Below are 115,343 nucleotides of genomic sequence, written 5' to 3' on the forward strand. Positions count from 1 at the left end.
TTTACCCATCGTTATTTGAATTTTGCAACTCTAAATTACGATTATTTTAAGAAGCCATTAATTTGGCTTCTTTTTTTATCGGACAACAATGATTCTAAATATGATTTTGAGTTGTATTCTAATTTTACTTTTTTTTTGGATGATCCTATTAATGGTGATCAGATAAAGCAAAAGGAAAACCGTTCAATATATGGCATGAATGCCGAGTTAAATAAAAGTATAAAAAACAATAATTGGGATGTATTGTTCCAGTTGGGCGTTGGTTTTCGCTCTGATGCTGCTGTAGATACAGAGTTATCACATACTTTAAATAGAACTACCGTTCTTGAAAATTTAAAATTAGGGGATATTGATCAAACAAATGGTTTTACGTATCTAAACACCGAGTTTAAATTTGGAAAACTACTTATTAATCCAGCAGTAAGAGTGGATTATTTTAAATTTAATTATCAAGATAAATTACAAACGGCTTACAAAACGCAAACAGAAACTGAAGTGAAAGTTTCGCCAAAGCTGAATTTTATTTATTCTCAAAATAATGACTTACAATTTTATCTAAAGTCAGGAATTGGTTTCCATTCAAATGATACGAGAGTGGTGGTGCAAAACGATGGTAAACAAGTCTTACCCACTGCAATTGGCACTGACTTAGGGACGATTTGGAAACCTTTTCCTAAATTATTAGTTAACTCAGCGCTGTGGTATTTGTACTTAGAGCAAGAGTTTGTATATGTAGGTGATGCAGGAATTATTGAGCCTAGCGGAAAAACTAGAAGAATGGGAGTGGATTTAGGATTGCGTTATCAGTTAAATAACTGGTTGTATTTTGACGCTGACGCAAATTATACTTATGCACGTAGTATTGACGAAGCTAAAGGCGAAGATTACATTCCGCTTGCACCAGACTTTACTTCGACTGCTGGATTGAGCTTTCAAAAATGGAAAGGATTCTCTGGAGGGTTGCGTTACCGTTATTTAAAAAGCCGTCCCGCTAATGAAGATAATTCGATTGTTGCAAAAGGGTATGCAATAGCCGACTTTAATATTAACTACCAATATAAAAGTGTGACGTTTGGGGTATCAATTGAAAACCTTTTTGACACAGAGTGGAATGAAACACAATTCGCAACCGAATCAAGATTGCAAAACGAACCCAATAGTGTTGAAGAAATACACTTTACCCCAGGAACACCGTTTTTTATGAAAGGAAAAATTACCTATACTTTTTAGGCAAAGAATTTATAATTTGTTTGTTTTTGTTACTAAGCCCAGCTTTGTTTGTTTTGCTGGGCTTTTTTATGTCCATTAATTAATGAGAACAATGGAGGTATTATCATGCTAATTACTTAATTTTATAACGAAATAGAAACCATGAAAAAATTAGTCTTGATTACTTGCAGTGCATTACTCTTAATGGCTCATTACACACAAGCACAAAATAAAAAGCACCTAAAAATAAATTCAGAAAAAACAATGATAAAACAAAATATATATCAGTTTAAAGTAACCGATTTATCAGGTGAAATATTTGACTTCGCAAGTCTAAAAGGTAAAAAAGTCATGATTGTTAATACAGCTTCAAAATGCGGGTTAACACCACAATACAAAGATCTGGAAGCAATTTACAAAGTATACGGAACTAAAGATTTTGTTATAATAGGTTTCCCAGCTAATAATTTTGCATCACAAGAACCAGGAACTAACGAGGAGATCGCTACTTTTTGTCAAATGAATTACGGAGTTACTTTTCCTATGATGGATAAAGTATCTGTAAAAGGTGATGATATGTGCGCGGTTTATGAGTTTTTAACTCAAAAAGAAAAAAATGGTTTTCAAGATTCTGATGTGGAGTGGAACTTCCAGAAATACTTGATTAATAAAAACGGAGAACTAGAAAAAGTAATATCTCCAAAAACATTACCTACAGATCCATCAGTTATTGACTGGATTAAAGCATAAAAATAGTGAAAAATGCTAATTCCTACTCCTAATTAATTTAAGAGAAGGAATTAGCATTTTTCTATTTCAAAATCAGTTGCATAAAAACCGAGTGCAACCAGCGCTCAAATTTCCATCCTGATTCTTTGATTAATCCTACCGTTTCAAAGCCGTATTTTTCATGAAAATCAACACTACTTTGATTTTCAGAATCTATCACTGCAATCATGGTGTGTATGCCTTGTTTTTTTGCAATAGCAATCAATTCTAACAATAAAAGTTTGCCTATCCCTTTACCATGAATATCATTATTCACATAAACGGAATGCTCTACAGTAAATTTATAAGCTTCTTTAAATCTAAACTCACCGTACATTCCAAAACCAACAACAACACCGTCTAGCTCAGCTATAATAACAGGAAAACCTTTTTTGACTTTGTCTTCTAGCATTTCAAGTTGCGTTGCGTAACTTCTAATGTTGTAATCATAAAGCGCTGTAGAGTGTATGATATTATAATTTATAATGTCAAGTATGGCTTGAGTGTCTTCCGTTTTATAGTTTCTTAACTGGATATTCATAATAGTATTATTTGTTTCCAAAATTAAGAAAATTCAGTTAAAATAAAACGAAATGAGGATGCAAGTTTGTAACTTTGCTTGGATTAAGATTTCCAGTAGTTTTAAACTCGAAATCCTTAAAATTAAACTAAAAAAGGAATGATTTACCCAAAAATACCCTTAGCGCAAAGCATTATCGAAATTTGTCGTGCAAAAGGAATCACCACCATAGTAATCTCTCCAGGTTCTAGAAATGCACCGCTTACATTAGGATTTTCTACAAATACTAATTTTGAATGTTTTAGTATTGCTGATGAACGTTCGGCAGCATTTTTTGCGTTAGGAATAGCACAACAAAAAAAAGTACCAGTTGCCTTAGTTTGTAGTTCTGGCTCTGCTTTATTAAATTATTACCCCGCTTTTGCCGAAGCATTCTACAGTCAAATTCCGCTAATTGTGATATCTGCTGATCGACCACAAAGTAAAATAGATATAGGGGATGGACAAACCATTCGTCAAGAAAATGTTTATGCAAATCATTGTTTGTATAATGCCAATCTAACCGAAGAAGCTTCAGTTGTAAATGATCAATTAATTTGTGAAGCCATTGATACCGCCATTCAAGAAAGTGGACCCGTACACATCAATGCGCCTTTTGAAGAGCCATTGTATGAGACGGTTACTGCACTTTCGGTTTCGCCTGTAGTTACCGCTTCCGCAAAATTTACTCCTGCAATCACAACGAATGAATTGGCTCCATTTGGAGATATTTGGAACAAAGCAAGCAAGAAGATGATTCTAGTAGGAGTGAATCCACCTGAATTTGTAGAGCAAGCCATTATGGATCATCTAGCCACAGATCCTTCAATTATTGTAATGACAGAAACAACTTCTAATTTACATCACCCTACATTTATTAATAACATAGACACCATAATTACGCCTTTTACACCAACAGATTTCGAGGATTTTTGTCCTGATATATTGCTAACTTTTGGAGGAATGATTGTTTCTAAAAGAATCAAGGCTTTTCTACGTAAGTACAAACCAACTAATCACTGGCATATTGATACTTTAAGAGGTTACGATACCTTTGGTGCATTGACACATCATTTTAAAGTATGTCCTAACGTTTTCTTTAATGCTTTTATACCTTTGGTTGATACCAAAATAAAAAGTGATTATTTCCATAAAATGGATGCAATAGTACAATTACGCAAGTTAAAAACAGAAGAATATTTAGCTCAAATTCCATTCTCCGACTTTAAAGTCTTTGAAAAGGTCATTCAGTCATTACCTAAAAATTCCCAATTACAAGTCAGTAATAGTTCCGCCATTAGGTATGCGCAGTTAATTGATATTGATCCTTCAATTGAAGTATTTTGTAATCGAGGAACAAGTGGTATTGATGGAAGCACGTCTACGGCAATTGGTGCAGCTGTTGCCAATAAAAAGCAAACAGTATTCATTACCGGAGACATTGGTTTTTTATACGATAGTAACGGCTTGTGGAATAATTATATTCCGAGAAATTTTAAAATTGTTTTGATCAATAATGGAGGAGGGGGAATATTTAGAATTCTGCCTGGTCATGAAGAAACAGAAGTATTTAATACTTTCTTTGAAACAGCACATGATCTAACTGCTGCGCATTTATCTAAAATGTACAATATGAATTACCATGCTGTAGCTAATGAAACTGATTTAGTAGCATTGTTACCTGCATTTTTTGAAAATAATGAGAAACCAGCAATTTTAGAAGTGTTTACACCTACATTAATTAATGATAAGATATTGCTTCAATTTTTTAAGGAATTGATCTAAAATCAAGAAATCATGTTTGGTAGAATACCTTTATTATGCTTTTGTTTTAACGAGAAATACCTCTTTGTTTTGTGTTTTAATCTTTAAAAGCTTTGTTTTTATGTTTTTTATCGGATTTTTTAACTTATTATCTTTATTTTAAATAATTTTTGGTAAAATTATAGCTACTTTTTGAATAAATCCTTAAATTTGAGATAATAAAAACCATTAACCTTAATTATTAAATATATTTTTATGAGCAAGAGAGACGAATTAATTGTAAAATACGCAGCAGATTTAAAAGACAAATGTGGAGTAACTCCGGATATGGATTTATTGACCAAAGTAACTATTGGTTGTGGACCATCGATTTATAATGCTGATTCATCAACTGTTGCTGGTAGCCAACAATCAGAATTGGATACGGTTAAAAATAATTTTTTAATTAAAAAATTAGGATTAAAAGATGGACCTGATTTAGACGCAGCTATTGATGCAGTAATTGAAAAATACGGTCGTTCAAACAAAACAAAACATAGAGCTGTAGTTTACTACTTATTAGCTGTTCACTTTAAAAAAGAAAGTGTTTACAATAAATAATACAAACCACATATAAATAAAAAAGCGCCTTAATGGCGCTTTTTTTTATGGGTAAACTTTAAATTTATCGTACAGGTATGGGAAAAATAGGCAAACTTGCATGTCCTAACTCATCTACTGCTTGCACTGCAAAAAGAAAGTTATCTTTAGAATAAGGAATAGTTGCTCGAGTATCAGTTACAAAAACACTTTTCTGCCAGTTGGCATCAGAGGTTTCTCTAATTAATATTTGATAGCCATGAACTTTTTTATCATTTGCAGGTTTCCACGCTAAAGTAGAGAAATTAGTTAAATCTTTTACTTCTATAACCACATTTGTAGGTGATTTAGGTGCCCAAGCTAAGTTAGCTAATGTAACTAAATTTGAAGCTGTAATTTTTCTGAGGTATTCAAAATCCATGAATTCAGGAAGATCTCCATATTTAATTGCATTTTCTGTACGCAAATCTTGGTGTTGGTGGTCAAAATTTTCATTCATTTCACAAAAACGAACGGCTGTAAATCCATTTTGACTAAAAGGAGTGTGATCACCACCGCGTAAAAAACGGTCGTTTCTATACACAAGATTCACTTCAAGCTGTTCTACATATTGTTCAGTTACGGTTTTAATATAGCGTGCTAATAATCTAGACGGACTATCATTGTCTCTATTTGTTAGTTTGCGCATTTTAGCTTCGTCCTCAGTTTCTAAATAGGGTGTTGCTTCACTAAAAACACGAAATTTAGTATTGTCTCTTAAGTTTGTTCCACTAGACAAACTATTTCCTATCATGTCATTATTAAGCATGGCAACAATATTCCATTTTTCTTGTTTGGCGACTTCGGCTAAATGTTTTGCACCGTACAAACCTTGTTCTTCTCCTGTAACAGCTACAAAAATTATTGTATAAGGAAAAGCTCTTTTACTCATAATTTTAGCAAGCTCCATCATAGCCGCTACACCTGAACCATCATCGTTAGCTCCTGGTGCGTCTGCTTTTGCATCCATAACATCAGTAACTCTAGAGTCTATATGTCCACTAACAATAAGTACACGGTCATCTGCAGGATCAGTTCCTTTTAAGGTAGCCATTACATTAGCAAGTTGGCTGTCTTTTGCAATGCGTTTGCCATCGGCTTTTACATCAAAAAAATCCATAGTAGTGGTTAATCTTCCATTTGAAGCCAACGCATATTTTTCAAACTCCAACTTTACCCAGCGTTGTGCTGCTCCAATTCCGCGACTGTTACTTTTAGTGTCGCTTAGGGTATGGCGGGTTCCAAAAGAAACGAGCTTTTTTACAGTGGCTTCAAGGTTATCTGCTTTGATCTCAGTAACCATTTTTTTTATTTCAGGATCATCAACAGTAATTTGGGCTATAGTTATTTGCGTAAAGAAGAGCAATGCAAAAAGATAGAAAATAGGTTTTGGATTCATTTGTTTAGGGTATTTGTGTTTGAAAATTTAAAAATAAGTAAAAAATTAAGGTTTATAAGCAGTAAAAATAAATTTAATAGTTGTTTAAGCTTTTGGGGAGTTGTTTGTGTTCGTTATTCAATAAAAAAGGAGTTGTTAATTAGCCCTGATGGGAGCAAGTATCCTTTTTTGGCTGGTGTTCAGCCAAAAAGATACTGCGTACAGCAGGACAAATCGTGTTTTTGAAAAGGATAGTTGCTGCTCCTATATAAAATAACTAGTAATTATGGGCTAGTGTGGGTTTGTTATTTTCAAACTTCGTACCTTTGCGCTTTAGAAATTGAAAGAATATGATTGAAATAGGAAAATACAATACGCTTACCATTTTACGAGATACCAAAGTGGGATTATTTTTAGGGAATCCTGAAGAAGATCCTGAAGGAATACATGACATTTTGTTGCCTAATAAATACGTTCCAAACGAATTTGAAATAGGGGAAGAGCTCATTGTTTTTGTTTATTTGGATCATGAAGAACGTCCCGTTTCTACTACATTAGAACCGTATATTTTGTTGAATGAATTTGCGCTTTTACGTGTGAATTATGTCAACCAAATAGGTGCTTTTATGGATTGGGGAATGGAAAAAGATATTTTAGTTCCGTTTAAAGAGCAAGCACGTCCTATGGAAAAAGGAAAACGTTACTTGGTTTACCTTTATATGGATGAAAAAACTAACCGTCTTGTTGCTTCAAGTAAGACCAACCAGTTCTTAAAAAATGAAGAGCTTACGGTAGAAAAAGGAGAAGAAGTAGAGTTGATTGTTTCGCATATTACTGAAATTGGAATTAATGTTATTATCAATGAGCGTCACAAAGGATTGCTTTATAAAGATGAGGTTTATGATGATGCAATTCGTACAGGAGACCGTATGCGTGGCTACATCAAGAACATTCGTCCTGATAATAAAATTGATGTTGCATTGCAAATTCAAGGTTATGAAAGCATTGAGCCTAATGCCGACTTGATTTTAGATGAATTGAGAGCGAGCCGTGGTTTTTTACGCCTTACAGATAGTTCTCACCCTGAAGATATTAAAACTGTGTTGAAAATGAGCAAGAAAACGTTCAAGAAAGCGATAGGTGCTTTATATAGAGAAAAATTAATTGAAATTAAAGAAGACGGAATTTACTTGATTAAGGAGTAATTAAATCTTAGAATTGATATAAAAAAAAGAAAGACTAATCGTTGCCGGTTAGTCTTTCTATTTATAACACCTTATGAATTGCGTGTTATAGTTGCATTTTGCAAAGCCATTACTTTATAATGTCTTACTTTTAAGTCTTTACCTTTTTTTACTTATTAAATAAAATTGAGGCTCAAATTCACATTATTGCCATCTGGTTGCTATTATTACGAGTAGATTTTACTTTTTCATTTTATTGATTAGTGTATAATCAAAGTATAGTAATCTACTTTTTAACCTTAGGGGTTACTATTGAAATATCCTTATTTCGTTTAATAAGTTCCTATTGGGCTCTTTTTCTTCGATTTTTAATTTGAGTACCGTGCAAAAAAGAGTGGTAAAGCAATTTGAATTTTTCAAAAGCATTCTTTTTTTTAGGTTAATAAATCAGTTAAAATAAAATAACCAACTGTATTGTGTTGATTAACAGTTATAAAATTAGTGAAAAATACAATTGCAAACTGTTAAAAGTATATTTTTTTTTCTAATTTTTTTTTATTAGAAAATGGAATGAGCGATTTAGTTCAGCTTTAGCTATTGTTGAATGTTGTAAAGTGTAAAAAATGATTTAATTTTACACTATAAAATTTAAAACTCATATAATGGACTGGATAACTGCTAGAGAATTTGAAGATATAACCTATAAGAAATGTAATGGCGTTGCACGTATTGCATTTAATAGACCTGATGTGCGCAATGCTTTTAGACCTAAAACAACAGCGGAATTATACCAAGCTTTTTATGACGCTCAAGAGGACACCTCGATAGGAGTGGTTTTACTTTCGGCAGAAGGGCCTTCGTCAAAAGATGGCGTTTATTCTTTTTGTAGTGGAGGAGATCAAAATGCAAGAGGACATCAAGGATATGTAGGTGAGGATGGACAACACCGTCTAAATATATTAGAGGTACAACGCTTAATTCGTTTTATGCCAAAAGTAGTTATTGCTGTAGTTCCAGGTTGGGCTGTAGGTGGTGGACATAGTTTGCATGTAGTGTGTGATATGACTCTTGCGAGTAAAGAACATGCCATTTTTAAACAAACAGATGCTGATGTAACTAGCTTTGACGGTGGTTATGGGTCGGCTTATTTAGCTAAAATGGTAGGGCAGAAGAAAGCCAGAGAAATTTTCTTTTTAGGTCGCAATTACAATGCTCAAGAAGCAATGGATATGGGGATGGTAAATGCCGTAATCCCGCATGCTGAATTAGAAGACACCGCTTATGAGTGGGCGCAAGAAATATTAGGAAAATCTCCTATGGCGATCAAAATGTTAAAATTTGCAATGAACCTTACTGATGATGGTATGGTTGGACAACAAGTTTTTGCTGGTGAGGCAACTCGTTTAGCGTATATGACTGAAGAGGCTAAGGAAGGTAGAAACGCATTTCTTGAAAAACGCAAGCCAAACTTTGAGAAAAAATGGTTGCCATAAAACTTTCAATATTTTAAAATTTAAATAATTTACATGGAGCATTTTACAAATGAAGTAATTGACACCACAAAGCTTCCTCGATTTGAAACTGTGGCGTTGTCTAAGTTGGATTCTAATTATTGGAAAGTTATTGGACTTAATATTCTGATTACTTTTTTGATTTTAGGAATCGGACTTGGTGCTCTATTGTTTTTTAACCCAGGTTTAAAAGAATTCTGGATGCCGTTATTGGGGCTTTTTGGGTTGTTTTTTGGATTTGTTATTTTGTTTGCAGCCTTAAGCGTAAAGAAAAAAGCCTTTGCATTTAGAACTCATGATGTTATTTTTCAGAGCGGTGTTATCGCGACAAATACTATTGTAATTCCGTATAACAGAGTTCAACACGTGGCTTTACATGAAGGATTTATTGCTAGAATTTTTGGGCTAGCCAAAGTAGAAATATTCACAGCAGGAGGAAGCGCGAGTGATATTGCTATTCCAGGAATTGCTTTGGCGCAAGCCGAAGATATCAAACAGCTGTTGATGGGTAAAATTCAAAAGAAACTCTAATGGAGGAACAATTTGGACAACCACAAAGGCAATCCTCAGTAGGGATTTTGATTATGTTTATAAATACGCTGCAAAAATGGTTGCGTGCTTTAGGACCTGTTGTGTTAATCTATTTTATTAGATTCAAAGACTTAGATAAAGTATACTTAATTTTAGGTGTTTTGGTTTTTTTAGTATTGATTGCGGGAATTGCTTCTTTAAAATATAAAAATTTCACCTTTTATCTGGATATAGATAATAAGGAGTTTGTGATTCAAGAGGGTATTTTGAATAAAACAAAAACTATTATCCAACTGGATAAAATCCAACAAGTAAATATCAATCAGTCGTTTATTCAGCGGTTGATCAATGTTTATGAAATTAATGTAGACACAGCTGGAAGCGCTGAAAAAGAAGGGCAAATTAAGGCCATCACTCATTTATTAGCATTAGCCTTAAAAGCGAGACTTTTAGAAAAGGAAAATAATGAAGTTGTTGAAAATGAAGGGATTTTTAATGTAGAAACGATACAAGAAAAAACGGCTGAGGAATCGTTTATCAAAATTAGTTTTTTGAGTTTGTTAAAAGTTGGAATCACATCAAATTACGTAAAAACGTTCAGTTTGATTTTAGCTTTTTTTATTACAATTTACGAAAACACTAAGAACATATTATCAGAGTCGGATTTTGAAGTTCAAAATCAAAACATTGATAGTTTTTTTGAACAGAGTACCTTTATAATACCAATAGTGTTGGTAATGCTTTGTTTGATTTTAATTATTAATTTGATTCGTGTAATTTTTAAATATTTCGATTATAAAATAGTAAAGCAAAACGGATCGTTACTGTTATCATTTGGATTGCTGAGTACAAAAAGTACCATCATCAAGTCAGATAAAGTGCAGTTAGTTACCATTACTAGTAATTATTTTCAGAAGAAAATGAATATTCTGGAACTTAAAATTAAGCAAGCTACCAGCGGCGAAAAACAAGAGAAGAAAGCGTTTATTGAGATTCCAGGATGTAATAAGGAGGAAAAAGACGCGATTTTAGCGCTTTTATACAATACAATACCTGAGAAAGGATTGGCTTTAAAACCAAATTATAGGAAGTTAGTATTCTCAATATTTTTGTCCATTGTATTGCCTTTTAGTGGGTATATGGCTTTTGCATATTATATTGAGCCACAATTTTTTCAATATTTTATAGGAGCAGTTTGCTATGTATTGTTTGTAGGAACGATATTGGTTTTTGGATTTAGAAACAACCGTTTATTTATCACAAATGATTTTATCATAAAGCAAAGTGGCGCTTGGGATATTGATAATACCATTGTTGAAACAGGAAAAATACAAGCCATTACCACATCGCAATTATTTTGGCACAAAAGAGCTAATATTGGATCAGTTACAATCCATACCGCAGGCGGAAACCTGTCTTTTCAGTTAGGAAATTTTTCGACTATTAAAGACTATGTTAATTTATGGCTGTATAAAATAGAAGTTTCTAATAGCAATTGGATGTGAGTTTTGTAAGGTTACAGAATAAATATAAATAGAGAATAGAATAAAAAGAATAATAAATAAATAAAATAAAAATGAAACATTGGATTGAAGCTGCACGACTACGAACATTACCCTTGTCCGTTTCTGGTATAATAGTAGGAAGCATCTATGCATTGGCACACCCAACAGATAATATCTTGACACCAACTGATGTTTTCAACTGGAAAATATTTGGTTTTGCTATTTTGACAACTTTAGGATTACAAATATTATCTAATTTTGCTAACGATTATGGTGATGGAGTCAAAGGAACTGATAATGCAGATCGAGTAGGACCGATGCGCGCAATTCAAAGCGGAGTCATTACTCCAGCAGCTATGAAGCGGGCTATAATTATTACGTCACTGTTGACCTTAGTATCGGCAATATTGCTAATTTTTTATGCTTTCGCAGATACGAATTTGTATTACTCCCTGTTTTACCTAGTTTTAGGAATAGTAGCAATTGCATCAGCAATTCGATACACTGTAGGGAATTCAGCTTACGGCTACAAAGGATTTGGTGATTTATTTGTGTTTGTATTTTTTGGACTTGTAAGTACTTTGGGAGTGAATTTTTTATATTCTCAGGAACTAGATTTTAAACTTTTTTTACCAGCAACAGCAATAGGTTTATTGAGTGTAGGTGTTTTAAATTTAAACAACATGCGCGACGAAGCTTCAGATAAAGCTGCAGGAAAAAATACAGTTGTAGTGAAAATGGGAGGGAAAAATGCTAAAAAATACCACTATTTCTTGGTTATTACCGCTATGGTTTTAGTGGTCGTTTTTGCTATAATAAGCGATTTTCAGTTTGACCAATACCTATTTTTACTAGCTTACATACCTTTGACTAAACATTTAATCAACGTATATAAAAACCAAGAACCAAAAGCTTTAGACCCAGAATTAAAAAAATTAGCCCTTAGCACTTTTGCACTTTCTATATTGCTAGCGTTGAGCATGATTTATTTTGTTTCGGATGTTATTGTCAATACGTTCTTAGGAGGTAGATAATTATAAATTTTTAAATTTCACATAATGAAAATTACATTTTACGGACACGCTTCTTTGGGTATCCAAGTAGGAGGCAAACATATTTTAGTGGATCCATTTATTTCAGGAAATCCACTAGCAGCACACATTGATATTAACGCTTTAAAAGCCGACTATATCCTAGTTACTCATGCACACGGTGATCATGTCTTAGATGTAGAAACTATTGCTAAAAGAACGAATGCCGTTATCGTGTCTAATGCCGAAATCGCAGGTCATTACGCAGCTAAAGGACTTACGGCACACCCTATGAATCACGGTGGGAGTTGGAATTTTGACTTCGGGAAAGTAAAGTATGTCAATGCAATCCATTCAAGTTCTTTTCCTGATGGTTCTTATGGAGGTAATCCTGGAGGTTTTGTAATTGAAGGAGAACATAAAAATATTTATGTTGCCGGTGACACTGCTTTAACAATGGACATGCAGCTAATTCCTATGCGTACCAAGTTAGATTTGGCTATTCTACCTATTGGTGATAATTTTACTATGGATGTTGAGGATGCTATTATCGCTTCTAATTTTGTAGGTTGTGATAAAATTTTAGGATATCATTACGATACTTTTGGATACATCGAAATCAATCATAAAGAAGCCATTCAAAAGTTTTTTGATGCAGGCAAAGATTTAATGTTGCTCGACATTGGACAAAGTATCGATTTATAAATAATTCATTTTATACCATTAAGCAACCGGAGAAATACTTTGGTCTTAATGGTATATTTTTTTAAAGTTGTTTCGTTTTTAGGAGCTATTTCCAGCTGTACGTTGCAATCTTTGTTGCCTTCCTTAAAAATCGGGAAGGCCGCAAAGGATTTCCACTTCCATCTGGGCTAGGGCTTATTGTTATTAAAATACATACCAGTGAAAAAAATACTTTCTGTGCTATTCATTAGCATTATTTATCAAGCAGCTTCTGCGCAACAAGATGGTTTTTGGGACCAGCAACGATCCATAACTAAAGAACTAATTGTTTCTGCTGGAGAGCGCACAATTTTCAAAGCCGATGATTTTCCCATAGGAACAACAGAGCTAATTTACCGCATTACCATTCTAGATGATAATCAGCAATTAGCAACGAGTCTAATATCGCTTTTAAAAGCCATTCCTGATCCTACAGGAATAAGTCAAGGATCTGCAGGTGCTGTTTTCTTGATGTCAAAAATCTCCGGAGATGATAAATGCAATTACGTAATTTTTACTAGTAATGATTTGGCTACAGCCTATCAAAAAACGGGTAAAACTGATAATGCCTGCTTTATTCAAAACATGCCGTTAAGTAAGGATGCCAAACGCCTTACGATTGATAAATCGAGCTGCATGCAATCAAGTAGCAGTAGTTTGTGGTTTGGTTTTCAAAGTTCAAATTGGATTATGAAACAAAAAATCGTACTCGAAATTGTACCTTGGGTAGATAATAAGCTTAGCCGTGGCTGGACATTAGCCAACCGAAAAACGGTAATTAATCAATGTAAAACATCCTCGTTAGCCAGAAAAATGGTCAATTCAGATGATTTTTGTATTTGTGTAGAAGAAAAAATTCAAAAAAAATACAAGTTCCAAGAGTTTCAAAAAATGCTAGCGATAGAACAAGCTAAGGATTATAAAGATTTTGGTGACCTATGCTTCGTTGAAACAGGGGCTTCTAAGATGCAAAATGAAGCGTTTAGGACTAGAGCTATAGATTTTGAGAAAAGAGGCGATTACAGCAACGCAATTGCGCAATATAACTTGATAATAGCAGATAGGAAAGCTACCGTAAAGGATTATAGTGCTATTGGTTTTGATTACATTTTGACAAAGCAATATGCAAAAGCCATAAAGTTTTTAAAAGAAGGTGAAAAACTAGATGAAACAGAGTTATTGATTAAACTCCGTTTAGCGCACGCCTATTTACTAAACGACGATTATAAAAACGCAAAAGCAATTTATAAAGAGTACCAATCTCAAAACGTTACCGATACCGTGAGCTGGGTTGAAAAGATGAAGCAAGATTTTCAAGTATTCAAAACAGCGGGATTAAATTCGGATGATTTTGATAAGGTATTGAAGTTGGTGAAATAGGCGATTTATTTTGTCAAATCGAGCGGAGCTGATATTGATTTTTTGGAATTGTAAACGAGTTCTCGACTCCGCTCGAAGTGACAGTAGGTTTTGCACAAGAGGATAATTAGTGTCAAATCGAGTTCTCGACTCCGCTCGAATTAGCGGTAGGTTTTATTCAAGATGTTAAGTAATTGTCAAATCGAGCGTAGTCGAGATTGATTTTGAAATTGTAAAACGAGTTCTTGACTCTGTTCGTATTGACAGTAGGTTTTTTTCAAGATGATAAGAAATTATCAAATCGAGCGTAGTCGAGATTAATTAAAATAAAACTTAGCGAACCTTTGTGAAAAATATTTACGCTCTTTTGCAATTAAAAAAAACATTATAAAATGAAAGCAACTTACCATAAATATATTTTAGACTTCAAGCGTCCTTCAGGAACTTCTCGAGGGGTTTTAACCCAAAAAGAAACTTGGTTTATTGTACTTGAAAAAGACGGTAAAAAAGGAATAGGAGAGTGCGGAATTTTACGTGGCTTGAGTATTGATGATCGACCTGATTATGAATCAAAATTGCAGTGGACTTGCAATAATATTCATTTGGGTGAAAACCAACTTTGGGAAGCGTTAATTGAGTTTCCTTCAATACAGTTTGGTGTTGAAATGGCATTTCAATCTTTGCTTAGTGAAAATCCTTTTTTACTGTTTCCATCACCGTTTACTGAAGGTAGTAAATCGATTCCAATTAATGGCTTAGTTTGGATGGGGGAACCGTTGTTTATGAAGCAGCAAATAGAAGAGAAACTAGCACAAGGATTTCATTGTATCAAGTTAAAAATTGGTGCTATCGATTTTGATAAAGAATTGAAATTATTGAGTTATATTCGGGAGAATTTCACAGCCGAAGAGGTTGAAATAAGGGTAGATGCAAACGGTGCGTTTGATATAAATAAAGCTTTAAGTAAAATAACACAATTAACTGAATTTAAAATACATAGCATTGAGCAGCCTATTCAAAAAAACAATACTGACAGTATGGCAGAGTTGTGCAAAATCACTCCTTTGCCCATTGCATTAGATGAAGAGCTGATAGGTGTGTTTAATTATGATGAAAAGGAGGCGTTATTAGTCAAAATCAAACCACAATTCATCATTTTAAAACCGAGTTTTATAGGTGGTTATAAAGGAACTCAAGAATGGATTTCGCTAGCTGAAAAGCATGATGTTGGCTGGTGGATTACCTCTGCTTTAGAGAGTAATATTGGGTTAAATGCTATTGCACAATGGACGTATTTAAAGCAAAATAAAATGCCTCAAGGTTTAGGAACTGGAGCGCTTTATACTAATAATTTTGATTGCCCCTTGCTAGTTTCTGAAGGGCAATTGTGGTATAAAAAAGATGTTAATTGGTCATTTAATTTTGATGATTTAGCAGCTCTATAAGGTTTGATTCTAACTTTAAACTTCACAAAAAAAAAGCGATTCTCACAAGGTTGTAAGAATCGCTTTTTTATTGTAAAAACTGGGTTGTTTTTTTTCTTAAATAGGTTTATAATTTAGCGTATACTGCAAAGTTAATTGATGGGGCAAGTGGTGCATTATCGTTTCCAAAAGCGCCAAATGTTGCTATATTAGCACCGTATTTGTCTTTGGAAAACTCATAATTAAATTTTAAACCAAATGCATTATAAGTTTGACGGTCCAAATAAGAAGGCCATTTTGAAGTATTATTTTCAAAAGCACTTTCTTTAGCTACGGGATTTTTAGTATCCAAGGCCAGTATAAGGTGTCCTTTTGGGATGATGTTATACCCTAATTCAGCAGCGAATTTTAAGTAATCAGAGTAGTCATTTGTCATGTAACCATACCCTATATTTCCAAAATAATACCATTTACCACTACTACTTCCTACACTTAAGTAAGGAATAAATGTTGCGGCATTAAAGTCGGTACTTAAGCTGTTTGTTACATCTTTTTTAGAAGTATTAGCTTGAAATTGTAATCCAGTACTGATCTTCCATTTATGATCATAAACCTTGTATTTAAGCCCAAAAGTTAGGTTTCCTAATCCAGAAATACTTCCGGAAGCATTTGTTAGCTTAGATTCAAAGCTAGCAAATTTTACAGGAACAATAAGCAAAGCTTCTAGGTTATTTGTAATTCCGTACTCGGTATATAGTTGTGTAGTGACATCAGTGTAATCAGCTCCGAGAGTAATTTTTTCACCATCAATTTGTGCTTTATCATAAAAAAGGCCTGACACACCTAGTTGAACGTAAGCCTTTCCTTTTTCTTTAGTCCATGGACTTTGCGCTTGGATAAGCTGAGCGGATACAGCTATAAATAATACTAAAATACTCTTTTTCATATATTTATTGGTTTATTATTTAGACGGTAAACATGATTTTTCCTGACAAAAAAACAAAAAAAATCCGTTTTTATTTAAAAAACGGATTTGATATGCTATAAATAATGTATTGTGATTTTATTTTGATTGCATTTTTTTAGCAAATTTTCCTATTGTCATTCCTTGAACTAAAATAGAGAAACAAACAATAACATAAGTAATGGTTACCCAGATATCTTTGTTATATTCTGGTGCAATAGATAATGCAAGCGCTATAGAAATACCACCTCTCAGTCCACCCCAAGTAAGGATAAGAATCGTTTTTTGAGTAATTCTTTCTTTTAAACGTACCGCAATTGACGGAATGTAAACAGAAATATATCTTGTAATTAATGTTATAAATAATAGGATTACTGCAGCGATAATAATCTTTTGATTAGTTTGTATAATTAGTAATTCTAAACCAATTAAAACGAACAATACTGCATTTAGGATTTCATCAATTAATTCCCAGAATTTATCAATATATTCCGCAGTAATATCAGACATACCTTTACTTTTCCCTTGATTTCCGGTAATTAATCCAGCAGCAACCATTGCTAGAGGTCCAGAAACATGTGTGTAGTGCGCAAATGTGTAGCCACCCATTACAATAGCTAGTGTGATTAAAACTTCTACTTGGTAGTTATCAATACTTGCAATAAGTTTGTAGCCTATATAACCTAGTGCGACTCCTAATAGTAATCCTCCAATTGCTTCTTGTCCAAACAACATCAAGATATTTGTTAAATCAAAATCAGTGCCTGGTTTTGCTAGTTTTAAGATGGTGATAAAAACCACAACTGCTACACCATCATTAAATAAGGACTCTCCTGCTATTTTAGTTTCTAATGACTTCGTCACTCCAGCTGTTTTTAAAATACTTAATACAGCAATAGGGTCAGTAGGGGATATTAAGGCTCCAAATAGCATGGCGTGAATCAGTTCTACTTTTATACCCATAAAGTTTAACAAATAGAAACTAGCAAACCCAATAACAAAAGTACTGATCAGTACACTTATTGTTGAAAAAAGTAAAATACTCAGTTTTTCGTTATTTAAATCCTTGAATTTAATATGTATAGCTCCTGCAAAAAGCATAAAACTCAACATACCTTCTAGAAGTAATTCACTAAAATTAATGTCCTCCATTTTGACAGCAATACTCTCCTTGAATGAAGGGAAGTAGTAACCAAGAATTAACATGATAAAAGAGAAAATTAAAGAAACAAACATCAATCCAATAGCATTGGGAAGTTTTAAAATTCTGAAATTAATGTATGCAAAACCAGCAGACAGCACGATAAGCACTGAAAAAAGATGAAAGAAATCCATTTGTTATTTTTTAATATTAATGTTAAAATCGGGTGCTTGAACCAATTGAAATGTAGCAGAGGCCATTTTTACAAGACCATTTGTGGCTTCTATATCGGTCATTATTTTGGTAAATAATATTGTTTTAGTAGCCCTTCTTTTTTTATACCCCACAACATAACGCAGCGTGTATTCAGCCCAATTGTCATTTGCTACAAGCGACACCATTGGTTCAGTTTGAGCCTCTTCAAGACGGTATTTGTTTTGGAGTTTATGCCATTTTTCTTTAGAAGCAGCTGTTAGGTCTTTGGCAACTAGATTTCCTGCATTTAAGATAATTTCTTGTGCTTTGTCATAATTGCTTCCGTATTGAATAGGTATTTTAATTTCATCCCATAAAAACGGAAAATCGCCTGAGTAATTAAAAACGGGTTCTTTAAAAACATAACTATTAGCAATAAGAACAATGCGGCCATTATATAAATCGCCATCAACCCATTGTCCTGTTTCCATGATAGTAGTTCGTAAGACGCCAATATCCATCACGTCACCTTTGATTCCGCCTAATTGAACCCGATCTCCTGTGTTGTAAAAACCACCAAACATGATGGCTAGCCAACCTGCAAAAGAAGCGATTACTTCTTGCAAAGCAAAGGCTATTCCTGCTCCTGCAACTCCTAAGGCAACTGTAAATCCACCTAGTTTATCGCTAAATACAATGGTTAGAAATACGATTGTTATTAGGTAACCTATAAAAGTGCTTATTTTTTTTGCCTTATAGCGGTTGTCGTTGTCTTGTATTTTAGTAAACAACTTTTTTTGAAGTAGATTTATTAAAACCCAGATAACGCCCACGCCAATAAGAAAAGTCACAATTTTTCCAACAGTGGGATTATATAGGTATTCTTGAATTTGCTCTTCCATATTTATTTACTGATATGTACAACGCGTTGTGGAAATGGGATAGTGATGTTATGTTTTTTAAATAATTGAAATATCCGAACTCTTAGTTCGCTTTTTCTATTTTCGACTCTAAACACATCTTCAGACCAGAAGTAAATTCCGAAATCCAACGAAGAATCTCCAAAATCATTAAAACGTACAAAAGGTTTTGGTTCTTTTAAAACGCCTTCTTGCTCGTCAATTGCTTGTTTTAGTAATAGCATTACTTGGTCAACATCTGAAGTATAATCAACACCCACAGCTACATCAAATCTTGATGTAATGTCGCTATGTGTCCAGTTAATTAATTGGTTTCTTGTTAGATCAGAATTGGGTAAAATAATGAATTTATCATCACGGGTAAGTACTGTCGTGGTCCTCATATTGATTTCTTTTACAATACATACTAAGCCATTTGATTCTAAAACATCATTAACCTTTACAGAGGAGTCCACAAGAAGAATAATTCCTGATATAAAATCACTAAATAAATTTTGTAATCCTAAACCAACACCTACAAGCAATGCTGCAGAACCTGCAACCAATACAGATAAGTTGAAACCAAACATTTCTAAACCAATGATTATGGCAACGACAGTTACTAAATATTTTATCAAATTGTAGATAGAGTATTTTTTACCAACATCAATCTTATCAATTCGATAAATTGCTTTTCTAATTACTTTTAAAGTTATTAGAATAATTAGTATAAAAGCTATAAGCTTAAGGATGCTTATAATTTGTAAGTTATAAGCACCTATTTTAATAAGCGTATAGTATAATATTTGTTCCATGTATGGTTTAAATTAAGCGCTTGGTTGTTTAGAATTACATAATTAAACGTACCCCACCAAGTTCAGAAACACGGTATGAAAAACGATCCCCAGGAGAACCAATGAACATAAAGTTTTTAGGAATTCCCCATTTAATTGATAATTCATCAATGATTTTAGGTCCAAATTCCCCTTCTAATTCAATGAATTCAATGTCGATTTCAGGGTAAGCACGATCAAGTACTTTTAAATCTTTAATCAATAATTGATTATCCTCTTGATCTTTATTAATATTTACAATTTTTAATTTCTTTGTAGTTTCGTTATTCTGAACGTACTGCATTACTTTATTTATGATTGCAACATCGTCTCCTTTAGTAAAAAATACAAATTCTTGGGAATTTATCTTTAGATTCATTTTTAATAAATAACGGTTACTAAAGATGACCATTTTACGTAACGGTTTGTAGAAATATTCTAAAGCTTCTATTAAAAGTCTAATGATTAGCGAACGGTTAAGCATAATGGCTACAAAACCAAAGGCAGGCACTAAATACTGTAAAAAAGTATAAAAAGAAGCAAGATTCAATTTCATATTTCCAATAAAAGCAGTGATAATTAACGCCACAGCAATTACAACAGAAATACCTCGTGCTTTCTCAGGTCTTGGTAATTTTTTTCGTTTAAATTTCAATAGTAAGTTTCCTATTCCAAATAATGCCATTACGGCTAAAAATGAAAATGTGTAAACACCTGCTAGAGCTATGATATCTCCTTTTGTAACAAATAAAACCGATACACATAAAACTAAAAAGCTAATGATGATACGGTAATTAGAACCTCTTTTATTTTGTTTTAAAAAGTAATTAGGTAAAATTCTATCTAATGTCATACGGTTTAATAATCCAGAAACTCCAACAAATGAAGTCAGTACAGCTCCGCATAATACTAAAACAGCATCAATAGATATTAAATAAGCTAACCAGGATCCGCCAGTTGTTTGCCCTAAAAAGGCAAGCAATGATTCTTGGTGTTCTCCCACTTGTGCTAGGGGAATGATACAAATAAGTAATAACGCAATTACGGGATTGAAAAAACTAACAATTGCCCACATGTTACGAAGTGTTTTTGGAAAAACACCAACTTCTTGTTCTTCAACAAAGTTGGCCGAACTTTCAAAACCAGAAATTCCTAACATTGCCGCCGAAAATCCTAAAAACAAGGCGTTGACAATTGTTCCTGATGTAATAGGCAGACTCCAGTTCATACTAAAAACTTCAAATCCGTTCATGAATATAAACCAAACTGAAGCAATTACTAATAAAGTTAATGTAGATAAGTGCGTGATAAAAATGACCACTGCAACAATTGCTGACTCTCCAATACCTATAATAGCTAAGGTGGTAAAAATCAATAAGATAATTACTGTAGCAATTGTAATAAAGCTGAACTCAATATAGAATAAACTAAATGTAGAATGTATTTGAGGAATTATATTACTTAAATAGTGCACTCCTTCAGAAGCTGAAATTACTGCAGTTGCCATATATGACAGTACCGTTAAGGTTGCCGCTACAGAAGCCAATCTTTTTGAAGAAGTATTTAAAAGTACGTTGTATGCTCCTCCATTTAAAGGTAAGGCACCAACTACTTCGCCATATATTTTTCTAAATAAAAACAGTACTACAGCAACAAATAATAAAGAAATCCAAGCATATTGCCCTGCGTACATTATAGTAAGTGCAGAAACATACAAACAGGAGGAGCTAATGTCATTTCCGCAAATTGCTGTTGCTTGTAATTCATTCAGTTTTTTGTGCATTATTTTTTTCATTTTAATATAATAATTTATCGTTATTTTAACATTTATTTAGCATTGCAAGATACTAATTAGATCCTACAAACCCAAAAAGTATGTATTAGCTTATTGTTATACTGTGTTTTAGATTTTTATACTGTTACTAACTTTAATGATGTAGTTACTTAATTATTTGGAATCCAAGGATTTGTTTTTACTATTTTTAAGCTTTTAATCTAAAAGTATTAATAAACAATGTAGAAAATTTTACTAATTTAAGATGATAATAAGCGCCTGTGGTAATTAATTTGCCCCGTATGATAGCTAAGATGTGTCGTTAAATGGGTCAATATATACGCTATTGTAGTTTTTTTATCAAATACTAAAATAGGATAGTCGCACTCTAATGCTGTTGTGGTAATGGTGTCTAAAACCTGGTTTATCTCGATTATAACAGCATCAATTTGCTTTATTAATTGATTTCTAGAAATATTTATCTGAGAAAATTCTTCGGGTCTGTTTCTAGTATAATTGCTATTTGCTAAAGCGCCACCAATATAGGTTTTAAGGTTTCCTATGAGGTGTAAACATAAATTACCAGCCGAATTAGTTATTTCTTTATCGGTCAACCACAAGTCACTTTGATTAGAATAAGCCATAAGTTCTAATTTGAGTTTGTTTAGATCTCGATTATAGCTGTCTTTTAATATATTGGCTAACATTAGATTGTTTGTTCAAATTTTTTTAAAGACTGTTCTGCTGTAGTTTGAATTTTTTGTTGCATATAACCTGTCCATCCCAACAAATATCCAGGAATACCAAAGGCTTGTTTTGACCATTTCCACAAATCAAAATTATCTTGATGCTTAATAATTAAGCCGTCTTTGAAGTTAAAGCTAGCATGAATTACATTGACAACCTTTCTATTTGTTTTACTAAAATTATACGTTGCTATCCATTGTGCGCTTCCGGTATAATCGTCAGCTTGTATGTTTGAAAATTCAATTTTTATATTTCCTTTACTTCGTTCCAATAGCATTTGCCACATATTACTGACCTCTTTACCACTTAAAGATTTAAAAACGGGATCTCTAAATTGAATATCGTGATGATAACATGTTACCATTTCTTTGTAATTTGCTTTCGCAAAAGCGCTATAGAATTTATGGATTGTTTTTTCGTTTTCAGTCATAATTTTATAAAGTATCTAGTAAAAATACATTTTTTAAGATTACATTTTACTTTTATCAATAATTTAGGTCGCTTATTTATAAAATAAAAAAAAATCGAGAAAATAATTTCTCGACTTTAAGTAAGTGTTGTTATAATAATTAAATACTATTTAATTAAAAAAACATTGGTTTTAAGTAATTTATAGTTTGTTCGTAATGCTATCACTATGTTTAGAAACAAAGTTGGTTATAAAAAACTGCGCAACGGTTCCTAATACTTTTTTGACAGGACCTTTAGCACCTCCAAACATGATTTTCTTTGATAAATAACCCGTTGATAAACCAATTAAATTATTGATCAAGTTATGTTTTAGGTTGGGTGTATTTACTATCTCATTAATAGTAGACTTGATTAAATTAGCAGGTTTAACACTATCATAAACATTTTGAAATTGTTCATTTAATACTACTAATTCCTGCGTTTGCTTGATTTTTAAAACACGAATTGTTTCTTCTAATGTTGCTGTATGATTGCGCTCTTTCATCTTATTTATGTTTTAAAAGTTTAGCTATAATTTTGTCACTTATAGGTTTTTTAATCCATTCACCTCTAAACAAGTATAGAATAATAGCAAGTAGTAAATAGAATGCAGCTACGATAAAGAAGCCCCAATATATATTACCCATCATTTCGCCAATCATAAATGAAATTCCAAAGCTCAACAACAAAATAAACATTGCAACAGCAATAGAAACAACTATTCGGGTCATAAATGACGATAAAACGTCTGTAGATTTTGCAATAGCGTTCAGCTTTGTTAGCTCTATAGTGGTCTTAGTGTAATCCTGTATTTTTTCAAATAGAACTTCTATTGATGTTGCGTTGTTACTCATAATTTAAGTTTTAAGCGATTATACTTGTGCTTTTAAACGTTCCGTTTCTTTTTCTAACTCTTTCTTTGTATCCTCAAGTTGTGATTTTCCTTCAGCATACATACTTTTAGTTTCCGACTTTAATTCGTCGTATTTTTTTGAAATTGTATCTACAGCAGAGTTGAATTTACCTGATAAGTCATCAGCGTAATCAGTACTTTTATCTTTGATTTTCTTTCTTGTTTTTTCTCCTTTGTCTGGTGCAAATAATATTCCTAAAAGTGCTCCTGCAGCTATTCCACCTAAAACTCCTAATATTGTGTTGTTCGTTTTCATAATAATTTTATTTATTTGTTATTAATATTTTTGTGCCTAAAATTATAGGCGTTTTCCTTGTATCAGTCTTAATAGTATTGCAATAATTGCGATTACTAAAAGAATATGTATAATTGCTCCTGCGCTGTACGCAAAGAATCCGATTGCCCAAAAAATGATTAAGATTACGGCTACTGTATATAATAGGTTACTCATGATTTTGTATTTTAGTTATTAAATTTATTTTTGTTTTTTATTAATTCAATGCAAATCCTACGTATACATTAAGTACACTGTTTTTTGCATCTTGCGCGATAGTATTTTCTTTTCCTATTTTAGTTAAACCGTAGTTATATCTTACTCCGAAACTTAACAATTCAAAATCAACACCTACACCTGCAGCAATTCCTGCCTCAAATCTCTTAAAGTCATTAGTATCTAATTCATTTTCTGAATCAAAAAGACTAGAATTAGTACTTGTTTTTCCGCTTACCATATAAGCAGCGTAAGGACCCGCATGAACATTAAAATTTTCAGTAATATTGATCACTGCTAATACAGGAACCTCAACATAGTTTACTTTAAATTTTGACTTTCCTGATATAAATGCATTGTCATAAGTTAGTTCAGCACCTTTTGTAGTGTAATACACCTCTGGTTGAATAGCAAATGAATTTGTAATTGGTAATTTAGCATATAAACCTGCATTGAAACCAGTTAAAACGTTGTTGTCATCTACACCATTGTCATTAGAATATAAGTTAGAGAAATTTACTCCCCCTTTAAAACCTATTGTTGCTGGTTTAGCGATTCCGTCTTGTGCATGAACACCTGTATATGCTAGACAACTAAATAAAAAACTTGCTAAGGCTATTTTTCTTGATTTTTTCATTTTAATTTTTGTTTGTTTGTTATTGATTGTTTTGATATTTCAAAGGTCGCACTCTTTGTGAGCGTTTGTGTTATACAACTTTAGGCAAAAGTTATGTTATTTACATTTCTGCTTTAAGCAATGAAATTATTAGTATTTGACCTCTTATATTACTATGTAATTTCTAGTATTTTTATTTTTTATTATCCACTGTAAGGTCTTTTAATGCATTCCCTAATTCGTTCATATCGTAATTAAGTTCTGTTTTAAAAGAATCCCAATTTTCATTAGCATCATTTTTATAATTGTCTAGTTTCATTTTCATCTCTTGATTTTTTTCTTCAAGTTGAATCACTTTGTTTTGATAACTTGAATCAATAGTTTTTTTACTGTCTTTCATTCTGACTTTTAATTCAGCAATGCGCATTTCATTTCGATTGATAGTACTGTCAGTGCTAATTTTAAAAGCTTCCCATTCTTTATTTTGAGTAGTGCTTTTCACCATCACAGATGTTCCTTCTGATTCGTCAGTGTTAGCTTCTATTGTTTCTTCTTCTGTAGTTTGTTTACACGAAACTAAAGTCGTTCCAGTAATCAATAGCGCAAACGCTAGGGTATAGATTGCTCTTTTCATGTTGGTTGTGTTTAATTATTATTGTATTTTGTTACTACAAATATCCCCCAATAAACAATAATTTATATTACAATACTTTTATCTATTATTGTGATATTTACATATTATAGTTTAAAGTATTACTTTATATAAAAAATCACCCTCTACTTGTAAAAGCAAAGGGTGATGGATGTAATTATAATGTAAAGTGTATTTTTTATTATTCTTAAATAGAGTTTAAAAAGATTCCTTTTTATATTACAGATTTAAATGATTTAATCAATGAGAATCAATTTAAAATTAGCAAGTTTTGGTATTAAAAATTTTAAAAATTAAAGCTGTTTATTCAAATCTAGGTTTTCAATAACAAGTAGTTTATTTTTTCTTTTCTGCAGCTTCCTCTTTTGCTTTTTCAAGAGCTTCTTTTTTCTTTTCTTCTTCTCGTTGCTTTTTCTTAAAAAATCCTCTTAGTAAGAAATTGTGTTTTGCTGCTTCCATATTTTCACTCAAACCTTTGGTTCCTTTTTGCAAGTTATTCATAGTCTTATCTAAGCTGTTTGCAAAATCTTCATCGGTTAATAATTTTGATAAAGCACCATTTCCGTTGTTCATATCGTAGCTAAACTGAGCCAGTTCTTGAGTGATTACACTAGCGTTTTCCATTGTTACCTGTGCACTTTTCATGATTTCGTCCATTTCTACAGAGGCAACAGAACCGATACGGCCATTTTCTGCAATCATTTTGTTAGAATGTGTTCCTGGAGAAATCGTTAAAACTTTATCTCCCATTAAACCATCTGATCCAATACTAGCTTTAGCATCAGTTTTAATGAATTTTTGAACGTCTTTCTCAATTGACATTTTAACTACCACTGTTGAGTCGGATATTAATTGTACTTCATCAACAGTTCCAATTGTTATTCCAGAAAAACGAACATTGTTTCCTACCATTAGACCGCTTACGTTTTTAAAGTTTGCTTGTAGGATGAAGGTGTTTCCAAAAAGGTTTTGTTGTTTTCCTATGAAGAATATTGTCGCTGCAAATACTACTAATGCACCAATGACGAACATTCCTAATTTCCAGATATGATTTGATTGCTTATTCATTGTTAATTGCTTTTGGTTTATTATTTATATAAAAAAAGAACGAACCCATTCTTCTTCACTGTTTTCTAATTCTTGATAGGTTCCTTCGGCATGGATAACACCATCTTTTAAAATCATAATACGGTCTGCAGTCATTTTGGCGCAAGCCATATCATGGGTAATAATTATTGAGGATGTTTTACGTTCCTCTTGAATACTTATAATTAATTCACTGATTTCCTTTGATGTGATCGTGTCTAACCCAGTAGTAGGTTCATCATAAAGTATAATTTCAGGTTTTAAAATTAAGGTTCTGGCTAAACCAATGCGTTTACGCATTCCTCCAGAAAGTTCTGAGGGCATTTTATCAATTGCTTCCGCAAGACCTACGCTTTCAAGAACTTCTTTTATTTCGCTTTCAATTTCTGCTTCAGTAAGGGAGTCAAAATGCCTACGAAGAGTAAAATCTAAATTTTCTCGAACCGACATAGAATCATATAACGCAGCATTTTGGAAAAGAAAACCCACTTTAACCCTGATTTTATTGAGTTCTTGCGTATTGAGTTTGGTGATGTCTTCTCCTAAGACTTTTATTTCTCCCTCGTCAGCTTTTATCAATCCTACAATACATTTAATTGTTATGGATTTACCAGTACCTGATTTTCCTAGGATAACTAAATCTTCACCTTTATTTACTGTAAGGTTAATACCTTTAAGAACATGATTGTCTTCGCCAAAGGTTTTGTGCAAATTTTTAATTTCAATTGCAGCAACGTTATTGTTTGAATTATTGTTTAGAGTTTGTTGTTGAGTCATATTAAAAGAATAAATCGGTTATTTGAACGGCTAACATGTCAATTATAAATATGGTCAGAGAAGCAGTAACTACGGCAGAATTTGCTGCTTTACCAACGCTTTCCGTTCCGTGATCAGCAGTAAATCCTTTATAACAACCTATGATTCCAATAAAAAATCCAAAGAAGATGGTTTTAATTGTTGCAGGAAATATATCTGAAAAGGTTAATATTTCGAAAACTTTAGCGATATATAAATACAAGCTAGTATCCCCGTGAATGTTGACACCAATATAACCACCTAAAATTCCAATTACATCAGCCAATATTACTAATAATGGAACCATAAAAGTTGTAGCTAGTACGCGGGTAACCACCAAGTATTTAAAGGGGTTTATAGCTGCAACTTCCATAGCGTCTATTTGCTCTGTTACTTTCATAGAACCAAGTTCGGCTCCAATTCCAGAAGCTATTTTTCCAGCACATATTAATGCTGTAATTACAGGTGCTATTTCTCTAATTAAAGATAATGCTACCATACCAGGCAACCATGATTCTGCACCAAAACTAACTAGAGTAGGGCGGGATTGTAATGTTAGTACAAGTCCCATTATAAATCCAGTAATAGCCACTAAGGGTATTGATTTATAGCCTATTTTATAACATTGTACTAAGCACTCTTTAAATTCATAGCGAGGGGTTAAAACCTCTTTAAAAAATCTCGTGATAAATAGCGTAATGTCACCCACATCGCTAAAAGTGTTTTTTATATATGTAGTCAAAACGATCCGTTTTTAATATTAATAATGGAGTAGGAATGCGCGGTCTCAAACACTATTTTTGCGCTATTAAAATTGCGTACTAATTTTAATCTAAAATTTATACAGCACTAATAAAAAAATTGTCTTTAAACGACTTGATTTCATAATGTTCTGTATTGATAGAAAAATATTGTTCACTCAACATAAGTTGTTGATTGTCTGTCAATAAATCACGATTACTATAAATTGTATCGTAATACGTTTTCATTACTTCATTTTCATTGATCTCACAGCTAGAAATCAATTTTTTAATGTCTTTATAGATAAAGTTGTTTTTTACAGCGAGCCAGAACTTACTAACCGAATTAAAACTGCTTTTATCTTGCAATGGAGTTCCGCCAAGTTTTATAATTTCTTTGCTAAGTTCCATTTTACATTTTTGGCTTGTTTTTTGAAAATTTTCAAAAGCCTTTTTTAAACTGTAGTTAGTAATATCTCTTGAAGCAACTTTGTATCTTTCTATACGATCATTGTTGATTATTATAAATGAATTTAATACGTTTATGGCTATTTCTGGATTCATATTTTTACTATTAAAGAGTTTAACTTCCTTTATTTTTGATACTGTAAAGTTCTTTAATTAGTAGGGCAAAGCTGTTGCAATACTTTATGATAAAATTATAATATTAACACTTTTTATGATAAAAGGCCTGTGTTTAAATATTTGTTAGTTAGTGAGTTATGCCTGTTTTTTAATTTAAATCCCGAATAATATTATAATTATATTTATAATTATATTTGGTTATCCTTTACCTGTTTAAGTTCTTGAAATACAATTAGGGTCTTGTTCTGCAATATCAGTAGGAGGGATTTCTCCCGAATAAGTTCGGGTATAAACTGCTGTAAACTCAGCACCAAAAAATAATATCATTGAAGAGTAAGAAACCCATAAAAGTATTAAAACAATTGATCCTGCTACTCCATAAATAGATCCAGGTTCAGCAGTACTGAAATAATAAGCTAAAAGTGTTTTACCAATCGTAAACAAAATTCCTGTTACAAATGCGCCTAGCCATACGTGTTTCCATCTAATTTTAGCATCAGGTAAGATTTTAAACATTAATGCAAAAAGCGCTGAAATAATGGCAAGTGAGAAAATGAAGTTAATAATGTTATATAGAAAAATAGTAGAATCGTGGGTGTAGACTTTAAGCCAAGTTCCCATACTAGAAAGTAATGTTGATACCACTAAGGATACCGTTAGTAAAAAAGCAATGGCTAGGATTAATCCAAATGAGAATAAACGTGCTTTTATAATATGTCTAAAGCCTTTTTGGGTTTTGAGTTTTACTTTCCAAATCAAATTTAATGTTTTTTGTAATTCTACAAATACTGCTGTAGCACCAAATAGCAAAACGGCAACACCTATTATACTTCCCCAAACAGTTGATTTTTCTTCGGTAGATTTGCTTAAAATCTGACTGACTTGTTTTGCAGTCTCAGAGCCCATTGTACTGGATATTTGACCCATAATATTCTCATTAACACTAGCTGCACCAAAGAAATATCCAGAAATAGAAATTACCAAGACTAATAAGCCAGGAATACTAAAAATAGCATAGTATGCAATTACAGCACTTTGTCTAAACGGATCTTTATCATTCCACTCTGTAAATGTTGTTTTTAAAAGCTGAAAAATATGTTTTATATTGAATTTCATGGGGAGGTTTTTTTAGAATTACTAGGTGATAAAATGTTGCGTAAGTATTTCTATTGATTATTAACTAGTTTCGATTAACGATAATACAAAATTCTATATTTAGGATACAAATAAGTTACAGGCAAAATTTATTTTATTATAATATTCTCATTTTTAGTGATTATAGGTCGTAAAAAAGGGCTGTTTTGAAACAAAACAGCCCTTTTACCAAACCAAAAAACCAATTTATAAAATGCAGCACTACTAATTATATGAAGTCATTAGTAGCTACACTGCATTACCTTTACTAGTTTAGATACCTTCTAAGTTTCCAAGCTGTAGATTCGTGTTGTAATAATGATGAAGTTAGGAAATCAGCAGTACCTGCGTCGCTATTTTCTTCCTCTGATGTAGTTATATCTTTTCGTAATTGCACTGCAATTGCTTCGTGGTCACTTAATAATTCTTTAACCATATCTTTTTGAGCAGGATAAACATTTGGAGATTCTTTTAGTCTCGTCATTTCAGCAAACTCAGTCATTGTTCCTATTGTTTTTCCTCCTAATTTGCCTATTCTTTCAGCAATTTCGTCAATATTCACTTCTAATACTTTGTATTGATTTTCAAAAAGCACGTGCATTTCCATAAAACTTTCTCCAGATACATTCCAGTGAAATTTTCTAGTTTTGGTATATAACGTCATTGCATCAGCAAGTGTTAATGAAAGTAAATCAATGCTGTTTTTTAAATTTTTATCTGTAATTCCAATGTGTGGTTTCATAATAATTGTTTTTATTTATATTAATATAATCTGTTTATGATAATCTTATCTTTTTTTGTCGGCAACAACTAGTAAAATTCCGCCTACTACGAGTACAATTCCTACTACTGGAGACCATTGTACAGGATGATTTTCTTCTTTATTGATTTCGATAGGACCAATATCAACTACTTTCTTTTTAGTAACATAATTAAACCCGGTATAGAATACCATTATTGCTCCTATTACTATTATTGCGATTCCTATTGATTTTGATTTCATCTTTAAATGGTTCTTTTTGGTTCATAAATTCTTAATAAACAACAATCATTTCGTTACTTAAAGGCAGTAAAATTATAATAATGATTAAAAATTTTTGCCCTTTTAAAAAATAGTAAGCTATCTATTTATGCTAAATAAAGTAACTTATTTGTTGTTCGTTATTGCTTTAACAAAGGTAGTTAACAAGCTAAGAATAGGCTTTATACTATTACTTTCAAAAGTTATAGTATTTACTGATTTGTATTTTTAAATACATAGACCTTATAAATAACTTAATTATATATCCAAAATTAAGTAGAGATGAAATTGTATTTCGACTTGGCGACAAATAAGAAAAATGAGTTCAAATAGCATTGTATTTGTTTTACTGTAATAAATCGAAAGAGCGGTACCCATCAAATGATGAATACCGCTCTTTTACCAACCAATATAATAAACTATTTAACTAACTCTAATCAATTTTTTATTTACAAACTCTTGAATTCCTTGCTCAGACAATTCACGACCGTAACCAGAACGTTTAGTTCCTCCAAATGGTAAATCAGCTTGTGTCCAAGTAGGGGAGTTAATAAATACCATTCCTGAGTCTATTTGATCAGCAATTTTAATGGCATTTTTAATATCTTTAGTATAGATTGATCCTCCCAATCCAAAGGGAGAGTCATTAGCTAAATCAATTGCTTCCAGCTCATCTTTAACTTTATAAAAAGATGCTACAGGTCCAAATAATTCTTCGTAGAAAGTCGGTTCGCCTCTTTTTAAATTAGTCAATAAAGTAGGTTGCATATAAGCCCCTTCTTTAGATGCTCTTTTTCCACCCACAACTACGGTTGCTCCAGCAGCTTCGAATTTTTTCACTTGCTCTAATAAACCTTGTAATGCTTCTTCACTGCTCAAAGGACCAACATCAGTACTTGGATCCATTGGGTCTCCTACTTTTAAAGCAGCAACTTTAGCAGTAAATTTTTCTAAAAATTCATCGGCTATAGCTTCAACTGCAATAAATCTTTTTGAAGCTACACAACTTTGACCGTTGTTATTCATCCTTCCAAAAATTGCTAAATCAACTGTTTTATCAATGTCTGCATCGGCTAAGATGATAAAAGCATCACTTCCTCCTAATTCTAGAACGGAACGTTTAAGGTTTTTACCAGCAGCTTCGGCCATACTAGCACCAGCACCTTCACTACCTGTTAAGGATATTCCCTTGATTCTTACATCTTCAACTAATGCGGTACTTCTTTTACCCGAGATCATTAAATTAGTGTACAAGCCTTCTGGTGCCCCCGCTTCTTTAAACAACTCGTCTATTGCAATTGCACACTGCGGAACAATTGAAGCATGTTTTAATAAAATAGTATTTCCTACCATTATATTAGGAGCAGCAAAACGTACTACTTGGTAGAAAGGAAAATTCCATGGCATAACGCCAAATAATACTCCAATTGGACTGCTTCTTACAAAAGCTTCTCCTTGTTCAGGGCTTAATTTTTTATCAGCCAAAAAGGTTTCGGCATTGCCAGCGTAATAATCTAATATGCTCGCACTAAGATCAATTTCCCCTTCTGATTGAGCAAAAACTTTACCCATTTCTAAAGTAATTAGTTTGGCAAGTTCTGTTTTTTTAGCACGCATTAATTTTGCTACTTTATGAAGTATCGTAGCACGTTCTTTATAGCTGGTTTTTTTCCAGTCTTTAAAAGTAGTATTTGAAAGTGCAATAGCATCTTCAACTTGCTTGTCAGTCATTTCATCAAATGATTTTATGACTTTATTTGTAGCGGGGTTTGTTGTTTGAATAGACATATAATTGTAAATTTTAATTAATAAAATATTCAACTACGGGATTCTGATTTTTAACACTACCTAAAGTAGTAGTTTCTCATTATATAACCAGAAAATAATGCGGTTGAATTCTGTTTTATAAAATTACAGCTATCTGAGGTAAACGAGTTTGAAAATAAAGTTAAATCTCGTTGGAATTAATATTAATAATAATACAAAATTTAACATTAGGTAATAATATTTGTCTTTCTTATTGAGTCTTAATGACTGATTTACAATTGTTTATTTGTTTTTATTGCTAATAATACTGCGTTAAAATGGTTTTTGGTTTTTATCGAATGTGTGGTGTTTTCGAATAAAAAAGACCAATTACCACTTATAAAACGGATTTTATTAGTGGTAATTGGTCAATTATATAAGGAATGAAAATTATTTCTTTCTTTCAAATGTAGTTTCCCAATCCATTGATTTGATTCCAGAGACTTTGTTTTCTTCATTCATGTAAACTCTAAGCTCTTTATTTGCTACTTCTTTAGTGTACAAAGCTTTGTATCTAAATATGGTTGTTGCATCATCGTAGTCTTTATAGATTTCAGTTAATTCAATATCTTTAAAATCACCATAATATTGTCGGTAACGGTTGCAGGTTTTTGAAAGCTTTTCTAAAGTAATATTATTGATAATACTTTGTGTAGCTTCATCAGTACTAAAAGGTTTGAATTTTGATGTGTTACAAGTCATTAGAATCCTTTTTCCTAATTCATAAGCTCTTGCTTTTTGTACATTATCAATTGCTGATAGTGCAAGCTTGTTTAAACCCTTTTTTTCAGGTTCAGTGGCTCTAGTTGTTTTAATTGTTGTCGATTTACATCCTGCTAACAGAATTAAGCTTAGGATAATGATAATTTTTTTCATCTTATTTCGCTTTAATTTTTAATAATATATTGGGATCGGGACAATTGTCTAAATAGTAAGCCAATTCCTTTTTACTACAAACTCCAGGATAATCGCCTGAGTACTTTTGAATATCATGAATAACTTGAAAATGCAAGTGAGATGCATAATCTCCGTTTACTACTGCAGCTCCTAAAGTCGCAATTTGCTCTCCTTTTTTGAAATTAACTCCTACCGATAATCCTTCAAGGCTTTCCATCGATAAATGTCCGTATAAGGTATAAAAAATATGTTCTTGTGACTGATGTTTCAAAATAATAGTTGGTCCGTAATCTCCAAAACCCGAATTATATTGAAAACTATGTACTGTACCCTCCAAAGCCGCTAGGATAGGAGTGCCTGCTTTTATCCAAAGGTCCAAACCAATGTGCATGTTACGCTCCTCCGTTTGTTCGTCCTTAAAGATAGTACTTCTTTTGTAAATATTACGCTCTTCATTATAACCACCATAAGCAACTTTAGCATGATTAGTTGCTAATTGCTTCTCTATGTAATTTTCAAAATCAGTAGCATTGCCAAGAGATTCGTTTTCTAACGATTTATTAGTAACCGATAAATCAAGCGGAGTATAGTTATTCTCAGAGATGCTTTCTGGAATTACGGCAACGTCTAAGGTATTATGTAATATCGTTTCAAAAATGGTCATGGATAGTGTTTTAATTAGAGTGCTAAAATAAAAAAATTAAAGCCAACATAAAAGATATAGGTTGGCTTTAAAGGGTATAATTTGTTTTACAGCGATTAAAATGAGCTATAAGTAACTTTTTGGCTATCTCTAGCAATCAATAAGTAAAGGAATTACTTTTTAATTATTTGACAGCAATTAAATCTACCATTTCAATTACTGGGTCTTTTGAAAGTAATGATCCTGCGTTAGCCATCAAGGCCTCGGCAATTTTTCCTTCAAGATGTGCTTTTCTTCCAGCTTCAGTTTCAAAAGTATCAAAAATACCAAAAGTTGATGGTCCTAATTGCAAACCGTACCAGTTAACAGTATCTGGTTCGTCTAATACTAACGGTAAAGCACTTTTTAAAAATGCAGCAACTTCTTCTTCTTTTCCTGGTTTAGCTTCTAATCGTGCTAATAATGCATATTTTTCCATGATGATCTATTTTATTTAGACAATAAAAGTACTACTAATGACTTTTACATTTATATAGTTTAACTATTGTTCAATCTAAAATTTAACAACTAGCCATTCTAAATGGTTTAATGAGTAATTTATAAAAACAAAAAAATCCCAAACTAAATAGCTTGGGATTTGAATTATATAATTAACAATGCTTAGTATAAATTAGGAAACTTAGCAGGATTTACCTCGCTCATCATTGCATAGACTTTTTCGTAAATATCTTCAGTAGAAGGTTTAGAGAAATAATCTCCATCAGTACCGTAAGAGGGTCTATGTGCTTTTGCAGTTAATGTTTGTGGTTTGCTGTCTAAAAAGTTGTAACCATCTTGTTGTTCAATGATTTGTTGCATGATGTAAGCCGAAGCTCCTCCTGGAACATCTTCATCAATTACTAATAAACGATTTGTTTTTTTTATACTTTCTACTAAGTCTTTATTGACATCAAATGGGAGTAAAGACTGTAAATCGATAATTTCACAATCAATTCCTATTTCAAGAAGTTCTCTAGCGGCTTGCTCTACTAATCTTAATGTAGATCCATAAGAAACTAAAGTAATATCAACACCTTCTTTTATTGTTTCTACAACACCAATTGGGGTTTTAAATGCTCCGTAATTGGTAGGAGTTTGTTCTTTTAATCGGTAACCATTTAAACATTCGATCACTAAAGCAGGTTCGTCACACTCTAATAAAGTATTGTAAAAACCAGCAGCTTTAGTCATGTTTCTAGGAACAAGTACATGAATTCCTCTAACGGCATTTATGATCATTCCCATAGGAGAACCAGAATGCCAGATTCCTTCTAAGCGGTGTCCACGAGTACGTATAATTAGTGGTGCTTTTTGCTTTCCTACTGTTCTATATTGTAGTGTCGCTAAATCATCACTCATGATTTGAATTGCGTATAACAAGTAATCTAAGTATTGTATTTCGGCAATAGGGCGTAAACCACGCATGGCCATTCCAATTCCTTGTCCTAATATAGTGGCTTCACGAATACCAACATCGGCAACACGAAGTTCTCCATATTTTTCTTGCATTCCTTCTAAACCTTGGTTAACATCACCAATAGTTCCAGCATCTTCACCAAAAATAAGCGCTTCAGGATATTTTGTAAAAATAGCATCAAAGTTATCACGTAAGATCATTCTTCCGTCAGCTTCTTCTTTGTTACTTTCATTATAAGTTGGCAACACTTCTGCTACTGAGAATACATTCAAATCAGAGTTGGAGTGCAAGTGACTGCTAAAATTGGGTTGTGTTTTTACAGTATAATCGGTGATCCATTGTGATAATTTGGCTTGACCACCTTCATTAATCAACAGTCTCAACGTTTTACGCGCAGCAATTAAAATCTCTTTTTTCAAAGGATCCTTAGTGGTTTTTAATTGTGCAACTAGTTTTAAAATTGCTTCTTGCTTTGTGCTGTTAGCCGCTAGTTCCTCTAATAAACTAACTAGCTCTTTTTGCTCTTCAACAATAGGATTGATAAAAGCTGCCCAAGCTGCTTTTTTACCTTCTAATACTTGTTTTTTAGCATTGGTATCAATTTCATTCAATTCCTCTACAGATGCAATATTGATGGCAATCATCCATAAACGCATTTGTCTAATACAATCAAACTCTTTTTCCCAAGCTAAACGGTTGGCGTCTTTATATCTTTCATGAGATCCTGATGTAGAGTGTCCTTGCGGTTGTGTCAACTCATTTACATGAACTAAAACCGGAACGTGCTTTTCACGAGCAACAGCCGAAGCTTTCTCATAAGTAGCAATCAAATCAGTATAATCCCAACCTTTTACTCTTAAAACTTCATAACCATCAGCGTTAGTATCGCGTTGGTATCCTTTTAATATTTCTGAGATGTTTTCTTTTGTAGTTTGGTGCTTAGCGTGTACTGAGATTCCGTATTCATCATCCCAAACACTAATAAGCATAGGTACTTGTAATACTCCAGCAGCATTTATTGTTTCAAAGAATAATCCTTCTGAGGTACTTGCGTTTCCTATGGTTCCCCAAGCAATTTCATTACCATCTATGGAGAAATTAGCTTTGTTTTTGATTCCGCTAACTTTTCTATATATTTTAGATGCTTGCGCCAATCCTAATAAACGAGGCATTTGCCCGGCGGTAGGAGAGATATCAGCACTTGAATTTTTTTGTTTTGTTAAGTTTTTCCAAGAACCGTCTTCGTTTAAACTATGGGTAGAAAAATGTCCGCCCATTTGTCTTCCTCCTGACATAGGTTCTTTTTCAATACTTGTATTTCCATACAAACCAGCAAAAAACTGTTCAACAGTTAATTCGCCTATTGCCATCATAAAAGTTTGATCACGATAATATCCAGAACGGAAGTCACCATTTTTGAAAAATTTAGCCATTGCTAGCTGTGGCACTTCTTTACCATCTCCAAAAATTCCAAACTTTGCTTTTCCAGTTAAAACCTCTCTTCGTCCTAATAAACTACATTCTCTACTAATCATAGCAGTCTTGTAATCGTTCAAAACTTCAGTTTTAAAATCTTCGAAAGTCAAAGTAGTATTAGCTTTTTCTTTTATCATAATTGCAAAGTATAACTTAGTGGTGCAAATTTACTTAAAAAGTGTTGATTTTCATAATTGATTAAAGGAAATATAATTTAATATTTGCTATATAATTTTCAGTATAAATATTATTTTTTTTGATATGTGTAATTTAATAGTGCTTTTACTGATGATAATTTAATTTAATGGTGCTAAAAATATCATTTTAAAACCATTTTCGGTTAAATAAATTGATTAAAATTTTTGGAGATAATGTAATAATAAACCTGATTTTTTCATTGTATTTGTTTTGCCCTATTTCCCAACCATTTGAAGAGTATACCGGAAGGTAGATTTCAAAATAATCAGGAACCAAATTAAGCCGTACGCCACTGTCAAATAAAAACTGTTCTTTTAGAGTTTTATTCTTGATGAATCCTGCATCACCGTAAATTTCGAACCAATTAAAAAGAGCATAACTCCCGTTTAGTGTTGTAATCCATTGGTTTGCGTAAGCTGTGTTTAATTTCGATTTAAAACCTCCCTCGGCTACAATTAATTGCTGACTAAAAAATCCCGTACTTTCTGAACGGCCGTAGTAATTGTAATCAAACAAGTAATCAGTAGGCCTGTCTAAAGCAAAACTGTAGTAATCAGAATTGGTTTTGTTGTATAAAAAACTTCCCGCATACAAACGCAAGCTAATTTGATGGTTGTTCTCAAAAAGTTTTCGGTATTCAATCTCTGCTGCTAGTTTTCCAAATTGGCTTGCAAGTTGCAAATCAGTCATGAAACTAAGGTGGTTAGTCACTTCGGTTTTCGTATTGAAATACTTGGCGTTAAAAACAGAATAATTTTCGGCTGGTTGATTGGCTAATAGTAAACTTTTTTCTTTATTGACTAAAACTTGCCTTACATGAATGAGTTGCTTTCTATTGTCTCTATAATCTTCCTGCCTAATTCGCAGCTGTACAGTAGGGGTTATTCTTAAGTATGTGGCATCTGGTGCGTAATGAAAATAAGATCCTCCAATGGAATAACGCACATTATATAGTTTACTTTCCCGATAATTTTGATTCACCACAAATGAAGCCGAACCTGAAAAAGACCTCGCCTTTGTAGAATAAGCAGGATTAACATCAAATAGAAAGGGTTTTTCAAGAATGGTTTTATTATGCAGCCGCAATCCAGGTGATAAACCATCGTAGAGGTTATAGGAGATTGAAGGGACATATAAAATTTGGTTGTAATACGGATCCTCTAAATCCTTCATAAAGACAAATTTTATAGGGCGATTATTGGGAAAAAAACCCTTTAAAGTCTTCCAGTTGTTTCTTAAGTTGTATTCCGGAACTTCATTTTTATAGTTTAAAACTAGTTTATCGGCTGCTTTTCGTTCAATAGTAAAAATAGTATCGCTACTCTTTGGCTCCAGCCATTTTTTAAAGACAATGCCGCTTTTATTGATGCCATAAATAGGTACTGGAACCACAACTCCTGTTCTGTTTTTAATGGTAAAGGACACGCTATCTTTGGTTTTTGTAGCAGGGCCAAATTTATAATCAACTAAATCTCTTGAGTTGATAATGGTCTTGAAAAACCAATTGATATCCTTAGTAGTATTCGATTTTAATAAACTTTCAAAATCGTGACTGTTTTGCTGCTTGAAAGCATTGTTTTTATAAAATGTTTGAATACTATTGCCCACAATGTTGTTGCCTAAATAATTATCTAAGAAACGTAAACTGAGACCGGCGCGGTATTTACTAGCAATTTGTTCATTAAATTTGACCAAAGCATTTTTAGAACTTGCCAGCGGTTGGTCCAGGTTTTTTCGAGCCATTAACATATAGAAATAACTGTATTGCTCGTTAAAGTCAAGATTGGTCAGGTTATAACTTTTTAATATTTTAAAGCGAGAGGTGCTCCCCAGCATTTTACTCTTTGGATGATTGATTTCTATGTATTTCATCATCGCATAAACTTGAATTCCGTCATAAATCCAACTGTCTTGACGGTTATCAAGACGCAAACTGTTTTTTAAATACGCATTCAAATAGGTCTTTAAAAACTTAATCTCATAAGTGAATTCATTCGTAAACGGACTAATAAATGCCGGTAATTGATTCAGTCCATAAAACGGATTTCGATCATAATCCGTTTGCGAAACGATTATTTTGTCCTCAGGATATTTTCCTATAAAATCAGTAGTAAAACTTACCACACGGTCAATAAGTAAAGCTTGCTGAATGGTACTAATTTTAGTTTCTTTAATATTAGTAAGGACTTCTAGCGCATCATTTTTAAAACTATAAAACGAGGATTTGGGCGCTATAAAAAGACCAAAATTGATGTTGTTTTTTCCGCTAAGGCTATAAGTCGAATATTGAACATCCTGAGATAATAATTCCGTTTTTAAATCAGAGGTTACTTCTTGACCCAGCGGAACCTTTAAAGTAATCTCTAAATCAGTAGCGCCATTAACAATATCGTCTAGATTTTCATTGCTATAGAGTACAAAATCATGATTCTCATAGCGGGCAGGAGTGAGGTACCAGTTTTTTAAAACCAGAGCACCCGACTCTTCATAACCAAATTTAGTAAACTGAGCACTAGGGATCTTGACGGTATAAGCAATCTTTAGTGTAATATTTTCATGTGGAAGTAAAGGTTGTCTTAAAGTAATAGATACTACATCAGGATTTTTATCAGTTCTATTCCAGTTGTAATAGAATTTACCAGTATCCACAATACTTATAATTGTTGTTTTGCCTCTTTCGGCTTCTTGAGCCAAATGGAAACCACGATAAAACTCATCCGAAAAACGTTTAGCCAGCGGCGTATTCACATCTGCATACGCGTTATTCCAATCGTTTAAAACCAATTGGTATAGCGTATCATTAGAATCATTTACAAAAGTAAGTTCCTGATCAATTGTTAGGGTTTTAGTATCCATATTTGCCGTTACAACCATCGCAGTGTGATGTTGTGCATACTGTTTCATGGGAAGGCATAAAACAAAAAAGGAAAGCAAAAATAAATAATGTGATTTCAAATAGAGTGGGGTTAAAATGCTTTCCTAAGGTACATTTTTTTTACCACGCTTTTAAAAAAGGCCAAAAAAAAAGCTGTTTTATAAAAAAAACAGCTCTAAGCTTAAAAGTTAGGTTTCAAATTGTATTTCTTATAGAAATTATCTAAAACAGTGACCACTTCGTCCTCCGTATCTACAATTTTTATTAGTTTTAAATCATCAGGACTAACCGTTTCAAAACGTTCAATTAACATTGTTTCTACCCATTGCATTAAACCCGACCAAAAACTAGTTCCTACTAATATGATAGGAAATTTAGCAATTTTCTTAGTTTGGATTAAGGTAATCGCTTCAAACAATTCATCCAAAGTTCCAAAACCTCCTGGCATAACCACAAAACCTTGTGAGTACTTTACAAACATCACTTTACGAACAAAGAAATAATCAAAATTCAAGTTTTTATCTGCGTCAATATACGGGTTAAAATGTTGCTCAAACGGCAATACAATATTCAACCCCACCGAAGTACCACCACCAAGATGCGCTCCTTTATTACCAGCCTCCATAATTCCAGGCCCACCACCAGTAATCACACCATAACCAGCCTTACTGATTTTATAGGCAATTTTCTCAGCTAATTTATATGAATCATGATCCGGTTTTGTTCTAGCCGACCCAAATATAGACACACAAGGACCTATGCGCCCCATAGTTTCGTATCCATTAACAAACTCGGCCATAATTTTAAAAATAGCCCAACTATCATTTGTTCTAATTTCATTCCAAGTCTTCTGTTTCAATCGGTCTTGGATTATTTTATCCTCATCATTGTCAAAATCTTCTAATCTCATTTCTTATTTATTTTTAACGATTATTATCTGGAGCTATTTCCTGCTGTCTACTGTATCTTTTTATTTTTATAAAGAAAAAAATAAAAAGGATGCCGTGACCATCAGGGCTAAAAATCCAGAATACTAAAGTACTTCTTTTTTTAAAAAACTACGCGCAAACTCTTTTTTTATTTTAGAAAAAGCTTAGGTTTTGCTTTATAATTCTTCCATTAAATAATCAAAAACAATACCATTTAATGGAATTTAAACAAGAAAAAACTTAATATTTAATGTTGAGATGAGAAAAAGAGGTGTATATTTGATGATATATAGAAGTTGTGCGTCAGTTTAGCCAAACTAAATCAATTAAAAAAGATGAAGATAATATATAGTTTGTTTAATCTTAAAAAGTATGTTGACAGAGATTTTAATTTATTTTTAAACAATAATGAGTTTAAGAAATTTATTAATAATGTTGAAGATATAACAATCAAATATAGTTCACTAGAATTTTTCAAACCAAATAATCTTAAAGAAGAACAAATTGGTTATCGATTTAATCATTTGGGAAAATCATTATTAGGAACAAATAAAGGAGATTGGAAAAAAAATTGGGTTGCTATTGGTTATGATGGAATTGGAGATCCAATATTTGTAGATTTTGAAAAGCCAAATTTACCAGTTTTCACATCCGAACATGACGAAGACGAATGGAATGAAAAATATATTGCTATTTCTCTAGACAATTTTAAAAAAATTCTAGATGATTTAAGAATATTAAAGCAAAAAGCAGAAAATGGAATCTCCAAATTTGAAGTAAACACTTTTTTGGAAAAAACGAAAAATGAAAATAAATATATGGATGTGGAATATTGGAAAATGTTCCTAGATAGTGAATAAAACCGAACGCACAACAGCGGTTTGCATAAATGGCTAAATATGTGGTAAATTCACGTTTATCTTTCGCAAGAAATTATATCTTAGCCGAAAATAATCGGTTACGAAGTTCGCCACTTCTGCAAGCCGCGACACGTTGGCAGTAACTTTAGCGCCGAAAAACGAGAAACAGAAATCATATAGAAATGGGAAAACTAAATATCCAAAGAACAAACGAATTTAATAATAGAGTTAGACATTATCGAATTTATATTGACAATAAAAAAGTTGGAACAATTGAAAATGGCGAAAACAAAGACTTTGAAATTGAAGAAGGAAAACATGTAATTGAAGCCAAAATTGATTGGTGTGGAAGTCCAAAAGTACATTTAGAAATTAAAAATGGAGAAATAAAAAGTTTAAAAGTTGGAGGTTTTAAATACGGAAAATGGTTAATACCAATTTCTTTAGTCTTTATTCTATTATCTTTTTTGCTAGAATATTTATATGACTTTGAATATACTATTTTTCTAGTTTATCCTGTTTTGTTACTTATGGTTTATTATTTAACATTTGGTCGAAATAAATATCTGACCTTAACATCAGAAATCTAAAGTATTAAGAAAAGCTACTGCCAACAGCGGTTTGCAAAAATAGCGAAATATGTGGTAACATCATGTTTATCTTCCGCAAGATATTTTATCTTATCCGAAAATAATCGGTCACGAAGTTCGCCACCATTGTAAAGCCGCGAGACGTTATAGGCAAGAACACACGCACGATTAAAATATGAAATACAAAATACTATTTTCACTCGCTTTGATTGTAATACTTGGTAGTTGTAAAAAGCAAACTATGGAAAAAAAATATTACGTAATTTCAAATGCAGATTCGATTAGTGAAGCGTGGAAGAAATCAGCAAAAGTTCCGCCACCTTTTGTCCCATACAACTTAAAATGGTATTCAGACGTAGTTTTTATTTTGGATTCAAGTAAAGTTTATGCTTATCAAACAGAAAAGACTCATACAGGTTCAGGAAATAATATGGATTTTGAATATCCAAATTTAATTGGTTTAAAACCAGAATATTTACTAACGATTAACAGCGAAAATTTTGTTTCGTTTTTATTGAATAACAATGATATTTTTGGAATATTTCCCGACAATTCCGTTCAACCAATTATTTATTTAGCAAGCCAAACTGATACTGTAAAAAGTGTTGCACTAACTCAATTATGGAAAAGACTTGAAAATAATAAAAGTAGAACATTCTTCTCGGTTCGAAGAACAACTGAAGAAGAAAACATAGTACTTTTATACAAAAAGAATAACAAAGAGTTTTTACCTGAAAACGTAAAATGGACTTCCAACTTCTATAATGGAAAAGTAAAGCCTTTAACGACAGAATATAAAGAAATTGAGGAATCAAATCAACTTATAAGAAAAGCAAAAGAGAATTTTAAAAAAAAGAAAAGGGCAATTGAAATGTAACAGTTCCTGCCTATAACAGCAGTTACACAATACACAAGGCTTTGGTGGAATTATCGTTTCGCAAGACCTTTACGTTAAGCCGAAAACACTCTGATTCCGAACCCTTGTGCATCGTGTAGCTGCAAAACGTTAGTGGCAAGCTTCGGAAAAATCATCGTAAAAATCAACTTTATGAATTCATCATATTATCAAAATCAAATTAGCCGAATCGAGAAAGATGTTGCTGACTTACAGAAAAAAATCGCCGATGAAAATAAAAAGGAAAATGACAAGGTAAAACAAATAGATTCTGTTAATAGATCAATTAGTAAAAGTACTTCAATTTCAACTTTACAAAGTAAACAACGTCAAATTCAGGGTTATCAAAATGATATTTATAACTGTAAAAAGAAAAGCGCTGATTATCAAAAACAGATTGCGAATAAATCTGTTGAATTGGGGAAAAAGAAACAAGATCTGAGGAAATCAGAGGAAACCCAGCAGAAAAAATTTCAAAAAGAGCAACTTGATTTTCAGAAAAAACTTCAGAGAGATATTGATCAACAAAAAAATCAATTGGAATTTTTAGTTAATCAAAATTATTCTTCTAAAACTACAATCAATCACGATGAAGAATCTGACAAAGAATTTGATTTTTTTATTTCTCATGCATCGGAAGATAAACAAGAAATTGTTCGAGATTTAGCAGACGCATTAAAGGAAAACGGTTTTAAAGTTTGGTATGATGAATTTGAATTAAAAATTGGTGACAGTTTACGAAAGAAAATAGATAATGGACTTTCTAAATCGAGATTTGGAATTGTAATAATTTCACCATCTTTTGTGAAAAAGAACTGGACAGAATACGAGTTAAATGGAATGGTTGCTCGAGAAATGAATGGTCATCAAGTTATATTACCTATCTGGCATAAGATTTCCAAAGATGAAGTTTTAAAATTTAGTCCATCGCTTGCCGATAAAATGGCTTTAAATACTTCAATTCATACGATTGAAGATATTGTAAACTCATTAAAAGAACTTTAAGCCAACCACTAACAGCGGTTTGCAAAATGGCGAAATATGTGGTAAATTCACGTTTATCTTTCGCAAGAAATTTTATGTTAGCCGAAAAATATCGGTTACGAAGTTCGCCACTTCTGCAAGCCGCGACACGTTGGTGGCAATTATCTCGCAGATACCGAAAAATAAGACAAATAAATGAAATCTAAAATAAAAATAACTTCCTTTTTGCTTGTTCTAATTATAAATTTTCTTGTGGGAATTTTATTTTGGACGATTTTCATAAAAGCAGGTAATCGAATATTTGAATATGGATTTTGGACTTACAAACCGTTTATTTTATTTCTCATAATTTTCCTTGAAATATTTGCTTTAAGTTTAGTTTTTCAACTAAAAAGAGTAATAATTGAAAAAGATAAAGTCATTTTTAAAAACTTAATATTCCCATTTTTGAAAACAGAAAGATTATTTACTTATTATGACTTTTCAAAAATTGTAGAGCGATATTCTAAATCAGGTTATCACGAATCTTTGTGGTTATTTAAAAACGGAAAATTAGAAAATCAAATCTCTAGTTTTTATTATTCAAATTATACAAAACTCAAATTTGAAATGAAAGTCCAACATAAAGGAAAATTAAAAATAAATAGTTTTAAACAAATATATTATAAACTTGGTGGAAAATTATAACTGCCACCAACAGCGGTTTGCAAAATTGGCGAAATATGTGGTAAATTCACATTTATCTTTCGCAAGAAATTTTATCTTAGCCGAAAATAATCGGTTACAAAGTTCGCCACTTCTGCTAGCCGCGACACGTTAGCGGTCAGGCTATGACGACCGTGCAGACAACAAACAGAAGTGCAAAAAATAAACAAACGACAAATAAATAGACAATGAAAAAAATTCTAACAATTCTGACAGTAGTTTTATTTACAATGACTGCTTTTGGACAAGTTGACCAAACAATTTGGGACAGTTTAAAAACAGTTTCAACCGACAATTATGAATTCAAAGTTCCTTACAAGTGGCGACAAATGCCAGCAGGCGGAAAAGGACCAGAACAACTTTTAGAAGCAAATGGACTTGCACTTCCAGTTTCATTTAATGGTTCGCCTGTTATGGTGACAATTTTTTTCGTGAAGCAAGACGGCAAAAATCTTGACGACTGCAAAGACAAATGTTTAAGCGGTTACAGAGCAAACCCCGACAGAGAATTTCCTAAAAAATTCAAGGACGGTCAAGAAAAAATCAAACTTGCTTCGGGACAAGACGCATACTTTTTAAACACTCGTTTTTACAGAAAATCCAAAGGACTTAATCAAAGTCGTTTTGACTTAGTTGTTTATTCAGACAAAGCACAAAGCGGTTACATATACACTTTATCAATTCAGTATTCTGACAATGACTATAAATTTGAAGCAGACAACAAACTTGCTGACTTTGCTAAACAAATCTATTCTTACTTGACACTAAAATGAGAGAGCTAAACGACAACGGACGAAAAGAAGCCCAAACCCCTAACAGGCGTTTGGCAAAAGTGGCGATTCGGTGCTCCGCAGACACATTTGTGGTTAAACAAAGTTTGGTTTTCCGCATCAACATTTGTGGTGAAAATCGCCACCTTCGCCAAGCGCCAAAACGTTAGCTGTAATGCGCTCGCAGAACGAAAACCTCAAAAAATAAGAACCTACTTTTAATATTATTTATAAATGAATATGCTTAACTTTTTCGGACTAAATAAACCTAATAAGGATCCTTATTGGGAACTTAACGAGTCACAACAATTTAGACCAAAATTAGATAAAGGCGATTTTTTCAAATTAACAGGTTTTGATTTTGGTTGGTTTGTTCTCGAACCAATTTCAGAATATATTCAAAATGCAAAAGGAGAGCTCACAAAAGGTAAAAATCTATCTTACGGTCAAAAAGCATTGTACTATTGGTGGTATGTTGATGCGCAGGTAAATAATGGTGGATTTACTCAATATTATTATAATGATTATGGAAAATACACACCAACAATCATAAAAGGATTGAAATATATTGGAGACAATAAAATGGCGGAACTTGTGAACCGTTCTTACGAAATATATCTAAAAGAAAATAGAAAAATTAAAGATGCTCGCCTTGGTGGTTGGGAAGATTTTAGTAACTTATATAAAGAAATAAAAGATTTTGACGATTTAGATTATGAATATTATGATTTAAATAATCAAACGATGAAAAATATTGAGAACTATATTCGTAAAAATCCTAATGAAATATGTTTAGATGAAGAAGGTAATGAATTTGATCTAAACTTTTCAGGAGAACTTAAAACCTATCATTCAAACAAGAATATTAAAGAGCTAATTCCACTTGAAAAAGGTGTCATTTCAGGAACATTTAAAAGTCATTTTGAAAATGGACAATTAAATGAAGAAATTCATTACTTAAAAGGTGAGCAAACTGGAGAAAGAATTGAATATTATGAAAATGGTAATAAAAAATATATTATAACTAAAAATTTATCGAAAAATCAATTTGAGCATTCATTGTATTATGAAAACGGAAATCAAAAAAAAATAGAGCACAAGCAATTAGATAAAGATGAAAGGATTGGAGAATATAAAGAATGGCACGAAAACAAACAATTAGCAGAATCGGGAAAATACATTTCAGATTATGAACGTGATGGCTCTTGGCTTAAATTTCATAAGAATGGAAGTAAAAAACTTGAAGCTGAATTCAAAAATGGAGAACTCTTATTACATAATTTTTGGGATGAAAATGGTGAACAAATTTTAACAAACGGAACGGGGCTTTACATAACTGAATACTCTATTTATGATGGCAGAATTGACAGAAATGAACAAGAATACAAAAATTACAAAAGACACGGAAAGCAATTTTCTTACAGTAATGGAAAATTGACATTGTATCAAGAAATGACTGATGATAGAGAAAATGGAATAACAAAATCTTACGATGATGATGGAAATATTGAAGAAGAAACCATTTATCAAAACGGAAAAGAAATATCAAACAAAAAATACAAATAATTTAGAATATGCACTACAGCTAACAGCGGTTTGCATAAATGGCGAGATATGTGGTAAATTCACGTTTATCTTTCGCATTAAGTTTTCGTTAAGCCGAAAACTGAGCGGTTACAAACTTCCAGCCATCTCAAAGTGGCGAAACATTGTAAAACATTTGACTCAACCAACAGACCATTTTACTAAATCAAAGTAATTGATCGCTAAATTGAATTTTTATTCAAAACACAAAACGAATAAATTTAAATAAACATCTAATATGAAATTGAAAACAATTTTACTTTTGACAATTCTTTTAATAAGTAAAAACTTTTACTCTCAAAAAAAAAATAGAGAAAAAATCTACTTTACACCTGACAGTTTATCTTTTATTCATTTATTGCCAAATCAAAAATTTGGTTTTATTTCATATATAGGAAATTCACCATTATCATACTATAATGATGAAAATCAAACAAAAGGACATATAGATGGCCCATATTTTACAATTAATGAATTTGGTTCTGGAGAATATTTGATTGAAAACAAAAAAATGAAATTGAACTTCATTAAACCGATACATTCAATTGACAGTATTTCAATTAAAGAAACTGAAAACTTAACTGATTCAATAAAAATTAAAATATCTTTCAAATCTTATTTGAATTCTGGAAAAGACGACGGAATTGGAATTGGAAGTACTATAAAATCACAGGATAGTTTAATAAACATAAATACGATGTTTGAAAGTTTTACATCATTCTCAGTTAAAAAAAATAAACTTCCTTTAAAATTAATAATCAACGAAAAGTATAATTTAGAAATAGTAAGCGACAGAAATCAAGACATTATTCTTTTTGTGAACGACTTTAAAAAATTCACGACTGATAATATTGAAAATAAAGTGTTTGAGTTTAATACTCTAACTGAACAAACGAATGAATAAAAATATTTTACAACAACGTGTATAAAAAATTGCGTAGTTTAGTGATTAACCAAAGGCAGTTGCATTTTTATTACGTCTGATTTTCCTTCGGAAAATCCTCGCATACAAACCCGAAACTATTCTTATACATAAACGCTATGCGTAATGTTTGAGCAAATAAGAGACTAAAAGAACTAAACCAAAAATAATTTACTAAAAGAAAAATGAAAAAAATACTTCTAAAAATCAATTTATTAACACTACTAACATTAGTCATTTCGTGTACAAAAAACGATGATAACTCTTCAAATGTGGATTCAATAATTGGAAAATGGGAATACTCAACTCAATATGAAAATGACATTCAATTTACACAAAACGATTGTCAACCATCAACTATTGAGTTTACAAGTAATGGAAATAGAACCGACAAATATTATGATCAAAACCTAGCTAATGAATGTGTTTTAGTTGATAATATTAATCTTACTTGGACAAAAATTAATTATAACACTTATCAATTCAATCAGAATGGAGATATTTATACTGAAAATGTAACATTTGAAAACGGTAACAGTAAACTTATTTTAGAAAGTTCTGATAATGATGGAAATGGGAATGTTATAATTTATAAGTTTGTATATAATCGAATAAATTAACACTACTCACAACAGCAGTTTGCATAAATGGCGAAATATGTGGTAAATAAGAATGTTGACGAGAGTAACTTAGAATCCATTTTTAAGAATAGCCTATTACTTAAAAACTATTTATTTTAGAAATTAAAAAAAATACGAAATTGAAAGTGTAATAACTGAAATGAACCACTACATAATGCCAATAACCAATAGAGTAATTGCTACTCTTGTGGAATCTAATAATTATTAAACCGTAATTTCAATTTATATAAAGTAAAAACTATGAAAAAGATAATAATTTCTATTTTAACTATTTTAACAATTATAATTAGTGTTTACTTTTTTTTAAAACATGAAGAAAATAATAGTTACGAACAAAAAGGGAATAAGATGGTTATGCAAATTTATGAATTTAAAAAAAATCATAATAAATTACCAAATTCTATATCCGATTTTAAAGCTGATACAGAAATGGGAGAGGGACCTTACTATGAGAAATTAGATGATTCAACATTTATTGTGTTTTTTAATATAGGATTTGATGATAAAATCATTTTTAATTCAAACTATAAAAAATGGGAATAAAAAAAAAACCTCTTTCAACAGCCATTTTGAGGCAGCTGGATTTTAGTGGAATTACCGTTTTTTTTTATATATATTCTTAAAGTCAAAAATAATCGGTTTATAAGTTCCCCACCAAGCTAAGATATGAAATGCGTCACCAGACCAAATTAGAAATACCTTACGTTAAATTGAGCTATTATACACTAAAATATTGTAAAAATTTTATGAAAACGCTTCAAACTACATTTTCCGTACTTTTTTTATTTTTTATAAGCCTATGCTACAGTCAAAATTATAAGTTTGATAAAATAGTAAAGCATAACTTATCTCCATATTCCGAACAGACTACTTTCTTCAATTCTGAAGATGACTCATAATATATGAGCATATATTACCGTAACGATTCTCTTGTATCTGTAATATCTGATATAGATAAAAATCAAATGCATTATTTTCATATTGAAAAATTAGATTCTTTAAAATTCTATTTTATAAAAACAAAAAAGTGGGTACAAAAAGATACTAAAAATGTCACCGAAAATAAATTTGAATTCTCTGAGATAAAAGAAGAAAAAGGAAATAAAGAGATTACTTTGAAAATTTTTAATAAAAGGGAAAAGAAAGTTGCGCAATACCAGTTTATCATAAGAGAAACAGATAAAAATTATTTTCCTATAATCAAATTCTCATTTTTTGAGACAGAAGTAAACAATAAAACAAAACCACCTTTTAATTTTATAATTTTAGAAGCAAATGGGAGAAATGAAAGTGGTAGAACTATAAAATACAAATTAAAATCAATCAACGATATTGACCTGAAATTTCAATACCGCATAACAACCATTTATAACACTATATATAAATAACTGTTTATTTCTAGTCTACTTCCTAAAATTATCATTGATTTTCATTAGCATAATTACGTAACTAATTACAAATAAAACTTTATGAATCAGCAGATTGTAGCTCACATAAAAGAACGAATTTAAAACTTAAGTAGAAAACTTTATTTGCTAAAATATTTTACTCTTTTTTTCCTATTTTAAAGGTAAAAGCAAGATGCCTAACACATTAAATAAAAAATAAAAATAGAATAAATAAACTGCCAAACGCATAACAGTAGTTAAACGAGATTTGGGTATTTGGCTAAATTTAAAGATAGTTTTATACTTGGGAAATTTGTGGATAATGGAAAAAACACACATTTTTATCCCAAACCTCTTGTAACGCTAAGATATTGTAGGTAGTTTTACCAAATACCTATAATAACGAATAAAATATTATGAGACTATTATTTAACTTTATCTTCATTTTACTTTTTACCGTAAAAATAACAGCACAAATTAAAAAAGAAACTTATCAATTTTCTAAAGACATAGAAAATAAAATTGATGAAGATACTTTGGCTTGGAAATATCAAATAGGTGCAACAGATTATTCGATTAGCGAATATTATTTGCAAGCACTAAAAACGTGGGATAAAATTGGAAGTGGAATTAAAACAATTACAAAACAAGATAGTTTATATTTTAATTCATTCAAAAAAGTAGATGCAAAAGAGTACATAATTAATCGTTCAAAAAACGAAAAAATAATTATCATAAATGAAGCACATCATAATTCTCGACACAGAGTTTTTACAACATCACTTTTACAAGGTTTGTATGATAATGGTTACCGTTTCTTTGGATTAGAAGCACTTTCAGTTTCAGACTCGTTGATAAATAAAAGAAAATTCCCAATAATAGAAAGTGGTTATTATACTAAAGAACCACAAATGGCAAATTTAATTCAAGACGCAATTAAAATTGGATTTAAATTGTTTGAATATGAAGTATCAGATGATTCAAATGGAAAAGAAAGAGAAATTATTCAAGCAAAGAACATTACTAAATTAATTAATGAAAATCCAAATTCTAAATTTTTAATACATTGCGGTTATGATCACGTTATTGAAGGGACACCACAGAATAAAAGTTGGGGAAAAGCAATGGCAGGTAGATTGAAAGAATACACTAATTTAGATCCATTTACAATTGACCAAGTTGCTTATTCTGAAAAAGGCGATATAAAATTCATCAATCCATATATAAAAATCGTTAATTCAGATAAACCAATTATTATGGTAAATGAAAGCGGAAAACTTTTTAATGGAAGTGAAACTAATGACCAAACTGATTGTAAAATAATTCATCCATTAACAGAATATGTAAACGAAAGACCAAATTGGTTATTTTTAAATGGTGTAAGAAAGGAATACAGTATCCCAAAATCTAAAATTCCTGAATATCCTATCTTAGCTTTAGCATACAGAAAAAATGAATTTGAACAGAATGGAATTCCAGCAGATTTAATTGAAATTTTCAATAATGAATCTAAAATAAATCTTATACTAGAAAAAGGAACATATAAAATAATCATTAAAGATAAAAATTATAAAATTATCAATAAATTCGAAATAAAAATTAAGTAACTGCCACTGACTGCGGTTTGGATAAATGACGAAATATCTGATAAACTGAAGTTTATATTTCGTAATAAATTTTATCTTTAACGGAAAATAATCGGTTTCAAAAGTCATTAACCTCGGCTAGTGCCTAGACAATACTATAAATTATGAGAAAAACACTGTAAATAATTACGCTTCTATTCTCAATCGCAAATTACGCCTGTATAGGTAACGACAAGAGCGTAACTGAAAAGTATATTCAATCTGAATTTGTTGCTAAAGTAAAAAGCATTAAAAATAATAAACAATGAATTTAAAAAAAGCTATCGTATTATTTATTTTGAGTTTTAATTCAATTTTTGCACAAGAATTAATTTCTTATGATGATAATATTGAACAAGCTGAAGAATATTTAGAATCTAAAAATTATAGTAAAGCAGGTGAACACTATAAAAAGGCATTTAAAATAGTTAACGAAAATGTAATAACTTCTGATGTGCGCTTTGATGCAGCAATTGCATTCTCACTTTCCAATGATAAGAGCGCTACATACAAACAATTATTTAAAATTTCTAAAAAAGGAATATTCGATGATTATACAAACTATGAGAACATAGTCGATGAAGAAGCATTTGAAATTTTTCACAATGAAAAAAAATGGAAAAATCTTATTAAAAAATTAAAAATTAAGAAAGTTGAAGCTAATAATAAAGTTAATGAGCCTTTAATTCAATCTCTGTTAGAACTTAAAAATAAAGACCAAAAGATATGAGAATTCTTTATGGAAACGCAACAAAAATATGGTGATAATTCAGATGAATTTAAAGAATATGGAATAAAATTGAATGAAGTTGATTCCCTGAATTTTATCGAATTTGAAAAAATTATCAACAAGTATGGATGGCCAGGACCCGAAGTAATTGGAGAAGATGGTGTGAACACACTATTTATGTTAGTACAGCATAATAATAACTTAGATATCCAGAAAAAATATTTACCCTTAATAAAAAAAGCGGTTGATGATGGTAAACAATTTCCAAATGATTTGGTCTATTTAGAAGATCGGATTGCTATGTACAGTAATGAAATGCAAACATATGGCACTCAATTAAAAATGGATGAAAACAAAGAATATTATGTTTGGCCAATCAAAAATCCCAAAGATGTAAATAAAAGAAGACTCAAAATAGGATTAGATACTTTAGAAGAATACTTAAAAAGATTTGGTGTAGTTTGGGATGTTAAAAAGCACAAAGAAAAAACATTAAAGATATTTAACGAGATCAAGAAATAAGGTGTGGCAATAGTACTTTGGCTGGATTAATTTTTTGTGTGATTAGCATTTTTTTCCTATTCTAGTTAGTCCCAAAGCTGAGCGGTTACGATTTTACCACTATTTCAAAGCCGAAAAACATTAGCTATCAGTTGTAAGACTTAAAAATTAAAATATAGCCAATAAACAAGAAAATAATTTATGAAACCAACGAATAAACTACATTACTATTTATATACATTTTTCAGATATTTTGCAGGAACAATGATTTTAATTTATGCCTTTGCAAAAATTATTGGAACACAATTTACTACATCTTTACTAACGTATGACACTCCCATTGGAGAATTAGATGGAATGGATTTAGTTTGGTTTTATTTTGGGTATTCTTATCAGTATGCTGTATTTATTGCCTTATCACAAATTGCTGTATCATTTTTATTGTTTTTCAGAAAAACAGTTCGTCTTGGTGCTGTGCTGTTCTTATGCATAATGGCTAATATTATCGCTGTTGATATTGCTTTTGACGTTGATTTTGATGCCTTTATAATGGCAATTATTTTAACATTTATGGGATTATTTATATTTCTGTCAGAGTTTCCCTTGTTTATCCACTATTTTATTACTGAGCCTAGCCTATACCAAAAAGACAATATGCCGAATTGGGTAAATAAAATTCATAGAATTAAATTTCTATACATTCCTATTGTCTTTTTTGGTTTTTTTGGTTTCTTATTTTATATCAATAATTTAGAAAAAAATGAAAATGATTTTTATGGTGTTTGGCAACTTGAAAAAGGAAACCCAAAATTCAATAAATTATATTTTGAACGAGATAGTTTTCAAACTGTTGAATTTGGAAAAACAAAAATGGACAGAAGAGGTCGTTTCACTTTTGACTTAACACATAAAAAAATCACATTAAAATCTTATCCAAATGATTATATCAAAAAAATATATTCGCAAGCAAATTTTGTAATTGATACAACTAAAAGAGAGACTTTATTTAATGGAAATTTCGAATTAAGAAACAATATTTTAAAGTTAAAAAATGATAATATAGAACTTATCTTTAAAAAAATAAGATAAATAAAACTTAGCAAACAGCAGCTATTTAGCCAGATTGGGTATTTAGTGTAATTAGTATTTCCATTTCTTATTTTTGGTATTATATACGTAGTTATAAACTCTCCAATCTTGTCAAGCGCGAAAATTGTAGCACTAATTTTAGTATATGTAAACTAGACAAACTTGATTATAATAAAAAAATGAAAAAAATATTTGCCTTTTTATTGATTATTACAGCGACAAATACTTTTGCTCAAAGTATTACTTCCGACTCTCTTGATAAAAAAATTATTGCACATTTTGATGAGTTTAAACCTGAATTATATCGATTTAGTGGATTGAGTTTTTACGGAGAATCGAAAGCAACTTTTGAAAAAGAACAAATAATAAAAGAATTACAACTTTATAATGAAGTAAAAAAAGCTATCTTAATCAATAAGCCAACAAACAGCGTATTTGCATTGTGCCACAATCTTCTAATCCATAGTCCAGAAAAAGGCAAAGAGTTGTTAGCTCTTTTGAATAAGCCAACAGAAAACAATGAGACAATCGCTAATCTTTTCACAGAATTAATTTTTACTGCTGAATATGGTGAACAAATGGCTTTGGATAATTTAAAATCTAACAATATTGGATGGAGTAAAATTTGGGCTGGTTATTTAAGTTCACTTGCGATCTATGAATCCTCAATTCCAATAATTGAAAAGATTTTTCAACAGACTAATGACACAGAAATTCAGCAAGACCTTATTGGTGCGTTAATGTATATAAGTAATCCAAAATCAATTGAATTTATAAAGCAAATAATTGAATCCACTAAGTATGACGAAGTGCAAACAAAAGCAATTTATGCATTAGCAGAACTTTCTGGAAACGATGGAATTAAATATTTGGAAAGTATCAAAACTATAGGTAAAAAATCTAAAGTAGAAAAAAAATCAAGTCTTGATTGGTTAAAAAATGATACAAGTCCTCAAAACAAATACGGTACATTGGTTACAAATGATATTGGTTTTATTGAAAGATTTGGAGATATTAAATCTCCAGTAATTATTTGGCTCGAAAATGAAGGTCTTCTAGAGTTAAAGAATGCACAGAATCCAAAATCTTTAATTAAAAATAAAAAGGACCAATTACTTGATATTATTATTGAATCAAAAGGTTTTGGACTTGAAGCTGTTAAAGCGCAATTATTTTTAAGTATTGAGTATACAGATATTGACAAGTTGCTAAAAATGAGACAGATTTGCTATTATTCACCAAACAACTTTACAAAAAGTAGAATGAATACAATAGGAATATTTATTAGATATTTACGCAAGACAAGTAATATTAACGAGTTCAAATAACCATTTCAAATTAGCTAAACGTTAGTGGCAATCTTACCCAAAAAATTGAAATCTGAGTTTTAAGTTAAAATAATGAAAAACATCTTAATTACATTATTTATCTAATACTTCTATATCAGTTATTGTAAAAAAAATCCCGCTTCCGCTATTAAATAATTTTGGTTATATTTACAATTTTGGTAATTATTATTGCAATAAGTTATTAATTTAAAGAAGCAAACATTACCATGAATCTAAGCATCAGTTTACCGTATCATTTTATTATTCCTACAATAATTTCAGTTTTGGTTTTAATAGCTGTTTTATATCAACGTAAGCGATTATTTACTTCTATAGACCAAAAATGGTTGTGGACAAGTCTAACAGTTTTTTTAATAGTGTATATTTTAATTATAGGAGGAGCTTGGTATACCACTATTAACTCACAATTAGTGTTAGAAAAATTTGATTTGAATCAAGACGGATTCTTTACAGCAAACGAAATTACTGTAGCACAAAAAGAAGCTTTAGAAAAAGTGACAAGAGATACAGGAAGAAGTTTTTCATTCCTAACTGGATTATTTGTAGCAGGAGTAGTGGGGTGCATCGTTTTCGTTTTCGGAAAATTTATTGTATTTATCAAAACAAAAAAATAATAAGGTTAATTGCTATACGTTACCAGATATCTACTTATAAAACCACGCAGATTTTAGAGATTTTCGCAGATTAATCATAACTGCTCTACTAAAATATTCAAAATCTGCGTGCCTTTTTTTTCAGTACTCAAAGCGTAAAGTTATATATAGTAACTAGTGAGATTAGTGTTTATAAGCCAAGTCTAAGAATTAACTGGAAGAGATTGTTTTGTTCCTCACAATGTTAATTTAATGGTGATTTCAAGAAGTCAATTGGTATTAGTCTTATGAAAAGCTATTAATAAAAAACCACAAACCGACTGTGTTTAAATAGTGCTGTTTGTGGAATAATTATGTAGAAAGGTTTATTACTCAGGATTAGAATCAGTTTCTTCTATTTTTTCAATTGATTCTTCCTCCTTATTTTTCGAAAATAAATTTTTTATCTTATTTTTAAAAGCACCAAAGAAACCCAGTAATGCAAGAATAATAATTTTTCCAAATTTAGCAACTAGTGCAAAAATACCAACTTTAGTTAATATTTTACCCGCAACTAAACCTCCAATTGTCCACGCAGCAACATTATCTATTGAACTATCGAATTCTTCATATTTATAACCATCATTAAATTGAACAATATCCAGTACTTTTTTAATATCTTTTTGAACTAAAGGCAATTCTGTTTCTGTTGCGATGGCATTTAATACAATGACTCCTTTTCTACCTAGAATTCTAATATTATAATTTAGCGTATTTATTGGTTCGTTACCAAATTTTATTTTTTTAGCCCAGTGTAAAATTTTTCTATCTTCATCATAAAACGGTTTTGCTGCCCATCCTACGATACTTATAGATTCATAACCTTCTTTTTTTCTATCTACATTTTCTGTTTCGACATCTTTTCTCATTTGAATCAATAAATCATCATAATCAATATCATCTGCATCATCATCTTTCACATATCCAATTTCATCGTATTGAAAGTTAAAAACATAGCCTTTTTGATCTAATACACCTTGGTTTTCAGGAAGTAAAAGTCCTAGTGTCATATTATCAGACTTTGGATTTCCCCACAATTCAAAAAGTACTCGCTCCACTTGAGTAGAGTTTAGGTACTTAAATCCTTTTGGAATCGTAATACTCCCTACACCATTAGACAATTTTATTATTCCATGTTCATAGGTGAAAGTTTTTTCAATTGAATCAATTTTTGTAGTATAATCATTTTGTGATTAGCTAGAAAATGACATGATAAAAACTAAGCTGAGTAAAATTATTTTCATATTAATTATTTAAGTTTTGGTTGTATTTTTAACTTTTCCTTTACTTCAAAAGTTATTTTAATCTTGTCAAATGTATAATAATAATCTTGTTAATGAAAATAAAAAATTCAATTCAAAATACGCTGTATAAATTGTAAAATAGGACTTTTAAAGCCAATTTATTTGGATAAATAGAGATTGCTTTGTTCCTCACAATGATAAATTAGTGAGATAAGTGTTTAAAAAAACCACAAACAAGACAAAGTATAAAAGTCTTATTTGTGGTTGCTGTATTTTTTAAAACTATTTCAATTCCTTTTTCAAGAATTTTGCCGTATAGCTTTTTTTGTTTTTTGCAACTTCTTCAGGTGTACCTTTTGCAACTAACTGTCCGCCTCCTTTACCACCTTCAGGGCCTATGTCAATGATATAATCAGCGAGTTTGATTACGTCCATATTATGCTCAATAATCAAGATAGTATTTCCTTTGTCTACTAACTTGTTAATCACTTCCATCAGTACTCTAATGTCTTCAAAATGCAAGCCTGTGGTAGGTTCATCCAAAATATAAAAAGTGTTTCCAGTATCTTTTTTAGACAATTCACCTGCTAATTTAATACGTTGCGCCTCACCGCCAGAAAGCGTGGTGCTTTGTTGTCCTAGTGTAATATAGCCCAAACCAACATCTTGAATCGTTTTTACTTTTCTATAGATTTTCGGAATCATTTCAAAAAAAGGTACTGCCTCATCTACGGTCATATTCAACACATCCGAAATTGATTTTCCTTTGAATCGTATCTCTAATGTCTCTCTATTAAAACGTTTTCCTTGGCAAGTTTCGCATTCAACGTAAACATCTGGTAAAAAGTTCATTTCTATAGTTCGCACACCTGATCCTTGACAAGTTTCACAGCGACCACCTTTTACATTAAAACTAAAACGACCCGCTTTATATCCGCGAATCATGCTCTCAGATGTTTTTGTAAACAAAGCTCTTATTTCAGTAAAAACCTCAGTGTAAGTGGCAGGGTTAGAACGCGGTGTTCTCCCTATCGGACTCTGGTCTATCGCAATTACTTTGTCAATATGTTCTAAGCCTTCTATTTTTTTATACGGTTGTGGTTTTTTGACACCATTAAAATAAAAAGCATTCAATATAGGGTAGAGGGTCTCATTTATTAAAGTAGATTTTCCACTACCAGAAACACCCGTCACACAAATCATTTTACCAAGAGGCAAATCAATTGTTACATTTTTTAAGTTGTTTCCAGTTGCTCCAGTTAATTTTAAAAATTTTCCGTTTCCTTCACGTCGCTTTTTCGGAATCTCAAATTTCATTTTTCCGTTCAAGTATTGTGCTGTAATCGTATCTGAGGCTAATGTTTCGGCTGGAGTTCCTATACTGATAATCTCTCCACCAAATTTTCCTGCTTTTGGACCTATATCAATTATATAATCTGCTTGCTCAATCATGTCTTTATCGTGCTCCACGACAATAACCGAGTTCCCAAGATCGCGCAATTGCTCTAAGGAATGAATTAGCTTTTCGTTGTCTCTTTGGTGTAAACCTATACTTGGCTCATCTAATATGTATAAAACACCCACTAATTGTGAGCCTATTTGGGTAGCCAATCGAATACGTTGTGCCTCACCACCAGAAAGTGATTTTGAACTTCGGCTTAAAGCCAAATATTCTAAACCTACATTCATCAAGAAGTTCAATCTATCGTTGATTTCTTTGACCACTTCAGTAGCAATTCGTTTTTGCTTATCAGATAAATGGTTGTCCAAATCCTTGAACCAAACCGTTAAATCAGCAATATCCATATCACATAATTCGGATATGTTTTTCTCGTTTATTTTAAAAAATAAGGCTTCTTTTTTTAATCGTGAACCCTCACAAACCGGACATTTTATTTCATCCATGAATTCTTTTGCCCATCTTTTAATAGTTGTAGAACCACTTTCGTCGAATTGGTTTTTTATAAAATGGGAGATTCCTTCAAAGTCTATTTTATAGTCTCGAGCAACTCCTAAATCTTTAGAGTTGATCGTGAATTTTTCTTTTCCACCATTCAAAATCATTTCCATGGCTTCTTCTGGAATCGTTTCTATGGCATCAGTATTTTTAAAACCATATTTTTCACCTATAATTTCCAATTGCTTAAAAATCCAAGACGATTTGTACTCGCCCAAAGGTGCAAAACCACCCGCTTTTATAGATAATTTAGGATTCGGAATTATTTTTTTAATATTGATTTCGTTCACCGTTCCTAGTCCGTTACAATGATCACACGCCCCTTTAGGAGAGTTAAATGAAAATAAATTTGGCTCCGGATTTTGGTACGAAATTCCCGTTGTAGGACACATTAAATTTCTACTAAAATAACGCACTTCATTACTGTCTTGATCAAGAATCATCAATACATTTTCACCGTGATGCATGGCCGTATTAATGCTTTCTGATAAACGCTTTTGATTGTCTGCAGTATCTTCAACCAGCATGCGATCAACTACAATTTCAATATCATGCGTTTTGTAACGGTCCAGTTTCATTCCAGATGTGATTTCGCGAACCTCGCCATTAACACGTACTTTCAAGAAACCTTGTTTGGCAATTTGCTGGAATAATTCGCCATAATGTCCCTTTCTCGCTCTAATAACTGGAGCAAGGATATTGATGCGTTTATTCAAAAAATCGTTGGTAATTAATTCCTTGATTTGCTCATCACTGTAACTCACCATTTTCTCGCCTGTATTGTAACTGTAAGCATCAGCAGCACGAGCAAATAGTAAACGCAAGAAATCGTATATCTCCGTGATTGTACCCACAGTGGAGCGCGGACTCTTACTGGTCGTTTTTTGTTCAATAGCAATCACAGGCGATAGTCCGTCAATTTTATCCACATCAGGACGCTCGAGTCCACCAAGAAACTGCCTAGCATAAGCTGAAAAAGTTTCTACATAGCGGCGCTGTCCTTCGGCATAAATAGTGTCGAAAGCAAGTGATGATTTCCCAGAACCTGAAAGGCCAGTAATAACCACTAGTTTTTCGCGAGGAATGGAGATATCTATGTTTTTAAGGTTGTGCACACGGGCACCTTGAACTTCAATAGTATTGTCTTTGTCTAACATAATTTTTTGCAAAAAAGCAAAGTTAACCTTTTGATTTATTCTTTCAATAGAACAGTTTAGAACTTTGTGTTAAAATAGGACCTATCAATAATATAGAATAGTAGTTTGTGTTTTTTTAAGAGCATAATAAGTTGGTGTTTCAATTGCGTTCCCTCCCGCTTTTCGTTACAATCTTGTGTGGCAAAACACTTACCCCACAAGGATTTTCACTGCAATCGGGGCTATTTATAACTATTTGTGGTTTTTATTACGTTTAGGTATTGCGCATAAAAAAACGCTAATTTGTGGTTAGCGTTTTGTATTTATTCAATAGTCATTGCTTTTAACTTACTTCTGTAAGCCTCCAGAGCTACTGATTTAGAGATAAAACCAAAATATTTCTCGTCTTTTATAACTGGTAAGAAAGCCACTTTAGACCTTTCAAACTTATTCATTACAGTTTCCATGCTGTTAAAAGGGTAAATTACTTCCTGTGGCGTGGCCATAATATCTTTCACTAAAGTGTACTTAACACGGTAGCTATTAAAAATAATTTCGCGAATATTGTTAAAATGAACAACACCTAATAAATGCTTGTCTTTATCGACTACAGCAAATATTACTTGATTAGAATGCGAAATTAAATCAACTAGTTTGTCTAAGTTTTCATCAGGTGAAAGCGTTAAATAATCCGTTTGAATGATAGAAGTAGTTTCTAAGGTAGAAAGTACATTAGTATCTTTGTTACTAGTAAAGGCATGTCCTTTTTGAGCCAAATCTTTTACATCCATAGAGTGCTTCTCAAAACGTTTAGAAATAGCAAAACTTATTGAGGCAACAATCATTAAAGGAAGCATTAAACTATAGCCACCTGTAATTTCAGCAATTAAGAATATTGCGGTCAATGGAGCGTGAAATAAACCACTTAAAATACCAGCCATTCCAACCATTGTAAAATTACTTACGGGCAAATGGGTTAAACCGGTTAGATTTATAATTTTTGAAAAAACAAAACCTACGTACGATCCCACAAATAGGGAAGGAGCAAAATTTCCACCATTACCTCCTGCACCAAGCGTAATTCCAGAAGCAAAAACCTTTAACATCATTGTTAATCCTACAAAGGCAATTAAAACATAGTTATTGTCGCTGTACTTACTAAATAAGGTGTTTTCTAATATTTTACCAGGATTACTGTCTGACAATACTTTGATGCTTTCATATCCTTCCCCAAAAAGGGTTGGGAATATAAAAATTAACACCGCCAACATACCTGCTCCCAGCAACGCTTTTTTATACGGATTCAGTTTTAGCTTGTGAAAAAAGTGCTCAGTTCTTTGAAAATTTCGAGTATAATAAATAGATAAAAAACCAGTGATTATTCCTAAGATAATGTAAAATGGAATTTTATGGTAATCAAAAACTTGTTGTTGTTTAAAGTTCAGTAAGATGGTTTCATCTAAAGCAATTACTGATACAAGTGCTCCTGTTGCAGCAGCAATCATGATAGGTGTAAATGCTGAGATGCTTACATCTACTAATAAAAATTCTATGGCAAAAAGTACTCCCGCTATAGGAGCATTAAAGGCAGCTGCAATACCTGCAGCTACTCCGCAGCCTATTAATAAGGTTCTGTCCTTGTAACTTAATTTATATTTTTGAGCATAATTAGAACCAAAAGCAGCTCCTGTAACCACAATAGGACTCTCTAAACCCGCTGATCCTCCTAAACCTACTGTTAAGGAACTAGTAAAGATTTGGGCATACATTTGTTTTTTCTGAATAATACTGGCCTTTTTTGCTACAGCATATAAAATTTGTGAGGTTCCTTTTTCAATAGATCCACCTAAAAAACGTTTGACAACAAATACTGTCAAAACTAAACCTGCAATAGGTAAAATACTGTTTATAAAACTTAACTTTAGCATTCCGTTGATGTACGTAGCAAATGAAAATACCCAGTGCGCAAAAGTCTTTAAAACAATTACAGCAAAGGCAGATGTGATACCAACTAAAATACTAGATAAGAAAATAAATTGTTTTTCTGTCAATATGGATTGTGACCAAGCAATGATACTTTCTAGTTTAGAAATATATTTTTTAAACATTTATTTTTTTTTGAAAGTGCTAAATTACTATTATTTTAAGCGCAAGTGAATTTTTTGAGCGCTTCTTTTTAACGAAATAATATAATATTACTAACGAAATCGTATTCTTAAATCTTTATGAGGGCAATTCTCTTGTTTCAAATACGAAATTCTTAAAAACCAACCGCTTTATCGTCTCCTCTAAAATCAGCTCCTCCTTCTAATTTTCCATTTGGTAAAACTAAAACAGCATCTACTTTTCCGATAACAGGAGTAGTTTTCTCATTGATTAAGTATCCTTTTGCTTTCAAAACATTTAGTGTATTGGTACTAAAAGTATTGGGTTCAAAAGTGATTATATCAGGCAACCATTGATGGTGAAAACGAGGGGCGTTTACCGCTTTTTGCATGTTAAAATTATACTCATAAACATTTAAAATAGTTTGTAACACTGATGTGATAATTGTAGAACCACCTGGCGAACCTACCACCATATATAATTTTCCTTTTTTCTCAACAATTGTAGGTGTCATAGAACTCAACATCCTTTTTCCTGGAGCAATACTATTTGCTTCATTTCCTACTAAACCAAACATATTAGGCACACCCGGTTTAGCACTAAAATCATCCATTTCGTTGTTTAGAAAAAAGCCTAATTCCTCACAATAATATTTAGAACCATAACCCGCATTTAGCGTTGTAGTAGCTGATACAGCGTTTCCAAATTGATCTACAATTGAATAATGTGTGGTTTCCATACTTTCATTATAAGTAATATTGCCTTCTTTTATACTACTTGAAAGAGTTGCTTTATCAATATTAAAATCATCCATTCGGCTTTTTAAATAAGCAGGATTCATAAGTCCTTTTAACGGAATCTTGACAAAATCAGGATCCCCTAAAAAGTAACTTCTATCAGCGTAGGCTCTTCGTTCTGCTTCTACAATTACCTGAATGGCTTCAGGAGAATTGTGTCCCATTTGGCTAAGATTAAAAGGTTCAATCATATTGAATATTTGTGCTAAACAAATCCCGCCACTACTAGGTGGAGCCATGGAGATGATATTTAGATCTTTGTATTTAAATGTAAGTGGCGTACGCCATTTAGCTTCGTAAGTAGCTAAATCTTCTTTTGTGATTATTGCTCCTTTACTTTGCAGGTAAGCAATTAAAATTGTAGCCGATTCTCCTTTATAGAATTCGTCACGTCCATTTTTTGCAATCCGTTTTAAAGTAGCGGCTAATGCAGGATATTTAATAGTATCTTTTTCTTTATATGTGTGAGATAAAACACTGTTATCTCCATTGATTTTGTTCAATTGATCACGGTAACTGGTTAGGCGTTCTTCTTGTTTTTTAGTAACAATTACTCCTTTTTCTGCTAATCGAATAACGGGTTCTAAAATAGTTTCAATAGGTAAAGAACCTAATTTTTCATGGACAGCAAAAATTCCAGCAATCGTTCCAGGAATACCTATTGCCAGCGCTGATTTAGTGCTTTTTCCGGGAATAACATTTCCGTTTTCATCGAGAAACATGTCTTTTGAAGCTGCTAAAGGTGCCTTTTCTCTATAATCTAAAGTTCCTACTTCGCCATTTGATTTTCGATACACCATAAAACCACCGCCACCCAAATTTCCTGCGTAAGGATAGGCTACCGCTAGAGCCAGTTCAGTGGCTACCATAGCGTCAAAAGCATTTCCGCCTTTTTGCATGATTTCGGTTCCTATTTTAGAAGCTTCTTCTCGCGCAGAAACTACCATCGCTTTATTGGATACTAAACCCATAGGGCGTACCGTTTTTTCATTCGACTTGCAACCAATTATAGCAATGAAGAGTAGTAGTGTTATTTTTTTCATGGTTTATGGTTATTGGTAGCAGTTTGTTTAAGACTGATAAGTTTAAGCGTTTAATTGTGCTTTGACATGCGCTCTTAAATCTTCAAAGAAAAGTGTGAATTCCTTTTCGAATTCGGTGTAAAATTCTCGAAGTTCCTCCGTAGCGAAACGCATTTTGGACTCGTTTTTTGTACGGCGATCCATTTGAGTTAATATGTTTTTTATTCCGTCAACTGTTTGATAACTAGATAACCAGTTTTGCTTTATCATGTAAGGCATCATTCCTATTGTTCTTTCGGTCAATAAAGGTTTATTGTCTTTTAGAGATTGATAAAATTGCTGAATGTACTCTTCAAGATTTTCATTGGAGTAAACCGTCCAGTTTTTGGCTAGAAAATGGTCATAAAAAATATCTACAATCACACCCGCATAATGATGGTAACGGGAGTGTAGTTTTTTGGTACTTTCTCTAAAAATGGGATGGGCGTCAGTGTAAGTATCTATTGCGCGATGAAGGGCAATTCCTTTTTGGATATCCACAGGAAAAGTATCAAAGTTTTTCCCTCGAATTCCATCAGCCATGAAATTACCAATTTTAATGTGATCGTTGTCGTCAGAAAGGTATATGTGTGCTAAAAAGTTCATTCGCCTAAATTATGAATTCTAAATGACTTTTTTAAAGCGTCAATTATTATATTTGTGAAAAATATAACGATAATCAACATTTAAAAAAATAAGAATGACTTTAATAAAATCAATATCAGGAATTCGTGGAACTATAGGAGGTAAAGTTGGAGACAACTTAACACCACTTGATGCAGTAAAATTTGCTTCGGCATATGGTACATGGTTAAAAAATAGTGTGGGAGCTACTAGTGATGGTGAAAAATTAAAAGTTGTTGTAGGTCGTGACGCACGTATATCCGGACCAATGATTCATAATTTAGTAGTAAACACATTAATAGGTTTAGGAATTGATGTAATTGATTTAGGATTGTCTACAACACCAACAGTAGAAATTGCTGTACCGCTTGAAAAAGCAAATGGAGGAATCATCCTTACGGCTTCTCACAATCCAAAACAATGGAATGCTTTGAAGTTATTGAACGGAAAAGGAGAATTCTTGAACGGAATTGAAGGAGAGAAAATTTTAGTCATAGCAGATAATGAAGATTTTGATTTCTCAGATGTAGATAGTTTAGGCGAAATCACAGAGAACGATGCATATATGGACATTCATATTGATGAAGTGTTGAATCTGCCACTAGTAGACGTAGATGCTGTAAAAGCGGCTAAATTTAAAGTAGTTGTAGATGGAGTAAATTCATCGGGAGGTATCATTATTCCAAAATTGCTAGAATTAATGGGGGTTGAAGTGGTCAAATTATACTGTGAACCAAACGGGCATTTTCCTCACAATCCAGAACCTCTAAAAGAGCATTTAACAGATATTTCAGAATTAGTTGTAAAAGAAAAAGCAGATCTTGGAGTAGTGGTAGATCCAGATGTAGACCGTTTGGCATTTATTTGCGAAGACGGAGAAATGTTTGGAGAAGAATATACCCTTGTAGCTTGTGCTGATTATGTTTTGAGTAAAACCCCTGGTAATACTGTATCTAACATGTCATCTTCACGTGCCTTGGCTGATGTTACCAACAGACACAACGGAACTTACGAAGCTAGTGCAGTAGGGGAAGTGAATGTGGTTGACTTAATGAAAAAAAATAATGCCATTATAGGTGGAGAAGGAAATGGTGGAATCATTTATCCAGAATCGCATTATGGTCGTGATAGTTTAGTGGGTGTGGCTTTGTTTTTAACACACTTAGCAAACAAAAAAATGACTGTTTCAGCTTTGCGTGCTTCGTATCCTGAATATTACATGAGCAAAAACAAAATCGAGTTAACACCGCAAATTGATGTTGATGCAATTCTTGTAGCCATGACCCAAAAGTATAAAGATGAAAACATTACAACAATCGATGGTGTAAAAATTGATTTTGCTAATGAATGGGTTCATTTGAGAAAATCGAATACGGAGCCAATTATCCGTATTTATACAGAAGCGCCTTCACAGGAAAAAGCTGACACACTTGCTTTAAGAATTATCGACGAGATAAAAGCTGTAGCAGCTATCTAATATTTTATTTACTATTAAAATAGAAAACCCTTTCAAATTAATTTTTGAAAGGGTTTTTATATGGAGTTTGGTGTTCTTAATTTGTAGATGGACAGCATTCAAATGCTTTTCTTTTATTTTCATACCAAGCATTCATTCCTTGCGGAAAATGCATTAGTTCTTGCATTTCTCTCATTGCCTTACTGTGTGCTTCATCTGATTTTTCAATCATTTCTAATGCGTGCTTTTTACTTAATTCTGCCATTTCCTCAAAGGTTGTTGCTTGAAACTTGGCGTCACATGCTCCTCCAAGTTCTTTACAGGTCATCGTTTTCATAATTTTTTATTTTATAATTAGAAAGACTAAAAACTACAATTCGTAAACAATTGTTGGTAAGATCCAAAACGTTTTTAAGCCTTTTTGAAAGGTTATTTCGTAAATATAAGTAAAAAATAACAGAATAATGGTGATTTTATACCGTTTTAAGTAGAAATTGATAAAAAAGCAAAATTAAAATTTGTATTGCATTGGCGTTTTGATTATTCAATATCAATAAGTTTTTCTCTCTAATTAAAAAATAACCTCACTTACAGCCTTAGCCATTGAGTGAGGTAAATTGTATATGGATAAAACTATTTGTAAAATTATTAGTCCCATTTATTGTATGATGAAGCCGCTAATTTTCCACCACCTGTGAAAAATAATGCAAGCGCTCCTAACAAATATAAACCAAGTAATTCTACTTGCCAACCACCATTATTATTCAACATAAATATTTCATTAGCATGTACTAAAAACAGAATAAATAAAGTTCCAAAAACATAAGCTGCTGCCGCTAATCGCGTTCTAAAACCTATTAAAATTAAGAAAGGAGCAATAAGTTCTGTGATGTAAACTCCGTAGGACAAAAAAGCTGGTAGCCCTTTATCAATAAGCATTCCTTCAATGAAAGAGGTATGACCTATTTTTGCGATTCCGTGTAATAACATCAATAAACCTACTGCAATACGTAGGATTAATAATCCTAAATCCGTGTTTTTCTTCATAGTTTTTGTTTTTTATTAATAGCACTTTAGGTAATTATAAAGCGAAAATCTAAAATACTATTATTTACTTGATAAATAATCTTTACTAACTTAAAAAAGCAGGTTTTATCTGGAGTTGTTCCATTTTTTTACCCACTAAGGTTTTCTTAGTAATTGGTTTAAAACCCAATTTTAAATAAAGTTTTTTAGCGGCTACATTAGCTTCTTCCACAAGTAATCCAAGCGTTTTTTTGTCGTCAACTACATATTTTTCGATTAAAAATTGTAATAATTGTGAGCCTATTCCTTTTCCTTGTTGGTCTGGTTTTACTCCAAAAGTATCAATGTAGACCTCTCCTTCCTGAGTTTCATCTTCAATAATAATTGTATTATTATAATTTGTTTTTAAATACGCTAAAATAGGTACTCTTAACGCTTCTAAATTTTTTCCATCATAGCAATTTATAGCACCTACGACTTTATTATTTTCGACAGCAACCCAACAATTTTCATAGGAATATTGATTATTCTCCTTACTTACAAAGTACATTAAAAATGCTTTTGCAGCAGCATTATCCTTAGTGCCAATAAAGGCATGAATAATTGTGTCCATAGCGAGAAGTAAACAGCTTGCAATTTCAGGAGCGTCGGCTTTTGTAGCTTTTCTAATTTGCATTTTAATACGTTTTAAAAGTAAAAATAATTAATAATAAATGGGATTACCACCAAACTATAAAAAACTGAATAAATTCAGCACCTTGTTTTTGCCAACACAAAGACGCTTGTTTTTCATGCATATTTATTTTTAAAGTTTCTACAAAATTTATGAACTCATGCCAAGTTTCATTTGTATCTGGATCCATTCCCCATTCCTTTTTAGAGGGTAAATAGTAGTTTTTTTCTATATTATGGAGGCTCACAAAAGTAGCCAAGTTTACATAATAACCCTTAACTGCTTTTTGATAGGTAGGAGCTAGGCTATCTTTAAAATTAAAAGGAATAAACAAGGAAGCGAGTAAACACAAAGCTTGAGGAATATTATTAATGTTAATAGCGTCAAAAGTTGCTGCTGTTGCTTTATGATGTAACAACGGAAATTGCTTTATTCTTAATTTTTCTAATTTCTCGCTTAAAGAATCATTTCTGTTGGGGCCAATCCAGTTTTTTAAAGGATTTGATGATATGCTAGGATCTAATAAGTAGAATTTATAGGCTAGTTCTAAGTGAATAAGTTGTTTTTCTTTTAAATCTTCTAATATAAAATCAATTTCGCCAATGGTTTTTTGTTCCTCAATTATTTGTACATTTTCATAAACCACTTTATAATTTGTAGCGGTTTTTATCAACTCCGAAACTATTTTTTCGACTATGTGCCCTAACCTAATATTTGTAGGTAATTCTAAATCCAGCTCATTTTGAAGTTTTAATTGGGATAAATTAAACGTTGGGAAACCAGTAACTGAAGTGTCTAAACTAGTAGTTTTTAAAATAGATTTGATTCTTGATTTAGCATTCATTAGTTTTTAATTTTCAATGATATTAAAAATGGATATCTTTATTAGGAGCAGAACGTTTACAAATTCTAACACTATTTTCACCTGCTGTACGCTATATCTATTATTCTTGCTAGCGCAACAATAAGAGGATGCCACTGCCATCAGGGCTATTTTAACACATTTCCATTTCAAAATCAGCATTTCAAAAAAAACTGTAGATTTATAACAACTCTTCTACGTGACGCTTAATGTTCTCACTTATTTTCTTTGTAGGTAAATCATTGGCATCATACCCAAAAGGATCTTCTATTTCTTCGGCAATTAGTTCTAAACTTGCCAATACATAAAAAGTAAAAATTACTACGGGAATAACAAAATAGCCTAAATTAAAAACATACCCAAAAGGCAATGTCATCACATAAAAAAATATAAATTTCTTAATAAAAGCACTGTAAGAGTAGGGTATAGGCGTATTTTTTATTCGCTCACAAGCGCCACAAATATCAGTGAAGGATTGTATTTCATGATTCAAAATAATCAATTGATCTCCCGTTATTTTTTTACTAATGTACAAGTCATTAATCTTCTGAAATAATATTTTAGCAACTTGATTTGGACGGTGTTTGTGGTGTTCGATATCAACATCATCAAAGAGTTGCTTGCTGGTTTCTTCATTCTTTAAATGTTTGTTTAGAATCGAAGCGTAACTCGGAATCACTTTTCTAAAAAAAGTACGATCCGACTCTTCCTGTAAAATAACGGCTAGTTTAAGCGCTAGATTCCGACTGTTATTCACTAAACTTCCCCATATTTTTCTTCCTTCCCACCAGCGATCATAGGCAGTATTTGTTCTAAAGACAAGCAGTAACGAAATAACAAATCCTAACATTCCGTGCATGATAGAGATGTTCTTGACGTGGCTGTCCTCAGGAAGTACCCAATATTCTATTTCCAGATAGGCAATTCCGGCAGAATACAAACCAATGAAGATCATCATAGGAATTAACTTGCGAAAAGTTTCGGCTTTGTGAAAACGAAATATAAAGGTGATCCAGTCTTTTGGGTTGTATGAAATCATTTATTAATTATCGGAGGTTAATTGGATTTAAAAGTGTAAAAATTTTCAATAGGATTACAAATCTAATCTAAAAATTGATAATTCCAGCCAATTCTTTCAAAGCAATTTCAGATAATTTTGCTTGAAACTGTGCATCACTATAACGTACTTTTGCATTGACATAATTCAATTGTGCCGTTCTAAATTCGATTGTGGTAATGGTACCAATTCTAAATTTATCTAAAGTAATGGCTAAATTTTGTTGTGCAATTTCTTGGTTTTTTTCTTCTAAACGAATCAACTCTAGATTAGTTAAATAAGTTTGATAAGCCGTTGCTAATTGGGTATTTAAAGCTTGATTTTGTTGTGCTATTTGGATACCTGCATTTTCAATTTGGATGCCTGCAATCTTTTCATTTCGTTTTTGAGCAAAACCATCAAACAAATTTAGTGAAGCACTAAAACCATAATTCAATCCTCTTGCTGATGATTGTGTAGTAAAACCCAAACTCGATTTATTTTCGGCAAAATTGTAGCCTGTATTTACTTTTAAAGTAGGGTAGCGAGCTGCTTTTATTTGTTTTAGCGCTAACTCAGCCACTCTTTTACTAATTAACAAAGCTTGTATTTGCGGATTTTGTTTCTCAGCTTCGGTTTTTAAAATGGCAAATTCTAGTTTTTCTGAAATTAAAAATTCATCACTAACTCTAAAATCCATTGGTGTATCACGAGCTAATATTTGATTCAATATTAGTTTAGAATTGGCATATAATTCTTGCTGTCTCAACAAAGCAACCTGATCCGTATTAATGTCTACTTGGGCATTTAAAACTTCTAATTTTGAAGCTTTTCCAATTGTAAAACGGTTTTGTGCCAGCGTAAGCCGTTGATTAGAAATCACAATTGTAGTATCAAGAGCGGATAATTGCTGCTGTTGTTGCACGAGATTATAATAAGCCTCTTGAACATCGCTTATTTTTGTAATAATCGTTAACCGCAACTGTGTTTCGCCTAGTTTTTGCAATTCTTTTAATTGGTTTTTTTTTGCAAACATTTTAAAACCGTCAAAAATAGTCCAGTCTAAACCCACACCATAATTCAAACTATTGCTTTTAGCATTATCTAAGCTTGTTGTAGTGCCATCAGTTCTAGTTTGTGAAAGGTTTTGTAGGTTGTTATTTTGCACTACGGTAGCAGTGGCTTTAGGTAACATACCAGCATTTCCTGCAGCAACATTAGTTTCCTCTATTTTTAAATCGTTTTTAGCGATTTTGATTTCGTAATTATTTTCTAATGCAATTTGCATCGCTTGCTCAATGGTTAAAATCTCTTGTGCATTGGTCATGGAAACACAAAAGAAAAATAAGAGCAAAGTTTTGAATAGCGTTGTAGTTTTCATACGTTTATTTACTTTCTTTTTCATATTCATCAATGTGATCAAATTCAGGATAATGTTTACGCGTTTTAGACCACATAAAATAAAGTGCTGGTATAACAAATAAGGTTAGGACCAAAGAGAAAATAGTTCCTCCTACAATAACAACACCCATACCTATTCTACTTGTTGACGCTGCTCCTAATGACATTGCAATAGGTAATGCTCCTAATGAAATTGCTAAACTTGTCATTAATATAGGACGTAAACGTGCTTCTGAAGCTTCTAATATTGCTTCTAGTTTTGGTTTGCCTTGTTCCCGCAATTGATTCGCAAACTCAACGATTAGGATTCCGTTTTTAGTAACCAAACCAATTAACATTACGGTTCCAATCTGGCTAAAGATATTCCAAGTTTGGTCAAACAACCACAAGGAGAACAATGCTCCCGCAACTGCCATGGGTACCGTCAAAATGATAATAAACGGATCGATAAAGCTTTCAAATTGTGCTGCTAGAATCAAGAAAATCAATAATAAAGCCAGACCAAAAGCAAACGATGTATTCGAACTACTCTCAACAAAATCTCTGGATTCTCCTCCTAAATCTGTAGTGAAAGTATCGTCAAGTACCTTGGCTCTAATTCTTTCCATTGCTTCAATTCCATCACTGATACTTTTGCCTGGAGCGAGCGCTGCTGAAACCGTTGCCGCCATAAAACGATTATTATGATATAGCTGTGGCGGTTTACTTTGTTCCTCTGTACTTACTATATTGTCCATTTGGATTAATTCTCCTTTGTTATTTTTAACATACATCGAGGTTAAATCCAATGGTTTTGAACGGTCTTTTTGATCAAATTGACCAATTACTTCATATTGCTTTCCTTTTTTCATAAAGTAACCAAAACGCTGTCCGCTCAAGGATAACTGCAAGGTTTGTGCAATATCAATAACCGATATTCCTAAACTCTCTGCTTTTTCACGATCAATGGTTACGTTAATTTCGGGCTTATTGAATTTTAAATTCACATCAGTCATAGCAAAGGTGGGATCATTCCCTGCTTCTTCCATGAATTCCGGAATTTTTTCTTCTAGTTTAGCAAAACTCTGTGATTGTATAATGTATTGAATTGGTAAACCGCCACGCCTACTTACGGATATGGTGGGTTGTTGTGTTACTGATGTTTTAGCATCAGGATATTGCTTAGTCCATTTAGTCAATTTATCTGCAATTTGGTCTTGAGATAATGTTCTTTCTCCTTTATCTTTTAGAGAAAGACGCATAAAACCACTATTTACAGATGAAGATCCAAATCCGGGAGACGTAACCACTAAACTTACTTTTTTCTCTGGAATAGAATCATCAACAAGCTTGGATATTTCTTGCATGAATCGGTCAGTATATTCATAGCTTGATCCTTCAGGCGCAGTCATTCTTAGAATTAAAGAACTGCGGTCATCGTAAGGAGCCGTTTCTTTTTGGAGTAAATTATAAAAAACAAAAATCAAACCAAAACAAGCAATCAAAATAGGGAAGCTTAACCATTTTTTAGCCATAAAATGGCTTAATGATTCAGCGTAAGAACTATTTAATTTTTGGAAATAAGGTTCAGTTGCAATGTAGAATTTAGATTTCTTTTGTTCACCACTTTTCATTAAATACGCATTCAACATTGGCGTAAGCGTTAACGATACAAAAGCCGAAATTAAAACGGCAGCACCTATCACAACACCAAATTCCCGAAACAGTCGTCCAACAAATCCTTCTAGAAAGATTACTGGTAAGAAAACTGCGGCAAGCGTTATAGAAATAGAAATTACTGCAAAGAAAATTTCATTAGATCCTTTAATTGCCGCTTCAATAGGCGTCATGCCTTCCTCTACTTTTTTGAAAATATTTTCGGTGACTACGATTCCGTCATCAACAACTAATCCCGTTGCCAATACAATTGCTAATAAAGTCAATACATTGATTGAAAAACCAAACAGCCACATAATAAAGAAAGTGGCAATTAACGACACTGGAATATCGATTAAAGGCCTAAAAGCAATGGCCCAATCTCTAAAAAATAAATAGATAATTAATATTACTAAGAATATCGAAATCCCTAAGGTTTCGGCTACTTCTAGTACTGATTTCTTTACAAAAATGGTATTGTCAAGAGCAATGTTTAGTTTGATATCTTTAGGTAAATCTTTCTTTAAAGCTTCAAATTGCTCGTAAAAAGCTTTAGAAATATCTAAATAATTAGCACCCGGACGAGGTACAATTGCTAAACCAACTAATGGCAACCCAGATTGACTTAATTTAGTTTCTATATTTTCAGGTCCTAATTCAGCGCGACCTACATCACTTAAACGAACAACTCTTTCGCCTTCTGAGCGAATAATGATTTTGTTAAATTCCTCCGCAGTAGCTAAGTTTCCAACCGTTTTTACCGTCAATTCTGTATTGTCTCCAGTTAATTTACCTGATGGTAATTCAACATTTTGTGCGTTCAAAGCAGCTCGCACTTCGGATACTGTTAATCCGTATGATGCAAGTTTTATTGGATCAATCCACAAACGCATCGCGTACCTTTTTTGTCCCCAAATTTGAACCCCACTTACTCCAGGAATAGTTTCTAAACGTTGTGAGATTACATTTTCGGCATAATCACTTAATTCCAGAGGACTTCGGCTATCACTTTGTACCGTCATCGAAATAATCGCATCACTATTGGCATCAGCCTTAGAGACTACTGGTGCGGCATCAATATCTTGTGGTAAGCTACGGATGGCTTGCGAGACCTTATCACGCACATCATTTGCAGCTTCTTCTAAATCTTTGTCTAAGTTAAACTCTACCGTAATGGAGCTACTTCCTTGTGCACTTGTTGAGCTTATATTTTTAATTCCGTCAATAGAGTTAATGGCTTTTTCAAGCGGCTCAGTAATTTGGGATTCAATAATATCACTGTTGGCACCAGTGTAATTTGTACGTATCGAAACCTGAGCGGGATCAATAGATGGAAATTCTCGTACGCCAAGATAGGTGTACCCAATAATTCCGAAAAGCACAATTGTTAAGTTCATAACAATAGTCATTACTGGTCTTTTTATACTTAATGTAGATAAACTCATTTAGTTTTTATTTATTTTTTGAAAATAAGGCTTTCGCCAAAGAGCTATTTTTTGACAGTGATTTTTACGGGTGCATCATTTTTTAATGTCATTACACCAGTAGTAATTACAGTATCTCCTGCTTTTAACCCTGATAAAATAAGTAAAGAAGCATCTGTTCTTGTTGCGGTTTCTACCATAATTTCTTTGGCTTTCCCCATATTTGATATAAATACTTTTTTTCCGTTTTGTACTGGAATAACTGCTTGACTAGGTACCACAATAGCGTCTTTAATTACATCTAACGGCAATTCAACATTTGCAAAAGTACCAGGTAATAGTTTTCCATCTTTATTATCAGTAATGGCGCGCACTTGTAGCGTTCTAGTAGTAATTTCTACAGTAGGCTCGATGGCGTATACCTTAGCGGCGTAAGTTTTAGATGATCCAGCGACTTTAAAATTCAAAGCACTATTGTTTTTTATTTGGTTAGCATATTTTTCAGGAATCGAAAAAGTGATTTTAAGTTTACCAATGTTTACAAGATTAGCAACTAAAATACTTGGGGTAATATAGGTTCCTTTAGAAATGGAACGCAAACCAATTATTCCCGAAAAAGGAGCTCTTACCGCTGTTTTAGCAATTTGCGCTTTAATTAATTGTCCTTGCGCTTTAGTTGAAGCATATTCGGCTCTTGCTACATCATATTCTTCTTGGCTAATGGCTTCTTTTTGCAATAATAGTTTTGCTCTTCGTTCATTTTCAGCAGCTAAACTTTCTTTTGTGTTGGCTTGGCTTAATTGTGCTCTTAATTCAGTGTCATTAACCTTAAATAGCAATTGTCCTTTACTCACATTACTGCCTTCTTGAAAATTGATACTTTCAACAATACCAGAAACCTCAGAGCGAATTTCTACTTGCTCATTAGCTTCTATCGAACCTGATAAAGACAAATTGTTGTCAAAACTTTCTGGTTGAACCACAATCCCAGATAACTGCATGGCTTTAGATTTGCCTCCTTTATCTTTTGGTCCTTCGTCTTTAGCACTGTTTTCACTAATTCGGTAGGCTATAAAAGCACCAAAACCAACAATTAATAGGGTGTAAATAATGTATTTGATTTTCATAATGTAGATAAAAAAGGAATGTATGTGTTTTAATAAATGTTCTAATATGCGCACAAATGCCTGCAAAATGAAACGGCAGACGTGATACAATTATACCTCCAACTAAACTGTATAAATAACAATCAGTTGGTTATAAAAGAGGTGTAATTACAGTATCAATTACGTCGTTTATGCAAAGCATTCGATAATACTCAAAATTAGACGTTAAAAGAGGGGAATTGTTTCACTTTTAGTGAAAAAAAGTTCAAAAAAAATCAAAGTGGGCATTAAGAAATGTAATTCCAGATGTTTTTCTTTTTAGTGAGTTCAATATAAACTGCTCTCAGGCTGGCGTGTTCCGGTTTTTCGAGAGGTGCATCGTCCTTTAAAATTTTCATGGCATGGTGTCTGGCGAGACCAAGAATATCTCTGTCCTTAACAATATCAGCAATTTGAAGGTTAAGTACACCACTTTGTTGCGTTCCCATCAAGTTTCCTGGACCACGAAGTTTTAAATCAACTTCGGCAATTTCAAAGCCATCGTTAGTTCCTACCATGGTTTCCATTCGCACTTTACTATCTGCGCTTAATTTGTGGCTGGTCATTAAGATGCAATAACTTTGATCAGCACCACGCCCCACACGCCCGCGCAATTGATGCAGTTGTGAGAGTCCAAAACGTTCCGCACTTTCGATAATCATCACTGATGCATTGGGTACATTTACACCCACTTCAATCACCGTAGTGGCAACCATAATATTGGTTTTTCCGTCTGAAAAGCGCTTCATTTCGGCATCTTTATCTGCGGGTTTCATTTTTCCGTGCAAAATAGAAATGGAATATTGTGGCAACGGAAAATCACGAGAGATACTCTCATAGCCATCCATTAAATCTTTATAATCCATTTTTTCCGACTCTTGAATCAAAGGATAAACAATGTATATTTGGCGGCCTATTGCAATTTGGTCACGAATAAATTTCCACACTTTGAGGCGGTTGCTATCAAAACGATGTACGGTTTGAATGGGTTTTCTACCCGGAGGCAACTCATCAATCACTGAAATATCCAGATCGCCGTACAAACTCATCGCTAGCGTTCTAGGAATAGGCGTTGCCGTCATTACTAAAACGTGTGGCGGAATCACATTTTTCTTCCATAATTTAGAGCGTTGTTCCACCCCAAAACGGTGTTGCTCATCAATCACTGCCAATCCTAAATTCTTGAATTTTACTTTGTCTTCCAGCAAAGCATGCGTACCTATCAGGATTTGTAAGCTACCGTTTTCAAGTTCCTCGTGAATGATTCTACGAGCAGCAGTTTTACTCGATCCTGTGAGTATTTTTATATTTAGATGTAGCTTTTCAGCCAGTTCTGATAATCCTATAAAGTGCTGGTTGGCTAAAATCTCTGTTGGAGCCATCAAGCATGCCTGAAAACCATTGTCCAGTGCTAAAAGCATGGTCATAAAAGCAACAATCGTCTTTCCAGAACCTACATCACCTTGAAGCAAACGGTTCATTTGGGCATTACTACCCATATCGGTACGGATTTCTTTAATCACTCTTTTTTGCGCTCCTGTGAGTTCAAAAGGCAGGTAGTTTTTAAAAAAACAATTAAAGTTTTCTCCTACAATAGTAAAAGGATGCCCTTTTATCTTATGCTTCTGAATCAGGTTTTTAGTAATTAATTGCAATTGTATAAAGAACAATTCCTCAAATTTTAATCGGAATTGTGCTTTTGCCAAAGCCTCTGGACTTTTAGGAAAATGAATGTTGATTAAGGCGTCTTTTTTAGACATTAAAATCAACTCAGTAATCAAGTAATCAGGTAGGGTTTCTGTAAACAGCGTGTGTGTTTCTAGGAACAACTGCTGCATCATTTTATTAATTGTACGGTTTGTAACCCCACGATTAGTCAGTGTTTCTGTAGAGGGATAAACCGGTTGCATGGCTGAACGCAGACTTGTTTCATGCTCTTTAAGCAGTTCAATCTCTGGATGCGCCATGTTATAATTGCCATTAAAGGAAGTGCATTTTCCAAAAATCACGCAAACTTCATTAATCTTCAACGATTCACGTACCCACTTATGACCTTGAAACCAAACCAATTCCATTTGACCAGTGTCATCGACAAAATTAGCGACCAATCTTTTTCGGCCTTTACCAAATTCAACCGTTTTTACATTGATAATTTTACCTATTATTTGTACCTCGGCAACATTATTCTGCAGTTCGTTAATCTTAAAATAACGTGTGCGATCAATGTAGCGATTGGGATAAAAATTGATCAAATCAGCATACTTATGAATCCCCAATTCTTTACGTAGCAACGCACCCCTGTTAGGGCCAACGCCTTTTAAGTATTCAATAGGAGTAAGTAGGAGGTTGTTCATTTGGATTTTTTTGAAAACAGCATAAAGAACAGTATTTATAAACTAAAATTCTTTATTCTTTTAAAAAGACGAAGATAGTTTTTTGTTTGGAATTTAGAAAATTAGGGAAGATGAAATAATTGTTTTTTGGAGTATTAAAAAAGGATACATAATACCAAAAACAAGTAATATAGTTCAAACTAATTTTTGTCACCTCGAGCGGAGATGCAATAGTGGTTCTCGACTCCGCTCAAACTGTTTTATAAATAGTAATGGTATAACTACAAGAGTTAAATTTAAAATTCTACAAAGAGTTTTTTTATTAGGAGCAACTCTCGCTATCCGTTACAAGCTTTGCAGTTTCAAACCTTTTTTCTAGATTGGGGTAGGAGCTTCCTGCGGTCGCTCTACCACAACCAGAAAAAAATGGTTTTCTCCTCGCAAAGGCTTTTCACTGCTATCAAGGCTAGCCTGTTTGGGTTTCACGATTATTATTAGAATTTAATTACCAGAGTTTTTTTCAGCATGACAAATGGGGCGGATCTTTTTAAAAGAAAACTATGCTGCTCTCAACATAACATTTAGTTCCATAAAACAATAGTTAAAATAATATTAATCTTTCACAATTGAATTGTGTACAATCTAATTGTGTTTTATCTTTGTACCATCAAACAGAAAAGATGAAAGATCAATTACATATTAGCGAGCAAGTTTGTTTTCCGGTTTATGTTTTTGCAAAGGAAATTATAAATCAATACCGTCCTTTGTTAGAAGCGCTGGAACTTACTTATCCGCAGTATTTAGTGATGTTGGTTTTGTGGGAACACAAAGAGCAAACGGTTAATCAGCTGGGAGAGAAATTAAAATTAGATAGTGGAACGCTAACTCCGTTATTAAAACGAATGGAACATAAAGAGTTTGTTTCTAGAATTAGAAGTACCGTTGATGAGCGATTAGTCAATATATCGTTGACTGAAAAAGGAAAAGCACTAAAAGAAAAAGCGGCCTTTATTCCTGGGCAATTAATGGAAGCCATGGATGTAACCGAGGAAGATTTGTTACTATTAAAAAATATAATTACTAAAATTTCAAAAAAATAAAGATGAAAACATTGTATACCACACAAGCTACCGCAACAGGAGGTAGAAACGGACAAGTAAAAAGTGAAAACGGAGTTTTACAAGTAGAGGTTAGACACCCAAAAGCATTAGGTGGAGCTAACGAAGATTTTGCTAACCCAGAAATGCTTTTTGCAGCAGGATATTCGGCTTGTTTTGATAGCGCCTTGAACTTGGTGATCAAAAGCGAAAAAATAACTACGGGAGAAACTACAGTTACGGCAAAAGTAAGCATTGGTCAAAATGATGCTGGAGGTTTTGGACTAGAAGCAGAATTACATGCTAATATTCCAGGTGTAACCATGGAAGTAGCGCAAGATTTAATCGAAAAAGCACATAATGTTTGTCCGTATTCTAATGCGACAAGAGGAAACATGCCGGTTAAATTAACCGTATCAAACGACTAAGAATAATAATCAATTTTTAAAATAAAAGAATGGCTTTAATAGAAGATTTAAACTGGAGACACGCGGTAAAAGCGTATGATGCTACAAAAAAAGTAAGTAAGGAAGATGTTGATAAAATTGTAGAAGCAGCTCGTTTAGCACCCACTTCGTCAGGATTGCAAGCGTTTCAAGTTCTTGTAGTTGAGAATCAAGAGTTGAAAGAAAAATTAGTAAAAGGTGCTTTGAATCCAGAGTGTATGAGAGACTGTTCACATGTAATTATTTTTGCAGGATGGGATCGTTATACTGAAGAGCGTATTGATAAAGTGTACAACCACACTACTGATGTACGTGGTTTAGAAAGAGGACGTTTTAGCAGTTATACTGATATGTTGAAAAAAATGTACTTGGCTCAATCAGCCGAAGAAAATTTTGCTCACATTGCACGTCAAACTTATATTGCACTTGGACTTTCATTAGCACAAGCAGCGGAATTAAAAGTAGACAGCACGCCAGTGGAAGGTTTTGATAACAGCGTTGTAGACGAAATATTAGAACTTGACAAATTAGGTTTAAAAAGTGTTTCATTAATGTACGTAGGTTACGCAGATGCTCCAAACGACTGGATTGGACAAATGAAAAAAGTGAGAACTCCAACAGAAGAATTTGTTGTTGAATTTAAATAATCTTCAATAGGGATGTAGTGGTGTTCTTTTAGTTCGCCCTTATTTTACATAGAAAGCCTAAATCAAAACGTAGTTTTGGTTTAGGCTTTTTTTATGTTTATTATTTAAATCACATTACAATGGTTTGTTGGAGCAGACTCAAGAACAATGATTGCATCACGACTTTTCTCAGTGTAAAAATTAGGTTGGGTTACTGTGTTTTATTTTTTCTTTCAATTTTTATGCTGCGATTACGGGAAACCGTAAAGAATACCCCTTTTTTAGAAATAACTTTGAAAAATAAAACTTTAAATAAAAACAAACCAATCAATGCTATATTTGAACACCACGTAAAAACGAAATTAATCCACAACAAAGAGAGAGTACACTTTCCTTTTGTTGTGGATTTTTGTTTGGTGTTGGGAAAAGTAAATATTAAAATAATTAATTATATGATGATATTATTATATAGTTAGCGGTAAGACTAGTATAACGAACCGGAAATTTATATAATTAATTATAAACATTTAAAACAAAAATTATGAAAAAAATTATTTTGTTGGCCTTAATTTTATTTAGTACTGTATCATTAGCGCAGAAATTTAAAGTGACTCCAAATGGCTTAAAAGATTCAGAAAATCTAGAAAAATCGTTTGTAGTAATTCCTATAGATGGAAAAACTGCAAAAGAGCTTTATGATGAATCAATAAAATTCATTAATAAAAATTACAAAAGCCCTGAAGATGTAATTAAAGGTAAAACAGAGGGAGAATTTTTAAAATTTGAAACATATGCATCAGGCTTTATCACAATAAAAAACGGATGGACAAATGTTCCTTTTAGTGCAAAATATACTATAGAACTAACTTTCAAGGATGGTAAAGTAAAATATGAGATTATAGAACTTGATATGTACAATTCAACTGATAAGGGACTTCCACTTACTTTTACTGGAGGTACAATGTCTTGGTCTGTTTATAACAAAAAAGGAGAACTAAAAAAAGAAGGTGTTGACACTAGTATTGAAAATTATTTTAATGGTTATTTAATGTCTATAACCAATTTTATGCAAGGAAAATTAGCCGAAGACAAATGGTAAGTCATACCGCTAACATCGGTTTGGCAATATGGCGGGTTTAGTGTTAAATCGAAAATTTTTGCTTCCATTGAAGTTCAATGATTATAGAAAATTTCGATTTTTTTAGTCCGCCACATCGCCAAGCCGAGAAATGTTTGCATCAGTTTAAAACCAATACGTCGGAAAATATTAAAAATTCAATAATTTAAATTAAAAAGACATGAAAAAAACCACTTTAAAAACGTTAATCGGACTTTTTACATTGACAACTCTTGCGTTAACTTCTTGTTCAGAAAAGAAACCTAATCGAGATGAAATCGTAAGAAAAAATGCAGAAGAATATTTAAAAGAGAAAATGAATGACCCAAAAAGTTATGAATTTGTAAAGCTGGAGTTAATTGATTCAGTTTTATACTCAGACAATATAAAATACAGAAAGGAAAATTTCAATAAAAATATCGAAGATAATAAAGATGAAATCAAAAGAAAAGAAGAATATAAAATTGAAATCCCTTCAATGTATGATGAAAGAGAAATTGAAGAACTGAAAGCAGATATTGCTAAAAATGAGAAAATTATTGCCAAAATAGATTCTTTAGAAACAAAACTTGGGACTAAAAAAAATCAAGTCGCTTCATATACTTATGTTTTTAGTTTTAGAGGAAATAATGCATTGGGTGCAAAAATATTAAATGAATATATTCTCCAAACAAATCCATCACCAGATTTTAAAATTATTAATATGACAGATGATAAAGACAAAGTTTTTTTAAATCCAAATGATTTTCCAGGATATAGAGAAATGATAGCTAAAAATTTATAAAAGCCAGACCATAACAGCAGTTACACAATACACAAGACTTTATTTGATTACTGATTTGTATTAAGTTTTAGTTAAGCTGAAAATTGACCGGTTACGAACTTCTAACCATATTAAAGCAGCAAAACGTTGTATGATAGCTTACTAGAACTGAAAACTAACGATACAATATTTTTCATAATAATAATAATAATAATAATAATAATTTAAAAAAATGGTTAAAAAATCAACACTTTTATTTTCTATTATATTAATGTTTATTTATTCATGTAAGAACGCCGAACCAAGTGATTTGAATACAGAACCAACCTATGAATACGAAACAAATTCAGAACAACATCCCTATGAAAACGACGCTTTAAATCAATATCAAACCGAGCAAACTGCAAAAGAAGAGCCGAAAATTGACGAACTATTTGAAGTATATAAATACATCTATTCAAATGGGAACGTTACAAAGGCAGAAGTTAATGTGCTCTTTGTTGACGGCAAAAAAGACGAATTACAAATAACTATTGATATGCCTAATGGACAAGGTGCTGAAATTAATCTTATTAATCCAATAAGTTTAGGTGTCATCAAAGGGATGGATAGCTATATATACACCTCTACTTCTGATAATAATAAACAAGTTAACATATTTTTTCATAATGGACGTAAAATGATGGGAATGAATTTAGATAACCAAAATGTTATTTTTATGAATTCCCCAGATTATAAAGAGTAAAACTTTTACTAGAAAAATGAATTTTTAAAAACATAATAATTAAACTTTATAAATATGGTTTACGGTTTCAAATTAAACAAAAAACCATATGAAATTACTGAACTGCTATCCTTGAACGGACAAAATGAAAAATAAAACGGGGTAGCCGAAAACCACAATATTGAAAGAGTAGGCAACACATAAATTTTTACAAAATGAAAAAATTGATTTTATCACTAACTTTTATGTTAGTTACTGTATTAGGTTTTAGTCAAAATATAACCTACTCTAAAGACTATAATGGAAATACTGTTGCAAAAGACCAGTATGGAAATGTTATAGCAAAAGGTTCTACTGACTACTCGGGTAATTTCGTTTGGAAAGATCAATATGGAAATGTAATCAGTAAAGAATCAAAAGATTACTCTGGAAGAACTGTATCAAAAGACCAGTATGGAAATACACAAAGTACAAGGTCAACTGATTATTCTGGTAATGTAGTACAGAAAGACCAATATGGCAATACTGAGTACACTTATAAAAAAGATTATTCAGGTAATACAGCAGTTTATGATAGCAGAGGAAATAAGGTTGGGACTTACAAGAAAGATTACTCTGGTAAAACTGTCTTTATAGAGGAATAATTGTAAGAGCAAAGTTTTAGAATAGTAAAATTCTGCTCTTTATTAAAACGCTTAAATAAAAAATAATGTCTAATAAAAATCAATATGTTGTGCTACATTACAACAATTGAGCTGTAATAGGTGATCGAAATGGGAAAGTCACTAAAACATTTGAGAAGAAAACTGACTCAATTGACTATGCGAAATAAATTGCAAATAAATCAGCAATTTGAACTTATTATTCATAAAGGAGACGGAACAATCCAAAACAAACACAGTTATGGAAATGACCAAAATCCACCAAAAGACGTGAAACCATAAAAAACGGCATTGAACATCAGTTTGGTAAAATGGCGGATTTATTACTAAAATCAACAGTTATTCTTCGATTGAACTTTAGTACAAAGTTAAAGTTTTGTGTTTCTATTTTCGCCACTTCGCCAAGCGGCAAAACCTCAGGCTGCGAAAGAACCAAGTTAAAATAAGAAATTATTCGAGGAACTGTCGAATAAAATTTCATACAGACGATTCTTAGAAGTACCATTTGAGTTTATACACTGACTGATGTTATGAGCTAGTTTAGAGTTAAAATGTCATAAGGAATTCAATTAGTAAAATTAATATGGAGTCCAGAAACCATAAATTTAAAACGGGGCGTAACCGAAAAGCCTAACGAGTAAGAAAATTAAATTAATATAAAATGAATGATTTTTTTAAAATCTTAACTATTTGTTCAATTACATTGATGACAACAAAAAGTAACGCGCAAGAAAAATTTACTACTTACGACAATACATACGGAGAAAAAACTTATGAAATTCAGATTTCCTCTAAAGACAAAGAAAAATTTTCTCTATACATTGATGCTATGTCTTTAGATAGTAATCACAGCAAAGGAGGAATAACAATTGACCAAAAACAACATCAAGATTTTTTAAACGCAATTGCAGAAGCGAAAATAAAGTATGAAGAATGGGTTAATACCGCTAAAGAAAATGATGTGAAAGAACTTGATAAAACTATGACTATTAAAAGTAAAGCCGGAGCTTATTTTTTATATGGAAATAAATGGAATTTTCAAAATTTTGTGAATTTAAAATATGACTTTAAGATTATAGAAAGTAAAGGTGAAATAAAATATTTGTTATTATTAAAAACAGGTAAATTACAATCTTCAAGTAATCAATTTATGAAAGTAGATGGATTTGTTTTCGTGTTTTCCTCGACAAAAGAAGTAGATGATTTTACTAACGCAATTTCATCAGAAAAAATTACAGAATTTATGAACAAACCAAAAAAAGAAGCACTATTTAAAGACTAAAAACTAGACTATAATTTCCCTTTGCCAAGATTATGTTTACGCTCAACTTAAACCTTCTTTTTTAAATAATATAACGTTATTAAGCTATATAAATTTAGCTGATCATGTACTATATGAAACCTAATAATTACCTCTAAATAATTCAAAATGAAAAAAATATTACTTCTTAGTTTAACTTTAGCATTTTCCTTAATTTCTTGTTCAAGTCCTGATAGTAGCGACAATAATAGTACTACTTCAATTAACCCTCCATCTTGGATGCAAGGTACTTGGAGTATTGATTATGGATATGATGATGAACCTGATTTAACCCCTCTATTTAAATTTAAAAATAATGACTTTTGCGTCTTATCGGGAATAGAAATATGTTATGCAGAATATTTAAAACAAATTTCAAAAACGGGTATAAAAGCAGAAATTGAACAAAGTGTAACCGAAAACGAATATAAATTATCAATCACAACACAATCGGTAAAAGCAACTTATAATTTCTATAGAGTTTCGAGTAATAAAATTAAATATAATAATCCAGATGCAGGTTCAGTTTTCGTGGACTTAGTAAAATACTAAGTACCAGTAATGACGTAATAAGACAAAGAGAATTTTAGTGAATAATTACAAAACGAAAGTTCTAACCAAAAAAGAGTAGTATTAAAGTCCCAAAAACATCAATTAACTCCAAAACCAACCTACTAATTATAAATACCCAATGAATATAGAAGTTTCTGCTAGCTTTAAAAAAATGACCACTAGAGCCATTTTATCGATTGTTTTGTTTTTAATTGTTTACATTCTCTTATTGCTTTTATCCATTGGGATTACCGTTTTGTGCGTTATAGGTGCTTTTTATTTAATCACTATTCGGCCTTCATTTATAACTTTAGGATTGGGTGTAGGACTTGCTAGTTTGGGTTTTTTTATTCTCGCTTTTCTGTTTAAGTTCATGTTCAAACAACACAAAATAGATCGAAGCCATTTAACCGAAATTACCGCAGAAACAGAACCGAAACTTTTTCAATTTATAGCAACAATTGTAAACGAAGTAGGAACTGATTTCCCCAAAAAAATATACCTATCAGCTGATGTTAATGCGAGTGTTTTTTATGACTCTAGTTTTTGGAGTATGTTTTTTCCAGTGAAAAAAAACCTTCAAATTGGTTTGGGATTGGTAAACGGAATAAGCGAGCAAGAATTCAAAGCAATATTAGCACATGAATTTGGACATTTTTCGCAACGAAGTATGAAAGTAGGGAGTTATGTTTATTTTGTGAATCAAGTAATTTTTAATTTGCTTTATGACAACGAATCATTTGATAAAATGGTTCAAAAATGGGGTAATATTAGCAACTATTTTTCAATTTTCTTGATAATATCTTTAAAAATAATAGCAGGAATTCAATGGGTATTAAAGAAAATGTATGCCTTTATCAATGTTGCTTATTTAGCACTTTCACGAGAAATGGAATTTCACGCTGATGAGGTTGCGGCAAACGTGGCAGGTATTTCTCCTTTACAAGAATCGTTATTGCGCATGGATACTGTAGAGGCTGCTTATAATGCCGTTTTAGGATTTTATGGAGAAAAACTATCTGAGGATTTTAAAAGTAATAATATTTATGAAGAGCAGCAGTTTGTATTGGATTTTTTAGCCAAAGACAGCCAATTGCAGTTCAGGGATAATTTACCGGTGGTAACTTTATTAGACATTAGTAAATTTAATAAATCTAAATTGGTGATCGAAAACCAGTGGGCTTCTCATCCCTCTGTGACGGATAGAAACGCAAGTCTGGCACGATTAGATATTCACAAGCAAATTTCGAACAATCAATTAGCAAATACTGTTTTTAAGGATATTGTGAAAACCCAAGAAAAGCAAACAGCCAAATTGTTTTCTAACATTGAAAATATTGCTGCGTTTGCCGTTTTAACTTTGGAGGATTTTAAAAAGGAATACCCCGAAAAATTTAGAGAAAACTCGTTTAATCCTATTTATAATGGCTATTATGATAACAGCAATATTAAATATTTTGATATAGATACGATAGAAAATCCAACAGTAATTCCTGTTTTTGAACCCCTTTTTGATAAAGAAAAAATAGAAATGGTTTATGATCATATTGCTTTACAAAATGATGCTTCTATAATTAAAAGCATAGCTAATAAGGAATTGAAAATTAAGTCTTTTGATTACGACGGACATAAATTTAAATCAGACGAGGCAAAGGAGTTATTTCCAAAAATAGAGAAAGAAAGCGTTGATTTGCAGCTAAGTATTGCTATAAATGATATAGCAATTTTTAATTATTTTAAGGCTGTCTCCAAAAAAAGCCATCAAGAAGACACATTAATTTTAAAGTACAAAGCTTTTTTTGATTTCGATCAAGCCTATGATAGCAATATGAAACTGTATTTAGACTTAATAGAAATGTCTCATTTCATGTCTGAAGTTACGCCTGTGCAACAAATTAAATCAAAACTAAATAGCGTATACATTAAAGAAATTGAGATCAAAAAAAAGATCAAAGAAATGCTTGAAAATGAAATGTACGTTTCGATTTTAACGCCTCAAATTATAGCAAATTTCGAAATGTATTTAAAAGAAGATTGGCTTTATTTTACAAAAGATACCTACATTAGCTCTGAATTAGAAATTTATTATAACGGCATAAATAATTATAGTTTTGTGCTTTCAAGAGGTTATTTTTTACTTAAAAAAGACTTACTTGATTTCCAGAATCAATTGCTGGTAACGCAAAGTATAGCAGTTTTAAATTAAGACAAAATAGAGAAGGTATTTACTATAAGTGTTGCGTTTTAAACTATATTTGAAACCAACAAATAGTAAAAAAGCACATTATAATGACTGCAACAATAACCACATTAGCCGAGAAAAAAGTGATAGGCATTCCCATGGAAATGTCTTATGCTGATTATAAAGCACGGGAATTATGGCAACGTTTTATGCCCAAACGCAACGAAGTTCAAAATAGAGTAGGTGCTGATTATTTTTCAATAGAAGTGTTTAGTACAAGCTATTGGGATCAGTTTAACCCAACTGCAACTTTCCAGAAATGGGCTGCAGTTACAGTACCACATTTTGATACTATTCCCGCTGGAATGCAGTCATTAGTGATTCCTGCTGGCTTGTATGCGGTTTTTATTTACAAAGGTGATGAAACTGGTGCTCCAGCTTTTTTTAAAGCTATTTTCACCTCTTGGTTACCTAGTTCTATTTACATACTGGATGATCGTCCGCACTTTGAAATCTTAGGAGACAAGTATAAAAGAGGGGACACCAACTCTGAAGAAGAAGTTTGGATTCCGATACAATTAAAATAATCCGGTTTATCAGTTGTTATCATTCATTACTGCATGACAATTTTCGTATGTTTTTATGATAACATTGTATATACTTTAATTTAAATATGCGAAAAAGCCTATATTTGATTTTTAAATTTTTTATCGAAAGCAATACTTACGATTACTTTTCTATTCAATATTACTAAACATACCTTATAAATAATTTTATGGCTATAGGATTTTCCCCAAATCATTCACAGACTTTTGAAGTTAAAAATTTATCTCCAAAAGAGATTTTGTTACTGTTTGTAGAGATTGCTGAAAATAATAATTGGGCAGTGGCTAACTTAGCTTCAAACGGAATAATTGCCTATACTAATAAGGGAATGTTTTCTTGGAATGCTGAAATTAGAATTGTTATTCAAAATACCACAGTGGTTATTAAAAGTACTTCAACAGGAAGTGAAATTTTTGACTTAGGGAAGAATAAAAAATTGGTAAAAAAGTGCATAGAACAATTTGAAGCGTTAGATAAGGACTTGTTTAAAGAGGAAATAGCCGCTAAGCTATTACTTATTGAAGATAAAATAACCGTTGATGAAGCCCAATTAGTAACAGTTGAAGCAGCTTCCTTTACTGAAAAGATAGGTGACTTTTTCTCTTTATTTAAACCAGTAGAAGGCTATTTCATCACTCCAATACTTATAAATTTAAACATTTTCATTTTTGCTCTAATGGTTTTTATGGGAGTCAGTTTTATGGCACCCACAACTGATAGTTTGATTCAATGGGGAGCTAACTTTAGGCCCGTTACTTTACAAGGCCAATGGTGGCGTTTACTAACTAATTGTTTTTTACACATTGGTTTTTTCCATTTATTGATGAACATGTTTGCCTTGATGTACATTGGGGCTTTGCTTGAACCATATTTAGGTAAAATCAGGTTTCTTTCGGCTTATTTATTGACTGGTTTATTAGCAAGTGTTACAAGTTTATGGTGGCATGATTTAACCGTAAGTGCTGGCGCATCTGGAGCAATATTTGGAATGTATGGGGTATTTTTAATATTATTAACGACTGATTTAATTGAGGAAAACGCTAGAAAACAATTACTAACCAGTATTGCTGTTTTTGTGGGGTATAATTTAATAAGCGGACTCAGTGGAGGCATAGATAATGCTGCACACATAGGAGGTTTAGTAGGAGGATTATTCATAGGTTATGTCTATACCTACAGTTTAGATACCGAAGATACTCTAAAGCAAAAATTAAAATATGTAAGCGCTCTAACTGCTTTTTTCCTGGTGATTTCATTGATGGTTTGTAACAGCTTAAATAATGATATTGTCATTTATGAGAACAAAATGAAAGATTTTGTTGAAATGGAGAAATTAGCGATGGAGGTATATAGTAGATCAAAATACGAAGCCAAAGAAGATTTACTATACAATATTAGAGACAGAGGAATTTACTATTGGAATGAAAATATCAATTTATTAAATGAAGCAGATAAATTGAGTTTACCCAACGAAATTCATGTAAGAAATGAAATGATGAGAGAATATTGTGAATTGAGGATTAAAAGTTTTGACTTATTGTACAAATCAGTAAATGAAGAAACAGACAAATACAATGTTGAGATACAAGCTTATGATCAGCAAATACTGTCTATAATGGATAAAATAAAGCAGTAATAATTTAAGCTGATCATTATTAACTTTACGTTTAGTTGAAGCATTTATAAAAATAAAACATGATAATAGATAAAATAGAAAATCAAGGTCTTTATACCCACATTAGTAAGCGCTTAGCAAAAGGTTTTGAATTTATCAATAAAAGCAATCTAGAAACTATTGCACCAGGAACGTATGAAATTGACAATAAGGAAGTTTTTGCGATTGTTATGGAGTACGATACTAAAGAGGTAAAAGATTGTGTATTAGAAGGGCATGCAAAGTATATTGATATTCAATATATAATTGAAGGCATCGAATTAATGGGCGTTACAACTAAAAAACATCAAAAAATAGTGACTAGTGATGTAGTTAAAGATTATACTTTTTATGAAGGAGAAACTTCTTTAGTAAGTATAGGAGCAGGGATGTTTACGGTATTTTTTCCAGATGATTTACACATGCCTTGCATACAAGCAGGCAAAAGTTCAAGAGTAAAAAAGATAGTGGTCAAAGTTCAGGTTTAAGTTGGCTTAAATTCAGATAGTGTTTTTCACAATCAATTTACCAGAATAATTTAAAAAAAGAGTAAATATCTCCATTAAAATTAATGCATCTTAATAGTATTCTAAGCTAAAAATATTCATTCAATCATTACTAAGCTCACTGTTAATCGCAATTAGTAATTAAGTTTAATTTAAACGATGTTTTGCACATGGAAAATTTGCGCATAATGGTAAAACATAGCTTTTTTGTAAAAAAATCTTTAGTTTATGATGTTCTAAATAAAAAGCCATTAAACATTACTGCTTAATGGCTTTTATCAAATTAAAATTAACTAATTAATTCTGGGTACAAAATTAAGCTATTGCCATCCACCACCAAGGGCTTTGTATAATTGAATAATGGCTTTATATTGTTGAAACTTGTTGTCTACAAGACTTAATTCGGCATCTAGAGCTGCATCTTTAGCAGTTAAAACCTCTAAATAATTTGCCAAACCATAGTTTAATAACTCATCAGAGAAAGAACTTGCTTTAGTCAATGCTGCGGCTTGTTTTTCACGAACAGTAATCTTATAGGTTTCATTATTGTATTGTGCTAAAGCATTCGAAACTTCTTTTCCTGCTGTTAGCAAAGATTTTTCAAATTGTAAATACGCTTTTTCTTGATTTGCTTGTGCTACTTCATATTTAGTTCTCACTTGTCTTTGATTTAAAAGAGGTTGTGTTAAACCTGTAATTACATTGGCGAAAAGCGAATTAGCACTAAACCATTCTTTTAAATCGATACTTTGTAAACCACCAGTAGCAGTCACTTTTAACGTTGGATAAAAACCACTTTTGGCAACGTTAGTCATCTCAAAGTTAGTAATCAAGTTGTATTCTGCGGCAATAACATCAGGTCGGTTTCTCAATAAGTTTGCAGGAACACCTAAGGTGATTGCAGGTTGCATATTTTGCGATTCAAATGTACTGCGTTCAATTTTACCAGATGCCTCTCCTAAAAGCGCGCTCATAGTATTTTCTAGAACGATAGCGCTATTTTTTAAATCGGCAATAATAATTTCTGTTGCGTATTTTTGCGCTTCTGTTTGTTTAACACCAACTTCAGTTACATTTCCAGCTTTTTTTAGCGCGATAATAGTCTCAACACTTTGATTTCTATTAATCAAGGTTTTCTCAGCCACTTTAATTTGTGCATCTACTGATAACAATTGGTAATAGGTAGTAGCAATACCGGCAATCAATTCAGTTTTAATTGCTTGATTAGCGGCACCAGTTTGTAAAAATGCAGCATTAGCAGCACGTTTATTGCTTCTTATTTTACCCCAAATATCAGCTTCCCAAGAAAGGCTTCCGTACAATTGGTATTGATCAGTATTCAAATCACTCAAGAAAGATCCTGATTGACTGTTTTTAGATATTTTATTGTGCGTCCAGTCTGTACTTGCAGATAGTGTAGGTAAGTAGCCCGCTTTACCTTGCAACATAGTCGATTTTGCGGCAGCTAAATTTTGCATTGCAATACGAATATCCAAATTGTTTTTCAATCCCTTATTAATGTATTCTTGCAATAATGGATCAGTAAAAAGCTTGTCCCATGAAACATTTGCTAAAGAAGCAGTGTCAGAGGACACCACTTCATTACGATACAAATTTTCGGTTTTAAGCTCAGGACGTTTATAGTCTTTGGCAACAAAACACGATTGCATTACGGTTGCCGTCACGACTAATAAAGTGACTTTATATATTTTATTTTTCATTTTCTTCTTCTAAAAGTGGAACATCAGCCTCCTGAGTTGTAACAGGAAGTGGTTTTGTACTAATTTTTTCTTGCAAGCTTTGGAAAACAATAAACAATACTGGAATTACAAATACTCCAAGAAGTGTTCCTATTAACATCCCTCCAATAGCACCTGTTCCAATTGCTTTATTTCCTACTGCACCAGCACCTTGAGCTAACATTAATGGCAATAACCCGAAGATGAATGCAAATGAAGTCATCAAGATAGGACGTAAACGTGCAACAGCACCTTGAACAGCAGCTTGAGCGATACTGAGTCCTTTTTTCCTTGCTTCAACTGAGAATTCTACGATCAAAATGGCATTTTTAGCCAATAATCCAATCAACATAATCAGTGTAATTTGCAGGTAAATATTATTACTCACATCAAAGATATAGGCAAAAATATACGCCCCAGCTAAACCAATTGGTAAGGAAATTAACACTGCAAAAGGAAGCATATAACTTTCATACTGTGCTGCTAATAAAAAGTAAACAAATATTAAACACAATAAGAAAATATACAAGGTTTGTCCCCCTGCGCTAATTTCCTCACGAGTCATTCCTGAGAATTCATATCCATAACCGATAGGTAATTTTTGGCTGGCTACTTCTTCAACTGCTTTAATGGCATCACCAGAGCTAAATCCGTCATTAGGTGCACCAGTAACTTTAACAGAAGTAAATAAGTTGAAACGGTCAATTGCTTGCGGTCCAAAAGTTTTAACTAAAGTCATGTATTGTGATATTGGTGCCATTTCTCCTTTATTATTTCTAACAAGAACTTTATTTAATGACTGAGGATCACTTCTAAACTGTGGTTCAGATTGGTAAACAACTCTAAATTGTTTTCCAAATTTATTAAAGTTGGAAGCGTAAACTCCACCATAATACCCTTGCATTGTTCCTAAAACATCAGCAACAGTTAATCCTGATTTTTTAATTGCAGGAACATTCAAATCAATACGGTATTGAGGATAATTAGGAGAGAAGGAAGTTGCTGCATACTTGATTTCAGGACGGCTATTTAAAGCAGCCAAAAATGCAGTATTCACTTCGCTTAATTCTTGAATAGTTCCCCCTTTTTGATCTTGTAATTGAAATTCAAAACCATTGGTAAAACCAAAACCAACAAGAGTAGGACGTGCAAAATACAATACTTTAGCATCTTTTACTGCTGCAGTACGTTTAAACAATTCTTTTACAATCATTGAGATTTCTTGGTTGGCATCTTTACGTTCAGCCCAAGTTTTCAATTTTACAATCACCATTCCGTAGTTACTACCCGTACCACTAATTAAACTACGACCAGAGATACGTAGTACTTCCTTAATTTCAGGAATATCCTTAATTTTATTCTCGATTTCTAATAATACTTTTTCAGTGTTTTCTAATGAAGTTCCTGGCGGAAGTGATACATCAGATAAAATAGCACCAGTGTCTTCTCCTGGTACAAAAGCCTTAGGAGTGATATTCAATAGTAAAACAAATATTCCAGCAAAAAGTGCAATTCCTAGGAAAGCCAACCATTTACGTTTAACGAAAAACTCAACGGATCTCTTGTATTTTCTAGTTGTAGTATCAAAACCAACATTAAAAGCAGTGTAAAAACGTTTTAAAAATCCTTTTTGTTTTTCCTCTTCATTATGTGGTTTTAAGAAAATAGCACACAAAGCAGGAGATAATGTCAAGGCATTAATTGCAGACAATACAATTGATACCGCTAATGTTAATCCAAATTGTTTGTAGAAAACCCCAGCCGAACCACTAATAAACGAAACCGGAATAAATACCGCCGACATTACTAAGGTGATTGATATGATGGCGCTACTAATATCGCCCATTGCGCTGTGTGTTGCTTTTCTAGGATCGTGTTCTCCCGCTTCCATTTTAGCATGAACTGCCTCGACGACTACAATGGCATCATCGACCACAATTCCTACGGCAAGCACCAAGGCAAATAGCGTTAATAAGTTGATGGTGAAACCAAACATACTTAGGAAAAAAAATGTCCCTAAAATAGCTACTGGAACTGAAATTGCAGGTATTAAGGTCGATCTCCAATCTTGTAAAAAGATAAAAACTACAATAAATACCAATATAAAAGCTTCAATAAGCGTATGAATTACCTTAGTAATCGACTCATCTAAGAAATCATTAGCATTAATTAAGGTTGTATAATTAACACCTTTTGGGAAGTTAACTTTAGATTGATCCAAAACTTTTAAAGCACCTTCAATTACTTCTTGAGCATTAGAACCAGCTGTTTGTGCAACAGCAATTGCAACAGATTGATTTCCGTTAGTTAAAGTATTACTTGCATAATTTACCGCTCCTAACTCAATTTTAGCAACATCACCTAATTTAAGCACTTCTCCATTAGGTGTTGAGCGAACAACGATTTCTTCAAATTCTTTAGTGTCTTGTAAACGTCCTTTATATTTTAAAGTATATTGAAAAGATTGCCCACTATTTTCTCCTAATTGTCCCGGAGCCGCTTCAATATTTTGCTCTGCCAATAAATCACTAATGTCAGATGGAACTAATCCATAAGCACCCATTACATCAGGCTTAAGCCAAATACGCATGGAGTAATCTTTTTGACCAAAAATCACCGCTTCACCAACACCTGGAACCCTCTTAATTTTAGGTAAGATATTAATGTTTGCATAATTTTGAAGAAAAGTCATGTCATAATCAGGGTTTTCACTATATAAAGAGAAAATCAAGATATTATCACTTTGTCTTTTTGAGGTAGTAACACCAGCTTTAGTAACCTCTTGCGGAAGCAAAGGGGTAGCACGTGATACACGATTTTGTACATTCACGGCAGCTAAATCAGGATTTGTACCTAATTTAAAGTAAATACTTATAGAAGCTGAACCATCATTATTAGATGTAGAAGTCATGTAAGACATGTCCTCAACACCATTAATTTGTTCCTCTAACGGAATTACTACCGAGTTCATTACAACTTCGGCACTTGCTCCTTGATAATTTGCAGTAACGGTTACTGTAGGAGGTGCTATTTCAGGGTATTGAGATACGGGAAGGGATATTAATCCTATCAATCCCAATATAACGATGATTATAGAAACCACCGTTGACAATACCGGTCTGTCAATGAATTTTGAAAACATATTTTGCTATTTATTCAATTGTTAGTTTGTCAATTATTTTTTTGCTGGATTGATAACAGAATTGAAATCAACCACTTCTGGCTTGATAGGAGTTCCTTCAGTGATAATACCAACTCCTTCGATAAGCATTTTATCATTAGGATTTAGTCCGCTGTCTACAACAAAAAATCTTCCTCCTGGAATAGGACGCACGGTGATAGGCACTGCTTTTACTTTATTTTCTTTATCAACAATAAGCGCAATACGCTTGTCTTGCATTTCTAAAGTTGCGTTTTGAGGAATGATGATTACATCCTGCAAATCAGTAGGGATTTGGACTACACCACTTCCGCCAGAGCGCAATAATTTGTTGGTATTAGGGAAACTAGCTCTTACATTAAAAGATCCTGTTTGCATATTGGCTTGACCACTAAAAGTTTGAATTTTACCTTTTTGCTCATAAACTTGACCATTACTTAAAACTAAATTTACCGCAGGCATATTATTAACTTTGTCTTGAAAGCTTTTCCCAGCTGAGTTCATCATGATATCCAGTTGTTGTTTTTCATTCACAGAAAAATAAGCATATACTGTACTCACATCAGAGATACGTGTTAATGGCTCAACCGTTTGGCTGCTTACATAACTCCCTAATCGCAAAGGCAAATCACCTACAATTCCGTTTACTGGACTTTTAATTGTAGCATAATTAATTCTAGCAATAATACTTTGATACGTACTCTTTACACCTGCAAGATTGGCTTTTGCAGTAGCAAGTTGTACATCACTTATAATATTTCGTTCAACAAGCGGTTTTAAACGATCAACTTCTACTTGAGCAGCAGTAATTTTAGCTTTAGCTGCTGCAGCCTCTTGTGTAGCAGTTTGTGTCTCTAATTTAAAAAGTAATTGTCCTTTTTTAACTTCTTGACCTTCTTGAACATATATTTTTTCAATATAGCCATCAACTTTCGCACGAATATCGATGTCAGTAATACCTTCTAAACTAGCAGGATATTCAGCTAATAAAGTAGTGTTTGATTTTCCAATTTCAACTACTTTATAGGGCATAACAGGCGGAGCAGTTACGGTAGCTTCTTTTTTACAGGATAGCAAGCTCATTGATACTAAGAGCGCACTTATAAAATATTTCTTTTTCATTTGCGAATATTTACTAAAATTGATTAATTATTTATTTGTTGTTGATTCTTATTTTTAATTTCTATTTTCTTAAACTCAGCGATTGTATTTTGAAGTGATTTTTCTACTTCTAGAATATGATGTTTATAGGAAATAATATTCTCTAAATTGCATTTCTCTTCAGCACAAGAGGCTGTTTTATGACGGTAGTCATGCATTCTATTAATGATATAACTTTCGGCTTCAATCATTTTTAAGTAATTGTTTAATCGGTCACTTAATGGTGCTGACTTAAAGTATTTCTTTCGATCACCTGATAGCGTGAAATAATGAACTTTCTCCATATTAAGGAGTAACTTTAAGTTTGTAGAGATAGAACTTTTACTGGCTCCTAATTTTTCTACTAATGCTTCAAAAGTTAATCCTGATTTGCATCCATCAACAATTAAAACTCCTATAATTCTTGCTGCTAAAGGAGGAACTTGATATAAAGACTCAAAATGAATACCGAACATCTCAATGATCTCTTCTCTTTCTTTTTGTATATTGTCCATACTAATTTTTTTGCAAATATATAAATGGTTCGTAAAACACCGAACTAATCGAACTTAATATTGTGTTAAATTTTAAACGCTTGTTTAATTCTAAAAAAAAGGTAGCTAAAATGCGTTTTTTAATACTAAAAGTAGGTTTTAAAAACACTTTTATATGTAAAATGTATTTTGCTTATATTTGTTGACCTAAAAAAAAGTTATAGTGAGTCAAATCAATAAACTGAAAATATTTAATGATCCTATATATGGATTCATTAGCATACCTAATGCTTTAATTTACGATCTAATACAACATCCTTATTTTCAAAGATTAAGGCGTATCTCTCAAATGGGATTGTCTTATCTAGTCTATCCAGGAGCAAATCATACCCGTTTTCATCATGCCTTAGGCTGTATGCATTTAATGCAAAAAGCAGTGGATGTGTTGCGTTTTAAAGGAGTTAACATCTCTGAGGAAGAAGAAAACGCCTTGTATATTGCTATATTATTACATGATATAGGTCACGGTCCTTTTTCACATGCCATGGAAAGAAGCATTGTAGAGGATGTACATCACGAACAAATTTCGTTGCTTTTTATGAATGAATTAAATGTTAAATTTAACAGTCAGTTAGATTTAGCTATTCAAGTATTTAAAGGAGAGTACCACCGTTTATTTATGTTACAGTTGATTTCTAGTCAGTTGGATATGGATCGAATGGATTATTTAAAAAGAGATAGTTTTTATTCTGGTGTAGCCGAAGGAAATGTGAACTCGGAACGATTGATCCAGATGATGAACGTAGAAAACGACATGCTGGTTATTGAAGAAAAAGGAATTTATTCTGTAGAGGAATTCTTAATGTCGCGAAGATTGATGTACTGGCAAGCTTATTTACATAAAACAAGTTTGGTGGCTGAATTGATTTTGACAAAAATCTTAAAAAGAGCAAAGGAGCTGACATTAAAAGGAACTCTTTTACCTTGTAGTGATGCACTTCAGTTTTTTTTACAAAACAAAATTACCCTAGACGCATTCGATACTAAAATTTTAGATTTATTCTCAAGATTGGATGATTTTGATATTATAAGTGCCCTAAAAGCATGGCAATATCATGATGATTTTATTTTGTCATCTTTGAGTAAAATGATCATTAATAGGGATTTATTAAAGATTAAAATGACTAATGACAAAGTTGATCTTCAAGATTTACAACCTCTAAAGGAACGTTTTGCATTAGAGAATAACATTAGTTTGCAAGACGCAGCTTATTTTATTTTTAAAGGAAAAATAAAAAACCAAGCATACAGTAAGGAAGCAGAACCTATTAGAATACTGAAAAAAGACCGCACTGTAGAGGATGTAATTGAGTCCTCTGATCAGCTGAATTTAAAATCATTATCTAAAGCGGTGACTAAATATTACATCTGTTATCCAAAACAACTTGCATAAATGGACATTTAAAATCTATTTTTTTATATTTTTGTCCAAATCAAAAGTTAATCATTTTTTTTAAATGTTTAAAGCACTGCGATTACAACGCATCTTATACAATTAAAAATACAATACAATAAGATGAAATTTACAGCAGAACAAATAGCGGGGATTTTAGAAGGTGAAATCATTGGTAATCCAAAGGCTGAAGTGCACGAATTAGCAAAAATTGAAGAAGGAAAAGACGGTTCATTGACTTTCCTATCTAACCCAAAATACAATAACTATATCTATACTACAAAGGCGTCAATAACTATTGTAAATAAGACGTTTATAGCAGAAGCAGAAGTAAGTACAACATTAATTAAAGTAGAGGATGCTTACCTGTCATTCTCTAAATTATTAGAATTTTATGACCAAGCAAAAGGAAATAAAAGCGGAATAGAACAACCATCAGTAATTGCAGAAAGTGCAAAATATGGTGATAGTTTGTACCTAGGAAGTTTTAGTTATATAGGAGATAATGTAGTAATTGGTAACAACGTAAAAATTTATCCTAATTGTTTTATAGGAGATAATGTTGCCGTTGGGGATAATGTTACTATTTTTGCTGGTGCCAAAATATATTCAGAATCTAAAATAGGAAATGGATGTACAATACATTCGGGTTCTATAATAGGTGCAGATGGTTTCGGTTTTGCACCAAATTCAGACGGGAGTTATAAAAAAATCCCACAAATTGGGAATGTAATCATAGAGGACAATGTTGATATTGGTTCGTGTACCACGATTGATAGAGCAACAATGGGATCTACTATTATTAGAAAAGGAGTGAAGCTTGATAATCAAATTCAAGTTGCTCATAATGTAGAGATAGGAGAGAATACCGTTATAGCAGCACAAACTGGAATTGCAGGTTCTACTAAAATAGGTAAAAACTGTATGATAGGTGGGCAGGTAGGTATTGCAGGGCATTTAACAATAGGTGATAATGTGCGCATACAAGCACAAGCGGGTGTAGGAAGAAATATAAAGAGTAATGAAACATTGCAAGGTAGTCCGTCATTTGGTTACAATGATTTTAGTAAATCATACGTACACTTTAGGAATTTACCTAAATTAGTTGCTGAAATAGAAGAATTAAAAAAAGAAATATTAAATCAAAAAAATAGAAACAATGGTTAAACAGAAGACCATCAAAACAGAAATCTCACTAACTGGTGTTGGATTACATACGGGTAAAGAAGTTAAAATGACTTTTAAACCAGCTCCTATCAATAATGGGTTTACTTTTGTAAGATTAGATTTAGAAGGAAAGCCAGTTATTGAAGCAGACGCTAATTATGTAGTAAATACACAAAGAGGAACTAATTTAGAGAAATTGGGTGTTAAAATCCAAACTCCTGAACATGTTCTAGCTGCTTTAGTAGGATGTGATCTTGATAATGTTATCATAGAATTAAATGCGTCTGAGCTTCCTATTATGGACGGTTCTTCAAAATATTTTGTTGAAGCTCTTGAAAAAGCAGGAATCGAAGAACAAAACGGAAAACGTAATGTATATGTAGTGAAAGAAGTTATTTCTTTTACAGATGAAGCTTCAGGAAGTGAAATCTTAATTATGCCTAGCGATACCTATTCTGTTACTACAATGGTTGATTTTGGTACTAAAATTTTAGGAACTCAGAATGCCAATCTAAAAAGTATTGCTGATTTCAAAACTGAAATTTCTGAATCAAGAACTTTTAGTTTTCTACATGAATTAGAAGCATTATTAGATAATGGGTTAATTAAAGGAGGAGATTTGAATAATGCAATTGTGTATGTTGATAAAGAAATATCAGCAACTACAATGCAAAATTTAAAAATTGCTTTTGGTAAAGACGATATTAACGTAAAACCAAACGGAATATTAGATAACTTAACATTGCACTACCCTAATGAGGCAGCAAGACATAAATTGCTTGATGTATTAGGAGATTTAGCTCTAATTGGAACTAAAATTCAAGGAAAAGTTATTGCAAATAAGCCAGGACATTTTGTAAACACTCAGTTTGCTAAAAAAATGGCTAAAATTATTAAAATAGAGCAACGCAATTATGTTCCTGTTTACGACTTGAACTTAGAGCCTTTGATGGATATCCATAAAATCATGGCAGTATTACCTCATAGACCACCATTTTTATTGATTGATAGAATCATTGAAATGTCTGAAACTCATGTTGTAGGTATGAAAAATGTTACGATGAATGAGAATTTCTTTGTAGGTCATTTTCCTGAAGCACCAGTAATGCCAGGAGTTTTAATTGTTGAAGCAATGGCACAGACAGGAGGAATCTTAGTACTAAGTACCGTACCAGATCCTGAGAATTACCTAACTTATTTCATGAAAATAGATAATGTTAAATTCAAACATAAAGTATTGCCAGGAGATACGTTAATCTTTAAATGTGATTTGATTACTCCTATAAGAAGAGGAATTTGTCATATGCAAGCTAATGCTTATGCTAATGGAAAATTAGTTGCTCAAGCAGAATTAATGGCGCAAATAGCCAAAAAATAAGATATATAAGATTGTATTAAAGTCTGTTGAATGTTTAATAGTCTTTTTATAATTAATACAAACATAAAAAAAAGCAGATGAATCAACCATTAGCATATGTTCATCCTGGTGCCAAAATCGCCAAAAATGTAGTTATTGAGCCTTTTACAACCATTCATAATAATGTAGTTATTGGTGATGGAACTTGGATAGGTTCAAATGTTACCATCATGGAAGGTGCAAGAATAGGTAAAAATTGTAATATTTTTCCAGGTGCTGTAATTTCAGGAGTTCCACAAGATTTAAAATTTGGTGGAGAAGAGTCTTTAGCAATAATAGGAGATAATTGTACTATTAGAGAATGTGTTACTATTAATAGAGGCACAATAGCGTCAGGACAAACAGTGATTGGTAATAATTGCTTGATTATGGCAGCAGCTCACATTGCGCACGATTGTCACGTAGGTAATAATGCAATTATTGTAAATGGTGTTCTTTTAGGAGGTCATGTCACGATAGGAAATCATGCAGTTATTGGTGGTTTAGCGGCAATTCATCAATTTATTAGTGTTGGTGATCACGCTATGGTTTCAGGTGGTTCATTAGTAAGAAAAGATGTTCCTCCGTTTACAAAAGCAGCAAAAGAGCCTTTGTCTTACGTAGGGATAAACTCAGTTGGGTTGCGTAGAAGAGGTTTTACCTCTGAAAAAATCAAAGAAATCCAAGAGATTTATAGAATTTTGTATCAAAAAAATTATAATGTTACTCAAGCTTTAGGAATTATTGAAGCAGAGATGGAAGCAACTCCGGAAAGAGATGAAATCATTGATTTTATTAGAAATTCATCACGTGGAGTAATGAAAGGTTATACAGGGAGTACAATATAATTAAATTTTTATACGTCTAAAGTCTAAAATACTGTAGATTATAATTGTTGTTAATGTATATTGAATTTAGTAAAGTGAGACGCGGTTAGTTTGATACAGAAAAAACCAATACAGAATTGGAATTAGCTATATATAAACAACTGTAGTATAAAGAAATAAGTAGTAAAAATAAAATTTAAATAAATAAAAATAAAATGGCATCTACATCAGATATTAAAAACGGATTATGTATCAAATACAATAATGACATTTATAAAATAATCGAATTTTTACACGTAAAACCAGGTAAAGGTCCTGCTTTTGTGAGAACAAAATTGAGAAGTTTAACAAATGGAAAAGTGTTAGATAATACATTTTCTGCCGGTCATAAAATTGAAGAAGTTCGTGTTGAAAACCATAAATTTCAATTTTTGTATCCAGAAGGAGATGATTTTCATTTTATGAATACAGAGACTTTTGAGCAAATTTCGTTAAATAAAAATATTTTAGATTCGCCAGGTTTATTAAAAGAAGGTGAAAATGTAATGGTGAGTATCAATACGGAAACTGATTTACCTCTTTCTGTAGATATGCCAGCATCTGTAATATTAGAAGTTACTTATGCAGAACCAGGAGTTAAAGGAAACACAGCAACTAACGCAACTAAATCAGCAACTGTTGAAACGGGAGCATCTGTAAATGTACCTTTGTTCATAAATGAAGGTGATAAAATTAAAATTGATACCACTTCAGGTAATTACATGGAGCGCGTAAAAGAGTAATTATTGTAGTTATATGAAATTTCCAAAAGTTTATTCTTTAGAACAAATTGCTACTATTATCAATTGCGAATATGTAGGTGATTCTCAATTTTCGGTTACAGGTATGAATGAAATACATGTAGTTGAAAGTGGCGATATTGTTTTTGTTGATCATCCTAAATATTATGATAAAGCATTAAATTCTGCAGCTACTATTATTTTGATAAATAAAAAAGTAGCCTGTCCGGAAGGAAAAGCATTGCTTATATCTGACGATCCTTTTAGAGATTTTAATACCTTAACAAGGCATTTTAAACCTTTTCAGTTTGCAAATGTTTCCATAGCGCCAACCGCTGTAATAGGTGAGGGGACAGTTATTCAGCCCAATGTTTTTGTAGGCAATCATGTTGTAATAGGTAAAAACTGTTTGATACATGCTAATGTTGCTCTTTATGACCATACGGTTATAGGCGATAATGTTATCATCCATTCAGGTTCTATTTTAGGAGCCGATGCTTTTTATTATAAAAAGAGAGAAGATGGTTTTGATCAATTACTTTCTGGAGGACGTGTAGTTATAGAAAACAATGTAGGTATTGGAGCACTTTGTACTATTGATAAAGGAGTTACAGGTGATACAACTATTGGTGAAGGAACAAAACTAGATAATCAGGTGCATGTAGGTCACGATACGGTTATTGGTAAAAAGTGTTTAATAGCCTCACAAACGGGTATTGCTGGCTGTGTTGTAATTGAAGATGAAGTGACTATTTGGGGACAAGTAGGAACTACTAGCGGGATAACAATAGGTAGTAAAGCAGTTATCTTAGGACAAACTGGTGTTACAAAGTCAGTAGAGGGAGGAAAAAGTTATTTTGGTACTCCTATTGAAGAATCGAGAGAAAAGCTAAAACAGTTAGCTAATATTAAGAAAATACCAGAGATTTTAACCAAATTAAAATAATATGTCTGTAAAAGAATTTATTCAGAGTTTTTACAAATCTGATGCACTTATTAATAATGAAGTGATGAAAGATTTTCTACATCCTGAAATCATTTTAGACTGGAATAGTAGTAAAGGATTCCTACAGTTAGATCATCAAGGAATATTAGATATAGCTACAGAACTTAGTAAAGCATACGTACGTTCTAAGGTTAGAATAAGTCATATTGTTACGGAAGGTGACACGGTATCTGTTCGTTATTCTCATTTTGTAAAAACAATTGAGAACCCAAGAGAAGAGATGCTTTTAGCCAGTTTCATGGCAATTTGGCAAGTTAAAGATGGAAAATTATACCGCGGATATCAAATGAGTCAATTAACTTAAGATATTTTGATAATAAAAGCGCCCAAAATAATTTTCAAAACCTTACTTTTGCAACACAATTTATAAAAATCACATAAAATATATATCATGAGTGTTTTAGTTAATAAAGATTCCAAAATAATTGTCCAAGGATTTACAGGAAGTGAAGGAACTTTCCATGCTTCTCAAATGATTGAGTACGGAACTAACGTTGTTGGTGGTGTAACTCCAGGAAAAGGAGGGACTACACATTTAGAACGTCCTGTTTTTAACACTGTAAAAGACGCTGTAGACCAAGTTGGTGCTGACACGACTATCATTTTTGTACCGCCAGCTTTTGCTGCTGATGCAATTATGGAAGCTGCAGATGCAGGAATAAAAGTAATTATTGCAATTACTGAAGGTATTCCAGTTGCAGACATGATCAAAGCTAATGCTTACGTAAAAGAAAGAAATGCTAGATTAATAGGACCTAACTGTCCAGGAGTTATTACTCCAGGTGAAGCTAAAGTTGGTATTATGCCAGGTTTTGTTTTCAAAAAAGGAACTGTAGGAATTGTTTCTAAATCAGGTACATTAACTTATGAGGCTGCTGATCAAGTAGTAAAACAAGGATTAGGAATCACTACTGCAATTGGTATTGGTGGAGACCCAATCATTGGTACAACTACAAAAGAAGCTGTTGAGTTGTTAATGAATGACCCAGAAACAGAATGTATCGTTATGATAGGTGAAATTGGTGGTCAACTAGAAGCAGATGCTGCTCACTGGATCAAAGCTGATGGTAACCGTAAACCAGTAGTAGGATTTATTGCAGGAGTTACTGCTCCAGCAGGTCGTACAATGGGTCATGCAGGTGCTATTGTAGGTGGAACTGATGATACAGCAGAAGCTAAAAAACAAATCATGAGAGAATGTGGAATACACGTAGTGGATTCTCCAGCTGAAATTGGTAAAAAAGTTAAAGAAGTTTTAGGATAGTCTTACTATTTTAAATAAAAATAGAATAAGCCTCACATTTGTGGGGCTTTTTTATTATTATACAAAATTAAAGAAATACCTTTGCAGCTGATTAAAAATTAATGCTATTTAAGTTCAAAAAGAATATAGTTAAAATAGCTCTACATTTAATCTATAGTTTTTCATTTTAAAATGAAATCCCGAATTACCCAATTGAGAAATAAAATAAAAGAATATGTATAAAGAATTAGAGAAATTTAAAAGTAACGGTCAATTTTCATTTACAGCAGAAGATAGTTTAGAAGAAAAATGCAATGCTTCTCAAGGAAGTGGTGTTTTTTTAGTTTTTGCAGTAGCAGAAGAGAAAGAGTTGATTATGGTAGGTTCTACAGGAACAGTACAAAACAACGGAACTCTAAAGATTAAGAATGGTGGTCTAAAAGAAAAAATTGTTGAAGGACACCAATTCGCAAAAACAGGAAGAAAATATTCTTGGCCAGCACAAATGGCTAAAGAAGATATTAGTACTTTAGAAGTGGTATGGTATGAAACTTTTAATGATGATACTAAAGGAATTCCTACTGCAGTAGAAGGACAAGTTTTACAAAATTTCTTAGATGAAAACGGGAGATTACCAAGATGGAATGTAGCTTTTTAAGCTTATTTCTTCAAAAATATAATATATTATAAAAAAGCTTTACTACGGTAGGGCTTTTTTTATGTAATATTTTATGCAAGTCCTTGTATAATTGTAGAAATTATAACTACTTTTGCAACCGTTATCACGAATCTCTAAATGAGATAGCAACCTGCAACAACGAGCAAGGTGCTAAAACGATAAGCCAAATCTTTTGGAAAAAATGTTGTTTTACATTCCCATATTTTAGCTTTGTTTATCTTGATAATTTTAATTTTTTAAAATATATCTATGTCTACATTTTCAAAAAACACCGGGAACCCTTATGCTTTGATTCCGTTATTTGTTTTTATTTTTACTTTTCTAGGTGCTGGAATTATTCTTGATGATTTTTATGCCTTTCCGTCACCAGTTGCTGTCATGGTAGGTATCATTGCTGCATTCTTACTTTATAAAACAGGTACAGATGATAAAGTGGCTACTTTAATTGCTGGCTGCGGAGAAAGTAAAATCATGACCATGTGTTTGATTTATTTGTTAGCAGGTGCATTTGCAGTTGTTAGTAAAGCGATGGGTGGTGTTGATGCCGTTGTAAATCTCGGGATCAATACAATTGATGTGGCTTATTTTCCGTTAGGGATATTCTTGATTGCAGCTTTTTTATCTACTGCCACAGGAACCTCAGTAGGTGCAATTGTTGCTATTGGACCAATAGCTATTTCTTTAGCTGATAAAAGTGGCGCTTCATTGCCTTTAATATCAGGTGCTTTATTAGGCGGATCAATGCTAGGAGACAACCTTTCTATGATTTCTGACACTACCATTGCAGCCACACAATCATTGGGATGTGAATTGAAAGACAAATTTAAAGTGAATTTATTTATCGCTTTTCCAGCCGCAATTATTACTGTTTTGGTTTTCTTCTACTTAGGTTTAAATTCGGAGATTGTAACTGTGGCTATTGCAAAAAATGATTTTTCATGGATTGCAATTGTACCTTATTTATTAGTAATCATCCTAGCATTAATAGGTATTAATGTTTTCTCGACTTTAGTAATTGGAACTCTGTTAGCGGGAATTATTGGCTATGTTGGTGGTTCGTTTACTTTAATGGAATTTACTCAAAAAATTTACGAAGGCTTTACCGGAATGACTGACATTTTCTTGTTATCAATGCTTACAGGTGGCTTAGCGGCAATGGTTGATAAGGCTGGCGGAATTACATATTTATTAGTCCAAATAAAAAAACGCATCAAGAATAAAAAATCGGCACAAGCGGGAATTGGGGCTTTAGTAGGTTTTGCTAATTTGGCTATAGCCAATAATACTGTTTCAATTGTAATTACCGGTCCTATTGCAAAAGAAATCAATGATGAGTACAATTTAAGTTCTAAGAAAACGGCTGCTATTTTAGATATTTTCTCTTGTATCGTTCAAGGAATTTTACCTTATGGAGCGCAAGTTTTATTGATTTTAAGTTTTGCTAATGGTAAATTAGACTTCTTTGATTTAATAGGGAATGCTTGGTATCATTTATTTTTATTAGCTTTTACTTTAGTGGCTATCTATAGTTCGTATTGGGATAAATTAGTAAATAAGTTCTTTAAAATATAGAATATTTTTTAGAAGTCATGTAAAGAAGCGTAAAACAGTAACGGCAGATTCACACTTGTAATTGGTGAATTTGCCGTTACTATTTTAGAACTGTTATACCAATACTATTTCTAAAACAGGCCAATTATTAATTCGAGCGGAGTCGAGAACCATTATTGCTTCTCGCTCGATGTGACAAAAATCAATATCGACTAAATTGTACTCTTGAGTGGTATTACATGGTTTTTTAATAAGCTGATTTTGTTGTTCTTAATGTACTAATGTTACTGAAGTCAAGAATATTGGTCCTACATGGTTGTGGTAAACACTTTGATACTTGTAACGCCGTAAATCTTGCTGTAAAGTACCAGAATTGTATTTGTTACTGTACTTTTGGTTTTAGATTTAGTTTCTAATGAGCAAATTAATATATTAAAGAGAGTTATTGAGGCTAAGATTATTTTTTTTCCATAAAGAAATGGGTTTTATGTAAAGATTTTAATTTTACGATAGGGACGATTAGTTTTATTTTATAATGATAAATTTGGGCTTTAGTTCTTTATTATTAGTCTTTTAATATTATATTTAATTTTAAGAGCATATAGAATAGAGAAGGTTTAATTGTGAGTATGCTTTTTTTACAATGTTATTGAAATTGAAATTTTTTTTAAGAAAGGAAATATTATATATTTGACAAGTCGTTTTTAGCCCTGATAGAAATGGAAATCCTTTTATGACCGCTACGGCGAACATAAAAGATTGCAATGGATAGCAGGAATAGCTCTAAATAAAAAATAAACTAATTTTTGAATATGAAATTACTAGAAGGAAAAGTTGCCATCATAACAGGCGCAAGTCGCGGAATAGGAAAAGGAATAGCAGAAGTTTTTGCAAAACATGGAGCAAATGTTGCTTTTACTTACAGCTCTTCTGTTGAGTCGGCTTTAGCATTAGAAAACGAATTGAATGCTTTAGGTATTAAAGCAAAAGGATACCAGTCTAACGCTGCTGATTTTAATGAAGCGCAAACGATGGTTGATGCAGTAATTGCTGAATTTGGTACGGTTGATATCTTGATAAACAACGCTGGAATTACTAAAGACAACTTATTGATGCGCATGTCTGAGGCCGATTTTGACAAAGTAATTGAAGTCAACTTGAAGTCGGTTTTTAACATGACTAAAGCGATTCAAAAAACATTTTTGAAAAAACGCGCTGGATCAATCATTAACATGAGTAGTGTTGTGGGGGTGAAAGGAAATGCGGGACAAACAAATTATGCCGCTTCTAAGGCTGGAGTTATTGGGTTTACTAAGTCAGTTGCTTTAGAATTAGGATCACGTAACATACGTTGTAATGCGATTGCTCCAGGGTTTATTGAAACAGAAATGACAGCAAAATTAAATGACGATGTAGTGCAAGGATGGAGAGACGGAATTCCGTTGAAACGTGGTGGAACTACTGAGGATGTTGCTAATGCTTGTTTATTTCTAGCGTCAGATATGAGTGCGTATATCACTGGTCAAGTTTTGAACGTAGATGGTGGAATGCTTACTTAATATTTAAAAATTTAATGATTAAAAGATTTTAAGATTCTCTAATTTTTCTATTTTTAAATCAAATAAAAATTATATGACTTTAAACACCGTACTATTAGTTATTCTTTCATTATTAGTTGCTGGAGGTTTGTCATTTTTTCAATATTATTACAAGGCCAAAAACAAATCAAAATTGCATTTGTTTTTGGCTTTTTTACGTTTTTTAGCCGTGTTTGGTATTTTAATACTTTTGATAAACCCTACAATAAAAACAAACACAATACAGACTATAAAACCAGTTTTACCTATTGTTGTTGATAATTCTAGTTCTATTGTAGCGATGGAAGCTGATAAAAGAGCAACAGAAATATACCGTGAATTAGTTTCTAACAAAGATTTACAGGCTAAGTTTGATGTACAGAGTTATCAATTTGATGCTGATTTTCAAGCATCGGAAAAATTTGATTTTAAAGGCAAGCAAACAAATCTTGCTCTAGTGGCTAAAAATTTACAAAGTAGCAATAGAAACCTAGTATATCCCACCATTATTATTACGGATGGAAACCAAACTACGGGTAATGATTATGAATATAGTTTTGACGGAACAAATAAAGTATATTCAGTTATTGTAGGTGATACTACACAGGTTTTAGATCTAAAAATTAATCAATTGAATGTTAATAAATATGCTTTTTACAAGAATAAATTTCCTGTAGAAGTATTTTTAGAATATTCAGGAATTAAAGCTATTTCTAGCACTTTTACGATTTCACAAGGAAATACTGTTTTGAATAAACAGCAAATATCGTTTTCACTAAATAAGAAAACGGCAGTGGTAAATGTACTTTTACCAGCAGATAAAATAGGAACTACGGTTTTTAAAGCAACAATAACTACGAACGAAAAAGAAAAAAACACCTATAATAATACCAAGCAATTTGCAGTAGAAGTAATTGATCAAAAAACAAACGTAGCGATAGTTACAGCAATCAACCATCCAGATATAGCTGCATTAAAACGTGCTATTGAAGCTAATGCACAACGTAAAGTAGCTATTTTTAACCCTAATAGTGATATTGATTTACAAAAATATACTGTGCTAGTTTTGTACCAACCTACAACTGCTTTTAAAAAGATTGTTGAGAGAAATAAATTAGCAGAGTTGAATGTATTTATCATCACGGGAACCCATACTGATTTTACTTTTCTAAATCAATTACAGCGCAATTTAGAGTTTAAAATGAGTGGACAAAAAGAAGATTATTCGGCTGTTTTTAACAAGCAGTTTAACTCCTTTACCACCGAGGATATTGATTTTGAAAATTTTCCACCATTAGAAAACACCTATGGTAAGGTTACTACTTTAGGAAATGTATCGGTACTGCTTGGCGCCAAAATAAGAAATATTGAAACCAATGCACCTTTATTAGCTTTCGCTGAGAATCAAGGCAAGCGGGAAGCCTATTTATTAGGAGAAAATAGCTGGAAATGGAGAATGCAAAGCCATATTGGAACTGATTCCTATGAAAAATATGATGTATTTATTGATAAGACTATTCAGTTCTTAGCATCAAATAGTGTCAAAAAATCATTAGTTGTTAATCACGAACGTTTTTATAATTCAGGTGATGCTATCGAAATTTCAGCTCAATACTTTAATAAAAATTACGAGTTTGATGATAAAGCAAGATTAACGATTACCGTTACAAACACAAAGACAAAGCAAACTAAAAATTACGATTTACTTAAAAGCACTACTGATTACAAAGTAAACTTAGATGGTTTAGCTGCTGGAAAGTATCTTTTTACGGTTAAAGAACTGAATTCTAAAACGGTATACAGTAGTCAGTTTGAAATTTTAGATTTTGATATCGAAAAACAATTTGTAAATCCAAATGTTGAAAAACTAAAACGTCTAGCTACAGCAACAAAAGGAGCTGTTTTTTATCCAAATCAAACAGAACAATTAATTGCAAGTTTGTTAAAAGACGAGAGTTATAAAACGATTCAAAAAAGTATTACTTCCCGTTCGCCGTTAATTGATTGGTATTGGTTGTTGGTATTAATTGCATTAGTTCTGTCAATAGAATGGTTTGTTAGAAAATACAACGGACTTTTATAAAATGATGCTGATATGGATTTTAGACTTAAAGTTTTTTTGACTGTAGCCAATAGGTTGAGTTTTACAAAAGCGGCAACGGAATTATACATTACCCAACCCGCGGTTTCTAAGCACATTCAAGAATTAGAAGAAGAATATAAAATCAAACTTTTTGATCGTAATGGTAGTAAAATATCGCTTACCCAAGCCGGATTACTATTATTGAGTCATGCTAAAAATGTATTCGAAATTTACCGTGAAATAGATTTTGATATGAGTACTTTAATTCAGGAACAACGTGGTTTGTTGAGAATAGGAGCGAGTACTACTATTTCACAATATATAATTCCGCCAGTTTTAGCTCGTTTTCATCAAAAACTACAAGATGTAAAAGTCACTTTGCGCAACGGTAACACCGAGCAAATTGAAAAAGCATTATTAGATAAAGAAATTGAGATAGGAATTGTAGAAGGGCAATCTAAAAATCAAGCGATAAAGTATATTCCGTTTTTAAAAGATGAATTGGTTTTAGTTTGTAAACGAGATCATGTTTTAGGATTAAAGAGTCAAATCACTAAGGACGATCTTTTAGCAATGCATTTCCTAATGCGCGAGCAAGGTTCAGGAACACTAGAAGTTATTGAATATGCTTTAAAACCATTTGCTATTACCGTAGAACAATTAATTGTAGAAATGCAATTGGGTAGTACTGAGAGTATAAAATCTTATTTAATGAATTCTAATTGTGTTGCTTTCGTCTCTATTCATGCTATCGAAAAAGAGCTTAAAAATAACGAGCTCATGATTCTAGATGTGAAAAATTTAATGATTGAGCGTAATTTTTATATTATCAACTTGCAAGGAAAACCAGCAGCGCTACCAGAATTATTTATAAAAAACATTTTAAATCACTATAACTTAAAGTTATGATAGATTATATTTAACGATTGGTGAAATTGGTTTAATCGTTACATCTTTGTAGTATATAATTAAAACAAGATTGTTTTGAAAAAGGCCACTACATCTAACGCTATATTTAGTATTTTATCTCCAAAAACAGCAAAGATATTATCAATAATTATTTTCATCGTATTACTATTAATTTGTCTCTCTGGTGCTATTAGTCCGCCAATTGCTTTATTGTTGGGTTTGGTTGTTGCAAATATATTTGGGCATCCCTTTTTGCAATACAATCATAAAGCGACAACTATTTTGTTACAAGTAGCAGTTGTGGGTTTGGGTTTTGGAATGAATGTTACGAGTGCTCTTGCTGCAGGAAAAGAAGGTTTTCTATTTACACTTGCTTCAATTTGTAGTACTTTACTATTGGGTTTTTTTATTGGAAAATGGTTTAAAATTGATAGAAAAACAGCCCATTTAATCTCTTGTGGAACTGCAATTTGTGGTGGCAGTGCTATTGCGGCAATTGCTCCGGTTATAAAATCAGATGAAAAACAAACATCTGTAGCTTTAGGGGTTATTTTTATTCTCAATTCAGTTGCTTTATTTTTATTTCCGGTTGTTGGTCATTGGTTGCATTTGTCGCAACAAGAATTTGGTTTATGGTGTGCGATTGCTATTCATGACACCAGTTCAGTTGTTGGTGCAGCAAACAAATACGGGCCTATAGCATTACAAATAGCTACTACAATAAAACTTGCCAGAGCATTATGGATTATCCCAATAGCACTGCTTACTGCTTCCTTATTTAAAAATAAAAACAGCAAAATAAAAATCCCCTATTTTATTGGTCTTTTTATTGTAGCGATGTTATTGAATACCTTTATTCCGCAAACAGCAATCGTTGCACCAACTATAGTTTTATTGGCAAAAATTGGACTTACCGTGACACTTTTTTTGATAGGAGCAGGCTTGAATTTTAACAGACTAAAATCGGTTGGGATTAAACCTTTTTTGCAAGGTGTTTTACTTTGGGGATTTATTGCTACTGCCGCTTTGATATCAATAATGTACTTTAATTAATAGCATGCGGAAAGATTTTCCTCTTTATAATATAATACTGCAAACGTATGTAATCATAAAGTAGCGCGATTAAAAGAAAAAAAGCACCTACTAGTAAAGTTTTTATTTGGAGTAAACTATAAAAATAGCCACCAGATATACAACCAATAAAGAAAAAGCTTATTATTGATAGGCGCAAGTAAATACTAGCATTTAGTTTCTTTTTTTCGTTTGACTTTTTATAAAAAAACAATTGTGATAACTCAATTCCTAAATCAGTAAAAAGTCCCGTTAAATGCGTTGTTCTAACTGTTGATTGGGATATTTTTGTAACCAAAGAATTTTGTATTCCCATGGCAAATAGCAATGAAAAGGCAATGGTCTTACCTTCAAAAGACGAAAGTTCAGCTGACATCCCTAAAGTTCCAACAGCAATTAAAATTATTATTTCTAAAGTAACGGGAACGATGTGTAGCAAATTAGGTTTTTTAATTGCTACTAATTCGGCTAAGAAATTGGAAGTAAAAGCACCCATTAAAAAGAAAAGAGTAAACACAAAAAAAGTAACGGCAGCGGCATAATCATGTTTATAAACTTCTTCTGCAAAAAAAGCAAAATGACCAGTAACATTCGTAGTCAATGTTTTTACTGCTAAAACCCCAGTAATATTAACGATTCCAGCAACAAAGGAAAGTAAAGTAGCCAATCGTAAATTATGAATGAATGTTCTGTTTTTTCCCTGATGGCGAAACATAATGAGTATTTATTTTGTTAATTATTGTAATCTTAAACTGCTATTATTTTTAATTATGTAAAAATGAAATACATTTGTAATTCATATAAATAAATGTAATGAAAAATATCAAATTTAAGCCTACGGTAGTCATTTTATCTGCAGTAGTTATTTGTTTCCTAACCGTATCTTGGGGAATTGTAGGACATGAGAGAATCAATAAAGCTGCAGTTATGGCTTTACCTAAACCAATGCTTGCGTTCTTTTATAACCATATCGATTTTATCACGCAAGAATCTACAGTTCCAGATTTAAGAAAATACATATTACAAGATAAAGCCGAAGGTCCTAGACATTATCTAGACATGGAAAATTTTGAAGGATCAGAAGATTATCCAAAGACTATGGCTGATGCCAAAAAGAAATACGACGATAAGTTTTTATCAAAAAGTGGGACTTTGCCTTGGCACATTCAAGACATGATGGCAAGATTGACACAAGCTTTTAAAGATAAAAGGAAGTCAGAAATCCTTTTTATTGCAGCTGAATTAGGTCATTATATTGGGGATGCACACATGCCATTACACACTTCTGACAATCATGATGGTCAATTAACAGACCAAAAAGGAATTCACTCTTTATGGGAAAGTAGGTTACCAGAACTGTTTGTAAAAGATTATAAATTTACGGTAGCTCCAGCACAATATTATGAAGACGTAGACAAAGCAATTTGGGCAATGATCAACGACACACACAGCTTAGTTCCAGCATTGTTAGCAGCGGATAAAGGTTTACGCACAAGTTTAGCGCCAAACCAAATATTTGTTACAGATGCTGAAGGCAACGTAGTAAAAAACAAATACAACGGAGTGCGTTACACAGATGAATATGCTGGGAAATTCCATGAAGCTTTAAACGGAATGGTAGAAAGCCAAATGAAAAAAGCAGTTACAGCAACAGCAAGTTTTTGGTACACTGCTTGGGTAAATGCAGGAAAACCTAACTTGGATAACCTTGATGCTTCTTCATTAACAAAACGTAATGCTAAATTTCTTAAAAAGGATAGCAAGCTTTTCAAAAAAGGAGACCTTTTTGGAATAGAAAGTGATAAAGACGCTGAATAGTTCTTTTATATCAGTATAATAAAAAAGCCTGTGATTAATATTTTCACAGGCTTTTTTAGGTTTATTTTTTATTGTATTTCTTTTCTTTTAATACATCAGATGCTGTTTGATAGAAAGATATTGTTTCATTGATTAAATCCTTCCTTTCTGTCTTAAGTGGCTTTTGATCGTAATACAATTGAAAATCATCTTCGATACCTTCTTTAGGAATCAATGTTAATTGAAATTGTTTTACTTCCTGTTTTGGCGACAAGATCGTTAGTACATTATCTCGTATCATTCCTAAATCTTGATAGGTAGCAATTAACGCTCTAGGCTTATAATCTGCTTTTAAAACATCTTGACCAAAGAATTTACTTTGGTAATTAAAATTAAGTATTCCAAAAACCGTTGGCATAAGATCAATTTGTGATACTAGATTAGTATAATGTTGTGGCGCGATAAACCCTGGACTATAGATCATGGCAGGAATTCGGTATTTATCAACAGGTAACTCCGTTTTACCAGCGCTCGAAGCACAATGGTCAGCAACAATAACAAATACAGTGTTAGCAAACCAAGCTTGTTTTTTAGCCATAGTAAAAAACTTATTCAGCGCATAATCAGTGTATTTTACCCCACCATCTCTGGATTTAGCATCTCCAGGAATATCAATTTTATCATTAGGATAGGTGAACGGTCTGTGATTACTAACAGTCATCCAGTGATTAAAGAATGGTTTTCCTGTATTAGCTTCGGTGTTCATTACTTTTATTGCTTTGTCAGCCATATCTTCATCACAAACACCCCACACATTAGAAAATGTAATCTCTTCAGGCGTTAATGTTTTTTTATCGATAATGTCATAGCCGTTTCCTGTAAAGAAATCTTCCATATTGTCAAAGAATGCGTCACCACCATATAGGTATTTTACTGCATATCCCTTTTCTTTAAAAACGCTTCCAGTTGAAAATTTG

General features: G+C 32.1%; 108 protein-coding genes and 1 riboswitch (1 of these 109 running past the window's edge). Of the genes, 59 read left to right on the forward strand and 49 right to left on the reverse strand.

Annotated elements, in window-relative coordinates; translation table 11 throughout:
• Together HNP99_RS04740 and HNP99_RS04745 are read left to right on the forward strand one after the other, a co-directional pair.
• Window positions 1-1,230: TonB-dependent receptor domain-containing protein (locus tag HNP99_RS04740; RefSeq protein ID WP_371810437.1), on the forward strand; the 1,230-nt coding region annotated here is incomplete at its 5' end.
• 141 nt (window positions 1,231-1,371) lie between these two features.
• On the forward strand, window positions 1,372-1,959 hold the full coding sequence (locus tag HNP99_RS04745) for a glutathione peroxidase (RefSeq protein WP_173851835.1): 588 nt from the start codon (window positions 1,372-1,374) through the stop codon (window positions 1,957-1,959).
• Between the two features lie 61 nt (window positions 1,960-2,020).
• On the opposite strand, the gene HNP99_RS04750 is transcribed toward HNP99_RS04745, so the two are convergent.
• The gene (locus tag HNP99_RS04750) at window positions 2,021-2,518 is read right to left on the reverse strand and encodes a GNAT family N-acetyltransferase (RefSeq protein WP_173851837.1); all 498 of its coding nucleotides are present in this window, start codon (window positions 2,516-2,518) and stop codon (window positions 2,021-2,023) included.
• A gap of 138 nt (window positions 2,519-2,656) precedes the next feature.
• On the opposite strand from HNP99_RS04750, the gene menD reads away from it, so the two are divergent.
• A complete protein-coding gene (menD, locus tag HNP99_RS04755; RefSeq protein WP_173851839.1) occupies window positions 2,657-4,321 on the forward strand; it encodes a 2-succinyl-5-enolpyruvyl-6-hydroxy-3-cyclohexene-1-carboxylic-acid synthase in 1,665 nt (554 codons plus the stop codon).
• 234 nt (window positions 4,322-4,555) lie between these two features.
• On the forward strand, window positions 4,556-4,900 hold the full coding sequence (locus HNP99_RS04760; protein ID WP_173851841.1) for a DUF2853 family protein: 345 nt from the start codon (window positions 4,556-4,558) through the stop codon (window positions 4,898-4,900).
• 64 nt (window positions 4,901-4,964) lie between these two features.
• Here the strand turns inward: HNP99_RS04760 and HNP99_RS04765 are convergent, their stop codons facing one another.
• On the reverse strand, window positions 4,965-6,317 hold the full coding sequence (locus tag HNP99_RS04765) for a M28 family metallopeptidase (protein ID WP_173851843.1): 1,353 nt from the start codon (window positions 6,315-6,317) through the stop codon (window positions 4,965-4,967).
• A gap of 329 nt (window positions 6,318-6,646) precedes the next feature.
• Here HNP99_RS04765 and HNP99_RS04770 point away from each other — a divergent pair, with 329 nt between their 5' ends.
• From HNP99_RS04770 to HNP99_RS04805, 8 genes are all read left to right on the forward strand, one after another.
• Window positions 6,647-7,501, forward strand: coding sequence for a CvfB family protein (locus HNP99_RS04770; RefSeq protein WP_173851845.1), 855 nt, complete (start codon window positions 6,647-6,649; stop codon window positions 7,499-7,501).
• Window positions 7,502-8,139: 638 nt separating this feature from the next.
• A complete protein-coding gene (locus HNP99_RS04775; protein WP_370566999.1) occupies window positions 8,140-8,973 on the forward strand; it encodes a 1,4-dihydroxy-2-naphthoyl-CoA synthase in 834 nt (277 codons plus the stop codon).
• Between the two features lie 33 nt (window positions 8,974-9,006).
• On the forward strand, window positions 9,007-9,522 hold the full coding sequence (locus HNP99_RS04780) for a PH domain-containing protein (RefSeq protein WP_173851849.1): 516 nt from the start codon (window positions 9,007-9,009) through the stop codon (window positions 9,520-9,522).
• Window positions 9,522-11,027 (forward strand): PH domain-containing protein, encoded by a 1,506-nt coding sequence (locus tag HNP99_RS04785; protein WP_173851851.1) that lies wholly within the window; start codon window positions 9,522-9,524, stop codon window positions 11,025-11,027. The genes HNP99_RS04780 and HNP99_RS04785 overlap by 1 nt, the downstream gene beginning before the upstream one ends.
• A gap of 71 nt (window positions 11,028-11,098) precedes the next feature.
• Window positions 11,099-12,061 carry a 1,4-dihydroxy-2-naphthoate octaprenyltransferase gene (menA, locus tag HNP99_RS04790; protein ID WP_173851853.1) on the forward strand — a complete coding sequence of 321 codons (963 nt, stop codon included), beginning with the start codon at window positions 11,099-11,101 and terminating at the stop codon, window positions 12,059-12,061.
• Window positions 12,062-12,085: 24 nt separating this feature from the next.
• Window positions 12,086-12,763: a metal-dependent hydrolase gene (locus tag HNP99_RS04795; RefSeq protein ID WP_173851855.1), complete on the forward strand. Its 678-nt coding sequence runs from the start codon at window positions 12,086-12,088 to the stop codon at window positions 12,761-12,763.
• Between the two features lie 198 nt (window positions 12,764-12,961).
• A complete protein-coding gene (locus HNP99_RS04800) occupies window positions 12,962-14,161 on the forward strand; it encodes a tetratricopeptide repeat protein (RefSeq protein ID WP_371810438.1) in 1,200 nt (399 codons plus the stop codon).
• A gap of 371 nt (window positions 14,162-14,532) precedes the next feature.
• Window positions 14,533-15,585, forward strand: a complete 1,053-nt coding sequence (locus tag HNP99_RS04805; RefSeq protein WP_173851857.1) for an o-succinylbenzoate synthase — start codon at window positions 14,533-14,535, stop codon at window positions 15,583-15,585.
• A gap of 106 nt (window positions 15,586-15,691) precedes the next feature.
• On the opposite strand, the gene HNP99_RS04810 is transcribed toward HNP99_RS04805, so the two are convergent.
• The 27 genes from HNP99_RS04810 to HNP99_RS04940 all read right to left on the reverse strand — a co-directional run bounded on the left by HNP99_RS04810 (window position 15,692) and on the right by HNP99_RS04940 (window position 40,860).
• Window positions 15,692-16,510, reverse strand: a complete 819-nt coding sequence (locus HNP99_RS04810; RefSeq protein ID WP_173851859.1) for a transporter — start codon at window positions 16,508-16,510, stop codon at window positions 15,692-15,694.
• A 117-nt stretch (window positions 16,511-16,627) separates the two neighbouring features.
• Window positions 16,628-17,863: a cation:proton antiporter gene (locus HNP99_RS04815; RefSeq protein WP_173851861.1), complete on the reverse strand. Its 1,236-nt coding sequence runs from the start codon at window positions 17,861-17,863 to the stop codon at window positions 16,628-16,630.
• 3 nt (window positions 17,864-17,866) lie between these two features.
• Window positions 17,867-18,766: a mechanosensitive ion channel family protein gene (locus HNP99_RS04820; RefSeq protein ID WP_173851863.1), complete on the reverse strand. Its 900-nt coding sequence runs from the start codon at window positions 18,764-18,766 to the stop codon at window positions 17,867-17,869.
• 2 nt (window positions 18,767-18,768) lie between these two features.
• Window positions 18,769-19,578 carry a mechanosensitive ion channel family protein gene (locus HNP99_RS04825; RefSeq protein WP_173851865.1) on the reverse strand — a complete coding sequence of 270 codons (810 nt, stop codon included), beginning with the start codon at window positions 19,576-19,578 and terminating at the stop codon, window positions 18,769-18,771.
• 34 nt (window positions 19,579-19,612) lie between these two features.
• Window positions 19,613-21,391 (reverse strand): APC family permease, encoded by a 1,779-nt coding sequence (locus HNP99_RS04830; RefSeq protein WP_173851867.1) that lies wholly within the window; start codon window positions 21,389-21,391, stop codon window positions 19,613-19,615.
• Between the two features lie 239 nt (window positions 21,392-21,630).
• Complete coding sequence (locus HNP99_RS04835) at window positions 21,631-22,077, reverse strand: DUF1572 family protein (RefSeq protein WP_173851869.1); 447 nt, start codon at window positions 22,075-22,077, stop codon at window positions 21,631-21,633.
• On the reverse strand, window positions 22,077-22,547 hold the full coding sequence (locus HNP99_RS04840; RefSeq protein ID WP_173851871.1) for a nuclear transport factor 2 family protein: 471 nt from the start codon (window positions 22,545-22,547) through the stop codon (window positions 22,077-22,079). The genes HNP99_RS04835 and HNP99_RS04840 overlap by 1 nt, the downstream gene beginning before the upstream one ends.
• Window positions 22,548-22,727: 180 nt before the next feature.
• A complete protein-coding gene (locus tag HNP99_RS04845; RefSeq protein WP_173851873.1) occupies window positions 22,728-23,072 on the reverse strand; it encodes a hypothetical protein in 345 nt (114 codons plus the stop codon).
• Between the two features lies 1 nt (window position 23,073).
• Window positions 23,074-23,421: a phage holin family protein gene (locus tag HNP99_RS04850; protein WP_173851875.1), complete on the reverse strand. Its 348-nt coding sequence runs from the start codon at window positions 23,419-23,421 to the stop codon at window positions 23,074-23,076.
• A gap of 18 nt (window positions 23,422-23,439) precedes the next feature.
• Window positions 23,440-23,736 carry a YtxH domain-containing protein gene (locus HNP99_RS04855; RefSeq protein WP_173851877.1) on the reverse strand — a complete coding sequence of 99 codons (297 nt, stop codon included), beginning with the start codon at window positions 23,734-23,736 and terminating at the stop codon, window positions 23,440-23,442.
• A gap of 42 nt (window positions 23,737-23,778) precedes the next feature.
• Window positions 23,779-23,931 (reverse strand): lmo0937 family membrane protein, encoded by a 153-nt coding sequence (locus tag HNP99_RS04860; protein ID WP_173851879.1) that lies wholly within the window; start codon window positions 23,929-23,931, stop codon window positions 23,779-23,781.
• Between the two features lie 40 nt (window positions 23,932-23,971).
• Window positions 23,972-24,607, reverse strand: coding sequence for a porin family protein (locus HNP99_RS04865; protein WP_173851881.1), 636 nt, complete (start codon window positions 24,605-24,607; stop codon window positions 23,972-23,974).
• Window positions 24,608-24,779: 172 nt separating this feature from the next.
• Complete coding sequence (locus tag HNP99_RS04870; RefSeq protein WP_173851883.1) at window positions 24,780-25,220, reverse strand: sll1863 family stress response protein; 441 nt, start codon at window positions 25,218-25,220, stop codon at window positions 24,780-24,782.
• A 354-nt stretch (window positions 25,221-25,574) separates the two neighbouring features.
• On the reverse strand, window positions 25,575-26,306 hold the full coding sequence (locus HNP99_RS04875; protein WP_173851885.1) for an MlaD family protein: 732 nt from the start codon (window positions 26,304-26,306) through the stop codon (window positions 25,575-25,577).
• 24 nt (window positions 26,307-26,330) lie between these two features.
• Complete coding sequence (locus HNP99_RS04880) at window positions 26,331-27,101, reverse strand: ABC transporter ATP-binding protein (RefSeq protein WP_173851887.1); 771 nt, start codon at window positions 27,099-27,101, stop codon at window positions 26,331-26,333.
• A 1-nt stretch (window position 27,102) separates the two neighbouring features.
• Window positions 27,103-27,861 carry an MlaE family ABC transporter permease gene (locus HNP99_RS04885; RefSeq protein ID WP_173851889.1) on the reverse strand — a complete coding sequence of 253 codons (759 nt, stop codon included), beginning with the start codon at window positions 27,859-27,861 and terminating at the stop codon, window positions 27,103-27,105.
• Between the two features lie 97 nt (window positions 27,862-27,958).
• Complete coding sequence (locus HNP99_RS04890) at window positions 27,959-28,423, reverse strand: PA2169 family four-helix-bundle protein (RefSeq protein WP_173851891.1); 465 nt, start codon at window positions 28,421-28,423, stop codon at window positions 27,959-27,961.
• Window positions 28,424-28,657: 234 nt separating this feature from the next.
• Window positions 28,658-29,560 carry a YihY/virulence factor BrkB family protein gene (locus HNP99_RS04895; RefSeq protein ID WP_173851893.1) on the reverse strand — a complete coding sequence of 301 codons (903 nt, stop codon included), beginning with the start codon at window positions 29,558-29,560 and terminating at the stop codon, window positions 28,658-28,660.
• A 286-nt stretch (window positions 29,561-29,846) separates the two neighbouring features.
• Complete coding sequence (locus tag HNP99_RS04900) at window positions 29,847-30,320, reverse strand: Dps family protein (RefSeq protein ID WP_173851895.1); 474 nt, start codon at window positions 30,318-30,320, stop codon at window positions 29,847-29,849.
• A gap of 45 nt (window positions 30,321-30,365) precedes the next feature.
• Window positions 30,366-30,581 (reverse strand): hypothetical protein, encoded by a 216-nt coding sequence (locus HNP99_RS04905; RefSeq protein ID WP_173851897.1) that lies wholly within the window; start codon window positions 30,579-30,581, stop codon window positions 30,366-30,368.
• 441 nt (window positions 30,582-31,022) lie between these two features.
• Entirely contained in the window at window positions 31,023-32,387 is a 1,365-nt protein-coding gene (locus HNP99_RS04910; RefSeq protein WP_173851899.1) for an NAD-dependent succinate-semialdehyde dehydrogenase, read from the reverse strand.
• A 408-nt stretch (window positions 32,388-32,795) separates the two neighbouring features.
• Entirely contained in the window at window positions 32,796-33,281 is a 486-nt protein-coding gene (locus HNP99_RS04915; RefSeq protein ID WP_173851901.1) for a hypothetical protein, read from the reverse strand.
• 1 nt (window position 33,282) lies between these two features.
• Window positions 33,283-33,966, reverse strand: coding sequence for a peptidoglycan DD-metalloendopeptidase family protein (locus HNP99_RS04920; RefSeq protein ID WP_173851903.1), 684 nt, complete (start codon window positions 33,964-33,966; stop codon window positions 33,283-33,285).
• 163 nt (window positions 33,967-34,129) lie between these two features.
• On the reverse strand, window positions 34,130-34,423 hold the full coding sequence (locus HNP99_RS04925; RefSeq protein ID WP_173851905.1) for a putative quinol monooxygenase: 294 nt from the start codon (window positions 34,421-34,423) through the stop codon (window positions 34,130-34,132).
• A 182-nt stretch (window positions 34,424-34,605) separates the two neighbouring features.
• Complete coding sequence (locus tag HNP99_RS04930; RefSeq protein ID WP_173851907.1) at window positions 34,606-37,014, reverse strand: alpha-ketoacid dehydrogenase subunit alpha/beta; 2,409 nt, start codon at window positions 37,012-37,014, stop codon at window positions 34,606-34,608.
• A 187-nt stretch (window positions 37,015-37,201) separates the two neighbouring features.
• Window positions 37,202-39,979: a gluzincin family metallopeptidase gene (locus HNP99_RS04935; protein WP_371810439.1), complete on the reverse strand. Its 2,778-nt coding sequence runs from the start codon at window positions 39,977-39,979 to the stop codon at window positions 37,202-37,204.
• 152 nt (window positions 39,980-40,131) lie between these two features.
• Complete coding sequence (locus tag HNP99_RS04940; protein WP_173851909.1) at window positions 40,132-40,860, reverse strand: LOG family protein; 729 nt, start codon at window positions 40,858-40,860, stop codon at window positions 40,132-40,134.
• Window positions 40,861-41,214: 354 nt separating this feature from the next.
• Here HNP99_RS04940 and HNP99_RS04945 point away from each other — a divergent pair, with 354 nt between their 5' ends.
• The 17 genes from HNP99_RS04945 to HNP99_RS05025 all read left to right on the forward strand — a co-directional run bounded on the left by HNP99_RS04945 (window position 41,215) and on the right by HNP99_RS05025 (window position 56,126).
• Window positions 41,215-41,739, forward strand: coding sequence for a hypothetical protein (locus HNP99_RS04945; RefSeq protein ID WP_173851911.1), 525 nt, complete (start codon window positions 41,215-41,217; stop codon window positions 41,737-41,739).
• A gap of 182 nt (window positions 41,740-41,921) precedes the next feature.
• Window positions 41,922-42,329, forward strand: coding sequence for a hypothetical protein (locus tag HNP99_RS04950; RefSeq protein WP_173851913.1), 408 nt, complete (start codon window positions 41,922-41,924; stop codon window positions 42,327-42,329).
• A gap of 241 nt (window positions 42,330-42,570) precedes the next feature.
• A complete protein-coding gene (locus tag HNP99_RS04955) occupies window positions 42,571-43,206 on the forward strand; it encodes a hypothetical protein (RefSeq protein ID WP_173851915.1) in 636 nt (211 codons plus the stop codon).
• A gap of 171 nt (window positions 43,207-43,377) precedes the next feature.
• The gene (locus tag HNP99_RS04960; protein ID WP_173851917.1) at window positions 43,378-44,229 is read left to right on the forward strand and encodes a toll/interleukin-1 receptor domain-containing protein; all 852 of its coding nucleotides are present in this window, start codon (window positions 43,378-43,380) and stop codon (window positions 44,227-44,229) included.
• 174 nt (window positions 44,230-44,403) lie between these two features.
• Window positions 44,404-44,895, forward strand: coding sequence for a hypothetical protein (locus HNP99_RS04965; protein ID WP_173851919.1), 492 nt, complete (start codon window positions 44,404-44,406; stop codon window positions 44,893-44,895).
• Between the two features lie 206 nt (window positions 44,896-45,101).
• Window positions 45,102-45,686: a hypothetical protein gene (locus HNP99_RS17875; RefSeq protein ID WP_254596824.1), complete on the forward strand. Its 585-nt coding sequence runs from the start codon at window positions 45,102-45,104 to the stop codon at window positions 45,684-45,686.
• A 231-nt stretch (window positions 45,687-45,917) separates the two neighbouring features.
• Window positions 45,918-47,249 (forward strand): DMP19 family protein, encoded by a 1,332-nt coding sequence (locus HNP99_RS04975; protein ID WP_173851921.1) that lies wholly within the window; start codon window positions 45,918-45,920, stop codon window positions 47,247-47,249.
• Window positions 47,250-47,505: 256 nt separating this feature from the next.
• On the forward strand, window positions 47,506-48,171 hold the full coding sequence (locus HNP99_RS04980) for a hypothetical protein (protein ID WP_173851923.1): 666 nt from the start codon (window positions 47,506-47,508) through the stop codon (window positions 48,169-48,171).
• Window positions 48,172-48,374: 203 nt separating this feature from the next.
• Window positions 48,375-48,809: a hypothetical protein gene (locus HNP99_RS04985; protein WP_173851925.1), complete on the forward strand. Its 435-nt coding sequence runs from the start codon at window positions 48,375-48,377 to the stop codon at window positions 48,807-48,809.
• Window positions 48,810-49,070: 261 nt separating this feature from the next.
• Window positions 49,071-49,373 carry a hypothetical protein gene (locus HNP99_RS04990; RefSeq protein WP_173851927.1) on the forward strand — a complete coding sequence of 101 codons (303 nt, stop codon included), beginning with the start codon at window positions 49,071-49,073 and terminating at the stop codon, window positions 49,371-49,373.
• Window positions 49,374-49,732: 359 nt separating this feature from the next.
• Complete coding sequence (locus HNP99_RS04995; RefSeq protein ID WP_173851929.1) at window positions 49,733-50,218, forward strand: hypothetical protein; 486 nt, start codon at window positions 49,733-49,735, stop codon at window positions 50,216-50,218.
• 416 nt (window positions 50,219-50,634) lie between these two features.
• Window positions 50,635-51,825, forward strand: coding sequence for a hypothetical protein (locus tag HNP99_RS05000; RefSeq protein ID WP_173851931.1), 1,191 nt, complete (start codon window positions 50,635-50,637; stop codon window positions 51,823-51,825).
• A gap of 283 nt (window positions 51,826-52,108) precedes the next feature.
• Window positions 52,109-52,573, forward strand: coding sequence for a hypothetical protein (locus HNP99_RS05005; protein ID WP_173851933.1), 465 nt, complete (start codon window positions 52,109-52,111; stop codon window positions 52,571-52,573).
• Between the two features lie 9 nt (window positions 52,574-52,582).
• Window positions 52,583-53,095: a DUF6624 domain-containing protein gene (locus HNP99_RS05010; RefSeq protein WP_173851935.1), complete on the forward strand. Its 513-nt coding sequence runs from the start codon at window positions 52,583-52,585 to the stop codon at window positions 53,093-53,095.
• Window positions 53,096-53,275: 180 nt separating this feature from the next.
• On the forward strand, window positions 53,276-54,163 hold the full coding sequence (locus HNP99_RS05015) for a hypothetical protein (protein ID WP_173851937.1): 888 nt from the start codon (window positions 53,276-53,278) through the stop codon (window positions 54,161-54,163).
• A gap of 179 nt (window positions 54,164-54,342) precedes the next feature.
• Window positions 54,343-55,491, forward strand: coding sequence for a hypothetical protein (locus HNP99_RS05020; RefSeq protein WP_173851939.1), 1,149 nt, complete (start codon window positions 54,343-54,345; stop codon window positions 55,489-55,491).
• A 227-nt stretch (window positions 55,492-55,718) separates the two neighbouring features.
• A complete protein-coding gene (locus tag HNP99_RS05025; RefSeq protein WP_173851941.1) occupies window positions 55,719-56,126 on the forward strand; it encodes a hypothetical protein in 408 nt (135 codons plus the stop codon).
• A gap of 347 nt (window positions 56,127-56,473) precedes the next feature.
• Here HNP99_RS05025 and HNP99_RS05030 read toward each other — a convergent pair whose 3' ends face one another.
• From HNP99_RS05030 to HNP99_RS05050, 5 genes are all read right to left on the reverse strand, one after another.
• Window positions 56,474-57,313 (reverse strand): DUF2167 domain-containing protein, encoded by an 840-nt coding sequence (locus HNP99_RS05030; RefSeq protein ID WP_371810450.1) that lies wholly within the window; start codon window positions 57,311-57,313, stop codon window positions 56,474-56,476.
• Between the two features lie 357 nt (window positions 57,314-57,670).
• Window positions 57,671-60,502, reverse strand: a complete 2,832-nt coding sequence (gene uvrA, locus HNP99_RS05035) for an excinuclease ABC subunit UvrA (protein ID WP_173851945.1) — start codon at window positions 60,500-60,502, stop codon at window positions 57,671-57,673.
• Window positions 60,503-60,804: 302 nt separating this feature from the next.
• Entirely contained in the window at window positions 60,805-62,589 is a 1,785-nt protein-coding gene (locus tag HNP99_RS05040; RefSeq protein ID WP_173851947.1) for a chloride channel protein, read from the reverse strand.
• Window positions 62,590-62,741: 152 nt separating this feature from the next.
• A complete protein-coding gene (gene ggt / locus HNP99_RS05045) occupies window positions 62,742-64,427 on the reverse strand; it encodes a gamma-glutamyltransferase (RefSeq protein WP_173851949.1) in 1,686 nt (561 codons plus the stop codon).
• A 42-nt stretch (window positions 64,428-64,469) separates the two neighbouring features.
• Window positions 64,470-65,051: an acyl carrier protein phosphodiesterase gene (locus HNP99_RS05050; protein WP_173851951.1), complete on the reverse strand. Its 582-nt coding sequence runs from the start codon at window positions 65,049-65,051 to the stop codon at window positions 64,470-64,472.
• A 94-nt stretch (window positions 65,052-65,145) separates the two neighbouring features.
• On the opposite strand from HNP99_RS05050, the gene glmM reads away from it, so the two are divergent.
• Window positions 65,146-66,546: a phosphoglucosamine mutase gene (gene glmM / locus HNP99_RS05055; RefSeq protein WP_173851953.1), complete on the forward strand. Its 1,401-nt coding sequence runs from the start codon at window positions 65,146-65,148 to the stop codon at window positions 66,544-66,546.
• A 76-nt stretch (window positions 66,547-66,622) separates the two neighbouring features.
• On the opposite strand, the gene HNP99_RS05060 is transcribed toward glmM, so the two are convergent.
• The 9 genes from HNP99_RS05060 to recG form a co-directional block, all read right to left on the reverse strand.
• On the reverse strand, window positions 66,623-66,862 hold the full coding sequence (locus HNP99_RS05060; RefSeq protein ID WP_173851955.1) for a DUF1059 domain-containing protein: 240 nt from the start codon (window positions 66,860-66,862) through the stop codon (window positions 66,623-66,625).
• Between the two features lie 311 nt (window positions 66,863-67,173).
• Window positions 67,174-67,572 carry a DoxX family protein gene (locus HNP99_RS05065; protein WP_173851957.1) on the reverse strand — a complete coding sequence of 133 codons (399 nt, stop codon included), beginning with the start codon at window positions 67,570-67,572 and terminating at the stop codon, window positions 67,174-67,176.
• Between the two features lie 85 nt (window positions 67,573-67,657).
• The gene (locus HNP99_RS05070; protein WP_173851959.1) at window positions 67,658-68,227 is read right to left on the reverse strand and encodes a GNAT family N-acetyltransferase; all 570 of its coding nucleotides are present in this window, start codon (window positions 68,225-68,227) and stop codon (window positions 67,658-67,660) included.
• 43 nt (window positions 68,228-68,270) lie between these two features.
• On the reverse strand, window positions 68,271-69,068 hold the full coding sequence (locus HNP99_RS05075; protein ID WP_173851961.1) for a DUF1853 family protein: 798 nt from the start codon (window positions 69,066-69,068) through the stop codon (window positions 68,271-68,273).
• 199 nt (window positions 69,069-69,267) lie between these two features.
• On the reverse strand, window positions 69,268-70,125 hold the full coding sequence (locus tag HNP99_RS05080; protein WP_173851963.1) for a bestrophin family protein: 858 nt from the start codon (window positions 70,123-70,125) through the stop codon (window positions 69,268-69,270).
• A 67-nt stretch (window positions 70,126-70,192) separates the two neighbouring features.
• On the reverse strand, window positions 70,193-71,503 hold the full coding sequence (locus HNP99_RS05085) for a TolC family protein (protein WP_173852529.1): 1,311 nt from the start codon (window positions 71,501-71,503) through the stop codon (window positions 70,193-70,195).
• Between the two features lie 4 nt (window positions 71,504-71,507).
• Window positions 71,508-74,603, reverse strand: a complete 3,096-nt coding sequence (locus HNP99_RS05090; RefSeq protein WP_173851965.1) for an efflux RND transporter permease subunit — start codon at window positions 74,601-74,603, stop codon at window positions 71,508-71,510.
• A gap of 44 nt (window positions 74,604-74,647) precedes the next feature.
• Window positions 74,648-75,709 carry an efflux RND transporter periplasmic adaptor subunit gene (locus HNP99_RS05095; RefSeq protein WP_173851967.1) on the reverse strand — a complete coding sequence of 354 codons (1,062 nt, stop codon included), beginning with the start codon at window positions 75,707-75,709 and terminating at the stop codon, window positions 74,648-74,650.
• Between the two features lie 266 nt (window positions 75,710-75,975).
• Entirely contained in the window at window positions 75,976-78,081 is a 2,106-nt protein-coding gene (recG, locus tag HNP99_RS05100) for an ATP-dependent DNA helicase RecG (protein WP_173851969.1), read from the reverse strand.
• 659 nt (window positions 78,082-78,740) lie between these two features.
• Between recG and HNP99_RS05105 the strand changes: the two genes are divergently transcribed.
• From HNP99_RS05105 to HNP99_RS05170, 14 genes are all read left to right on the forward strand, one after another.
• A complete protein-coding gene (locus tag HNP99_RS05105) occupies window positions 78,741-79,160 on the forward strand; it encodes a MarR family winged helix-turn-helix transcriptional regulator (RefSeq protein WP_173851971.1) in 420 nt (139 codons plus the stop codon).
• Window positions 79,161-79,162: 2 nt separating this feature from the next.
• Complete coding sequence (locus tag HNP99_RS05110) at window positions 79,163-79,585, forward strand: organic hydroperoxide resistance protein (RefSeq protein ID WP_173851973.1); 423 nt, start codon at window positions 79,163-79,165, stop codon at window positions 79,583-79,585.
• Between the two features lie 29 nt (window positions 79,586-79,614).
• Window positions 79,615-80,250 carry an NAD(P)H-dependent oxidoreductase gene (locus tag HNP99_RS05115; RefSeq protein ID WP_173851975.1) on the forward strand — a complete coding sequence of 212 codons (636 nt, stop codon included), beginning with the start codon at window positions 79,615-79,617 and terminating at the stop codon, window positions 80,248-80,250.
• Between the two features lie 520 nt (window positions 80,251-80,770).
• Complete coding sequence (locus HNP99_RS05120) at window positions 80,771-81,328, forward strand: DUF4468 domain-containing protein (protein WP_173851977.1); 558 nt, start codon at window positions 80,771-80,773, stop codon at window positions 81,326-81,328.
• A 199-nt stretch (window positions 81,329-81,527) separates the two neighbouring features.
• Window positions 81,528-82,130 (forward strand): hypothetical protein, encoded by a 603-nt coding sequence (locus tag HNP99_RS05125; protein ID WP_173851979.1) that lies wholly within the window; start codon window positions 81,528-81,530, stop codon window positions 82,128-82,130.
• Between the two features lie 211 nt (window positions 82,131-82,341).
• On the forward strand, window positions 82,342-82,854 hold the full coding sequence (locus tag HNP99_RS05130) for a hypothetical protein (RefSeq protein WP_173851981.1): 513 nt from the start codon (window positions 82,342-82,344) through the stop codon (window positions 82,852-82,854).
• Window positions 82,855-83,048: 194 nt separating this feature from the next.
• On the forward strand, window positions 83,049-83,477 hold the full coding sequence (locus HNP99_RS05135) for a hypothetical protein (protein ID WP_173851983.1): 429 nt from the start codon (window positions 83,049-83,051) through the stop codon (window positions 83,475-83,477).
• A 129-nt stretch (window positions 83,478-83,606) separates the two neighbouring features.
• Entirely contained in the window at window positions 83,607-83,777 is a 171-nt protein-coding gene (locus HNP99_RS05140) for a DUF2188 domain-containing protein (protein WP_217424390.1), read from the forward strand.
• 379 nt (window positions 83,778-84,156) lie between these two features.
• Window positions 84,157-84,777 carry a hypothetical protein gene (locus HNP99_RS05145; protein WP_173851985.1) on the forward strand — a complete coding sequence of 207 codons (621 nt, stop codon included), beginning with the start codon at window positions 84,157-84,159 and terminating at the stop codon, window positions 84,775-84,777.
• 147 nt (window positions 84,778-84,924) lie between these two features.
• Window positions 84,925-85,347: a hypothetical protein gene (locus HNP99_RS05150; RefSeq protein ID WP_173851987.1), complete on the forward strand. Its 423-nt coding sequence runs from the start codon at window positions 84,925-84,927 to the stop codon at window positions 85,345-85,347.
• 139 nt (window positions 85,348-85,486) lie between these two features.
• Window positions 85,487-87,553 carry a M48 family metallopeptidase gene (locus tag HNP99_RS05155; protein ID WP_173851989.1) on the forward strand — a complete coding sequence of 689 codons (2,067 nt, stop codon included), beginning with the start codon at window positions 85,487-85,489 and terminating at the stop codon, window positions 87,551-87,553.
• Window positions 87,554-87,636: 83 nt separating this feature from the next.
• Window positions 87,637-88,116 (forward strand): GyrI-like domain-containing protein, encoded by a 480-nt coding sequence (locus tag HNP99_RS05160; RefSeq protein ID WP_173851991.1) that lies wholly within the window; start codon window positions 87,637-87,639, stop codon window positions 88,114-88,116.
• A gap of 188 nt (window positions 88,117-88,304) precedes the next feature.
• The gene (locus HNP99_RS05165) at window positions 88,305-89,771 is read left to right on the forward strand and encodes a rhomboid family intramembrane serine protease (protein ID WP_173851993.1); all 1,467 of its coding nucleotides are present in this window, start codon (window positions 88,305-88,307) and stop codon (window positions 89,769-89,771) included.
• A gap of 59 nt (window positions 89,772-89,830) precedes the next feature.
• Window positions 89,831-90,277, forward strand: a complete 447-nt coding sequence (locus HNP99_RS05170) for a NanQ anomerase/TabA/YiaL family protein (RefSeq protein WP_173851995.1) — start codon at window positions 89,831-89,833, stop codon at window positions 90,275-90,277.
• A gap of 338 nt (window positions 90,278-90,615) precedes the next feature.
• Here HNP99_RS05170 and HNP99_RS05175 read toward each other — a convergent pair whose 3' ends face one another.
• The 4 genes from HNP99_RS05175 to HNP99_RS05190 are packed head-to-tail and all read right to left on the reverse strand — an operon-like array spanning window position 90,616 to window position 96,849.
• Window positions 90,616-92,016: an efflux transporter outer membrane subunit gene (locus HNP99_RS05175; RefSeq protein WP_173851997.1), complete on the reverse strand. Its 1,401-nt coding sequence runs from the start codon at window positions 92,014-92,016 to the stop codon at window positions 90,616-90,618.
• Window positions 92,006-95,176 (reverse strand): efflux RND transporter permease subunit, encoded by a 3,171-nt coding sequence (locus HNP99_RS05180; RefSeq protein ID WP_173851999.1) that lies wholly within the window; start codon window positions 95,174-95,176, stop codon window positions 92,006-92,008. The genes HNP99_RS05175 and HNP99_RS05180 overlap by 11 nt, the downstream gene beginning before the upstream one ends.
• Before the next feature lie 33 nt (window positions 95,177-95,209).
• Complete coding sequence (locus HNP99_RS05185) at window positions 95,210-96,316, reverse strand: efflux RND transporter periplasmic adaptor subunit (protein ID WP_173852001.1); 1,107 nt, start codon at window positions 96,314-96,316, stop codon at window positions 95,210-95,212.
• Window positions 96,317-96,339: 23 nt separating this feature from the next.
• Complete coding sequence (locus HNP99_RS05190) at window positions 96,340-96,849, reverse strand: GbsR/MarR family transcriptional regulator (RefSeq protein WP_173852003.1); 510 nt, start codon at window positions 96,847-96,849, stop codon at window positions 96,340-96,342.
• Window positions 96,850-97,051: 202 nt separating this feature from the next.
• Here HNP99_RS05190 and HNP99_RS05195 point away from each other — a divergent pair, with 202 nt between their 5' ends.
• The 14 genes from HNP99_RS05195 to HNP99_RS05260 all read left to right on the forward strand — a co-directional run bounded on the left by HNP99_RS05195 (window position 97,052) and on the right by HNP99_RS05260 (window position 112,551).
• The gene (locus HNP99_RS05195) at window positions 97,052-98,281 is read left to right on the forward strand and encodes an HD domain-containing protein (protein WP_173852005.1); all 1,230 of its coding nucleotides are present in this window, start codon (window positions 97,052-97,054) and stop codon (window positions 98,279-98,281) included.
• Window positions 98,282-98,404: 123 nt separating this feature from the next.
• Window positions 98,405-99,448 (forward strand): UDP-3-O-(3-hydroxymyristoyl)glucosamine N-acyltransferase, encoded by a 1,044-nt coding sequence (gene lpxD / locus HNP99_RS05200; protein ID WP_173852007.1) that lies wholly within the window; start codon window positions 98,405-98,407, stop codon window positions 99,446-99,448.
• Entirely contained in the window at window positions 99,441-100,826 is a 1,386-nt protein-coding gene (locus HNP99_RS05205) for a bifunctional UDP-3-O-[3-hydroxymyristoyl] N-acetylglucosamine deacetylase/3-hydroxyacyl-ACP dehydratase (RefSeq protein ID WP_173852009.1), read from the forward strand. Before lpxD ends, HNP99_RS05205 begins: the two co-directional genes overlap by 8 nt.
• Before the next feature lie 77 nt (window positions 100,827-100,903).
• On the forward strand, window positions 100,904-101,692 hold the full coding sequence (gene lpxA, locus HNP99_RS05210) for an acyl-ACP--UDP-N-acetylglucosamine O-acyltransferase (RefSeq protein WP_173852011.1): 789 nt from the start codon (window positions 100,904-100,906) through the stop codon (window positions 101,690-101,692).
• A gap of 194 nt (window positions 101,693-101,886) precedes the next feature.
• Entirely contained in the window at window positions 101,887-102,453 is a 567-nt protein-coding gene (gene efp, locus HNP99_RS05215) for an elongation factor P (RefSeq protein WP_173852012.1), read from the forward strand.
• A 13-nt stretch (window positions 102,454-102,466) separates the two neighbouring features.
• Window positions 102,467-103,396 (forward strand): UDP-3-O-(3-hydroxymyristoyl)glucosamine N-acyltransferase, encoded by a 930-nt coding sequence (locus HNP99_RS05220; protein ID WP_173852014.1) that lies wholly within the window; start codon window positions 102,467-102,469, stop codon window positions 103,394-103,396.
• Between the two features lies 1 nt (window position 103,397).
• Complete coding sequence (locus HNP99_RS05225) at window positions 103,398-103,760, forward strand: nuclear transport factor 2 family protein (protein WP_173852016.1); 363 nt, start codon at window positions 103,398-103,400, stop codon at window positions 103,758-103,760.
• An 87-nt stretch (window positions 103,761-103,847) separates the two neighbouring features.
• Window positions 103,848-104,720, forward strand: coding sequence for a succinate--CoA ligase subunit alpha (gene sucD, locus HNP99_RS05230; protein ID WP_173852018.1), 873 nt, complete (start codon window positions 103,848-103,850; stop codon window positions 104,718-104,720).
• Between the two features lie 214 nt (window positions 104,721-104,934).
• A complete protein-coding gene (locus HNP99_RS05235) occupies window positions 104,935-105,357 on the forward strand; it encodes a hypothetical protein (protein ID WP_173852020.1) in 423 nt (140 codons plus the stop codon).
• 116 nt (window positions 105,358-105,473) lie between these two features.
• A riboswitch (SAM-I-IV-variant riboswitch) is annotated at window positions 105,474-105,570 on the forward strand.
• A 57-nt stretch (window positions 105,571-105,627) separates the two neighbouring features.
• A complete protein-coding gene (locus tag HNP99_RS05240) occupies window positions 105,628-106,950 on the forward strand; it encodes a Na+/H+ antiporter NhaC family protein (protein ID WP_173852022.1) in 1,323 nt (440 codons plus the stop codon).
• A gap of 791 nt (window positions 106,951-107,741) precedes the next feature.
• The gene (fabG, locus tag HNP99_RS05245; protein WP_173852024.1) at window positions 107,742-108,488 is read left to right on the forward strand and encodes a 3-oxoacyl-[acyl-carrier-protein] reductase; all 747 of its coding nucleotides are present in this window, start codon (window positions 107,742-107,744) and stop codon (window positions 108,486-108,488) included.
• Between the two features lie 73 nt (window positions 108,489-108,561).
• Complete coding sequence (locus tag HNP99_RS05250) at window positions 108,562-110,589, forward strand: hypothetical protein (protein ID WP_173852026.1); 2,028 nt, start codon at window positions 108,562-108,564, stop codon at window positions 110,587-110,589.
• A gap of 12 nt (window positions 110,590-110,601) precedes the next feature.
• Window positions 110,602-111,498 (forward strand): LysR family transcriptional regulator, encoded by an 897-nt coding sequence (locus HNP99_RS05255; RefSeq protein ID WP_173852029.1) that lies wholly within the window; start codon window positions 110,602-110,604, stop codon window positions 111,496-111,498.
• A 135-nt stretch (window positions 111,499-111,633) separates the two neighbouring features.
• Entirely contained in the window at window positions 111,634-112,551 is a 918-nt protein-coding gene (locus HNP99_RS05260; protein WP_371810451.1) for a YeiH family protein, read from the forward strand.
• On the opposite strand, the gene HNP99_RS05265 is transcribed toward HNP99_RS05260, so the two are convergent.
• Window positions 112,544-113,284: a YoaK family protein gene (locus tag HNP99_RS05265; protein ID WP_173852031.1), complete on the reverse strand. Its 741-nt coding sequence runs from the start codon at window positions 113,282-113,284 to the stop codon at window positions 112,544-112,546. The genes HNP99_RS05260 and HNP99_RS05265 overlap by 8 nt on opposite strands.
• A 98-nt stretch (window positions 113,285-113,382) precedes the next feature.
• On the opposite strand from HNP99_RS05265, the gene HNP99_RS05270 reads away from it, so the two are divergent.
• A complete protein-coding gene (locus tag HNP99_RS05270; RefSeq protein ID WP_173852033.1) occupies window positions 113,383-114,387 on the forward strand; it encodes a zinc dependent phospholipase C family protein in 1,005 nt (334 codons plus the stop codon).
• 61 nt (window positions 114,388-114,448) lie between these two features.
• Here the strand turns inward: HNP99_RS05270 and HNP99_RS05275 are convergent, their stop codons facing one another.
• Window positions 114,449-115,343: the final stretch of an LTA synthase family protein gene (locus HNP99_RS05275; protein WP_173852036.1), read on the reverse strand. Its footprint extends 1,202 nt past the window's final position; 895 of the gene's 2,097 nt are visible here — the last part of the coding sequence; its start codon lies beyond the right edge, outside the window — the gene reads right to left on this strand; its stop codon occupies window positions 114,449-114,451.

The sequence above is a fragment of the Flavobacterium gelidicaeli genome (assembly GCF_013294005.1).
Taxonomy (GTDB): Bacteria; Bacteroidota; Bacteroidia; order Flavobacteriales; family Flavobacteriaceae; genus Flavobacterium.

Coding starts and splice junctions, on each gene's coding strand:
- HNP99_RS04745 (WP_173851835.1), top strand. CDS start 1,372: ATGAAAAAATTAGTCTTGATTACTTGCAGTGCATTACTCTTAATGGCT.
- HNP99_RS04750 (WP_173851837.1), bottom strand. CDS start 2,518: ATGAATATCCAGTTAAGAAACTATAAAACGGAAGACACTCAAGCCATA.
- menD (WP_173851839.1), top strand. CDS start 2,657: ATGATTTACCCAAAAATACCCTTAGCGCAAAGCATTATCGAAATTTGT.
- HNP99_RS04760 (WP_173851841.1), top strand. CDS start 4,556: ATGAGCAAGAGAGACGAATTAATTGTAAAATACGCAGCAGATTTAAAA.
- HNP99_RS04765 (WP_173851843.1), bottom strand. CDS start 6,317: ATGAATCCAAAACCTATTTTCTATCTTTTTGCATTGCTCTTCTTTACG.
- HNP99_RS04770 (WP_173851845.1), top strand. CDS start 6,647: ATGATTGAAATAGGAAAATACAATACGCTTACCATTTTACGAGATACC.
- HNP99_RS04780 (WP_173851849.1), top strand. CDS start 9,007: ATGGAGCATTTTACAAATGAAGTAATTGACACCACAAAGCTTCCTCGA.
- HNP99_RS04785 (WP_173851851.1), top strand. CDS start 9,522: ATGGAGGAACAATTTGGACAACCACAAAGGCAATCCTCAGTAGGGATT.
- menA (WP_173851853.1), top strand. CDS start 11,099: ATGAAACATTGGATTGAAGCTGCACGACTACGAACATTACCCTTGTCC.
- HNP99_RS04795 (WP_173851855.1), top strand. CDS start 12,086: ATGAAAATTACATTTTACGGACACGCTTCTTTGGGTATCCAAGTAGGA.
- HNP99_RS04805 (WP_173851857.1), top strand. CDS start 14,533: ATGAAAGCAACTTACCATAAATATATTTTAGACTTCAAGCGTCCTTCA.
- HNP99_RS04810 (WP_173851859.1), bottom strand. CDS start 16,510: ATGAAAAAGAGTATTTTAGTATTATTTATAGCTGTATCCGCTCAGCTT.
- HNP99_RS04815 (WP_173851861.1), bottom strand. CDS start 17,863: ATGGATTTCTTTCATCTTTTTTCAGTGCTTATCGTGCTGTCTGCTGGT.
- HNP99_RS04820 (WP_173851863.1), bottom strand. CDS start 18,766: ATGGAAGAGCAAATTCAAGAATACCTATATAATCCCACTGTTGGAAAA.
- HNP99_RS04825 (WP_173851865.1), bottom strand. CDS start 19,578: ATGGAACAAATATTATACTATACGCTTATTAAAATAGGTGCTTATAAC.
- HNP99_RS04830 (WP_173851867.1), bottom strand. CDS start 21,391: ATGAAAAAAATAATGCACAAAAAACTGAATGAATTACAAGCAACAGCA.
- HNP99_RS04835 (WP_173851869.1), bottom strand. CDS start 22,077: ATGTTAGCCAATATATTAAAAGACAGCTATAATCGAGATCTAAACAAA.
- HNP99_RS04840 (WP_173851871.1), bottom strand. CDS start 22,547: ATGACTGAAAACGAAAAAACAATCCATAAATTCTATAGCGCTTTTGCG.
- HNP99_RS04845 (WP_173851873.1), bottom strand. CDS start 23,072: ATGAAAGAGCGCAATCATACAGCAACATTAGAAGAAACAATTCGTGTT.
- HNP99_RS04850 (WP_173851875.1), bottom strand. CDS start 23,421: ATGAGTAACAACGCAACATCAATAGAAGTTCTATTTGAAAAAATACAG.
- HNP99_RS04855 (WP_173851877.1), bottom strand. CDS start 23,736: ATGAAAACGAACAACACAATATTAGGAGTTTTAGGTGGAATAGCTGCA.
- HNP99_RS04860 (WP_173851879.1), bottom strand. CDS start 23,931: ATGAGTAACCTATTATATACAGTAGCCGTAATCTTAATCATTTTTTGG.
- HNP99_RS04865 (WP_173851881.1), bottom strand. CDS start 24,607: ATGAAAAAATCAAGAAAAATAGCCTTAGCAAGTTTTTTATTTAGTTGT.
- HNP99_RS04870 (WP_173851883.1), bottom strand. CDS start 25,220: ATGAAAAGAGCAATCTATACCCTAGCGTTTGCGCTATTGATTACTGGA.
- HNP99_RS04875 (WP_173851885.1), bottom strand. CDS start 26,306: ATGAATAAGCAATCAAATCATATCTGGAAATTAGGAATGTTCGTCATT.
- HNP99_RS04880 (WP_173851887.1), bottom strand. CDS start 27,101: ATGACTCAACAACAAACTCTAAACAATAATTCAAACAATAACGTTGCT.
- HNP99_RS04890 (WP_173851891.1), bottom strand. CDS start 28,423: ATGAATCCAGAAATAGCCATAAACGTATTAAATTCATTTATAATAATC.
- HNP99_RS04895 (WP_173851893.1), bottom strand. CDS start 29,560: ATGAAATTCAATATAAAACATATTTTTCAGCTTTTAAAAACAACATTT.
- HNP99_RS04900 (WP_173851895.1), bottom strand. CDS start 30,320: ATGAAACCACACATTGGAATTACAGATAAAAATTTAAAAAACAGCATT.
- HNP99_RS04905 (WP_173851897.1), bottom strand. CDS start 30,581: ATGAAATCAAAATCAATAGGAATCGCAATAATAGTAATAGGAGCAATA.
- HNP99_RS04910 (WP_173851899.1), bottom strand. CDS start 32,387: ATGTCTATTCAAACAACAAACCCCGCTACAAATAAAGTCATAAAATCA.
- HNP99_RS04915 (WP_173851901.1), bottom strand. CDS start 33,281: ATGAAAAAAATTATCATTATCCTAAGCTTAATTCTGTTAGCAGGATGT.
- HNP99_RS04920 (WP_173851903.1), bottom strand. CDS start 33,966: ATGACCATTTTTGAAACGATATTACATAATACCTTAGACGTTGCCGTA.
- HNP99_RS04925 (WP_173851905.1), bottom strand. CDS start 34,423: ATGGAAAAATATGCATTATTAGCACGATTAGAAGCTAAACCAGGAAAA.
- HNP99_RS04930 (WP_173851907.1), bottom strand. CDS start 37,014: ATGATAAAAGAAAAAGCTAATACTACTTTGACTTTCGAAGATTTTAAA.
- HNP99_RS04935 (WP_371810439.1), bottom strand. CDS start 39,979: ATGAAACAGTATGCACAACATCACACTGCGATGGTTGTAACGGCAAAT.
- HNP99_RS04940 (WP_173851909.1), bottom strand. CDS start 40,860: ATGAGATTAGAAGATTTTGACAATGATGAGGATAAAATAATCCAAGAC.
- HNP99_RS04945 (WP_173851911.1), top strand. CDS start 41,215: ATGAAGATAATATATAGTTTGTTTAATCTTAAAAAGTATGTTGACAGA.
- HNP99_RS04950 (WP_173851913.1), top strand. CDS start 41,922: ATGGGAAAACTAAATATCCAAAGAACAAACGAATTTAATAATAGAGTT.
- HNP99_RS04955 (WP_173851915.1), top strand. CDS start 42,571: ATGGAAAAAAAATATTACGTAATTTCAAATGCAGATTCGATTAGTGAA.
- HNP99_RS04960 (WP_173851917.1), top strand. CDS start 43,378: ATGAATTCATCATATTATCAAAATCAAATTAGCCGAATCGAGAAAGAT.
- HNP99_RS04965 (WP_173851919.1), top strand. CDS start 44,404: ATGAAATCTAAAATAAAAATAACTTCCTTTTTGCTTGTTCTAATTATA.
- HNP99_RS17875 (WP_254596824.1), top strand. CDS start 45,102: ATGAAAAAAATTCTAACAATTCTGACAGTAGTTTTATTTACAATGACT.
- HNP99_RS04975 (WP_173851921.1), top strand. CDS start 45,918: ATGAATATGCTTAACTTTTTCGGACTAAATAAACCTAATAAGGATCCT.
- HNP99_RS04980 (WP_173851923.1), top strand. CDS start 47,506: ATGAAATTGAAAACAATTTTACTTTTGACAATTCTTTTAATAAGTAAA.
- HNP99_RS04985 (WP_173851925.1), top strand. CDS start 48,375: ATGAAAAAAATACTTCTAAAAATCAATTTATTAACACTACTAACATTA.
- HNP99_RS04990 (WP_173851927.1), top strand. CDS start 49,071: ATGAAAAAGATAATAATTTCTATTTTAACTATTTTAACAATTATAATT.
- HNP99_RS04995 (WP_173851929.1), top strand. CDS start 49,733: ATGAGCATATATTACCGTAACGATTCTCTTGTATCTGTAATATCTGAT.
- HNP99_RS05000 (WP_173851931.1), top strand. CDS start 50,635: ATGAGACTATTATTTAACTTTATCTTCATTTTACTTTTTACCGTAAAA.
- HNP99_RS05005 (WP_173851933.1), top strand. CDS start 52,109: ATGAATTTAAAAAAAGCTATCGTATTATTTATTTTGAGTTTTAATTCA.
- HNP99_RS05010 (WP_173851935.1), top strand. CDS start 52,583: ATGGAAACGCAACAAAAATATGGTGATAATTCAGATGAATTTAAAGAA.
- HNP99_RS05015 (WP_173851937.1), top strand. CDS start 53,276: ATGAAACCAACGAATAAACTACATTACTATTTATATACATTTTTCAGA.
- HNP99_RS05020 (WP_173851939.1), top strand. CDS start 54,343: ATGAAAAAAATATTTGCCTTTTTATTGATTATTACAGCGACAAATACT.
- HNP99_RS05025 (WP_173851941.1), top strand. CDS start 55,719: ATGAATCTAAGCATCAGTTTACCGTATCATTTTATTATTCCTACAATA.
- uvrA (WP_173851945.1), bottom strand. CDS start 60,502: ATGTTAGACAAAGACAATACTATTGAAGTTCAAGGTGCCCGTGTGCAC.
- HNP99_RS05040 (WP_173851947.1), bottom strand. CDS start 62,589: ATGTTTAAAAAATATATTTCTAAACTAGAAAGTATCATTGCTTGGTCA.
- ggt (WP_173851949.1), bottom strand. CDS start 64,427: ATGAAAAAAATAACACTACTACTCTTCATTGCTATAATTGGTTGCAAG.
- HNP99_RS05050 (WP_173851951.1), bottom strand. CDS start 65,051: ATGAACTTTTTAGCACACATATACCTTTCTGACGACAACGATCACATT.
- glmM (WP_173851953.1), top strand. CDS start 65,146: ATGACTTTAATAAAATCAATATCAGGAATTCGTGGAACTATAGGAGGT.
- HNP99_RS05060 (WP_173851955.1), bottom strand. CDS start 66,862: ATGAAAACGATGACCTGTAAAGAACTTGGAGGAGCATGTGACGCCAAG.
- HNP99_RS05065 (WP_173851957.1), bottom strand. CDS start 67,572: ATGAAGAAAAACACGGATTTAGGATTATTAATCCTACGTATTGCAGTA.
- HNP99_RS05070 (WP_173851959.1), bottom strand. CDS start 68,227: ATGCAAATTAGAAAAGCTACAAAAGCCGACGCTCCTGAAATTGCAAGC.
- HNP99_RS05075 (WP_173851961.1), bottom strand. CDS start 69,068: ATGAATGCTAAATCAAGAATCAAATCTATTTTAAAAACTACTAGTTTA.
- HNP99_RS05080 (WP_173851963.1), bottom strand. CDS start 70,125: ATGATTTCATACAACCCAAAAGACTGGATCACCTTTATATTTCGTTTT.
- HNP99_RS05085 (WP_173852529.1), bottom strand. CDS start 71,503: ATGAAAACTACAACGCTATTCAAAACTTTGCTCTTATTTTTCTTTTGT.
- HNP99_RS05090 (WP_173851965.1), bottom strand. CDS start 74,603: ATGAGTTTATCTACATTAAGTATAAAAAGACCAGTAATGACTATTGTT.
- HNP99_RS05095 (WP_173851967.1), bottom strand. CDS start 75,709: ATGAAAATCAAATACATTATTTACACCCTATTAATTGTTGGTTTTGGT.
- recG (WP_173851969.1), bottom strand. CDS start 78,081: ATGAACAACCTCCTACTTACTCCTATTGAATACTTAAAAGGCGTTGGC.
- HNP99_RS05105 (WP_173851971.1), top strand. CDS start 78,741: ATGAAAGATCAATTACATATTAGCGAGCAAGTTTGTTTTCCGGTTTAT.
- HNP99_RS05110 (WP_173851973.1), top strand. CDS start 79,163: ATGAAAACATTGTATACCACACAAGCTACCGCAACAGGAGGTAGAAAC.
- HNP99_RS05115 (WP_173851975.1), top strand. CDS start 79,615: ATGGCTTTAATAGAAGATTTAAACTGGAGACACGCGGTAAAAGCGTAT.
- HNP99_RS05120 (WP_173851977.1), top strand. CDS start 80,771: ATGAAAAAAATTATTTTGTTGGCCTTAATTTTATTTAGTACTGTATCA.
- HNP99_RS05125 (WP_173851979.1), top strand. CDS start 81,528: ATGAAAAAAACCACTTTAAAAACGTTAATCGGACTTTTTACATTGACA.
- HNP99_RS05130 (WP_173851981.1), top strand. CDS start 82,342: ATGGTTAAAAAATCAACACTTTTATTTTCTATTATATTAATGTTTATT.
- HNP99_RS05135 (WP_173851983.1), top strand. CDS start 83,049: ATGAAAAAATTGATTTTATCACTAACTTTTATGTTAGTTACTGTATTA.
- HNP99_RS05140 (WP_217424390.1), top strand. CDS start 83,607: ATGGGAAAGTCACTAAAACATTTGAGAAGAAAACTGACTCAATTGACT.
- HNP99_RS05145 (WP_173851985.1), top strand. CDS start 84,157: ATGAATGATTTTTTTAAAATCTTAACTATTTGTTCAATTACATTGATG.
- HNP99_RS05150 (WP_173851987.1), top strand. CDS start 84,925: ATGAAAAAAATATTACTTCTTAGTTTAACTTTAGCATTTTCCTTAATT.
- HNP99_RS05155 (WP_173851989.1), top strand. CDS start 85,487: ATGAATATAGAAGTTTCTGCTAGCTTTAAAAAAATGACCACTAGAGCC.
- HNP99_RS05160 (WP_173851991.1), top strand. CDS start 87,637: ATGACTGCAACAATAACCACATTAGCCGAGAAAAAAGTGATAGGCATT.
- HNP99_RS05165 (WP_173851993.1), top strand. CDS start 88,305: ATGGCTATAGGATTTTCCCCAAATCATTCACAGACTTTTGAAGTTAAA.
- HNP99_RS05170 (WP_173851995.1), top strand. CDS start 89,831: ATGATAATAGATAAAATAGAAAATCAAGGTCTTTATACCCACATTAGT.
- HNP99_RS05175 (WP_173851997.1), bottom strand. CDS start 92,016: ATGAAAAATAAAATATATAAAGTCACTTTATTAGTCGTGACGGCAACC.
- HNP99_RS05180 (WP_173851999.1), bottom strand. CDS start 95,176: ATGTTTTCAAAATTCATTGACAGACCGGTATTGTCAACGGTGGTTTCT.
- HNP99_RS05185 (WP_173852001.1), bottom strand. CDS start 96,316: ATGAAAAAGAAATATTTTATAAGTGCGCTCTTAGTATCAATGAGCTTG.
- HNP99_RS05190 (WP_173852003.1), bottom strand. CDS start 96,849: ATGGACAATATACAAAAAGAAAGAGAAGAGATCATTGAGATGTTCGGT.
- lpxD (WP_173852007.1), top strand. CDS start 98,405: ATGAAATTTACAGCAGAACAAATAGCGGGGATTTTAGAAGGTGAAATC.
- HNP99_RS05205 (WP_173852009.1), top strand. CDS start 99,441: ATGGTTAAACAGAAGACCATCAAAACAGAAATCTCACTAACTGGTGTT.
- lpxA (WP_173852011.1), top strand. CDS start 100,904: ATGAATCAACCATTAGCATATGTTCATCCTGGTGCCAAAATCGCCAAA.
- efp (WP_173852012.1), top strand. CDS start 101,887: ATGGCATCTACATCAGATATTAAAAACGGATTATGTATCAAATACAAT.
- HNP99_RS05220 (WP_173852014.1), top strand. CDS start 102,467: ATGAAATTTCCAAAAGTTTATTCTTTAGAACAAATTGCTACTATTATC.
- HNP99_RS05225 (WP_173852016.1), top strand. CDS start 103,398: ATGTCTGTAAAAGAATTTATTCAGAGTTTTTACAAATCTGATGCACTT.
- sucD (WP_173852018.1), top strand. CDS start 103,848: ATGAGTGTTTTAGTTAATAAAGATTCCAAAATAATTGTCCAAGGATTT.
- HNP99_RS05235 (WP_173852020.1), top strand. CDS start 104,935: ATGTATAAAGAATTAGAGAAATTTAAAAGTAACGGTCAATTTTCATTT.
- HNP99_RS05240 (WP_173852022.1), top strand. CDS start 105,628: ATGTCTACATTTTCAAAAAACACCGGGAACCCTTATGCTTTGATTCCG.
- fabG (WP_173852024.1), top strand. CDS start 107,742: ATGAAATTACTAGAAGGAAAAGTTGCCATCATAACAGGCGCAAGTCGC.
- HNP99_RS05250 (WP_173852026.1), top strand. CDS start 108,562: ATGACTTTAAACACCGTACTATTAGTTATTCTTTCATTATTAGTTGCT.
- HNP99_RS05255 (WP_173852029.1), top strand. CDS start 110,602: ATGGATTTTAGACTTAAAGTTTTTTTGACTGTAGCCAATAGGTTGAGT.
- HNP99_RS05265 (WP_173852031.1), bottom strand. CDS start 113,284: ATGTTTCGCCATCAGGGAAAAAACAGAACATTCATTCATAATTTACGA.
- HNP99_RS05270 (WP_173852033.1), top strand. CDS start 113,383: ATGAAAAATATCAAATTTAAGCCTACGGTAGTCATTTTATCTGCAGTA.